The sequence below is a fragment of the Micromonospora sp. WMMA1976 genome, assembly GCF_027497335.1.
Taxonomy (GTDB): Bacteria; Actinomycetota; Actinomycetes; order Mycobacteriales; family Micromonosporaceae; genus Micromonospora; species Micromonospora aurantiaca.
Map to the genome: position 1 here is coordinate 3,801,674 of NZ_CP114912.1, position 115,343 is coordinate 3,917,016.

Genomic DNA, 115,343 nt, shown 5'->3' on the forward strand with positions numbered 1-115,343 from the left:
GTCGCGCAGGTCGTCGACGGAGACCGCGTCGCCGGCCAGGTAGGCGACGAGCCGGTCCTGCCAGGCGATGACCACGGCGTCGCGTACGCCCGGGTGTTCCCGCAGGCGGGCCTCGACCTCACCCACCTCGACCCGGAACCCACGCACCTTCACCTGACCGTCGGCCCGCCCCCGGAACTCCAACTGCCCGTCCGCACGCCACCGCACCAGATCCCCGGTCCGATACAACCGGCCACCCGGCTCACCACCGAACGGGTCCGGCACGAACCGCTCCGCCGTCGCACCCGGCCGGCCCAGATAACCCCGCGCCAACTGCGTGCCACCGACGAACAACTCACCCACCGCACCCACCGGCACCTCGGCCAGCGAACCGTCCAGCACGTACAACGCCCGGTCCCCCACCGCCCGGCCGATCGGCACCGCGCCGTCCACTGCGGACGGCACGTCGTAGACGGTGGCGCTGATCGTGGTCTCGGTCGGGCCGTACGTGTTGACCACTGCGACGTCCGGGTGGTGCCGCCGCCACCAGGCCAGGTCGGCCGGGCGTACCTCGTCCCCGCCGAGCACCAGCAGGCGCAGCGCGGCCGGGCTCCAGGTGGGCGCGGAGGTGCCGTCGGCGGTGACCTCGGCGATCAGCTCGGTGAGGTAGCCGGGGACGACCTCCATCACCGTCACCCGGTGCCGTTCCACGTCGGCGACGAGCTGGGCCGGGGCGACCAGGCCGTGCTCGGGCAGCACCAGCGCGGCCCCGCAGGTCAGCGCCGGGAAGATCTGCTCGATCGAGGCGTCGAAGGCCAGCGCGGCGAACTGCAGCACCCGGTCGGCCGGCCCGAGTCCGAACCGGCGTCGCATCCGGGACACGTGCGCGGCCATCGCCGCCCGCGACACCCCGACACCCTTCGGCCGTCCGGTCGACCCCGACGTGTAGATGACATACGCCAACTGCCCGCCGTCCACCGGCACACCCGGGTCGTCGTCCCGGCCACCGTCCGGCAGCTCGCCGTCCAGCACCACGCTCACGCCGAGGTCGGAGGTCAGCAGCTCCCGCCGCTGCGCCGGCCAGGACGGGTCGATCGGCACATACGCCCCACCCGCCTTCAACACACCCAGCACCGCCGCCAGCATGTCCACCCCACGCGGCAACCGGACACCCACAAGCGACTCCGGACCCACACCACGGCCCCGCAACCACCACGCCACCCGATTCGCCCGCGCGTTCAACTCCCCGTACGACACCACCCCACCAGCAGCAACCACCGCCACCGCACCCACACCACGACGCACCCGCTCCTCGAACCCCACCACCGGATCCACCACCCGGCCCACCACCTCCGGCGCACCGAAACGCCGCAACACACCCCGCTCCCCCGACGGCAACCCCAACCCACCAACCCGCACACCCGGATCAGCCACCACCGCCACCAACAACTCCCGACACCGACCCACCAACCGACCGATCGACACCGCATCGAACAGATCCGTCCGGTACTGCACGAAGCCGCCGGCCGCCCCGGGGTCGGTGGTGAAGGTGACCATCAGGTCGAACTTGGTGACGTCGAACGGGATCTCGGCGGGACGCAGCCGCGCGACGCCGAGCCGGGGCGCCGCGATCGAGCGCACCTCCAGGTCGAACATGGCCTGGAACAGCGGGGACCGGCCGGCCTCCCGGTCGGGGCGCAGCTCCTCCACCACCCGCTCGAAGGGGAGCTCCTGGTACTGGTAGGCGTCCAGCGCCCGGTCACGGACCCGGCCGAGCAGCTCGGTGAACGTCGGGTCGCCGCTCAGGTCGGCGCGCATCACCAGTGTGTTGACGAAGAAGCCGATGACGTTCTCCACCTCGGGCCGGGTACGCCCGGCCACCGGCACCCCGACGCCGAAGTCGTCCTGCCCGGTCCAGCGAGCCAGCACCGCCTGGAAGGCGGCCAGCAGCGTCATGTAGAGCGTGGCGCCGTGCGCGCGGCCGATCCGCTCCAGCGCGGCCACCAGTTCGGGGTCCAGGGTGAACTCGTGGGTCGCGCCGGCCCAGGACGGGCGGGCCGGCCGGGGCCGGTCGGTGGGCAGCTCCAGCGCGGGCAGGCCGGCCAGCCGCTCCCGCCAGTGGGCCAGTTCGGTGTCGAGCCGCTCGCCGGTGAGTTCCCGGCGCTGCCAGCCGGCGTAGTCGGCGTACTGCACCGGCAGTTCCGGCAGCGACTCCCCGGCGTACGCGGCGCCCAGTTCGCGTACCAGCACGCCCATCGACCAGCCGTCGGAGACGATGTGGTGCATGGCCAGCACGAGCAGGTGGTCCTCCGGCCCGAGCTGCCAGACCAGGGCCCGGAACAGCGGGCCGGACGCCAGGTCGAACGGGCGGTGCAGCTCCCGCTCGGCCTGCGTCACCGCCTCGGTGTACGGGTCGGCGGCGGATCGGGTGTCGTACCAGTCGGCGGTCACGTCGCCGATGGCGGCGACCCGCTGCACCGGCTGCGTGTCGACCACCGGGAAGGTGGTCCGCAGCGACTCGTGGCGGTCGACGAGCTGCCGCAGCGCCCGGTCGAGCCGGTCCCGGTGCAGCGGTCCGTCCACCCGCCAGGCCAGCGCCGCCATGTAGTCGGGCGCGTCGGGCTCCAGCCGGTGCAGGAACCACATCCGCTCCTGCGCGAACGAGAGCGGGAAGTCGCCGCTGCGCCGGAGCCGGGTGATCGCGGGCGCGGCGCCGGCGGTGGACGCGGGCAGCGCGGCGGCGAACTCGGCGATGGTCGGGTGGGCGAAGAAGGTCCGCACATCGACGGGACGGTCGAGCGCCTTCACCAGGCGGGCCACCGCGAGGGTGGCGAGCAGGGAGTGGCCGCCCAGGTCGAAGAAGTCGTCGTGGATGCCGATCCGGTCGACCCGCAGCACCTGCCGCCAGACGTCCGCGATCGCCTCCTCGGTCGGGTTACGCGGGCCCTCGAAGCCCACGCTCACGTCCGGACGGTGGCCCTCCGGGTCCGGGAGCCGGTCCCGGTCGACCTTGCCGCCGACGGTGCGCGGCAGTTCGTCGAGGACGATCACCACCGCCGGCACCATGAACTCGGGCAGCCGCTCGCCCAGCCACCGCCGTACCTCGTCGGCGGTCACGCCGTCCGCGGCCAGGTAGGCGACCAGGCGGTCCTGCCAGGCGATGACCACGGCGTCGCGTACGCCCGGGTGTTCCCGCAGGCGGGCCTCGACCTCACCCACCTCGACCCGGAACCCACGCACCTTCACCTGACCGTCGGCCCGCCCCCGGAACTCCAACTGCCCGTCCGCACGCCACCGCACCAGATCCCCGGTCCGATACAACCGGCCACCCGGCTCACCACCGAACGGGTCCGGCACGAACCGCTCCGCCGTCGCACCCGGCCGGCCCAGATAACCCCGCGCCAACTGCGTGCCACCGACGAACAACTCACCCACCGCACCCACCGGCACCTCGGCCAGCGAACCGTCCAGCACGTACAACGCCCGGTCCCCCACCGCCCGGCCGATCGGCGGCGTGCCGGTGAGGCCCGGCGGAAGGTCGGCGACCGTCGTGGTGACTGTGGTCTCGGTCGGGCCGTACGCGTTGAGCACCGTCACGTCGGGGCACCGGGACGCGAAACGGTCCACGTCGCCGGGGCGGACACGGTCGCCGCCGAGCACCATCAGCCGCAGGTCTCGCGGCACCTCGCCGTCCCGTTCGGTCAGCTCGGCGACCAGCTCGCCGAAGTACGCCGGCGGCAGGTTGGCGAGCGTCACGCCGTGCCGGGCCAGCAGCGGCAGCAGGGTGGCCGGGGCGACCAGGCCGTGCTCGGGCAGCACCAGCGCGGCCCCGCAGGTCAGCGCCGGGAAGATCTGCTCGATCGAGGCGTCGAAGGCCAGCGCGGCGAACTGCAGCACCCGGTCGGCCGGCCCGAGTCCGAACCGGCGTCGCATCCGGGACACGTGCGCGGCCATCGCCGCCCGCGACACCCCGACACCCTTCGGCCGTCCGGTCGACCCCGACGTGTAGATGACATACGCCAACTGCCCGTCCGCGACCGGCACACCCGGGTCGTCGTCCCGGCCGCCGTCCGGCAGCTCGCCGTCGAGCAGGAGTTCGAGCCCGGCGTCCGCGCGGACGACGTCGACCCGCTCGGCCGGCCAGGACGGGTCGATCGGCACATACGCCCCACCCGCCTTCAACACACCCAGCACCGCCGCCAGCATGTCCACCCCACGCGGCAACCGGACACCCACAAGCGACTCCGGACCCACACCACGGCCCCGCAACCACCACGCCACCCGATTCGCCCGCGCGTTCAACTCCCCGTACGACACCACCCCACCAGCAGCAACCACCGCCACCGCACCCACACCACGACGCACCCGCTCCTCGAACCCCACCACCGGATCCACCACCCGGCCCACCACCTCCGGCGCACCGAAACGCCGCAACACACCCCGCTCCCCCGACGGCAACCCCAACCCACCAACCCGCACACCCGGATCAGCCACCACCGCCACCAACAACTCCCGACACCGACCCACCAACCGACCGATCGACACCGCATCGAACAGATCCGTCCGGTAGACAAGCGTCATGGCGAGTTCGTCGCCGCGCGGCTGGGCGAACAGCGACACCGCGAACAGCGCCTTGGGGCGGTCGGTCTCGAAGTCGGTGAAGCGCAGCGGTCCGGCCGAGGGGCCGTCGCCCGGCACGTTCTGCATCGCGAACCAGGCGTCGATAAGCGAGTCGGTGTCCGGCCGCTCGGGCCGCAACTCGCGGACCACCCGCTCGTACGGGACCTCCTGGTGGTCGAGCGCGTCGAGGGCGTCGTCGCGGACCCGGCCGAGCAGCTCGGCGAACGTCGGGTCGCCACTCAGGTCGGCGCGCGTGACCACCGTGTTGACGAACAGTCCGATGAGGTTCTCCACCTCGGGCCGGTCCCGGCCGGCCACCGGCGAGCCGATGCCGAAGTCGTCCTGCCCGCTCCACCGGCCCAGCAGCACCTGGAACGCGGCCAGCAGCGTCATGTAGAGCGTGGCGCCGTGTTCCCGGCCGACGCGGTGCAGGCCGGCCACCAGGTCCGGGCCGAGGACGAACTCGGTGGTCGCCGCCGCGTGCGACGGTCGCTCCGGGGCGGGCCGGTCGGTGGGCAGGGTCAGCGCGGGCAGGCCGGCGAGCCGGTCACGCCAGTAGTCCAGGTCGGCGCGGAGCCGGTCGCCGTCGAGCTCGCGGCGCTGCCGCTCGGCGTAGTCGACGTACCGGACGGGCAGGTCGGGCAGGGTTTCCCCGGCGTACGCGGCGGCCAGCTCGCGGGCCAGCAGGCCGACCGACCAGCCGTCGGAGGCGATGTGATGCGTCGCCGCCAGGACCACGTGCTCGGTGTCGGTGAGCGTCCAGACGACGACCCGCAGCAGCGGTCCGGTGGCCAGGTCGAACGGCCGCTCCGCCTCGACCTCGGCCGCCCGGGCGACCTCGGCGGCCGAGCCGGCGGTGCGCCAGTCGACGGGGGTGCCGGCCGATGGCGGCAGAACGACCCGGGGCATGCCGTCGCGTTCCACGAAACGGGCGCGCAGCGCGTCGTGCCGGTCGACCACCGTGTCCACCGCCGTCTGGAACCGTTCCCGGTCGAGCCGGCCGTGCACCCGCCACATCGGAGTGGTGACGTACGCGGTGTCGCGACCACCGGCCAGCCGGTCGAGGAACCACATGCGGTGCTGGGAGAACGACGGAGAGTAATCAACCTGGACACAGTTCTCTAGCTGGCGCAATTCGAATTCTCCTCGACTGGAAACCGGCAGGCGACAAGCGATTACCGACGCATGCGAGTTGCGTCGGCGCGCAATTCGGTCAGACATCCCGAAGCGCCATGCCCATTCATTCACCCATCGGGCGAAATGCATGGCAGGGCGGAAAACGGTCGCATGCACGACCTATTCCACCGCTCGCACTGATCAGAGGTAGGGCCTGGCTGGACGCCATCCCACGTAGCCGTATGTCGGATTTGGTCCCGCTACGACCACAAACGAGAGATCACAGAATCACTCCCAAGCGACCTTTACGATCCTTAAGTTCGTTTCCGGACGCAGATCCCCCGACACCTCCGGACGGACTCATTCTGCAACGCCGTCCGACGCTCTCGCAAACCCCATCCTGTCGGGAAGCCGATGATCGATGGACGACAACTCGACGTGGATCTTCGAGAACGGACGCCCATTCAGGGGCGCCTTTTCACGCATCGCCGCAGATGGCGGCGGGGGCGGGCGCCGGGGCGTCGCGGCCTCCCCGGGGCGCCGCCGTGCCGGGCAACCCGGCGAAAAAATTCTTCGCGTACGGTTGCCCGGGTGGCGACGGTGGACATGAACGGGGGACCGGGGGTGCGCCCGTCGTACCACGCGCGCCTCCCCCGGACGGCGGACGCGGTCGGCCGACCGGCGGACGCGGTCGACCGACCGGCCGACCGTGCCGGCGACGCCGCAGCGTCCACTGTGGCTGGAGTGTGATGCTCGCTACACGGCCTCGGCACCGGCCGCCGGCGGCGTGGCCATCCGATGGTTCCGGCCGGGCACCCGGAAGTGGTGGAACGTGACGGTGGCGCTGACGTCCAGCGCGTGCACCCAGTGCCACCAGCCGACCGGCACCAGCAGCATCTGCCCCGGTTCGAGCACCGTCTCCAGCACCGTCGCCTCGGCGTACCGGGGATGCCGGTCGAGGTCCGGTCGTGCCGCGTCCACCGCACTGAACGTCCCGCCGCGGGGATAGACGAGGTGCCGCTGGTACGACGGCACCAGCCGGACGTGCTTGCGGCCGAGCACCTGGCAGAGCAGCACGGTGCTGTTGTCCACGTGCAACGGCGTCACGGTACCGGCCGGCCCCAGCAGCAGGTGCCCGCCACCGGCCGGGTCGACGAGGTGCGCCGGCGGCCGCACGTCGGCGGCGAGCGCCCGCAGCGCGCCGTTCCAGTTCTCGTTGCGCGGCACCATGTAGTAGTCGTTCGTCCGCGCGCCGGAGTCCAGCAGCGCCACGTAGTCCGCGAACGGCATGGTGGTGCGGTGCCTGTCGTACTGCCAGGCGTGGTCGGGGTTCGCCTCGCGGCCGGTCATCACCTCGACGACCGCGTCCGGGCACCTGCGGGCCATCCGGGCCGTGGTCCAGTCCCGCGCGGGCCAGTCCTCCATCAGGCCGTCGAGCACTACCGGCCGGTTGCCGTAGTAGTAGCGGGCGAAGAACTCCTCGGCGCCGGGGTCGGACCGGCGCTCCAGGACACGGCCCCCGTCGTCCTCGCGCAGCACCCGGTAGGTGTCCAGCACCGACTCCATCCAGTCGTAGCGAAGCGCGAGCCGCCGGCACACGGCGAAGTACGGGTGGCCGGCGAGCGTGGCCAGCTCCGCGTCGACGGCGTCGGCGTCCGCGCCGGCGGCGACGGCCGCCGCGCGGGCCTGCCCGGCGGCGACGCCCATCGCCAGGTTCTCGGCGAGCCACTCCCGCCAGGCGGGGAGCAGGCCCGGCGCGGCGGCCAGCGTCACCGGGTGACCTCGACGGGCGGAGCGGCCGGCGCGGCCGGGCGGAGCGACAGCACCACGGCGTCGCCTCGGGCGTCAGCGGGCGGCGGCGTGAGCCGGGGCGCCCGGCTGTACTCGGAGCAGTTGACGTAGGAGTTCTTGACGTGGGCCGGGATGTGGTCCGGCGTGTTCTCGGTCATGCCCGGCAGTCAACCGGCGCGGCGTCCCGGCCCGCCAGGGACGCCGATCCCGTCCGGCCCGGGACGCCGTCGCCGCACCGCACGGCCGATCCCCCCGTCCCGGCCGGACCGGGACATCCGCCCCTGGCCGCCGGGACACCGCCGCCCGCAGGGTGACGGCGGCGGGCCGCGCCGGCGCGGGAACGGTACGGCGGGCCCGCGCACCGCCCGGCCCGCCATCCGGCTCACGCCGTTCAGGTGGTCCCCCGACGCCTCCCGGCCTGACACAGTGGACCCGACATGCGTGACGAACTCCTCACTCCGCGTCGAACGGCCTGGGCCGTCCTCGTCGCCACCGGCGTGCTCACGCTCGGCGCGGTCGCCGGCTGGGCGGTGGCGACTCCCCCGTTCACCGCCGCCCAGCTCTACTCGCTCGTCGACCTGCTCGACGGCGTCGTCTACGGCGCGGCGGCATGGCTGATCCTGAGCCGCCGGCGCAGCGGCAGCCGGCTTCCGGGGTGGATCGCCACGGCGGCGGCGCTCGGCGGCGCACTCGCCGCGTGCTGCGCCCAGTGGCAGCTCGCTGTCGGTGGGCCGCCGCTGCTGACCGCAGTGCACCAGTGGGCCTGGGTGCCCGGCCTCTACTCGCTCGTCGTGGTCATGCCCTGGCTGCTGCCCGAGCGGCCGCCGAGCCGGCTCGACCGGGTCGCTGTCGCCATCGGCCTCGGATACGTGGCGCTGACGGTGGCCGTCCTCGCCACCGCGCCGCCGCCGGTGGGAGTGGTGCCGCTGACGCCGGAGCTGCGCGACGCCCGCGCCGCGCTGCTGCGACAGTTGTCCCCCGTCCTGCCGTACGCGCTGGTCGGGCTCGGCGCGCTCGCCGCCGCCGGCGTCGCGTGGCGGTGGCGGCGCGGGGAGCCCGCGCGGCGCAACGGCCTCGGCTGGGTGACAGCGGGCAGCGCGTTGCTCACCCTGGCCTTCCTGGCCACGCTTCTGCCACCGGCGGTGGTGCCGCCGGCCGCGCCCGCGCTGCTGATGCTCGCCTCCCAGGCGTTCTTCCCCGCGGCGGTGGCAGTGGTGGTGCTGCGCCAGCAGTTGTGGGGCCTGCGGCTGGCCGTCCGGCGCACCCTGGTCTGGTACCTGATGACCGCGACGGTGATCGCCGCCTACTGCGCGGCGGTCGCCGTGTCCGACCGGCTGCTGCCGCACGCCGCGCCGCTGCCGCAACTGCTGGTCACCGGCGTGATAGCGGCGGCCTTCCAGCCGGTCCGCGCGCTCGTGCAGCGACGCGTGGACGGGCTCGTGCACGGCGAGCCGCCCGAACTCCTGCTGCACCGGGTGGTGCGCAGCGGCGGCAGCACGACCGACATCGGCGCGACGGTGGCCACCGCGCTGCGGCTGGCCGACGTGCGGATCACCGAGGACGGGCCGCAGCCGCCGCCGCACGAGGGCGGGCCGCCGGTCACCGTGCCACTGGTCCGCGGCGACCGGCTGGTCGGCCACCTGCACGCCTGGCCCCGGCCCGGCGAACTGCTGGACGACCGGGCCGGGGAGGCGCTCGCCGTCCTCGCCCCGGTGGTCGCCGCGATGGTGGACCTCGCCGGCACGAACCGGGACCTGGCCCGGTCGCGGCAACGGCTGGCGGAGGTACGCGACGAGGAGCGCCGCTCGCTGCGCCGGGACCTGCACGACGGCCTCGGGCCGGCGCTCAGCGGCATCGGGCTGGGCCTGGCCGCCACCCGCAACCTGCTGCGCCGCGACCCGGACCGGGCCGAGGATCTGCTGGACCGGCTGACCGAGGAGCTGACCGCACGGGCGGCGGAGGTGCGGGAGCTGGCGCACGGGCTGCTGCCGCCGGTGCTCGCCGACGGCGGGCTGCGTCCCGCCCTGGACCTGCTGCGCACCCAGTACGCGCGGGCCGGGCTGCGGATCGTGATGCGCGCACCCGCCTCGCTGGACCCGCTGCCGGAGAGGGTCGCCACCGCCGCGTACGGCGTCACCGCCGAGGCGGTGCGCAACGTGCACCGGCACGCCGGGGTGGACACCTGCACCGTGTCGCTGGACCGGCGACCGGACCTGCTCCGGGTCACCGTCACCGACGAGGGCCGGGGCGTGGCCGCCGGGCCGGTCCGCCCCGGCGTGGGGCTGCACGCCATGCGGGAACGGGCGCAGGCGGTCGGCGCGACGCTGACCGTCGGGCCGGCCCCCTCCCGTGGCACCACCGTCTGCCTGACCGTCCCCCTGGAGTGCCGGTGACCGACCGCCCGATCCGCGTCGTCGTGGTGGACGACCACCCGGTCTTCCGGCTCGGCATGAGCGCGCTGCTGGACACCCTCGACGGCATCGAGTGCGTCGGCGAGGCCGCCGACGCGTCCGAGGCCCGGGCGCTGGTCGGCAGCACCCGGCCGGACGTGGTGCTGATGGACCTCCATCTCGGGCCGGGGTCCGGGATCGAGGCCACCCGGGCGTTGAGCCGTGACCACCCGGAGGTCCGGGTGCTGGTGGTGACCATGCTCAACGACGACGCCTCACTCGTCGCCGCGGTACGTGCCGGAGCGCGTGGATACGTGCTCAAGGGGGCCTCGGCCGCGGACGTGGAGCGCGGCATCCGGGGTGTGGCCGGCGGCGACCTGGTCCTCGGCGGCCCGCTCGCCGACCGCGCCGCCGCCCTGCTGGGCGCCCGCGCCGACGGCCCGTTCCCGGAACTGACCGACCGGGAACGCGAGGTGCTCGGCCTGCTCGCCCGGGGCCTGTCGAACCCGCTCATCGCGCACCGGCTCGGGCTGAGCGCCAAGACCGTACGGAACAACGTCTCCGCCATTCTGGTCAAACTCCGTCTCGGCAGCCGCGCCGAGGCGATAGCCCGGGCGCGGGACCACGGAATGGGTAATCCGAACGCCGCCGAGCTGCCGCCGTCCCCGGCCCGCTGACCGGCGCCGCCGATTTCGAATCGGCACCCCGGGTCTCGATTCCGATGCGGGCGGCGGAGACGATTACCGCCCGCTGTTCCGGATGACGGTCCCGGCACCGGCCGGTCGGCTTCGTGGCTGCTCAGAGGTGCTGCGCCGGCCGCCCTGTAGCGCCCGAAGCGGGCGGAGAAAGACATCTCCCCACCTGGAAAGAAAGCCTTCCCTAACCAAGGTAAGGCTCATCTTCGCCGGTCCGGGACTCGGCGCGGAAACGACTGCTTACGGCCGCCAACCCCGCATTCCGTTGTTAAGGTGAGCATGATCCTCACTGACGGCGGACGGGTTTGCGGACCGGACCGCCCGGCAAATACCCGATGGCATTCGAGCACCACGAGGCCGGCCGTTCGTGTCCGCCGGCCCGCATGACTTGGAGGCACCATGAAGACCCTGTTGCAGTCTCCGCCGGTACGTGAATGCGCCGCCACCGCGTGCAGCTTCAACGACAACGGCTGTCACGCTCCCGCGATCACCGTGGCGGCGTCCGCCGACGCGGCCTCCTGCGCGACGTTCGTCGAGTCCTCGCTCAGCGGCGGGATCGCCGAGGTCACCGGCGCGGTCGGCGCCTGTGCGCGGGCCGAGTGCGTGTACAACACCAACCTCGCCTGCACCGCCGAGTCGATCACGGTCGGGCCGGGCGCCACGGTCAGCGACTGCCTGACCTATCAGCCCGCCTGACGAACCGGACACCACGCCCGTACGGGTCACGGCGCCACCGTCGTGACCCGTACGGCATGTGCGGCATCCGACCCGCCGTTGCACAGGTAAGCCTTACCTACTACCGTCTGACCTGGGCCGACTTCACCCCTTCCCGGCCGAGGAGACAGACATGGCGTTGCACCCCGCCGGGCGCCCGGCCCCGTCGGCCGGCGTCGCCCCGGTCACCGCAGGGCCGTCGGCGCTTCCCGCCACGCCCCGCGACGCCGTCTCCGCCCGGTGCGTGCTGAGCGCCGCCTCCTCGGTGCGGCTGACGCTCGGCGACACCACCGCCGATCTCCTCTCCGCCCACGCCGTCCTCCCCGACGGCACGATCGTGCTCGCGGTCGACGCGATGAGCCGCACCGGTGGCCTGCTGGTCGCCGCGCGCGGCCACAGCGGTGCGGTACGCCTCGACGTGACCCACCTCGCCCCGGTCGCCGTGCGCTCCCGGGTGCGCGCCCGGCTGCGGATCGTCGGCACCGCCCGCCGCTTCGACCCGGCCGCGCTCGACGCCTGCGACCCGGCCACCGTGATGTCGCTGCTGGATCTGCCGCCGGTGGCGCTGTGGGCACTCGCGCCGGACGAGATCGTCCTCGACCGGGCCGCCGAGCCCGTCGCGGTGGACCTCGGCACGTACCGCGCCGCCCGTCCGGACCCGATCGCCGTCGACGAGGCCGCCCACCTCGCGCACCTGGCCCGGTGCCACGGCGACCTCCTGGACCGGCTCGGCACGCTCGTCGACAGGGGCGCCGACGGGACGCGGATCGTCCCGGTCGCGCTCGACGCCGAGGGCATCGTGCTGCGCGCGGAGCGGTCGGGCGGTCACACCGACACCCGGTTGTCCTTCGCCCGGCCGGTCACCGCCGGCGCCGGCCTCGCCGAGGCGCTGCGGACGCTGCTCGCCTAGGGCGCCCGGGCGGACCTCGCCCGCCCGGATCGAGGCTGCTCACGAGCGTCGCAGATCAGCCGGCTTCGCCGTCGTACCCGCCGCTTCCGCTCTGTACCGAACGCATCGCAGCGGCGGCGGCGCGCCCACCCGTGGCGCCCACCGACGGTGGGGTCGGCGGGCACCGTCGTGGTGGTCGTCAGCTGGTGCAGCAGATGCCGGCCTGGCCGCCGGCCGGGGTGTCGAGACTGACCAGGCTGAGCGGTGCGGAGAGCAGGCCCCCGGAGATTCCGGTCGCCAGCCCCTGTGCGGCCGGCGGGGCCGCGGGGTCGGGGCCGCAGCAGCCGTCGGTGCCGGTGGAGTCGGCGGGGTTGCTGTTGCAGACGCCGGTCTCGGGCAGGTCGAGCTGGACGTCGCGGGCGGCGTCCCAGTCGCCGGCGAGAGCGGCGGCGACGGAACGGACCTGCTCGTATCCGGTGGCCATGAGGAACGTCGGTGCGCGGCCGTAGCTCTTCATGCCGACGGCGTAGTAGCCGGCCTCGGGGTGCGCGAGTTCGGCGGCACCGTGCGGGGGAACGGTGCCGCAGGAGTGCTCGTTCGGGTCGATCAGCGGGGCGAGGGCGCGGGTCGCGCCCATGACCGGGTCGAGGTCCAGCCGCAGCTCGGCCGCGATCGAGTGGTCGGGGCGGAAGCCGGTGGCGGCGACGACACGGTCCACGGTGACGGACTCGTCGGTGCCGTCGGCGTGACGGACGACCACGGCGACCCGGCCCTCGGCCGGGGTGAGGGCGTGCACGGAGAAGCCGGTGAGCAGCCGGATGCGGCCGGCGTCGACGTGGTCACGCAGCCGGGCGCCGAGCGCGCCGCGGGCGGGCAGGGCGTCGGCGTCTCCGCCGCCGTAGGTGCGGGCCGGGCTGGACGAGCGGATCGCCCAGATCACCTCGGTGCCGGGTTCGGCGGTGGCCAGCTCGGCCAGCGACAGCAGGGTGTTCGCGGCGGAGTGGCCGGCGCCGACGACGAGGGTGCGCCGGCCGGCGAAGCGGTGCCGGTCGCCGCCGAGCACGTCGGGCAGCGCGTGGTCGAGGAACGCCGCCGCGTCCTCCTCGCCCCGGGCGGGCAGGCCGGAGGCGCCGAGGACGTTGGGGGTGCCCCAGGTGCCGGAGGCGTCGATGACGGCGCGGGCCAGCAGCTCCTCGCCGTCGGCGAGGCGGATCAGGAACGGCGTCTGTTCGCGGCCGGCGGTACGCAGCCGGTCCAGGCCGAGCCGGCTGATCGCCGTTACCCGCGCGCCGTAGCGCACGTGGGGCTTGAGCTGCGGCAGCTCCGCGAGAGGCTGGAGGTAGCCGGTGACCAGCTCTGCGCCGGTGGGCAGGACGTCACCGGCCGGTGCGACCCAGCCGGCGTCGTCGAGCAGCCGGCGGGCGGCCGGGTCGACGTTGTACCGCCACGGGGAGAACAGTCGCACGTGCCCCCACTGCCGCACGGCCGCGCCGGCGGTGTCACCGGCCTCCAGGACGAGGAAGGGCAGGTCACGCTCGCGCAGGTGGGCGGCGGCGGCCAGACCAACCGGGCCCGCGCCGATCACCACGACGGGCGACTCGTCCAGGACACTCATCGGGAACTCCTCTGTATTGACAGTTTTCGAATCAGTCAGGTGCGGTGACGTCACGTCGCGCCACCGGGCAGCCGTCAGCAGACTCCGACCGGATCGGGCGCCGGGCGACCCATCACGACGTCGGCGGCGGACGGGAAGCAGCCGACACAGGCGTCGTTGATGCGATAGTGGCGTGCGGTGCCGACCGGCTCGACGAGCACGAACCGCACCTCGGTGAGGATTTTCAGGTGCTGGGAGACGGTGGACTGGGCGAGCCCGACCGCGGCGACGAGTTCCCCCACGCTCATCGGCCGGGCGTGGCGGGCCAGGTACTCCACGATCTGCACCCGCGTCGGGTCCGCGAGCGCCCGGAACCACGAGGCGTAGGTCTGCGCGGTGTCGCGGTCGAGGAGGTCGCCCACCACCACTCCTTCAATCGTTTATCGCCGATCGACGATGAAGCCTAGCAGGCGCCGGAGCCGACGACCGCCGGACGGGCACCGCGTGACGACGCCCTCCCCGGCGGGCACCCTGTCTTGATGTCGTTCTAAACAAAGACTTGCACGCTGATTAGATAGATGTCAACCTAGAGACATGCCGAAGCAACAGGCGCCGATCCCCCTCGTCGACCTCAGCGCCGACGCGCCGTGCTGCCCCTCGCTGGCGCAGCGCCGTGTCCCGGCCGAGACCGCGGCGGTGCTCGCGCCCGCGTTCAAGGCCCTCGGCGATCCGGTACGGCTGCAGCTGATGTCGATGATCGCCTCCGCCGAGGGCGGCGAGGTGTGCGTGTGCGACCTGACGCCGGCGTTCGACCTGACCGGGCCGACGATCTCCCACCATCTCAAGACGCTGCGCGAGGCGGGCCTGGTGGACGCCGAGCGGCGGGGCACCTGGGTCTACTACCGCGCGCGGCCGCAGATCCTGCGCCGGCTCGCCGGCCTGCTGTCGATCGAGCCGGCCGTCGCGGAGCAGCGGTAGCCCTCGAGGGAGCGGTCCGATCACCCCCGAGCCCCGTTGCCGCCACACCGACACCCCACTGGAGCGTCCATGAGCACCGCCACCAGAGCCGACCATGCCACGCCGGTGGTGGCACGCCTGTCGCGCCTCGACCGGTTCCTGCCGGTCTGGATCGGTCTGGCAATGGTCGCCGGTCTGCTGCTCGGTCGGATCGTCCCCGGCCTGGACGACGCTCTCGGCGCCGTCGAGGTCGGTGGCATCTCCCTGCCCATCGCCCTCGGCCTGCTGATCATGATGTATCCGGTCCTGGCCAAGGTCCGCTACGACCGCCTCGACACCGTCACCGGTGACCGGCGCCTCCTGGTCTCGTCGCTGGTCCTCAACTGGATCGTCGGTCCCGCCGTCATGTTCGCCCTGGCCTGGGTGTTCCTGGCCGACCAGCCGGAGTACCGCACCGGTCTGATCATCGTCGGCCTGGCCCGCTGCATCGCGATGGTCATCATCTGGAACGACCTGGCCTGCGGCGACCGGGAGGCAGCGGCGGTCCTCGTCGCCGTCAATTCGGTGTTCCAGGTCGTCGCCTTCGGCCTGCTCGGCTGGTTCTACCTGTCGGTGCTGCCGGGCTGGCTGGGTCTGGACGGCGCCGCGCTGGATGTCTCCGGCTGGGACATCGCCGGTAACGTACTCGTCTTCCTCGGCATCCCCCTGCTCGCCGGCTACCTCTCCCGCCGCCTCGGCGAGCGCACCAGGGGCCGCGACTGGTACGAGCGGCGGTTCCTGCCCAGGGTCGGGCCCGTCGCCCTGTACGGACTGCTGTTCACCATCGTCGTGCTGTTCGCCCTGCAGGGCGAGGCCATCACCGACCGGCCGGCCGACGTGGCCCGCATCGCTCTGCCGCTGCTGGCCTACTTCGCCCTCATGTGGGCCGGCTCCTACCTGCTCGGCCGGGCCATCGGTCTCAACTACGAACGCACCACCACCCTGGCGTTCACCGCGGCGGGCAACAACTTCGAACTGGCCATCGCGGTCGCGATCGGCACCTTCGGGATCGCCTCCGGCCAGGCCCTCGCCGGTGTCGTCGGCCCGCTGATCGAGGTCCCGGTCCTCGTCGGCCTGGTCTACGTGTCGCTGTGGGCCCGCGCCCGCCTGTTCCCCGCGCCGGGCACCCGGCCGTGAGACGCCCCGACCGCGCTGCGGCACGCCGCGCGGCAACCACCCGTATCAGGGAGACCCGATGAGCGGCAAGCCCAGCGTCCTGTTCGTCTGCGTGCACAACGCCGGCCGTTCCCAGATGGCCGCCGGGTGGCTGCGCCACCTCGCCGGCGACACCGTCGAGGTGCGCTCCGCCGGCAGCGCGCCGGCCGGCCAGGTCAACCCGGCCGCCGTCGAGGCCATGCGGGAGGTCGGTATCGACATCACCGGCCAGACCCCCAGGCTCCTGGAGTACGAGACGGCGGAGTCCTCGGACGTCATCGTCACGATGGGCTGCGGCGACGCGTGCCCCGTCTTCCCGGGCAAGCGGTACGAGGACTGGAAGCTCGACGACCCCGCGGGCAAGGACGTCGACGCGGTACGCCCCGTCCGGGACGAGATCCGCGCCCGGGTGGAACGGCTGCTCGCCGAACTGCAGTCGACACCGTAGTGGTAACCGACGATGATCCGGTCCTGATTGCACCGGCGGGCGGCCGCCGTTGGTGCGACGATGCAAGCGTGGGAACTGCGAAGACTGCCACCCCTGCCATCTCGCCGCTCACCGGCGAGCCGATCAAGCGTGCCGACGCCGAACGCCTCGCGGGCGTCCTGAAGGCGTTGGCCGACCCGGCCCGGCTGCGCCTGCTCAGCCTGATCCAGTCCGCGCCGGAGGGCGAGGCGTCCGTCAGCGACCTCACCGCGCCGCTCGGTCTCTCCCAGCCGACCGTCAGCCATCACCTCCGGATCCTCACCGAGGCCGGCCTGATCGAGCGGGAGAAGCGGGGCGTGTGGGCGTACTACCGCCTGGTGCCGTCCGCGATCTCGGCGATCGCCGAGTTGCTGACGCCTCCTCGTAAACGGCCGACGAAGAAGGTCCGCTGACCCGGCACCCTTGAGGTGCGCGGCCCGAGCCGGTAGAAACGGCGGGGCCGACAGGAGATCAGTCATGACCGACACCGACGGGCGGTTGTCCGCGACGCCGCGTACGACCCTGCGCCGGATGAAGGAGAAGGGGCACCGCGACCGCGCCGCCCTGTTCGACGTGCTCCGGGCCGCCGCCGTCTGCCATCTGGGCGTGCTCGTCGACGGCGGACCGATGGTCGTGCCGACCGTCTACGGCTTCGACGACAGGCACCTCTATCTGCACGGCTCGGTGGCCAGCCGGAGCCTCACCACTGACGCCGAGGTCTGCGTGACGGTCACCGTGGTCGACGGGCTGGTCCTGGCGCGCTCGGTGTTCGAGCACGGGATCAACTACCGCAGCGCGATGATCTACGGCCGGCCCCGGTGGGTGACCGACGCCGAGGAGAAGGTGTACGGCCTGCGGCTGCTGACCGAGCACGTCGCCCCCGGCCAGTGGGACCACGCCCGCCGACCGAACCGGCGGGAACTGGCGGCCACCGCGCTGCTGGCGCTTCCGCTGACCGAGGCGTCGGTCAAGACGCGCAGCGGACCGCCGGACGACGGCGACAGCCCGGACGCCGCCCTCGGGCTCTGGGCCGGCGAGCTGCCGCTTGTCGCGCGCTGGGAGCAGCCGGTGACCGACCCGGCGCTGCCGCCGGCGACGCCGGTGCCGGCGCACGTCGCGGCGCGCGCCGGCACCCGCGCCGACCAGGGCTGACAGGCGGCACCCGGTCCGTCACCGGAGCTGGCGGGCCACCTCCGCCAGCGGCAGCCGGGGCTGGACGGCCGCGCGGGCGGCCACCACGGCGAGCGCTCGGGGCACACCGGCGCAGTGCGCGATGATCTCCCGTACCGCCGCGCGCTCGGCGGTGAGGCGACGCTCGCCGAGGCGCGCCGCCAGCAGGTCCCACGCCTCACCGGCGGCCAGCTCGTCGACCACGACCGGGCACGCGGCCTCGCCGACGACCAGGCCGGTGAGGCGGTGCCGGCTGGTCACGACCACCATGCAGCCGGGTACGCCGGGCAGCAGCGGCCGCACCTGGTCGGCGTCGCGGGCGTCGTCGAGGACGATGAGCATCCGGCGTCCGGCGAGCGCGCTGCGGTAGAGCCCGGTGCGCGCCGCCGGTCCGCACGGGACCCCACCGGGTACGTCGAGCGCCTCGATCAGGCCGCCGAGCGCCTCGGCCGGCGCCACCGCCGGCCGTACCGGGTCGCTGCCGCCGAGCTGGACGTGCAGCACCCCGTCGGCGAACCGGGCGGCCGACCGGTGCGCCCAGCGCAGCGCCAGCGCCGTCTTGCCGATGCCGGACCGGCCGGACAGCACGCACACCACCACGCTCGACATCCGCCGCGGCCCGCCTTCGAGCAGCCGGTCGAGTTGCCGCAGTTGTGCCGAACGGCCGGTGAAGCCGGGGATCTCCAGCGGCAGCTGCATGGGACGGATCCGGGCCGCGACCGCCGGGTGGGCGGGCAGGCCGAGGACCTCGCGGAGCAGCCGGACGGTCGCGGGCCGCGGACGGGTCACCCGCGACGACTCCAGGTTGCGGATGCTCCGGACGCTCAGTCCGGTGCGGGCGGCCAACTCCTCCTGTGTCAGGTTGGCCATTCGCCGTGCGGTAGCGATCTCATGACCCAACGTATCCATGTAGCCGATCACAGCGTCGTCTCCGTACCGGTTCTGGTGGATTCATGACGGTGGACCACCGAAGCCGCGGCCGCTGAGCGGGCAGTCAGCAGCGACATTGCCGGTGATCTGCCGGTGAAGCTCCTGTTGGCCAGACGAGGTTAAGTCCACAGTGGGTCCGACGCTATCGACCGGAGTCGAATCGACGGTCGACGAGGCGGGCGCTTCCCGGCATCGGTGCAGCGTCGCAGAAGCAGCACTTCCGGTCACTCTCCGCAAACCTCAGACCCGTCCGGCGCGGGCCCGGCGGGCAGCGCGCCGACCAGGAGGACGAACATGCGAAGGTACGTCAGCGACACCGCCGAACTCACCGACGAGTACGGCATCCGGATCGGCCGCTGGACGCAGTACCGCGATCTCGGCCCGTTGCCGTTCGACGCCATGTGGTGCGTGATCCCGCCCGGTGGCAGCAGCAGCGAGGACATCCACCCGGAGGTCGAGTTCGCCGTGGTGACCCGCGGCACGGCCATCTACGAGGCGGGTGGCGAGAAGGTCGAGGTGCCGACCGGCGGCGTGATCCTGCTCGAACCCGAGCAGAGCCACGTCATCCACAACCCCTCGCCGGAGCAGCCGCTCACCATCCTCAGCATCTACTGGATGCCCCGGCCCGGCGACTCGGCGCAGCCCGGCGCGGACGACGGAACCGGCCGTGACTGACGCCGCCACCGGCGCGGTGCTGGTGGTGACGCCGCCACCGACGCCGAACGGGCCACTGCACCTCGGGCACCTCAGCGGCCCGTACGTCGCCGGGGACATCGCGGCCCGCGCGCTGCGTGCCGCCGGCCGGCGGGTGGTGACCCAGTGCGGCCTGGACGCGCACCAGAACTACGTGCTCGCCCGGGCGGAGGCGCGGGGCGAGACTCCCGCCGACACCGTCGCCCGCTACGGCTCGTCGATCCACGCCGCGCTGCGCGCCGCGCGCATCCGGTACGACGTGATGGCCGACCCGTCTGCCGACGCCGGCTACCGCCGGGCGGTGGCGCACCTGCTCACCGAACTGGTGGAGGCGAAGGTGGTGGAGGTCGCCCCGGTGTCGCTGCGCGCCTGCGCGGCCTGCCGCCGGACCCTGCACCACGTGCGGGTCGCCGGGCGCTGCCCGGCCTGCGGCGCCGGCGCGAACGGCGGCACCTGCGAGGGCTGCGGCGGGTTCTGCACCGCCGCGAACCTCGTCGGCGCGCGCTCGACCTGCTGCGAGGCGGAGCCCGAACCGGTCACGCACACGGTCCCGGTGCTGCGGCTCGACGAGCACCGGGAGCGGCTGGCCGAGTTCTGGTCGCGCGCGGTGCTGCCGCCCCGGCTGCGGCGCCTCGTCGCGTCGTACCTCGACGGCGGGCTGCCGGAGGTGCCGCTGGCGTACCCGACGGACTGGGGCATCGAGTGGGACGACGGCCTGCGCGTCGACGTCTGGGCCGAGATGGCCCTGGCCAACCTGGTGCTGCCCGCCCGCCACCTGCGGCCGGACGCGGACACGCTGGCCGGGTACCTCGACGCGTGGCGGGACGTGGACGAGCAGTGGATCTTCCTGGGGGTCGACAACGCGTTCTACTACGCGCTGCTCATCCCGGCCCTGCACCTGGCCGCCGGCCTGCCCGACCGGCCGACCGGGCTGGTCGTGAACGAGTTCTACCGGCTCACCGGCGCGAAGTTCTCCACCAGCCGCGAGCACGCGATCTGGGCGCACGAGTTCCTCGCCACCGAGGACCCGGCGGTGGTCCGGGCGTTCCTGAGCTGGGACCGGCCGGACAGCTACGAGTCGGACTTCCGGCCGGAGGCGTACGAGGCGTTCGCCGCCCGGTACGCCGCGACAGTCGCCGGAACCACCGCCGGGCTGGACGGCATGCTCGCCGACACCGAGCTGACGCGCGGTGAGCAGGCGCTGCGGCCGGAGCACTTCGACCCGGCCACCGCGGTCCGGGCGGCGCTGGCCGCGTACCCCGGTGCGCCGGAGCGGGCGGCCCGCCTGCTCGGCGTCGTCGGCGGCGCGGAACCGGCGGGTTCGGATGGGTGAGCCGCGCGTGCTCGTCGTCGGCGCGGGCGTGAGCGGCGTCCTGCTCGCCCGGCGGCTGCGGGACGCGGGCGCCGACGCGGTCCTGATCGGTCCGCACGGCGGCGGTCCGGACGGGCGGCCCGCCGACGCGACGGCCGCGTCCGGTGGGCTGGTGCGGGCGTTCGAGCCCGATCCGGCCGCCCGGTCCCTCGCCGCCGCGAGCCTCGCCGAACTGCTGGCCGATCCGTCCCTCGCGACCGCGGCCGGGTGGCGGCGGACCGGCTCGCTCTACCTGCTCGACGCCGGGTCGGCGGCCGGCGTGGACGGCGCCGAGGTGCTGACCCGGGGCGAGGTCGCCCAGCGGTTCGGTTTCGCCGGGCTCCCGGACGGCACGGTGGGGATCTGGGAGGACCGGGCCGGCTACCTCGATCCGGACCGGCTGCGCCGGGCCGTCCTGCGTGGCCTCGGCCGGACCGAGACCACACCGGTGGCGCGCCTCGACGACCGCGTGGTCGAGCTGCGCGACGGCCGCCGGCTCACCGGCGACCTCGTCGTCGTGGCCGCCGGGGCCTGGACCCCGCGCCTGCTGCGCGCCGCCGGGCTGCCGGCCTCGCTGCGCACCAAGCACATCCAGTACGCCCACCACGTCACCGGCCGCGGCGACCTGCCGTGCTTCGTGGACGAGACCAGCGGCCTCTACGGCCGGCCGGCCGGTCCGGGGCGGGTGCTGCTCGGGCTGCCGAGCGACAGGTGGGACGTCGACCCGCCGGCCCCGGAGCCGGACGCCGCGCTGGCGGCACGGGTCCTGACCGTGGCCGCGCGGCGGCTGCCCGGCCTGGATCCGCGACCGGCCGGCCCGCCGGTGAGCGCCGCCGACTGCTACAGCGACCCCGCCGGCCTGGCCCTGCGCCATGTGTCCGGTGCGGTGCACACCTTCACCGGCGGCAGCGGCGGCGCCGCCAAGACCGTCCTGGCCGCCAGCCGGCTCGCCACCACCGCCCTGCTGAACACCCGAACCGCGATCCCTGTCCCCCACGGCCAGACAGAGGAAGACTGATGACGCAGACCTTTCACACAGTGGGAATCGGCGCCGGGCCGGCGAACCTGAGCCTCGCGGCGATGTACGACACCCTCGCGCCGCACGACATCGCGCTGTTCGAGGCCCGCGACCGGCCGGGCTGGCACGACGGGATGCTGCACAGCGGCGTCCGCATGCAGACCGGCTGGGTCAAGGATCTTGTCTCGCTCTACGACCCGACCCACCCGCTGTCGTTCCTCAACTACCTGGTCACCACCGGCCGGGTGTACGCCCTGCTGGGCGCCGGGTTCGACACCATCCCCCGGATCGAGTACCAGCAGTACCTGGTGTGGGCGGCGGGTCAGCTGCCGCGCATCACGTACGGCACCCGCGTCGACCGGGTGGAGTTCGACGGCGCGCTGGTCAGCCGCAGCGGCGGTGCGGAGGTCGCCCGCTCCCGGCACCTGGTGCTCGGCAGCGGAACCGTCCCCTTCGTACCGGAGTTCCTGGACGCCCTCGACCCGCGCCACCTGTTCGTCGCCGACGAGCTGCACCAGCGCCTCGCCACCGTGCCGGACGAGCCGGACCTGCCGTGGATCGTGATCGGCAGCGGCCAGACCAGCGCGGAGTGCGTCGCGGCGCTGCTCGCCCGCGGGTGCCGCGACATCAGGTGGATCGGACGGCGGTCGTGGTTCGCCCCGCTGGAGGACTCGCCGTCGGCGAACGACCTGTACCGGCCCGCCTACCAGGAGGCGTTCCTCACCCTGTCCCGGGACGTGCGGGAACGCCTCGTCTCCGGCCAGATCCTGACCAGCGACGGCATCTCCCCCGGCACGTTGCGCGGCATCTACCAGCACAACTACGAGGAACGGCTGCGCACCGGCCGGTTCCCGGTGACGATCATGCCGAGCCGTACCGTGACCGGCGCCCGGCAGCTCGACGGGGAGGTCGAGCTGGAGTGCCTGACCGCCGGCAGCGGCGAGGAACGGCACCGGGCGGTGAACCTGGTCGTCGCGGCGGGGCGCCGGCAGGCGCCGCTGCCCTTCGACCCGGAGCTGACCGCGCTGATCGACCTGGACGAGCGCGGCGAACCGGTCATCGAGTCGGACTACTCGATCCGGTGGAAGCACGCCGACGACCACAAGATCTTCGTGCTGAACCGGGGGCGGTACGTCCAGGGGCTCGTCGACTCCAACCTGAGCATCCTGCCGATCCGCAGCGCGATGATCCTCAACTCGATCGCCGGCCGTACGGTCTGCCGGTTCCGCGACGACTACCTGAGCACCCGATGGGCGTGAGCGCGATGACATCGTTCGACTACGACGACCGGATCTTCGTCTCCGTCGACCACGCCGGTGACGCCGACCCGCTGCGGGGCCACTACCACCAGCGCGGCGACCTGGTCTGGGCGGAGATCTCCGGCGGCCCGGTACGGCACGGCCGGCTCGCCGGCACCTGCGACGCGCAGGGCGTGGTGCGCTTCGCGTACGTGGAGGTGCTCACCGACGGCAGCATCGTGGTCGGCGAGTGCGAGTCGCGGCCCGAGCGGCTGCCGGACGGCCGGATCCGGCTGCGCGAGCAGTGGCGCCGGCACGGGCCGCGCCGCGACAGCGGTGTCTCGGTCATCGAGGAGGCCGCCCCGGCCCCCGTCGAGGCGAGGGAGGAGCAGCGTGTCTGACATCCAGATCGTCAGCTTCGTCGCCGCGAGCCTGCTCATCATCATCGTGCCGGGCGTCGACTTCGCCCTGGTCACCCGGCAGACCGTGCGGTACGGGCGGCGGGCCGGGTTCGTGGTGCTGGCCGGGCTGTTCGCCGCCGCGCTGGTGCACGCCTCGCTCGCCACCGCAGGCCTGTCCGCCCTGCTGGTGTCCTCGCCGGCGCTCTACACGGTGCTGCGCGTCGCCGGTGCGCTGTACCTGCTCTACCTGGGCGGCACCATCCTCTGGGCCACCCGGCCCCGCCGGAGCGCCCCGGTGGCGCAGCCGGTCCCGGTCGGCGCGGGCGGGGCCGGCACAGGGGCCGCCGCGCCGGTTCAGGACGTCCCGGCCGCCGACGAGCCGCACGTGGCCCGCCGCTCGTTCGTCATGGGCGTCACCAGCCAGCTGCTGAACGTCAAGGTGGTCGTCTTCTACGTCTCGTTCGTGCCGCAGTTCGTCAAGCCCGGCGACGGCGCGGCGGCCCGTACGGCGGTGCTGGCCGCCACGTTCATCGGCCTCGCGGTGCTCTGGTGGGCCTGCTACATCCTGCTCATCGACCGGTTGCAGCCCTGGCTGACCCGGCCGTCGGTGCTACTGGTGATCGAGCGGCTGACCGGGCTGATCCTGATCGTCCTGGCGGTACGGATCGCGCTGAGCCACTGAGCCGCACCCCGTGGGCGCCCGCCGGTCCGGTGGGCGCCCACGGGTCAGGCGTTGCGCGGGCGGTGGGCGACGGTGAGGACGTGGGTGGTCGGCCAGTCCAGCGGCCGGCCGTCCAGGTCGGTCAGGGACGCGACCGGTGCGATCCGGTTGTCGATCACCCAGTCGTTGCGGACCGGCGCCGACGCGGGGCCGATCTCGAAACCGGCCTCGGTGAGCAGTTCCGACCAGTCGGCGAAGCTCAGGCCGCAGAACTGCTCCCTGGTCTCCGACAGCCAGTTGTCGGTGTAGTCCTTGCGGGTCAGGTAGTCCATCGCCGCGCCCAGGCCGAGACGGACCGCGCCGTCGGCCAGTGGTTCGTACGCGAAGCCGAACGCGAAGTCCACGGCGAACTGGTCCAGCCGGGCCCGCGTCGACAGTCCCGAGACGTACCGCCGGACCTCGGCCGAGGACAGGTCGGCCAGGTCACGGCGGGGCGAGGCCGGGTTGTCGCCGTCGTCGCCGGTCAGTCGCAGGATCACCGGCCGCTCCGGCTCGTCCGGCCCGCACACGTCACTGTTGATCCAGACGCCGCCCGGCACCGTGTGGTCGTGGATGCGGCGGGCGAACTGGAGCAGCGACTCCCGCTGCCGCCCGTACGACCAGATCTCGTGGGTCAGCGCGAAGGTGAGCGTGGTGTCGACCGAGCGGTCCTTGAACACCGCGCCGCCGAGGACGTTGCGGTGGAAGAAGTAGACGTTGGCGTTGCGGAACACGCCCTGCGCCTTCTTGTGCAGGCACTCCTGGTAGAGGTGACGGGCCACCTCCACGCCGATCAGGTCGCTCTCCCGCAGCGTGGCCTCCCGGTCGGCCAGTTCCAGGACGGCGCCCGCGCCGCAGCCGATGTCCACGATGCGGCCGGGCTGCACGTACCGGCGCACCGAGTCCCACTTGCGTTGCGCGGCCGAGGCGAACGCCTCGACGTAGGTGCGGTAGTCGCGGGTGACGGTGAGGCCGCCCTCGTCGCCGACGAGCGGGTCGTTCACCACCGACCGGATCGCCTCGACCAGGCGGTAGCGCTCGAACACGTCGATAGTCGCCGGGTGGGTGAGCGTCCGCCAGCTCTCGTCGCCGGCGGCCAGGCGCAGCAGCACGTCCCACGGCCGTTCCGGGGTCTCGGGCAGGTCCGGGTCGGCCTCGACCAGCGCGATCGCGAAGCCGAGCCGCTCGTACAGCTTGGCGACCTCCGGCGTGGAGCAGGCCACCACCGTGTCGGCGGGGGTGAGTTCGAGTCCGGTGGCCACCGCGATGCTCTTGAGCGTGACCTCGGCGAACGCGTCGGTGTACGCGGTGTCGAAGATCGGCACGGCCAGCGAGCGCAACCCGGTCAGCACGCTGAACCGCTCGATCGCGGCCTCCCGCCTGTGGTACGCGACCGGGTTGCGCCTGGTGTTCTCGTGGTTGGCCGACGTCACCGCCCAGACCACAGTGGCCTCGTCGCCGGCGAGCCGGCTCAGGTAGTCGGCCTGGAACCGGGTCAGCAGGTGGTGCCGCCCCGGGAACAGCACGAAGCGGGTCGGCAGGTCGGTCATGGTCACCTCGCCTGGGCGGTGGAGCGGGCGGTGATCATACCGGGACGCGCCAGGAACGCCAGAGGTGGCCGTACCGGCCGTCGGCCGCGAGCAGGTCCTCGTGCGTGCCCTGCTCCACGATCCGGCCGTGGTCGAGCACCACGATCCGGTCCGCGCTCACCGCCTGGCTGAGCCGGTGCGCCACGATCAGCGTGGTCCGCCCCTGCGTGGCCGCGAGGGCCGCCCGGTCCAGGTCGCGGGCCCCGGCGCTGCCCGCCTCGGCGGTCGCCTCGTCGAGCACGGCGACGGCGGGTGCGGTGAGCACCAGCCGGGCCAGGGCGACCTGCTGGGCCTGCGCGGCGGTGAGCCGGTGGCCGCCCTCGCCCACCGGCGTCGCCAGCCCGTCCGGCAGGGCACGCAGCCAGGTGGTGGCGCCGACCCGCTCGAGCGCGTCGAGCAGCTCGGCGTCGGTCGCCTCCGGGGCGGCCAGGCGCAGGTCCTCGGCCAGCGGGCCGGCGAAGACGTGCACCTCCTGGCTGACCAGTGCCACGTCCCGCCGGGAGGTGGCCTCGCCCGTCCCGGTCAGCGGCGCGCCGTCGAGGCGTACCGATCCGTCGGTGGGCGCGATGATCCCGGCGGCGATGCCGGCGAGCGTGCTCTTGCCGGCGCCGCTGGCGCCGACCAGCGCGACCCGCTCCCCCGGTGCCAGGCGCAGCTCGACGTCGGCGAGCACCAGCGGCCCGTCGTCGTAGTGGTGCCGGCGCACCGTGACGTCCAGCGCGGCCGGGCCGCGCGGGCCGGCGGGCGGGGCGGACGCGGTGGCCGGTGCGGTGTCGGGCAGGTTCGCCACGCCGACCAGCCGGGCGAGGCTCGCGCCGGCCTGCAGCACCGAGTCGGACTCCATCAGCAGCAGGCCGATCGGGTTGAACAGCCGGTGGAAGTAGAGCGCGGCGGTGGTCGCCGCGCCGACGGTGACCAGGTCGTCGCGGACCAGGAGGAAACCGGCCACGAGCACCGCGGCCAGGCCGAGGAACTCCGACCTGTTGATCCGCAGCCCGAAGCGGGTGTGCAGGTTGAAGATCTCCAGCGACAGGTCGCGGGCGAGGCCGGACCGCTCGGCGATCGCTGCCACGTGCGCGTCCTCGGTCCGGTACGCGCGCACCGTCGCCGCGCCGCGCAGCGCACCGGCCATCGCCTGCGTCCGCTCACCGGTGGCGACCCGCTCGCGGGCGTAGTACGGCATCGAGCGCCGCAGGTACCAGCGCAGCGCCAGTGCGTACGCGGGCGCGGCGACCAGCCCGGCGAGGCCGAGCCGCCAGTCCAGCGCGACCAGCCCGAACACGGTGAGCACGACGGACAGCAGCGCGCCGACGAACGCCGGGCCGCTCACCGCGATCACGTTCGTCACCACCGCCACGTCGTCGCCGACGCGGGCCAGCAGGTCGCCGGTGCCGGCCCGCTCCAGCGTCACGGACGGCAGGTGCAGCGCCCGGTCGAGGACGCGCTCACGCAGCCGGGCCAGCACCGTCTCGCCGAGCCGGGCCGCGAGCGCGGCACCGAGCGCGGTGAGCAGGCCGGTGAGCACGGCGGCGGCGGCGATCACCGCCACCCGGCCGGCGATCCGGGAGGCCGGGGCGTCGGCGATGACGTCGTCGACCAGGCGGCCGAGCACCCAGGGTGCGACCAGGCCACCGGTGGCGGCGGCGACGAGCACCGTCGCGGCGGCGGCGCTGAGGCCGGGCCGGTCGCGGAACCGGGCGACGAGCGTGGTCCAGGTCTGGCGGGCGGACGCGACGGGCAGCAACGTCCGGCCGGGGGTACGCGGTTCGGCGGTCACCGCAGCGTCTCCTCGCGGTAGCGGGGGTCCTCGGCGAGCAGGCGCTCGTGTGGTCCCTCGGCGGCCACCCGGCCGTCGGCGATCACCACCACCCGGTCGGTGATGCGCAGCAGGGCCGGGCTGCTGGTGATCAGGAGCGTGCCCCGGGGCGCCGCCCGGCGCGCTTCGGCCAGCCCGTCGGCGAGCTGCGCCTCGGTGGCCGCGTCGACGGCGGTGGTGGGGTCGTGCAGCACCAGCACGGGCGGGTCGGCGTGCAGCGCCCGGGCCAGTCCGAGCCGCTGGCGCTGTCCACCGGAGAGGTTCGCGCCCCGCTCGACGAGCCGGTGGTCGAGGCCGCCGGGGTGCGCGTCCACCACGTCCTGGGCGGCCGCCGCCCGGACGGCGGCGTGCAGCCGTGCCTGGTCGGTACGGGCGCCGGCGGCGAGGTTCGCCGCCACTGTGCCCTCGAACAGCGTCACGTCGTGCGGTTCGACGAGCACGGTGCCGCGCAGCGCGTCGACGTGCAGGTCGTCGGCGGGCACGCCGTCGACACGCACGGTGCCCCGGCGCACGTCCGGCGGCACCCGCCCGGACAGCAGCGCCACCAGCGCCTCGGCGTCGGCCGGGTCGTACGCGAGCACGCCGACCACCTCGCCGGGGCCGACGCGCAGGTTCACCCCGTCCAGTCCGGCGTGCCCGACGTCGTCGAGGGCGAGCCGGGGCCCGTCCGGGTGGGCCGGGGCGGGCGCGTCGCCGGGCCGGGTGAGCGGCTCGGCGCCGAGCACGCGCGCCACCCGGGCGGCGGAGGCGCGGGCCATCGCGAACAGCTGCACGCACCAGCCCATGGTCTGCACCGGCTCGGCGATGAACTGCGCGAGGCCGACCACTGTGACCAGCTCGCCGATGGTGAGCCGGCCGCGCAGGGCGAGCCAGCCGGCGACACCGGCGACCGCGGCGAGGAACAGGCCGTTCGCGGCGGTGGTGAGCCCGAGGTGCAGTCCCTTGGTGTTCGCGGCGCGCAGCGTCACGGCGAGCGCGTTGCGGCTGGCGGCGGCGTACCGGCCGGCGGCGTGGTGCTGGGCGCCGATGCCGCGCAGCACGCGCAGGCCGGAGACGAGGTCCACGGCGAGCGCCGTGGTCTCCGCCAGGGCCTCCTGCTGGGAGGTGCTGCGCCGGGACAGCAGCGGCGCCATCCGTTGCAGCACCAGCACCAGCACGGGTACGCCGACGAGCACGCCGAGCCCGAGCGGGATGTCGATGACCAGCAGCGCGGTCGCCGCGACGGTCAGCGCGGTCACCGCGGCGACACCGAACCCGGCGACCCGCACCACGTACGCGGAGAGTTCGGCGTCGGAGGCGGCGACCGAGAGCAGTTCACCGTCGCGCAGCCCGGAGCGGTGCCCGCGCGGGTCGAGCGCGCGCTCGGCGATCTCCACCCGGAGCAGGTGCGCCTCCCGTTCGACGGCGGCGAACGCCTGGCGGGCACCGTTGCGGTAGGCGAACGCCAGCACGGCGAACAGGGCGGCGAGGCCGGCGACCGAGTACGCGAGCGCCCACGGGTCGCCGGTCACCACGGCGCGGTCGATGATGACGCCGATCGCCACCGGCACGAGCGCCTCGGCGACCTGGTGCAGGCCGAGCAGCGTCACGCCGATCAGCACCGGCCGTCGCTGGCGGCGCAACGCCTGACGCAGCACGTACCGGGCCGTGACGACGCCGGCGGCGGGTTGCGGGGACACGAGGGGAGGCCTCCAGTGCTCGAAGTGAGGACAGCCTAACCTCAGCACGCGCGGTGACCGAGTCGGGTGGCACGGCTCACCACGGCCTCCGCCAGCGGGGCACGGTGACCGCCGGTAATGTTGATCAGGCCGAGAGTGCACCCATATGTCCGCTGCCCCGAGGAGCGACCATGCTCGATCACGCGTCCGGCCGCATCGACATCGCCCGCCTTCAGGAGACGCTCGACGGACCGTGGGCCGCGGTCCGCCGGGCTCACCGCGAACATCTCGACGAACGGTTCCTGCCGGTCTACGGCGAGACCGGCGACCAGGCGCGCGAGCGGATCACCCGGCTGCTCGGCGAACTCCCGGTCGAGCTGGGTATCGCCGCGGGCTTCCCGGCCGAGTACGGCGGCCGGTCCGACGTGGGCACCTCGATCGTCGCCACCGAGATGCTGGCGCAGGTCGACCTGTCACTCATGGTGAAGGCCGGCGTGCAGTGGGGCCTGTTCGGCGGCGCGGTCGCCGCGCTCGGCACCAAGCGGCACCACGACGCCTACCTGCGGGACATCGTCTCCGGCCGGATCTTCGGCTGCTTCGCGATGACCGAGACCGGCCACGGATCGGACGTACAGCAACTGCGCACCACCTGCGTGTACGACCCGCAGACGCAGACCTTCGACCTGCACACGCCGCACGAGGCGGCCCGCAAGGACTACATCGGCAACGCGGCCCGGGACGGGCGGATGGCCGTGGTCTTCGCCCAGCTGATCAGCGACGGGCGCCGCCACGGGGTGCACGCGTGGCTGGTGCCGATCCGCGACGAGCACGGCAACCCGATGCCCGGCGTGACCATCGGCGACGCCGGGCCCAAGGCCGGCCTGCTCGGCGTGGACAACGGGCGGCTCAGCTTCGACCACGTACGGGTGCCGCGGGACATGCTGCTGGACCGGTACGCGCAGGTGGCCGAGGACGGGACGTACTCCAGCCCGATCGAGAACGACTCCCGCCGGTTCTTCACCATGCTCGGCACGCTGGTGCGGGGCCGGGTCAGCGTGGGCGGCGCAGCGTCGGCGGCCACCAAGGCGGCGCTGGCCATCGCGGTGCGGTACGGCGACATCCGCCGCCAGTTCAGCGACGCCGAGGGTGACCGCGAGGTGCTGCTCAACGACTACCTGGCCCACCAGCGCAAGCTGCTGCCCGCGCTGGCCACCACGTACGCGCTGCACTTCGCCCAGACCGAGCTGGTCGCCGCACTCGACGAGATCCAGGGCGGCGACGGGCCGGTCGACGAGCACCGGCAGCGGGAGCTGGAGTCCCGGGCCGCCGGACTGAAGGCGGCGCAGACCTGGCACGCCACGCGCACCATCCAGATGTGCCGGGAGGCGTGCGGCGGCGCCGGCTACCTGTCGGAGAACCGACTGCCCAGCCTCAAGGCCGACACCGACGTGTTCACCACGTTCGAGGGCGACAACACGGTCCTGCTCCAGCTGGTCGCCAAGGGCATGCTGACCGGCTACCGGGACGAGTTCGGTTCGCTGGACGGCTGGGGGCGCGCCTCGTTCGTGGCCGAGCAGGTACGCGAGATGGTGCTGGAACGCACCGCCGCGCGGGCACTCATCGCGCGGCTGGTCGGCGCGGTGCCGGGCCGGGACGACGAGGTCGCCGTCACCGACCGGGGCTGGCAGCTCAAGGTGTTCGAGGATCGGGAGGAGCACCTGCTGGACAGCGCGGTCCGCCGTCTGCGCGGTGGTGCCTCCACCAAGAAGGACCGTCCGTTCGACATCTTCAACGACGTGCAGGACCACGTCCTCGCCGTCGCCGCCGCGCACGTCGACCGGGTGACCCTGGAGGCGTTCGTCGCGGGCATCGACGCCACCGCCGACCCGGCGGTCAAGGAGCTGCTGTCCCGGGTCTGCGACCTGTACGCGCTGAGCGTCATCGAGGCGAACAAGGGCTGGCTGCTGGAGCACGGCCGGCTCACCCCGGCCCGGTCGAAGGCGATCACCGGCGTGGTGAACGGGCTGCTCAAGGAGCTGCGCCCGTACATGCGCACGCTTGTGGACGGCTTCGCCATCCCTGATGCGTGGCTGCACGCCGCGATCCTGCGCGAGGAGCCGGAACGGCAGGAGAGGATGGCCGCCCACGACGCCACGGGCGACCCGCAGGCGGTCGCCGCATAGCCGGCCGGCGCCACGGCTCCCGGCCGCAGACCGGTAGCCGAACCGGCGGCAGACATCGACCGGCATGTATTGACACATTTCGTTACGGCGGTGATAGTAACTGCAAAAGCTCCCGCCGGTCCCTCCGCTGGGACGCATCGCGGCGGCGCCACACCGACGTGGCCGGCACACCGCCACCACCACCGTCCAGGGAGCGCCGTCACGACGTCCCCTGGAGGACGCATGAGAAGAAGATCGAAGATCTACGCGGCGCTGGCGGCCGCCATCGTCCCGCTCGCCTCCGTGGTCGTGGCGCTCGGCGCGACACCCGCGGGCGCCGCGATCGGCGGCTCGGGGCCCTACCCCGCCGACTACGAGACCTCGTCGAGCCTGCCCAACCACACCATCTTCCGTCCCCAGACGCTCCCGTCCGAGCGCCTTCCCGTCCTGGTCTGGGCAACGGTGCCTGCTCGGCGAACGGGCTGTCGCAGGGCAACTTCCTGCGCGAGATCGCCTCCCACGGCTTCCTCGCCATCGCCAACGGCGCACCGAACGGCTCCGGCTCCACGAGCGCGCAGATGCTCACCCAGTCCATCGACTGGGCGGTGGCGGAGAACTCCCGGTCGGGGAGCAAGTACTACAACCGGATCGACACCACCAAGATCGCCGTGGCCGGGTTCTCCTGTGGCGGCGTCGAGGCGTACGCGGTCTCGAACGACCCGCGCGTCACCACCACCGGCATCTTCAGCAGCGGCCTGCTCAACGACGCCGACGACTACCAGTTGCGGCGCCTGACCAAGCCGATCGCGTACTTCATCGGTGGGCCCAGCGACATCGCCTACCCGAACGCGATGGACGACTGGGGCAAGCTGCCGGCCGGGCTGCCCGCCTTCATGGGCAACCTGAACGTCGGGCACGGCGGCACGTACGACCAGCCCAACGGCGGCGAGTTCGGCCGGGTCGCGGTGCTCTACCTCAAGTGGCGCCTGAAGGGCGACATCAGCGCCGGCGCCAACTTCGTCGGCCCCGACTGCGGTCTGTGCCGCACCCAGTGGAGCGTCCAGCAGAAGAACCTGACGCTGGACGGCCCGGCGCCCACCACTCCCCCGCCCACGACCCCGCCGCCCACCACGCCCCCGCCGCCCACGACCCCGCCGCCGACCACGCCACCGCCGGGCGGGGCCTCCTGCACCGCCGTCTACACCGTCCAGGACCAGTGGAACGGTGGCTTCGTCGCAGGCGTGACGGTCACCGCCGGGAGCGCCGCGCTGACCGGCTGGCGCGTGACGCTCACGCTGCCCGGCGGCGCCGCGATCAGCTCGCTGTGGAACGGCGTGCCCAGCGGCACCAGCGGCACCGTCACCGTGGTCAACCAGAGCTACAACGGACAACTGGCCGCGGGGCAGACCACCACCTTCGGATTCCAGGGCACCGGAACCGGCGGCGGAGCCACCGCCACCTGCGCCGGAAGCTGAGCCACCTCGACGGGGGCCGGCGCCGGACGCCGGCCCCCGTCGAGGTGAGTATCGTCTCGCCACGCCCCCCGGCCGCCGACCGGTCCGTCGTGGACGGTCCGCACAGGGCCCGGCAAGACTGCCTGCTAGCACCACCGGCAGCGGGCCGAGCTGAACGCCGCATGCACCAGGAAGTCCTGTGCCGTAAGCCTTTCCGCCATCCACACGAAGTTGACATGGTTGATGGTTGGGCTAGGGTTCCGCCGAACGGTTGTCACCGAGGCAGATATCCGGTCACCACGAGGACGGCATGACGGCACAGTGCAGTGGCTTCGACGTCCGCTTGCTGGGCAATCTCCGGATCACGTACGCCGGGCGGGAACTGCCACTGCGCTCGGCCCAGCGCCGGGCCGTCTTCAGCGCGCTGGCGCTCACCCCGGAGCGGGGCCTGTCCCGGGACGAGCTGATCACCGCCGTCTGGGGTGACGACCCGCCGGCCAGCGCGACCGGCAACCTCTACACGTACGTCTCCGCCCTGCGCCGCATGCTCGAACCGGACCGCGACAGGTGGTCCTCCGGCCGGGTGCTCACCTCCGAGGGCGGCAGCTACCGGCTGCACCTCGACGCCGACGCCGTCGACGTGCACCGCTTCGAGCGGTTGCGCGAACGCAGCCGCGCGCCCCGCGCCGCCGGGGACACCGCCGGTGAACTGGCCGCGCTGGACGCCGCGCTGGCGCAGTGGCGGGGCGACGAGGCGCTCGTCGGCGTACCGGGACCACGGGCGGCCGGCCACCGGATCCGGCTCGGCGAGCTGTACCTGACAACTGTCGAACGGCAGGCCGAACTGATGCTGGGCCTCGGACGCGGTGCCGAGGTCGTCGACCGCCTGCTCACGCTCGTCGACCGCCACCCGGCCCGGGAGAGCCTGTACGCGGTGGCGATGCGGGCGCTGGCCGCGCAGGGCCGTACCGCCGAGGCGCTCGCGCTCTACGTCACGCTGCGGGACCGGCTGGTCGAGGAGTCGGGCACCGAACCCGCCGCCGCCGTCCGGCAGATCCACGACCAGCTGTCCGGCGCCACCGCGGCCCCGGTACGCGGCCCGGGACCGGCCCCGGCAGGGCACCCCGGCTTCCGGGGCCGTTCCGCGGCGCTGGCCCGGCTGCGGTCGGCGGTCACCGGCCTGGCCGACGGGCGCGGTGGCAGCGTCTGGATCAGCGGCGAGTCGGGCATCGGGAAGTCGGCGCTGCTGTCCGAAGGACTCAGCGGCGCGGCACCGCTCGGCGTCCAGGTCGGCTGGGCCGTCGGCGACGAGCTGGCGTACCGGATGCCGTTGAGCATCGTGCTGGAGTGCCTCTCCCTGGGCAACGACGCGGACGGCCTGCCCGCCTCGCTGCACGCCTGCTCCGGTGGGGCGCCACCGACCATGACCGTGATCGACACCGTCCAGCGGTTCGTGGTCGAACGGTGCGCCGAACGGCCACTGCTGCTGGTCCTGGACGACCTCCAGTGGGCCGACGACATGTCGCTGCTGGTCTGGCACGCGCTGCACAAGCTCACCACGCGGCTGCCACTGCTGCTCGTGTCCGCCGCCCGCCCGGTCCCGGCCGGATACGAGGTGCGGCTCCTGCGCCGGGTGCTGCCCCGCGACGGCACCACGCTCGTCGACCTCGGCCCGCTGGACGACGACACCGCGACCGCGCTCGTACGCGACTGGTCCCGCTCACCCGGCCCGGGTGCCGGCACCGTGCGCTCGTTCGTCGCGGCCGCCGCCGGGAACCCGTACTACCTGCGGCATCTCGTGCTCGCCGACCACGACGGCCGGACCGCCGACACGCCCGGCCCCGAACTGACCGACGCGGTCTCCCGGCACCTGCAACCGCTCGCCGACGACACCCGCCAGTTGCTGCGGGCGATCGCGTTCCTCGGCAACAACTACCTGGTGGCCGACCTCGCCGCGGTCACCGGCAGGTCGGCGCCGCAACTCGTACCGGCGGTGGAGGAGGCGCTGGCCGCCGGGATCCTCGTCGAGGACGGGCGCCGCCTGCGGTTCCGGCATCCGGTCATCCGCCGGGTCCTGCGCGGCGCGATCCCGACCGCGCTGCGCGTGCTGATGCACAGGCAGTTCGCCCAGCGGCTCGCCGAAGCCGGCGGCGACCTCGGCCGGATCGCGGGCCAGCTGCTGGCCGGGCCGGTGCCGGTCGACGCCTGGGTGCAGGACTGGCTGACCGCGCACGCCGCGCAGCTGGGCGCCACCGCACCCGCGCCCGCGATCGCGGTGCTGCGCCACGCCGTCGCCTCGCCCGGCCTCTCCGCGTCGTCCCGCGAGCTGCTCACCGCGGAACTTGCCCGGGTCCTGCACCGCTGCGGACTGCCCGCCGGTGCCGAGGCGACCTGGGTGTCGGCGCACACCGGGGACGCCGCGACGCGCGCCGAGATGAACCGGATCGCCGGCCCGCAGGGGCCGGCGGCGGACGTCGGCCCGGCGGTCGTCGGGCAGCGGTGAGGAGACTGCGCGTCACCGTTCTGGGCCCGGTACGAGCCTGGAACGGCGAGGTCGAGATCGACCTCGGACCGGCCCGGCGGCGCGCCCTGTTCGCGATGCTGGCCGCGAACGCCAACCGCCCGGTCACCCGCGCCGAGCTGATCCGGGCGCTGTGGGGCGAGTCGGCGCCGAGCGCCGCGGTGGGCAACATCTACACCTACGTCTCCGGTCTGCGGCGCGCCCTGGGCCCGGCCGGTGGGCTGCTGCGTTCCGGCCGGGCCGGGTACACGTTGCGCCTCGAACCGGGCGCGCTGGACGCCGACCGGTTCGACGCGCTGTGCGAGGCGGCGGTGGAGCCCGCTGCCGCCGGGCGGCCCGGCCAGGCCGTCGCCCTGCTCGACGAGGCGCTCGCGCTCTGGCGGGGCGAGGCGTACGCGAACGTCACCGGACTCTTCGCCGACCTCGACCGGCACCGCCTGACCGAGCTGCGGATCGCCGCGGCGGAGCGGCGGGCCCGGCTGGCCCTGGCCGGCGACGACGACGCGCTGATCGCCGACCTGACCGCCCTGGTCCGCGACCATCCCCTGCACGAGCCGTTCCACGAGCTGCTGATGCGCGCGCTGCACCGAGCCGGCCGGGGCACCGAGGCCCTGGACGTCTTCCACGCGGCGCGCCGGGTGCTGGTGGACGAACTCGGCGTCGAGCCCGGCCCGGCCCTGCGCGAACTGCAGAGCCGCATCCTCGCCGAGCCGGCGCCGCCCGTACCGGTGGCACCGGCAGCGGTGGCGGCGCCGACCGTACCGGGACGGGGACGCCTGGTCGGACGCGACGCCGAACTGGCGCTGCTGCGCGACCTGCTGGACGCGGTGGGCGAGGGCCGCAGCGCGATCGTGTGGATCGAGGGCGAGCCGGGCATCGGCAAGTCCGCGCTGCTCGACGCGGCGCTGCACGAGGCGCGGGCCCGGGGCCACCGGGTCGCGCGCGGCAGCGCCGAGGAACTCAGCAGCCGCATCCCGCTGCACGTGATGCGCCGCGCGCTGCGCCTGGAGGACGCGCCGCACGACGACCCGGCCGCTGCCGTCGACCGGGTGCTCGACCACGTCCGCGGGCTCACCGCGACGGGCCCGCTGGTGCTGGCCGTCGACCACCTCCAGTGGGCCGACGAGGTGAGCCTGCTGGCCTGGGAGCGGCTGGCCGCGCTGACCCGGTGGCTGCCGCTGCTGCTCGTCGCGACCGCCCGGCCCGAACCGGGCCGACGCGACCTGGCCCGGGTACGGCGCGGCGTGAGCACCCGCGACGGGCACCTGATCCGGCTCACCCCCCTGCCCCCGTCGGACATCGAGCAGATCTTCGGCCGGACGGTGGGCGTGCCACCCGGCGCCACGCTGCGGTCGCTGGCGCCGCTGGCCGCCGGCAACCCGCTGTACGCCCGGGAACTGGTCAGCGGCCTCGTCGCCGAGGACGGGGTACGCGTCGTCGACGGGCTCGCCGAGGTCGACGCGCGGGCCGGCGACATGCCGCGCGCGCTGCTGGACACCGTGCGGGCCAGCCTCGACCACCTCTCCCCCGGCGCCCGGGAGTCGCTGCGCTACGCCGCCCTGCTCGGCGACGAGTTCGCCGTCGCCGAGGTCGCGGCGGTCACCGGGCGGTCGCCGTTCGACCTGATGGCCGAGCTGGAGGAGGCGGTCGCCGCCGACGTCCTCGTGGACGCGGGCAGCGAGCTCGCGTTCCGGCAGCCGGTGCTGCGGCGGGCGCTCGCCGGCGGCATCCCCGCCGCGCTGCGGCCGACGCTGCACCGGCACGCGGCACAGGCGCTCGCGGACAACGGCGGCGACGTCACCCGGATCGCCGACCACCTGCTCGCCGGGCCGCCCGAGGTGGACGAGTGGCTGGTGGACTGGCTGGTCGCGCACGGCGCCGAGCTGTCCCGGCGCGCCCCGGAGGCGGCCCGCGAGCTGGTACGCCGGGCCCTGGCGGGGCACCGGTTGCCGCCGGCACAGCGGGCGACGCTCACCGCGCTGCGCGACGGTCTCGACCGGTAGCGCCTCAGCGCAGCCCCGGTACGCCCACGAACCGGCGGGCGGCTGCTGCCGGGACCGGCGCACCCGGGCCGGTGCGGCGTGCCAGATGCTGGCGCAGGGCGGCAAGGGCGAGGGCGTCGAAGCGTACCCGCCCCTCCACCGGCGGCTCCTCCACCGCCAGTTCCCGCACCAGCAGCCGGGCGGAAGCGCCGGCGTCCGGCTCCTGCACCTGGAGCACCGTGAACGCGGTACCGGGGAGGAACAGGACCCGGGCCGGGACGCCGTCGCCGGTCTCGAACGCCGCCGTGCGCCGCGCGGTGGCCGACCAGATCAGCACCTCGACCGTGCCCGGCAGGTCGGCGGGCGGCTCGGCGAGCGCGTTTGTGAAGCCCCAGTCGGTGAGCACCCGGCGCTGCGCGATCCGCCGCAGGTCCGCAGCGGTCAGCTCGGCGCCGGCGTACGCGACGCCGCGGTGCACCGGCAACCGGCGTACGCCCGCCGACACGCACCTGGCGAACGGCACGTGCCCGCCCGGCTCGGCGGACCGCAGCGCCTGGTCGAGGCCGTCACCGGCGGCGGAGAGGTAGAGGCGGACCGCTGTCGCGTACTCCGCCGCGCCGGCGCCGGCCGCGAGCGCCGGATGCGCGGCGAGCACGTCCGCCACGTCCGCGGCGACGGCGGCGATCTCGCGGCGGAACGCCCGCCGGAACCAGGTCCGCTCCTCGTCCAGGTCGGGGCCGGGGCGTACGCCCCGCGCGTCGTCGCCGGGGGTGCGCTGGAAGCGGACGGGCGCCGGTGCGGGGCGGTGTACCGGCAGCGTCATCGTCGGGCTGGTCGCCCAGCCCGCGCCGCCGCCGAGCACCGGCCCGGCCACGTCCCGCGCCGTCGCATCCGGTCCGTTCGCGTCCGGCCCGATGTCGTCGAGCCCGGCCGCCTCCGCCCCGACGGCGCTCAGCCCGGCCGCGACCGGCCCGGCCGCGTGAGGCCCGGCCACGTGCGGCCCGGCCACGTTCGTCCCCGCCGAGTGAAGCCCGGCCGCCTCCGACCCTGGGCCGGGAAGCCCGGAGCCGTCCGGCAGGGTCGTGTCCGGCGGGGCGGCGGGACGTGCGACTGCGGGAACGGCAGCGGCCACCTCGGCGGCCGACGGCGCGGGCGGGCCCGCCACGGCGACGGGCACCGGCTCCGGGACGGGTGCCGGCACCGACGGCGCGGGCGGCAGTCCGGCGGCGTGACCCGTCGTGTGCCGGTACGTCCCGGCCTCGATCCCGCGTGCCGAGAGCCCCGGGCGTCCCGGCGCCACGAGCGAGGACGGCTGCACCGCCGCCCGCTTGCGGGTCGCCGGGTCCAGCCGCGCGGCCAGGTCACCGGCCAGTTCCCGGTGGCGGTCCGCCACGGCCGGCGCCGGGTCGTCCACGACGAGCCGGACGCGGTTCGGGTCCACCGGCACCGCGCGGATCCGGTCGGCGTGCCGGGGTGGCTCCGGGGCGCGCAGCCAGAGGCCGGACGGGATCACCTCGACCACCGCGTCGTGGGCGTACCGGTAGACGCGCGGACCGACCGGCTCGCCGAGTTCCGGCGGCGCACGGTGGCGCAGGATGCGCGGCGTAACCGCCTTCGCCCCGAGCGTCTCCCGGGGCCGGTAGGCCAGTTCCTCGGCGAAGACCTGCCAGCCGGGCCGCCCGTCGGCGTCGACTGTGAACAGGGCCGGGCCGTCCGGGCGGCCGCTCGGCACGCCGGTGAAGACCCGCACCGGGCAGCGCAGCAGGTCGGCCAGCGCCTGCCCGAACGGCTCGCCGTCGGGCAGCGCGACCGGGCCGTACTGGACGAAGCGGGCGTGCTCGCGCCCCTCGGGCGCCAGGCCGCGCCAGAACCGGGCGATGTCGTCCAGACGCAGCGGCGCCGTCCCGGGGCAGCCGACCAGGACCGGCATGGCGTCCGGCAGGCACGGCATCGTCGAGGTGAGGTGACTTCCGTGTACGGCGACGGCGGCCTCGTCGCGGCTCTCCCGGAGCCAGACGCCGCCGGGCAGCGGCTCGGCGGCGCAGGTCGAACTGATCGTCAGGTGGTCGACGGCGGCGCCGTCCCAGGCCGGTACCGGATAGCGCTTCGACTGCCAGACCGGCGTGTGGCCGCGCCGGTAGCAGACCCAGCCGCCGAGATCCGTCGCGTGCACGAACAGCAGGCCCGCCGCGCCCGGGATCATCCGTCCGAACGGGGCGATCACCGGCCGGCCCAGCCGGTCGGAGAGCCACTGGCCGGCGAGCGCCCCGGTCTCCGGGCGGGCGCCGCACACCACCAGCCGGATGCCCCGGCGCAGGCGCTGCCGGCGCAGCTCGGTCGCGACCGTGTCCCAGATGTCGAACGGCAGCTCGTGTTGCAGGTCCAGGATCACGATGTCGTTGTCGGGATCCCGGTCCACCGACAGCGCGACCGTACGGGCCTCCGTGCTGATCCGCTCGCTGGCGTGCAGCACCAGGGCGTTGCCCACGGTGTGGCGCGTGATCACTTCAGATCATGCCGGAGCGCAGGGCGTAGGCCACCGCGTGCGAGCGGTTGCGCAGCTTCAGCCGGTGGTTGAGGCCGTAGATGACGTTCTTCACGGTGCGTTCGGAATAGCGCAGCTCGTCGGCGATCTCGTTGGTGTCGAAGCCCTCGGCCATCAGCCGCAGCACGTCGATCTCGCGCGCGGTCAGGCCGGAGGCGTTGAGCCCGTTGGGGTTGAGCACGTCGCGCTGGAGCCGTTCGATGTGCTTGAGCAGCTCGCCCACCAGGTTCGGGGGCAGCACGCCGCCGCCGGAGGCGGCCGCCCGGACGCTGTGCACGAGGCGTTCGGCGGTGACCGCCGCGCGTGGCAGGACGGCCACGACCCGGCACTCCACGGCGGTGAGGAGTTCCTGTTCACTGACCTCGGTGGTGATCAGGACGACCGGGGCGCCGATCTCGGTCGCCGCGAGGCGCAGCATCGCGATCACGTCGGTGGTGAGCCGCTCGGCGGCGACGACGAGAACCTGCGCCCGCGTCCGGTCCGCGCTGTCCAGCAACGTGATGTCGGAGCGGGACCGGAGGTGGGCGGTCAGGCCGGTGTGGGTCAGCGGGTCGGGCGCGTGCACAAAGACGGCAACTTGCTCCACAGCCATCTCCATCACTGTCAGTAGGGGCTGACAGTCTCATGGAGAGTCCTTCAGGAAATCTCCACACTCTCTTTCCCGAAGGCGCCAAGCCGTGAAGATCTGCCCATAACCGCTGGTCAGACTTTTTTCAGTCAGTGAAGATTGATTTCGACGGGGCCCATCTTCTCCGTCGCAAGCTTCCCGGCGTTCGCGGCGGCGGCCTGGATCGCCTCCATGATCGCCGTCTGCAACGACGCTGCGTCACGCTGCTCGTACACCCGGGGGTCGACCCGGACGGTCTGGACCTTGCCGAGGCCGCTGGCCATGACCACGACGGTGGCGTCCTGCGAGCGGCCGGTGACGATCGCCCGCTCCAGCTCCGACTGCGCGTTGCGCATCTGGTCCTCCAGGCGCTGCGCGTTCTCCATGAACTCCTGGAACGAGGGAGGAACGGGCTTGGACTCGGGTTGCATGCCGGGCCTTTCTGTGTGTGACGGTCGGGTGGTCAGCCGACGGCGGCCAGGCCGCCGAGCCGCTCGCCGGCCGCCGGGCCGGGCGCGGCCAGGTCGGCGAGCGCGAGGGTACGGGAGCCGGTGCGCCGGGTCAGCGCGAGCGAGAACTGGTGGGCGGCGTGGACGGTGCGCTCGGGCAGCCGGCCGGCCAGCTGCGTCAGCGCGGCCCGGACGTCGTCGGGCACCTCGTGACCCCGCCGCACCAGGTGTCGCAGCACGATCGCGGCCAGCTCGTCGGTGCTGAACTCCGGCACCGACCACTGCTGGCCGAACACCTCGTTCACCGCCGGCACCGCGGCCCGCAGGCTCGCCAGGGCCGCCTCCTCGCCGGTCAGCACCACCACCGGGTCGCCGAGCCGGGAACGCATCCGGCCCACCAGCGCCTCGGCGATCTCCGGCGCGACGCCGGAGGCGTCGTCGACGTAGTCGAGCTGGAGCACGCCACCGGCCGCGTCGTCGAGGACCGCGTCCACCAGGCTGCCGGCCTGGCCGGGCCACTGCGGCGCCAGTTCCCGGCTCGTGCTCACCCGCACCAGCTGGCCGACCGGCACCAGGCCCAGCTCCGACAGGCATGCGGCGTAGAGCCGGGCGTACTCGCTGCGGCCGCTGCCGGCCCGGCCGGCGAGCAGCACGTTGCCGGTGCGGCCGGGGCCGCGCCGGCGGTTGCGGCCCTCGCAGAGCTGCAACAGCGTCTGCCCGGCCGCCTCCTTGACCCGCTGCCCGCCGACCAGGCCGCAGATCCGCTTCCAGCTGCGGGCCGCGTTTATCGCGCCGGTCGGGTCGGTCGCCGCGTCGGGCTGCTCGCCCTGCTCGACCGGCAGGTCCTCCAGCAGCGCCAGCTCGGGTTCGACGTCGGCGGCGGTGAGCCGGTTGAGCTCGTTGTCCTTCGTGGGCGGCGTGGTCGCCAGGCGCGACGCCTGGTTGTTGATCAGCGCCTCGAACAGCTTGCGGGCCACCCGGCCGTTGCCGAACGTGGCGTTCTTCGGCACCCGGGTGAAGTACGCGGTGAGCGCCTCCACCGCGTCGTCGGTCAGCTCGTAGTAGTGCTTGCTGACCAGGTTCGAGGTGATGGTGACGAGTTCCTCGACGGAGTAGTTGGGGAACTCGATGGTGCGGGTGAACCGCGACGCCATGCCGGGGTTGGAGGCGAGGAACTGCTCCATCAGCTCGGAGTAGCCCGCGACGATCACCACCAGCTCGTCGCGGTGGTCCTCCATCATCTTCATCAGCGCGTCGATGGCCTCCTGGCCGAAGTCCGGCCCGGAGCCGCCCGAACCGCTGGACAGCGTGTACGCCTCGTCGATGAAGAGCACGCCGCCGAGTGCCTTGGTGACCAGCTCGGTCGTCTTGATCGCGGTGGAGCCGATGTACTGGCCCACCAGGTCGGCCCGCGCCGCCTCCACCATGTGGCCCTTGGACAGGATGCCCAGCTCCTTGAGCACCGAGCCGTACAGGCGGGCCACAGTGGTCTTGCCGGTGCCGGGCGGGCCGGCGAAGACCAGGTGCCGGCTCATCGGCGGCATCGGCAGACCCATCTGGAGCCGGACCTGCGACATCTTGATCAGGTTGATCAGCGCGGTGACCTCCTGCTTCACCCCGCGCAGGCCGATCAGCCCGTTCAACTCGCGGAGCGGCTCACTCAGCTCGTCCGCGCCGTCCTCCGCCGTACCCCCGTCGTCGGCGACCGGGACCGGCGCGGCGGCCGGCGGGCCGGCGGGCGCCGGGGTGGCCGGCGGACGGCCCACCGTCAGCGCCTCGGTGGTCACTGTGGCGCCGGGGGCGCGGCGGACGTCCTCGGTGCCGCTGTCGCGCACCACGCACCGGGTGAGCGCCACCGGCTCCACGGTGTCCACGCCGATGCCGGCCGCGCCGCTGCCGAGCACCTCCCCGTCGCTCACCGACCCCCGGGAGCCCGCCTCGAAGACGATCCCGTCGGCCCGGGCGTCCCGCACCCGGGTCTGCGTGACGGTCGCCGACCCGGTGACCCGCAGGCCGTCGCGGACCGCGCCGACGATCTCGCTGTCCCCCAGCCGGAGGGCACCCTCGGCCAGCGCGCCGGAACCGCGCAGCAGGGCCGCGCGCAGCGTCAGGTCGGCGCCGGTCCCCACCCGGACGCAGGCCGCGCCCGTGCCGGTGAGGCGGGCCTCGTGGACGACGCCGCGCGCGGGGCCGGTCAGCGCGAGCGCCGTCGCCTCGCCCGCGTCCACCACCAGGTCGGTGCCCTCCAGCGAGGCGCCGTCCTGGACCAGCACCCCGCCGCCGGTGGTGATCTCGGCGCGTAGCCGCTGGAGCACGACAGCCGACTCACCGGCGAGCACGGCGACGTGGTCGCGCGTGCCCCGCACGGTCAGCCCGAGGAACCGGGGCGCACCACCGTTGACGGCGATGCCCACCGGCGTGTCCTCGACGGTGCAGTCGGTGAAGGTCGGCCGGCCGCCGCCGAGCACCTGCACGGCGGTGTGGCCGGCGCCGCCGAACGTGCAGTTCCGGAACTCCGGCGACGCGCCCTCGGCGATGTGCGCCGACTGCACCGCGGCGCCGGTGAACGTCGAGTCGCTGATCTGCACGTCCGCCTCGCCCCGGACGAAGACGTCGACGTTGCCGCTGCCGGTGACGGACAGGCCGCGGATGCGGGCCCAGGCGCGCTGCTCGACCACCAGGGCGGGCTTGCCGGCGCCGGTGATCTCGCACTGCTCGATGGTGAGCCGGGCGTCGCCGCCGGCGCAGACGCTGTTCGCACCCGCCGTCCGCAGCCGGCAGCGGCGCAGCGTCAGCGCGCTCTGCTCCCCCGCCACCACGCTGCTCGTGGCGACGTCGTGGACGTCGGTGTCCTCGATCGTGCTCGACCCGGCCGACATCACCACCACGCCCGCGCCGGCCGAGCTGGTCACGTCGCAGCCGCGCAGCGCGACGGTGCCCTGCATGCGGGCCAGCAGCGTCACCCAGGAGGCGCCGCCGACCCGGCAGTCGTCGAGCGCGACCTCGCCCGCGTACACGTCGACCGCGGCCAGCGTCGTGTCGGCGCTGCTGAGCGTGATGCCGCGCAAGTGGGCGCCCTCACCGCGGACGACGAGGACGCTGCCCTCCTCCACGTGCACCTCGACGGTGCCGGGCTGGGCGGCGCTGATCGTCACCCGATCGCCGACCACGAGCTTCTCGACGTACCGGCCGGGGTGGACGTCGATGGTGGCGCCGGGCTCGGCCCGGGACAGCGCGGAGCCGATCGTCGGATAGGAACCCGGCTTCCGGTCACCCACCACAAGAACCTGCCGACTCACCGCGTCATCCCTTCCGGTCCAGCCCGGGCAGCACCCGCAGGCGCCCGCGGGCCGCCGCGCCGATGCGTACCCGGGGCTCGGCCGAGGCCCAGCGGTCCACGCTGCGCCGCAGCGACGTGAGCGCCAGCTCGTCCAGCGACACCCGGTTGGAGTCGACCCGGCCGGTGTCGTCGATCTCGTTGGCGCCGATCTCCCGCAGCAGGACCGCGCCGCGCTCGTCCGCGGAGGGCCGGCGCAGGTCCAGCACCTTGAAGTTCGTGCCGGGCAGGAACAGCACCCGGTCCTCGACGTGCTCGTCCCCCTCCGGTTCCAGCAGGCTGGTCCGGCGGGCGGTCATCGACCAGATCAGCACGTCGGTGTCGCCGTCCTCGGACGCGCACGGCTGGGTCAGCGCGTTGACGAAGCTCCAGTCGGTGACCAGCCGCCGGTCCTGGTAGAGCGCCCACTCCCCGTCGGTCGGCGACAGCCGGTAGACGGTGGTGCCCCGGAACGACGGCATCCGGGAGACCCCGGCGACCACGCACCGCGCGAACGGCACGTGCGGTCCCTTGCGGCCGGAGCGCAGTCCGGCGTCGACGCCCGGTCCCCGGCCGGTCAGGTAGAGCCGCAGCGCGACCGTGTCGGCGAGCACGTCCTCGGTGGGCACGCCGGAGCCCTGCATGCCCGGGTGCTCGGACATGATCCGGGACACCGAGCTGGCCATCACGTCGAACTCGCGGCTGAGCGTGCGGCGCAGCCAGGCGCGCTCGTCGGCGAGTCCCTTCTTGTCCGAGAGCAGGGCACCGGCGCCGGCCGGGGGCACCGGCTGCACGCGTGCCTCGGCGGCCACCTCCGACGGTTCGGCGGCCTCCGACGGTCCGGCGTTCCCGGAAGACGGCTCGGCGGCGTCCGACGGCTTGACGTGTCCGGCGGGTGCGGCCGGTCCGGTAGGTGCGGTCGGTCCGCCGGGCTCGACGGTCCGCGCGGGCGCGGTCACGGGCGACGGACCGGCGCCGGCGGACGGCAGGTCGACCGCGACGACCGGCATCGACGGCGCGGCCGTGAGCGGCGCCGCCGGCCCGGCCGCCACCGGCGGGGCCGCGAACGCATGGCCGAACCCGGCAGGCATGGTCGGTGGTGCCGGCTCGCCGAAGCCCGCCGGCATGGTGGGGGGCGCGGGGTACGCGTCGCGCCCGGCGTCCTCGACGGGTGCCGCCGAGGGCCCGTCACCGGAGTCGGCAGCGGCCACCGGCCCGACCGGCGGCGCGGGTGCGGACACCACCACGGGCGCCACCGGCGGCGGCACCGCGGGCGGAGGCGGCAGCTCGGACGCGATCGGCACCGTGGGAGGTTCGGGCAGGTCGGACGCGATCGGCACCGGCTTCGCCGCAGGTGGCCCGGACGCGACCGGCGGTACGGGCAGCTCGGAGACGACCGGCACCGCGGGCGGTTCCGGCAGCGTCGCCACGACCGGCGGCGGGGGCAGCTCGGAGACGACCGGAGGCGCTGCCGGCAGCGGCACCGCGGGCGGATCCGGGAGCGCGGAAACGAACGGTATCGCGGGCGGCGCCGGCAGTTCCGGGACGAGCGGCGCGGCCGGAAGCGGCACCGCGGGAGGTGCGGCCGGCTGGTCCCGATCGGCGGGGACGGCCGGGACCGGGGCGGGAACGGCGACCACCACACCGTCCGCCGCGGGCGGTGCGACAGGCGCGGGCGGGGCGGCCTCCACGTACGCGGGCACCGGCACGGTCGTGCCCACCGCCCGCGTCTCGGCTTCCAGGTCGATGACCACCTCGGCCCGGCTGGCCGGTTTCGCGCCGGGCACCAGCACCGACGCCGGCATCAGCGCCCGGCTCGTACCCGCCATGCCGTCGACGCGTGCGGCCAGGTCGAGCGCCAGTTCCCGCATCCGGTGGGCGGTGGAGTGGACGGTGTCGTCGAAGACCAGCGTGCCGCTGCCCGCGTCGAGCATCGCGGACCGGACCTGCTCGGCGTTCTTCGGCTCGACGGTGGAGCGTACCCAGAGACCGGTCTGCACCACCTCGACCACGGCGCCGGGTGCGAACCAGTAGACCCGGGGCGCGACCTCCTCGGCGCCGGGCAGCGGCGGGCGGTGGCTGAGCACGGCGGGCCGGCGGGCCCGCGAGTTGGGGTGCGCCCGGGGCGTGTAGGACAGTTCGAGCGCGTACGGCGCCCAGCCGAACGCGCCGTCCGGCAGCACGGTGCGGATCTCGTACCGGTGCGGGCTGCCGATCGGTACGCCGGTGTAGCAGGTGACGTCGGTGTTCAGCAGGTCGGCGAGCGCTTGGCCGAACGCCTCGCCCTCGGGGATGCGGACCTCGCCGAACTGCACGAAGCGCACCCGCTGCCGGTTCTCCTCGTCGAGTCCGCGCCAGAAGCGCACCACGTCGTCGAGCGACAGCGGCGGCGTGCCGGGGCAGCCCAGCAGCACGGTCATGGTCGCGGCCTGACACGGCACGTACGCGGTGAGCCGTTGGCGTTGCGGGTCGACCACCTGCGGGTCGCGGTTGCTGTGGATCCAGACCCCGGCGGGGATCGGCTCGATCTCGGCGGTGGCGCTGGACGGCCGGGTGTCGATCGCGGCCCGGTCCCATCGCGGCGTCGGGTAGCGCTTGGCGTCCCAGGCGGGCGGACGGCCGGGCCGGAACCGCACCCAGCCGCTGCCCGGTGCGGAGTGGACGAACAGCGTTCCGGCGGAGCCGCGTACCAGGTCGCCGTCCGGGGCGATGACGGTGCGGTTGAGGCGTTCGGAGAGCCACTGACCGGCCATCGCGGCCGAGTTGCCGTGCCGGCCGCAGGCGATGAGCCGGATGCCGCGGCGGCGGCGCGGCAGCACACCGGCCATCGACTCCCACGCGCTGATCGGCATGCCGTCGCCGAGGTCGAGCACGACCACGTCGTTCTCCGCGTCCTCGATCATGGACAGCGCCAGCGACTGGGCCTCCGGGCTGATGGCGTCGTCGGCGTGCACCACCAGGGCGTTGCCGACGGTGTGCTGGACGACGCCCTCGGGGCGGTCCTTGCCGCCGCCGAACAGGTCCCGGAACCGGGTTGCCATGATCGACCTACCCCACTTCTGCGGCCGCGAGGGCCCTCATGCTCAGCGCCGGGCCCTGGGGCACCAGCGCGAGTAGTTCTCTCGGGAAGGGAACGTTCACGACCCGGTCGAGCTTGAGCGCCCGTACCGCGTCCTGGTCGCCGATCGGGTACGCCTTTCCGTCGTCCGCGATGTACGTGGGCAGGGGTTGCGCCGCACCGGAGCCGACCGGCGCCGGAAGCACCGCCATGCCGCTGCCGGGCGCGGTGAGCACCGTCGCGCGGCCGTCGGGGCGGACACCGGAGCGGGCCAGCGGGGCGAGCACGGCGGTGCTGTCGAACCGTGTCCCGTCGACCGCGCTCTGGCGCAGGCACAGCGCGTACGGGCCGGGTTCCTGCGGGGTGAGGCCGGTCAGATCGGGCAGCCGGGTGAGCAGTGACCGGTCGGCCGACATCCGGGCCGCGGCGAGGTCGGCGGCGCTCAGCTCCACCGGCTCCTCACCGGAGGTGGCGGTGGCGAGCAGGAACTCGGTCCGGCTCAGCGGCGCGAGGCCGTCGCGGCGCAGCACCAGCAACTGTTCGGCGCCGGTGTCGGGCCGCTGCCGGAACAGTGTGCCGATCGGGTACGTCCGGTCGCCGACCCGCCCGGAGCGGCCCGCGCCGGGGATCGTGGCCGGGGCCAGGTCCGGCCCGTCGGGCAGGAAGTCGAGCCAGTCCTGCGGTGCGGGCACCTTGCGGGTGGTGGTGGCGCCGAGCGCGACGAGCACCGCCGGGTCGACGACCCGGTGCCTGCGGCCGGCGGTCACCAGATAGGTGGGTCCGTCGGCGGCGCGGACGACGGCGAAGCGGTCGGCCGGCAGCGGTACCGCCTCGGCGCGCGGGTCGAGGTTGAGGCCGAGGCGGTCGCCGGGTTCGTCGGTGACCGAGCCGGGCAGGCAGGCCAGCCACGGACCGGCGACCATCTGCCCGGTGGCGACCGACTGCGGGGCGCCGTCGATGCCGATCGACGGTCCGCGCGGGACGTCCTTGATCGACTCCTTGGAGATGAGCTTCACGGTGGCGCCGCTGCCCTGGATCAGCATGGCCGAGGTCAGGTTCGGCGTCGGGCGCAGCATCCCGTCGAGGTAGACGTACCGGTTGCCGCTCTCCTTCTCGACCAGGATCACGCCGCTGCGGGTGTACGCCTTGCTGCCGCCGGGGACGATCCAGCCGTAGACGGCGAACCCGGCGACGACCAGGACGCTGATGAGCACCCCGAAGGCCAGGCCGGTGACGGCACGCTGCCCGGGTATCTCCGCTGTGGACGGGTCGCCCTGCACCAGGGCGGAACTCAACCGGCCCATCATGAACTGGTGGGCGTGGACGTGGTCGCGCTGGGTCTGCACGGCCGGCTACCCGAAGAGTCCGCGGGCCCAGGCGTAGAGCCCGAGCACCTGGGCGAGCACCGGCAGCACGGCCAGGCCGGTCGCGACGTCCAGCCCGCCGGCGGTGTACTCCCAGAACGGCAGCATGCGTCGCGGCCACGGCCGCAGCGCGGCCATCACCAGCGGCACCAGGAGGGCGACGAGCCCGCCGAGCAGGACGTACCGGCCGGTCGGGGCGAGCTCGTCGGAGAACATCAGGGCCACCATGAGGTAGCCGACGGTACCGGCCGCGACCAGGGCGACCCGCTGCCAGAAACCGAAGAAGGTACGCGAGCGCAACAGGATTGCACTCGATGTCACCAGCACGAGCGTCCACCCGGACCAGCCCGGCGCCCGCATGGTGTGGTGCATCAGCACCGGCAGGACCAGCGCGGACGCGGTCATGCAGGCGGTCAGGTAGGTGTCCGCCTCGTCGGCGCGCGACTTGACCAGGTCGGAGTCCTCCGGCTCGATGTCGTACGACATGTCGGCGCCGGTCTTCGGCAGCTGCGGTCCGCGCAGCCGGGCCAGCTTCACCGCCGCCCGCGGCGCGATCACGATCAGCACCAGGATCACCGACACCGCTACGGCGGACACCTGCGGCGCGGTGAGCGCGAACCCGTCGCCGGCCAGCAGGACGAGCACCACCATCGCGGCGGTCAGCGCGACGATCAGCAGCGGGGCGAACGGCATGACCGGTGTGACCGTCCGCTGCGCGATCAGCAGGAACGCGGTCACCCCGACGACCGCGACGGCGGCGGCCAGCCCGGCGGCGGCGGTCCAGGCCACGCCGTCCGGGTCACCGTCGACGGCGCTGGACGCGGCCACCGCCGCGAAGAACGCCGCGCCGCCGCCGAACAGCAGCGGGAACGCGCCGTCGGTCTGCTGGCGGGCGCTGACGATCGCCGCGGTGAACAACCCGGCCGCGAGCACCGCGCCGGCGATCACCTGGGGCAGCACCGGGCCCCGGTCCACGAGGACGGCGGCGATCAGGCCCATCGCCACCAGGGAGAGCACCAGGAACAGCACCCGGCGGTACTCCGGCTGCCACCTGTCGGCCCGCCGGTTGACCACTGTGGCGACGCCCTCGGCCAGGTCGTCGAAGTCGAGTTCGGGCAGCGGGTCCTGCGCCGGGCGCAGGTGCAGTTCCTCGCCCTCCAGCCAGTCCAGGCTCTCCGGCGTACCGGACAGCTCGAACGGCGCCTGACCGAGGCGTTGCAGCACCCACGACTCGTCGGGCACCTCGCCGTCGGGCACCCGGGCCAGGTCGGTGGTGTGCCGCACCAGCAGCGGCATCAGGTTCGCCACCGGCATCCGGGCCGGTACGGCCAGATCGGCCCGGCGCGCCGGGCCGATCACCGTGATCCGGCACAGTTGGTCGTTGAGCGCTGCGGTCACCAGCGAGCCTCTCTCATCGGGCCGTGTCCGACACGAAACCGGTCTGCATCAGGCGTACGCCGCGCCGGGTGACGAGCTGGGCGCGTCCGGGCGGCAGTTGGCGGGGCTTCGCCTCGCCGAGGAACTTGCCCTCCTCCTTGGGGTAGGAGAAGAGCGTCGCGGGCGTGCCCAGCTCCCACATCCGCCGGATCACCGGGTCCATCATGGCCCGCATCGCGCCGGAGGTGCTGCGCGCGACGATCACGTGCAGGCCGATGTAGGCGCCCTGGGCCAGCAACGGCAGAAGCGGGTCGAGCGTCGAGCCCATCCCGGTGCTCTTGGTCATCAGGTCGTAGTCGTCGACGATGACGAACAGCTCCGGCCCCTCCCACCAGTCGCGTCTGCGCATCCGCTCGGACGAGACGTCCGCACCGGGCATCCGCCGGTTCATCGAGACCGACGCCTGGCCGGCCAGCTCGTGCATCTTGTCGCCGGTGAACGCGAAGCCCACCTGGTACGCGGCGCCGATCGCGGTGTCCAGGTCGCGGCGCGAGTCGCCGAGCACGACCTTCGCCCGCTCCGGCGGGTAGTGCTGCTGGATGGACCGCAGGACGAGCCGGAGCATGTTGGTCTTGCCGGTCTCGCTGTCGCCGAGGACCAGCATGTGCGGGGTGGTCATGAAGTCGTGCCAGACCGGGGCGAGACGCTGCTCGTCCTGGCCGATGACGAACTTGAAGTCGGACTCGGGCGGCGGCAGTGTCTCGACCATCAGGTGCGCCGGGAGCATCCGTACCGGCGGGGCGGCCGGGCCGGGCCAGAACGTGCCGATCTCCTCGACCACCGACTTGGTCGCCTCGGCCAGGTCGCCCACCTCGGAGCTGCCGTCCATCCGGGGCAGCGCGGCCAGGAAGTGCAGCGCGCCGCCGGTGAGGCCGCGGCCGACCTGGTTGGGCACGGTGGCCGCCTTGCGGGAGCCGTGCTCGGACTCCATCGCGTCGCCGAGCCGCAGCTCCAGCTTCGTGCCCAGCAGGTCCCGCATCCAGGTACGCAGCTCCGACCAGCGGGTCGCGGTGACGATCACGTGCACGCCGAAGGACAGGCCACGCGAGGCGAGTTCCTGGAACTTCTGCTCCAGCTCCTGGAAGTCCTGCTTCATCGTGTACCAGCCGTCGATGACCAGGAAGACGTGCCCGAAGCCGTCCTCGATCACCCCCTCGGCGACCTTGGCCAGGTAGGTGGACATGGAGTCGAGGCCGTGCCGCGCGAACTCGGCCTCGCGTCGCTCCATGACCTGGAGGACCTCCTCGACCGTCCGGACGACGCGGTCGCGTTCCATCCGGGTGGCGATCGAGCCGACGTGCGGCAGGCCGGCGATCGAGGCGAGCCCGCCGCCGCCGAAGTCGAGGCCGTAGAACTGCACCTCACGCGGCGTGTTCGCCAGCGACAGCGCCAGGATCAGGCTGCGCAGCAGCGTCGACTTGCCGCTCTGCGGGGCGCCGGCGATGCCGACGTGGCCGTCCGCTCCGTTCAGGTCGACCACCAGCAGCTCGCGCAACTGCTCGGCGGGCCGGTCCACCACACCCACCGGAACCCGCAGCCCACCCTGGACGGCCGGGTCGTCGATGGTCATGCCGCGTACCGGGTCGGGCAGCACGCTCGGCATGAGCGAGTCCAGACTGGGCGCGCTGGACAGCGGCGGCAGCCAGACCTGGCGGGCCGGCGGGCCCGAGCCGGCGAGCCGGTCCAGCAGCACCTCGACCAGGCTCGGCCCGTTCGCGTCGGCGGCGGGCTCCTCGACCTGCTCGGCCACGCGATCCGGCCCGGGGTCGTGGCGCACCGCCACCTGCCGGGTGGTGAACGGCACCACGTCCGCGGTGGGCTCGTCCCCGGCGTCCGCGACGCCGCCGCGGCGTCCACTTCCGGTGTACGCGCCGGAGACGTACGCCGCCTTGAAGCGCACCAGGTTCGTGGTGTCCACCTTCAGGTAGCCGTTTCCCGGCTCGGGCGGCAGCTCGTACGCCGCGCCCACGCCGATCACCGACCGCGACTCCATCGAGGAGAACGTGCGCAGCGCCAGCCGGTACGACAGGTGCCCCTCGACCCGGTTGATCCGCCCCTCGTCCAGCCGCTGGGAGGCGAGCAGCAGGTGCACGCCGAGCGACCGGCCGAGCCGGCCGATGGACACGAACAGGTCCATGAACTCGCTCTTGCTGGACAGCAGCTCGCTGAACTCGTCCACGATGATCAGCAGCACCGGGAACGGCACGAGCTGGGCGCCGTTGCCGCGCGCCTTCTCGTAGTCGAACAGCGAGGCGTAGCCGCTGGCCCGCAGCATCTCCTGCCGCCGGGTCATCTCGCCGTTGAGCGCGTCCTGCATCCGGTCGACGAGCGGCAGCTCGTCGGCCAGGTTGGTGATCACCGCCGAGGTGTGCGGCAGCTTGTCCATGCCGAGGAAGGTGGCGCCGCCCTTGAAGTCGACGAGCACCAGGTTGAGGATCTCCGAGCTGTGCGTCGCGGCCAGGCCGCAGACGAGGGTACGCAGCAGCTCCGACTTGCCCGAGCCGGTGGCGCCGATGAGCAGGCCGTGCGGTCCCATGCCGCCCTGCGCGGACTCCTTCAGGTCCAGCTCGATGACCTCACCCTCCTCGGTGACGCCGATCGGCACCATGAGGCGGTTGCGCTGCGGCGTCCGGGTCCGCCACAGCGCCGGCACGTCGAAGGTCATCGCGTCGCGGATGCCGAGCAGCGTGGTCAGCTCGAAGCTGGTGTCCAGCGGCTCGTCGGAGACCTCCAGCGTGCCGCTGGTCCGCTTCGGCGCGATGATCCGGGCCAGCGCCTCGCACCGGGTCCGGTCCAGGCCGTCCCGCTTGGCCGAGCCGGTCGTGGCGCCGGCCGGGAACTCCACGACGTCGTCGGTGACGGTCAGCCGCAGCACCTTGGGACCGCCGGGCATCGCGCCGGTCAGGTCGAGCAGCACCACGTTGCGGATGCCCGCGCCGAGCAGGCGGGAGCTGTCCGGCAGGTCCACCAGGTGCGCGACGATCACCAGGAACGGCTCGGTGGTGGTCGACTTGACGGCCCGGTCGTGGTCGCCCCGGTCGGTGATCTCCGGGCCGAGCATGTCCATCAGCGCGTCGTGGCTGCCGGCGAACATCCGGACCGGGCCCGCCGCGTCGTACGCGGTGGGATGGGCGTTGTGCGGCAGCCACTTGACCCACTCCCACGGACCCCGGTGCACCTCGGCGGCGAGCACCGCGATCCGCAGCTCGTCCGGGGCGTGGAAGGTGGCGAGCTGCGCCACCACGGCGCGGGCCAGGTCGATCGCCGGGTCGATCGCCCCCTCGAACTCGACGCTGGTGAAGCTCGGCAGGCCGACGGAGGTGGGGATGCCGGACACCGTCCGGTACGCCTCGGAGAACCGGCGCAGCGAGATCGACGACAGCGGTTCGAGGTCCTCGATCGGCTTGGTCGACGGCGGGTTGAACTTCAGCATCGCGGTCTGCCGGCCGAGACCGATCCGGACCCGGCCGAAGTCGTCGTGGCTGGGCCGGCGCTCCCACAGCCGGCTGCCCATCGCGATCGACCACAGCCAGCCCGGCTGCGGGTTGTTCCACAGCACGTGCCGGCGCTGCTGGTCGGCGGCCTCGCGGGCCTGCTTGCGCAGCTGCCCGATGTAGCGCAGGAAGTCACGCCGCTCGCCGCGCATCTTGCGTTTGCGCTCGGCGGCCGCCCGGCCGATCTGCATGACGCCCATGAGCAGCATGCCGCCGGCCATCGCGCCGCCCATCACGTACATGATCGGGGTGCGGTTGTAGAGGCCGAACATGGCGAGCATCGCGCCCATGCCGAGGCCCATCGGCACGACCATCGCGAACGAGCGGAAGTCGAGCGGGGCCTCCTCCGCCATCAGCGGCGGCTCCTGGAGCTCGATGGAACCTTCCGGCGCCTCCGGGCCCGGCGCGCGGGGCGGTCGCTTGACGGTGACCGTACTCATCCGAGTGTCCCCGCGTCCGCGCCGTCGCCGCCCCAGACGGTGCGCTCCTGGCGCAGCAGCTTCACCGCGTAGCGGTCGTTGCGGTAGCGCTCGGCCACCTTGACGTCGTCGTCCTCCTCGGCCTGGCGCTTCTTCTCCTTCTTCGCCCGCTCCTCCTCGTCCCTGCGGCGTCGCTCCTGCTCGGCCCAGAACGCCTCGGCGCGGGCGGCGGCAGCCTTCTCCTCGTCGGCGAGCGACGCCGTGAACTCGGCGTCGCTGACGCCGGGCTCACCGCACCGCCGCATCTTCTCCAGGTCGGCGCTGAAGAAGTCGATTGTGCCGTCGGACGGCCGGGGCGCCTTCGCGGGCGCCACGCGCCGCCAGACGGCGCGCGGGGGCTGCGGTGTCTCCGACATGGTCACCCTTCCCTGCCGTCGTCAGCTGACGGTCCGGTCAGCCAGTCCGCGTCGCTGAGGTCGTCCCAGCCCGCCGTGTCGTCCGGGTCGTCGTCCGGGCGGACCAGCGGCACGTGGTCGTCGGCCGCCGGCCGGGCGTGGTCACCGCCCCAGACGGCGTCGTCCTCGCGCAGCCCGGCGGGCTCCCGGCCGGCGCCGGGTTCGCTGTCGTCGTCGCGGTCGGAGGGACGCCGGACCGTGCCGGCCCGGGCCGGGTCGCCGGGGTCCGCGCCGACCGTCGCGCGGCCGGACGTCTGCGGTCCGGGACCGGCGAGTCCGGCCACGGCGGCGGCCAGCCCGAGGGCGCCGGGGACCGCGACCGCCACCTCACCGTCGGCCACGGCAGCGGCCACGCCGGTCTTCCGGTGCGTCCCCTCCGGACTGCCGCCTCCCGGCGACGCCGTCTGGTTCGCCTGCGCGGGCGGGTTCCCCTGCCCGGGCGGGTTCGGCTGCGCCGGCGGATTCGACTGTGCCGGCTGGTTCGGCGCGGCTGCCTGGGCGGGTGGGTTCGCCACCGGGCCGGGTTGGGCGGGCAGGCCCGGCTGGCCGGGCACGCCCGGCTGGCCCACGATCACCGGAGCCGCCACGACACCGCCGACCACCGGCTCCGCCGGAGCCGACACGACGGCCGGAGGCGACGCGACGGCTGGAGGCGGCGCAACAACCGTGGGCGGTGCGCCGGCCGCGGGCGGCTCGGCCCGCGGCGGCGGTTCCACCGCTGGGGACAGGTCGACCACGGTCGGCACCTCCACCGCCGTCGGCGGTGCGATCACCTCGGGTACGGGCGCAGCCGGCGACGTACCGCCGATGCCGGGCACGGGCGCTGCCGGAACCTCCGGCGCGGCCGGTTCCTCGGCGGCGGCCTCCGGCCCGCCCGGATCCGGGCCGGCGGGCGGACCGTCCGGGCCCGGTTGCGAGCCCGGCACGCCGGCGACCGGCGCGGAGCCGTCGAGTCCCGCGCCACCGGCCGCCGTGCCGCCACCCGTCTCCGGCGCGCCGTCCCCCGGTCCGGCCGGGGTCCAGTCGGCCCCGTCCGGCCGGATCAGGCCGGACGCGTCGGGCGCGGTCCGGGGTGCGGTGCCAGCGGGCGCGTTGCTGCCCGGCGGGCCGGCCATCGACGGCACCACACCGGCCGTCGGCGGCGTCGCACTGGTCCTCGGCGGCACGGGAGGCGCGGAGTGGGCCGGCTCCCCCAGCCCGGCGCCGCCGGTGTCCACCCCCGTCGGCGCGTGCGGTGTGCCGGTGTCGGGGGTCGACGGGCGCCAGTCGTCGAGGTCGGCCTGGATCAGCCCGGAGGCGTCGGGCGCGTCCGGGACACCGCCGCCGGACGTGCCGGCGCCCGGCGCACCCGGCGCTCCGGGCATCATCGGCATGGCGGGGCCGGCCGGCGAGTCGACGCCGACGCCCGGAACCACGGGCGGGGCGGTGGGGATCTGCGGGCCGTCGACGCCGAGCCCGTCACCACCGGCCGGCGCACCGCCCGACCCGTCCGGTACACCCGCGTCCACGCCCACCGGTCCCCAGGCCTCCGGATCGCCGCTGACGAGTCCCCGGGCGTCGGGCGACTCGGCCCCGCCGGGATTGTTCGCGCCGCCCGCGGGCCCCGGCATGCCGGGCATGGGCGGCATGCCCGCACCGAGCCCGGCGCCGCCGGACGAGGCGCCGGCCGGCGCGCCGGGGACCTGCACGCCGTCGAACCCGGGTGACCGCCAGTCCGCCTCGTCGCCCTCCACCAGGCCCTTGGCGTCAGGGGCCTCGGGGACACCGGATCCGCCGCCGGCACCGGCACCGGGAGCGCCCGCGCCGGGCATGCCCGGCATCATCGGCGACTGGAAGCCGCCGCCACCGGGCACGGCGCCGCCGGGGGCGGCCGGGATGTCCACACCGTCGACGGCGCCGGGGACGAAGTCGTCGCTGTTGCCGAGCAGCCCGTTCGCGTCCGGCTTCTCCGGCAGGCTCGGGCTACCACCTGCGCCGGGGCCGGCGCCGCCGGGTGAGCCGAAGCCGGGGACGCCCGGCGCGGTGAAGCCGCCGCCCGGTCTGCCGATGCCTGCGCCCGTGCCCGCCCCGGGCTTCGGGCCGCCCACGTCACCCGGTCCGGAGAACGACGGCGGCCTGACCGAACCGGCGCCGCCCGCGCCGCCGCCCAGGTTGGCCGAGCCGGGCGGCTTGATGCCCGGCGGAACCACACCGGGGACGAACCCGCCCGGCAGGCCGCCACCACCCGGTAGGCCGCCACCGCCCGGGAAACCGGCTCCCCCCGGCCCGTTGATGCCCGGGGCGTCGAAGCCGGGCAGCCCGCTGCCGCCGCCGCCGCCGGGCGTGGGGCCACCGATCTCACCGGGACCCGAGAACGTCGGCGGGGTGATTCCTCCCGGCCCCTGGCCGGGACCCGGGCCACCGATGCCCGCCAGGTTCGGCGGGGTGATCGTGGGCACCGTGATGTTCGGCGGCGCGCTGACGGCCGGCGTGGTGATGCCGCCGATGTGCGGCGTGGTGAAGCCCGGCGGGGTGAGCCCCGGCGGGGTCGTGAACGTCGGCGTCGTGAAGGTCGGCGACGGGATCGGCGGGCCCGTCGGCACGTTGATGCTGGGCGTGGGCATGCTGACCGTGGACGTCGCCGCCTTGTCGGTGGTCATCCGGTACTTCTCGGCGACCGTGTGGACGACATCGGCCATCTGCAGGGCCATCGGCTTCTCGTACTCGGTGCCGCTGATCGGCACCGGGCCGTCGCCGCTGCCGACGCCGTTCTGGGAGGCGATCGTCGCCCAGGCGCCGTCCAGGTAGGCGATCGTCTGCTGGGCCCAGGAGAGGTGGTTGGCGGCGTCGTAGAGCTGCGACGGAAGCGACGTGACGTTCGTCGACGAGTTGATGTCGTTGGACACCGTGGTGGAGTCCGGAACCGCGCCGCCGGCCAGGTGCTCGGCCTGCTTGCCGAGCAGGTCGGCGTAGTAGTTCATCTTGTCGCGGAACCCGTTGGCCGCCGGCCCCTTCCACGCCTTGTCGTCGCCGACCATCGAGGTGACAGCGGTACGGATGGTCTGTTCGAGCCAGATCAGCAGGTCCTGGGTCGCCTGGAAGGCCTGCGCGGTCTCGACGACGGACCGGACGCTCACCAGCGTTTCGGCGTGGTCCCGCCCGCTCTCGGTGGTCAGCGCGGCGCCACCGTTCACCGCGGCCTCGAGCTTCCGCCAGCCCCGGGTCTCCTTCGCCCAGGTCTGGTAGTCGTACAGGTCGCTGACGGGGACCGCCTTCGGTGGGAAGGTGGCCGCCTCCTCCGCGGGGTCGTTCCACCCGTCGAGCTTGCTGTCACCGAGACCGTTGCCCATGCCCTGTCCCTCTTCGCGAGCGGCGAGACCTGTTCGCCCGCGTCAGTTTCCGTCGGTCTTGACGACCTTCTGGCCGTAGGTCTTCAGGTTGTCCAGGCCATTGAAGGAGTCACCCATGATCTCGCTGAGCTTGTCGGTGGTGAGCGCGTTGAGCTCTTCGAGGTTCTCGTACTCCGCGGCCATCTTCAGCAGGGCGGTCTGCACCGCGAGCAGGGCGGTGTTCATGTTGACGAGCATGTCCTTCATGTCGCCCTTGACGCCGCCGTCGTGGGCCGTCGCCCCGACGATCGCCTGCCGCAGCACCTCGGCCCGGGCGAAGGCACCGGGCCGCGGGTCGATCGCGCTCAGCTTGTCGGCCGTGGTGAGCAGGATGTTCCCGGCGCCGGTGATGCGGCCCAGCACGTCCTCCGCGAACCACTTCAGCGCGGCGGTGTTGACCGCCACGCCACTGGTCGAGGCGGTGTCACCCTTGAACGTCGGGTTGATCGCCGGTGGTTCGAAGCCCGAGCCGGTCGAGATCTTGTCGTCGATCCAGTCGGACTGGTCGGTGAACGCGGGCGGCTTCACGTTCGACGGGTCGGTGATGTTGTCCTTGTACGTCTTGACGAGGTTCTTCCAGCCGTCGGTGTCGAGGATGTTCTTGTCGTACCAGTCGCGGGCCTCGATCCACTCCGGATGCTCTGCGCGGACCTCGTCCTTCCACTTCTCGAAGTTCACCCCGGTGCGGCTGTTCTGGTGCTTGTTGTAGAAGGCCATCCAGGAGTCGTACGCCGCCTGCACGGTGCCGTCCGGCTTCTTGAGGACGTCGTCACCCATGCCGTAGGCGTCCATCGCGCTGATGGCTTTGTCGTTGGGATATCCCCAGTCAATGGTGGCCAAGGAACTCACTCCACTCGAATGTCGACGGCGGAACGAAGGCGCAGACCCCAGCGGCCCGGGTCGTCAAGCTCACCGGGCCGGGGACGGACAACGTGGTAGGCCGCCACGCGTCCGCGGCGGCCGTCGAGCGGATCAGCCGCCGCGGACGTCGTTCCAGATCATGGCGTGACGCTGCTCGGTGGTGCCGTAGTTGTCCGAGATCTGCAGCAGAGTCTGGCGGGCCTGCTCGAGGTAGGCGACCATCGAGTCGGCCGCCTGGTTCCAGGCCAGCTTCGAGACCTTGTACTGCTCCTGGGCGGCACCGGTCCACTGGGCGAGGCTGGCCTCGACCGTTTGCTCCATCCCCTCCAGCGACGACTGGATCTGGCCGTTGATGCGGTTCATGTCGGTCAGCACGGCGTCTGCCTGCACGAAATCGAAGGTGTAGTTGGACATGTCGGTCCTCTCGGGAGATCGGGGGTCGGGGTGCGGCTCAGATGCCCGGCAGGGCCGCACCGAAGGAGTTGGCCACGCTCGACGCCTCGTCCTCGGCCGTCTGGTAGCCCTTGGTGGTGACACCCATGACCTCGAGCATGTTGAGCAGCTCGTTGATCACCCGCTGGAAGGCGTTCTCCCAGTTGTCCATGGCCTGGTTGAATCCCTGCGACGCCTGGCCGGTCCAGGAGGAGATCAGGATGGCCATCTGGCCGTTGACCGCGCGCAGCTGGCCGGTGAATTCGGTGGCCTTGTCGGAGAACTCCTGGGCAGCCCGCTGCATACCCTCTTCGGTGGTGCTGACGATCGGCATCGTCACGGTCGGACTCCTCGTGTCAGGGAAAGGTGGCAGGGAAGAGTGTTGATCCGCGGCCGTGCCCCGCGGCAACCCGGTCGCGCCACCATGTCCGAACGTCACCCAACATTGCACGGCAGTGCCCCCGGAACGGGCGGCGCCGGCCGACAGCCCGGGAAGAGTGGTTGCACTTTCATGCACTGATCCCCGGCCGGAGTTCCGGCTCGACCGCGGCGGCGTCTTCACTGGACCGCGACGTCGAGGGAGTGGTCCGTCGTGAACTACAGCGAGCGCATCGAAGGCCTGTTCCAGGAGTACGAGCGGCAGCGCAACAGCCTCGCCGAGATGCAGGCCCGGATGAGCGCCCTCTCGGCCACCGCGACGTCACCGCGGCGGGAGGTGAGCGTGACCGTCGGCCAGAACGGCGTGCTGACCGACATCCAGTTCCCCTCCGGCGCCCACAAGCGGCTCACCACCGCCGACCTGACCCGGCTCATCCTGGAGACCTACGCCGACGCCAAGGAACAGGTCATGAACCAGGCGGCCGAGGTGCTGGCGCCGGTGCTGCCGGACGGCCTCGATGCCCACAAGCTGGTCCGGGGCCAGGCCGGGGCCGACGCGTTCCTGCCCAAGGAACCCCGCATGGTGACGAGCGTGCGGGAACTCCTGACCCGGGGGCCCGAATGATCAGCAACAATCCCGGCGGACGGCTGTGGGTCGACCCGGACGGCGTGGAAGGGCTCGGCAAGGCGTACGAGTCGCACGTGCAGCTCTACGAGTCCTACCTCTCCCAGTTGACCGCCCTGCGCGCCCGGTACGCCAACGCCTGGGGCGACGACGACATGGGCGAGCAGTTCTCGACCAAGTTCCTGGAGGGCCTGGACAACCTCGAAGCGATCATCGGCGGCGTCAAGGGCACCCTGCGCTACACCGCCCAGGGCCTCACGGAGAGCGGCCGGGCGTACCGGGAGGCCGACGAGGCCGCCCTGGACGTCAGCCGGAAGATGGCGAAGGACTTCGACGACCTGGACCGCCCCCCGTACACGACGCGGGCGGCGGTCACGAACCCGGCGCTGGAGCCCGCCGCGGAGGGTGAGCCGCGCCGGCAACATCTGCTGTCCCGCCGCCTGGCGGTCGGCGAGCCGGTCGGCGAGCGGGCCCGGCTCCTTCCGCAGCAGCAGGGCACCCCGATGCTGCCGCTGGAGCCCGCCGAGGCGCCGACCCCGCTCACCGCCGCCCACCCGGCGATCTCGTCCTACTTCACGGCTCCGGAGTACGCGACCGCGCACGTCGGCGGCCGGCCGCTGCCCGAGGAGTACCGGCTGATCGCGCTCAACCCGTTCGAGGACGGCACCACCCGGGTGGACGCGAACCTGTACGACTCGATCACCCCGCTTACCGGCACCCCCGTCACCACGCCCGACGGCACGACGATCGATCCCGGACAGGGCCGGTTCTTCGTGGTCAAGGAGAACCCGGCCGTGGACCCCACCGCGCCCGGCTACCAGCCGTTGTACCTGAGCTACGCGCCCGACGGCACGCCCACCCCGATCATCCCCGGCGCCTGAGCGCCACCCACCCGCGCCTCGCTAGGACATGCCCGACTTCCACATCCCCAACGACCCGCAGTGGCAGTGGGCGTACGACCTGATCCTCGTCGCCGTCGGCGAGGAGTATCCGAAGGCCGACCCCGCCGCCCTGCGGGCCATGGGCGACGAGCTGTACGCGCTCAGCAGCACCATCCTCAACGGGATGGGCGCGACCGCCAACCTCGGCTACGGGCTGGCCGGGAGCCTGTCCGGCCCGGCGATGGACGCGTTCCAGCAGTACCAGGTCGGGATCACCAAGAACGTGCCGGCCGGCGGCAACATCGCGCTGGCGCTGGGCGGCTCGGCCTACAACTTCGCGCTGGACTCGGAGAACACCCAGTACAACATCGTCATCGCGGCCTTCACGCAGGTCGTCGAGATCGCCATCGCGCTGGCCTCGGGCTTCGGCGCGGCGGCGGTGCCGGCACTGATCAAGATCGGTCAGGAGATCGTCGGAGCGTTGATCAGCCTGTTCCGCCAGCGGCTACGGAACATGCTGATGCGGCTGGCCTGGGAGGCGTTCCAGGAGGGCCTGGAGGAACTCTGGCAGAGCGCCGCCGCCCAGGTCACGCAGATCATCGAGGGCAACCGCAAGTCCCTCGACTACAAGGACCTGGCGATCGCGTTCGCCGGCGGCGCCTTCATCGGGGCCGGCGTCAGCGGCGTGCAGATGATCGGCGGCAAGTTCTTCCCGAAGATCAACAACAACGTGCTGTCGCGGGAAGGGCTGTCGGCGCTCGCCGAGACGCTGTTCGAGGGCCTGTTCACCATGATGGTCGGCGGCGGCGGCTTCAACCCGTGGGCCACCATGAGCTCGTCGATGATCGGCGGGATGGCTCACCACTACGCCACAGTGGTCGGCCAGAGCTACGGCCCGGGTGCCGGTGCCGGTGCGCCACCGCCGACGATCGAGACGAACAACCTCACGACCACCGCGCCCACGCCTCCGCCCACGTCCGTGGACGGACCACCAGTTCCCCCACCCGTCGGCTCCTCCGCCGGCCCGGGCGGCGGTCAGGGCGGCGGCCCGGGTCCGCAGCCCTCGGGCGGCCCGGCTGCCGGAGGCAGTTCCGGTCACGGGTCCGGCCCAGGCGAGACCGGGGGGCAGGGGCCTGCGCATCAGGGCTCTGGGGACCAAGGTCCGGGCAACCAGGGCACCGGTCAGGGCAGCGCCGGAAACACCACCACGGGCAGCCAGCCTCCCGGGGGCCAGACCGCGGGCGCTCAGACTCCCGGCGGTCAAACCGCTGGCGCTCAGAACGCGGGAGGTCCAACCGCGGGAGGTCCAACCGCAGGAGGTTCAACCGCAGGAGGTCAGACCGCGGGAGGTCCAGCCGCGGATGGTCAGACCGCCGGTGGTCAGGTCCGCGACGGGTCGCAGGCGGGCGTACCCAACGGCAGCACGAGCCCCGACGGCGTCGGAGGTCAGACGACGAGCGGGCCCGGCACAGCCGGGCCGGGCGTCGGCGCCGACCCACGTGCGGTCGGCGGTGTCGCCACCGGGCCAGGCCCGGCCGCAGGCGGCGAGGCCCCGCGCGCCGATTCGACGGGTACGCCGGGCGGCAACCCGGCGAGCGCCGGCACCGGTACGCCCGCGACCGGCATCCCGGCGGCAGGCGCCGACGTCGCCGCGCCCTACGGCGGCGGGCTCCCCGGGTTCGACACTCCGACGTCGAGCGACGGAACAGCCGGTGTCGACACCCCGGCACCCGTGACCTCGCCCGCCACCACTGCCGACCCGGTGGCCGTCCCGGCCGGTCCCGCACCGTCCACCGCCACGCCGAGCGCAGGCACACCGACAACCACCACGCCGGGCACGGCCACACCGAGCACCGGCACACCGAGTGCCGGCACCGGCATGCCGTCTACGAGCACGTCGACCACGAGCACATCGACCACCGGTACGCCGTCGTCGGGTTCGGCCACCAGCGGCCAGCCGATCGCTCCCGCACGCGACGTCGTCGGCGCCGCACCCCCACCACCGATGGCGCCCGTCGACGGCATCTCGGTCGACGCTCCGGCCGTGGTCACCTCCCCGGCCGTCGATCCGAGTGTCGGCACGCCGTCCCCACTGGAGCAGGCGGTCGCGGGAGCCGTCGACACCGCGCCGACGCCGGACGGACCGACGGCCGCGCGGGACGACACCGCCGAATCGACGCCGGACGGGTCGCGAGGTGTGCAGGCGCCGCCGCTCGCCGTCGCGGACCCTTCCGCACATACCCGGGCCGAGCCGAGCCCGCAGTTCCGGCAGGCCAAGGCGGGCGCGGAGCCGAAACGGCTGCGCACCGAACGGTACGTGCCCTGGAAGGACACCGTCGTCCCCGGCACGCACCTGCTGCGTGGCGAGATCACGACGATCGACTTCACCACCCGGGAGTTCACCGCCGATGGCAGGGACTACCGGTCGTTCGACGTACACCTGGATCTGGTCTCGAGGAACGACCGGATGTCCCCCCGGGAGTTGCGGGACTTCGCGGCGGCGGTGCAGCGCACCGTCGACGAGATGGTCAACGGCCGGTACACGCTGCCCGACGGCCGGCTGCTGCACATCGACCTGGTCGTCGACACGCCGCCGTGGCGCGACGGCATGACCCGCGACTGGCAGGCGGATCCACGCCGCAACCCGCCGGTCGAGGTGACCTCGGAGACCGGGGTGAGCACCGACCAGCACCTGTGGAACACCGGGGACCGCCTCCCGGTGATGGTGCACGAGGTGATGCACTACCTCGGCGCCAAGGAGGGTCACCAGGCCCCCGAGCACCTGTTCACCACAGTGAACCGGCCGGGGGTCATGGGTGTCGAGGTCGACACGCTGCCGACGTCGTCGCAGCAGGCGGCCACCTCGACCGGGCCGACGGACTATCTCACCCCGCAGGATCTGGCGACGATCCACGACGCCGCGCTGACCGCCGGCCCGGTACGCGACCTGCCGTCCCCGCGGACGTCGCACGACCGGACGCCGGACCCGCGTCCGAACCCGCAGATTCCGTCCCGCGCCCCGGCCCCGGCCCCGCCACCACCGCCACCACCGCCCGGCATGACGAGCATGCCGCCACCACCGCCACCACCGCCCGGCATGACGGGCATGCTCCCACCACCACCACCGCCGGGCATGCCGCCACCACCCGGCGTGGCGCCACCGCCGTCGGCCGGTCCCACGACCCAGGCCGTCGACCTGACCCCGACGGACCTCTCACCCGCCACGCTGCGGCACCGCGACCCGAGGCCCTCGCCCACCCCGGTCGGCCAGAGGCTGAACGAGAAGTACGGCGTCGTGCACGTCGTGGATCAGGGGTCGCCCGGTCTGGGCCACCAGGCCGCGACGGTCGCGATGCTCGACGGGCTGGCCGCCACCGGCTACCGAGGCACGGTCGTGTTGACCTATCCCGGCAACAAGACGCCCTACTACGCCGAGCAGCTCGGCCGGCAGCAGGAGTTCGAGACCCCGGCGGGCTCGTACGACCTGTTCCACCGGGAGTGGACCGGCCACCGCGGCGGGATGGACGTCGTCATGCGACCGCAGGGGCCGCAGGGCACGCGGGAGGAGGCCTGGAAGACGACGGACTGGCCCGGCGCGCCACGGGCCAAGGCGTGGCAGGTGGACCGGCAGAAGGAGTTCCGGGAGAAGAAGATCCGCGAGCAGGGCAACACCCAGAGCCTGCGCATGGACGAGCTCGCCACCAGCCTGCTCCCCGAGGGCGACGTGCTGACCGTGCTTCCGGCCGTCGACGTACCGAAGAACGACGACGGCTCGGAGTGGACCGCGGAGCAGAAGCAGGAGTGGTTCCAGCAGGCGTGGGCCGGTCCGCTGCGCGACGCCGCCGGCGGCCGGGACCACGACGTCGTCACGCTCCAGCCGTTCCTGTGGGACCAGTTCCCCCGGCAGGTCCGCAGCGCCGACGGGACGATCACGGATCTCGACCGGGCCTCGACCGGGGTCCCGGCCTACCGCCGCCCGCCGCCCGCCGATCCGCCGCCCGCCCGGGACGTCATCACCGCCACCGGCATTCCCGGAGCCGACGACCTCGCGGCAGTGGTCGACGACCACGCCACCGACGTGGTGCTCGTCTACTACGGCGACACGCCTGACACGCCCCCGCACCAGGAGGTCGTCGACCGGCTGGCCGCCGCGGCCCGGCCCGACCGGAAGACCGTCGTCCTGGTCCTCGGCAACGACAAGCGAGCCCTCACCACGAGCAATGCCGGCGTCCACGTCGCCGCGCTGCCCCGCGTCACACCTGAACAGATGGCCGGGCTCCAGAACCGCGCCACGCTCGTGGTCACCGAGGGCGCGAACACGTGGCAGGAAGCGCTCACGGCGGGCAAGCCCACGCTCTCCGCGACCGGGTCCGCGGGTGACACCCGGCCGTGGGATCACGAGCCCGCGTCGTTCCCCCAGGACGGCCACGACCTGCTCGTGAACGCGTCGGAGTACCTGCGCAGCGGCGGTGATCCCGCGACGGTGCGGGACTTCGTCCAGGACGACGACGGCGGTGTCCGCACGTACTTCGACGGGTGGCGGGACGCCCTCGGCCAGACCGGCTCCGACCAGGTCGACCAGGCCCTCGCCACGGTCACCGGCCTGCCGCTGGCCCCGGACGCCCGCCCGCGCACCGACGCCGCGCCCGGCGCTCCCCCGGCCGACAACACCCTGCGCGTCCCGGGAGTCCTGCCGGACCGGTTCCCCACGCCCAAGACCCGCGACGAGATCGCCCAGGCCCGCGCCGAACAGCACGACACCGCGCCGCGGCGGATCGCGAACACCAGCGCGTACGACGTCATCGACCGCGGGCTCCATCCCGACACCCGCGTGCCCGACGTGGTCGCGCGCTCGTACGAGCAGGCCGGCCTGACCGTTCCGGCGGGCGACCGGCCCCGCCCGCGCCTCGACGCGGTCGACAACCGCATCGCGTACGACCATCGGGTGCTGGACCTCGGCGACCGCAACGTGCAGGACTTCACGGTCAAGGTCTTCCTGGACGCCCGGGACGACGCGGCGGCGGATGCCCGGCCGGACGTGGAGACCCGGGTACGCGACGCGGTCGACGCGATCTACAACCAGGGCTTCCGGATCGGCGCCGATCAGCTCAACGTCACAGTGGAGTTCGTGACCCGGCCGGGCGAGGCGCACGCCGTCGTGGCGCTGCACGGCACCCCGGCACCGACCACCCAGACCGCCTGGTCGACGCACTCCTCCGACCTCGACCTCGCGCACGAGATCGGGCACTTCCTCGGTCTGCGCGACGAGTACTCGGTGGCGGACCGCGCCCTGGACGGCACCTTCGTCAAGGGCGACAACTCGCTGATGGCGACCACCACGCGGCAGCCCGGCAACGATCCACTGTTGCTGGCGCGCAACGTCCACCGGATCGCCGGTCAGCAGCGCGACGTGCTCTCGCCCGACCGTGGCGGGTTGCCGCCCCGCGCGCGGCCGGTCCGCTTCCAGCCCGTACGGGTGCCCGGCGGCCGCAACGCGCGGTTCGACGAGCTGACCCGGCACACCCGCGACGTCGGCCCGGGCAACTACCGGCAGGAGACGGCCGACCTCAAGGACGACGGCGCGCCCATCGGGTTCGTCGTCAACTCGATGCTGCCCGCCGACGACGTCGACCAGATCCCCGAGGTGGTCCGCGCCGTCACCGAAGGGCTCGCCCCGGGCACCACAGTCGCGTTCGTCTTCGGCGTCAACACCACCGCCGAGGTGCCCGACCTCGCCTTCCGGGACGCGGTCGCCCGGGCCGCCCGGCTCGCCGAGGACCTCGACGTGCCGGTGGCTGTCAACGGCTACGCGGTCGGGACGAAGAACGACAAGTTCCCGTACGGCCGCACCCGCAACCAGGTGCTCCGCGACCCCGACACGGTCGCCGCGATCCAGGGACTCGCCCAGGGCGGCCCCGACGGCGACGCCCGGCGCTACCCGTACGTGTCGATCCAGGACTTCGACAGGGGTGCACGGACGACGGCCGACGGCACCCACGTGTTCGACCGCATCGACCGCCGGACCCGTTTCGACCCGGAGTCGGCCGGACCGCAGGACGAGCCACCGGCCCGCCCTTTGATGATCTCCGGCGGTTACCGCGTCGGCGACACCGCGGAGCTGGTCCGGCGTACCCGGGAGCGGCTGGAGCGACGCGCACGCGACCACCAGGCGAGGATGGACGACCTCCCTGCGGGCAGCGAACGCACGACCGAGCAGCAGAAGCTGGCCGCCGTGCGCAACGGCCTCGCCAAGCTCGACACGCAGGCGGGCCGGGACGCGTTCGTCCGGGACTTCACCACAGCCGTGGACGAGGACATGCGCTCCCGGGACCGGCAGGCGAGGGTCCACCCGATGCTGCCGTACTCGCCGGAGCCGAACCTGTTCGTCGACGGCCTGCTCACCCTGGGCCGGCCCGAGGTCCGGTTCGGCGACGCGGGCGCGGAGTTCCTCCTGCTGGCCGAGAGCCTGCACCAGGCGTACGGCGAGGAGCTGGCCGTCGCCCACGGCGCGGCGACACCGGCCGGCCTCCCCGCGGACGTCCTCGCCGTCGACGTCCAGGTCGAGTCGCAGAACAACAGGCATCCCGACCGGGACCTGGCGTTCATGACGGACTTCGTGGGCGCCGCCACGCCCACCGACCTGTCCCGGCTCGCGGCCGACTTCGCCGTCGGCAACTTCCTGCCGCAGTCGCACGCCGTGCCGACGAACGTCAACCGGCAGCTGTTCTACACCGAGGGCACCGGCTTCAAGGAGTACCGGGCCGAACTGCGCAAGCCCGCCGTCGCCGCCCCGAAGCCGTTCGCCGCGCCCACCGACCTGGTGCCCGGCCCGTCGTGGACGTGGCAGCAGACGCTCACGCCGCAGCAGCTGCGGCAGCTCGGCGCACAACCGCACAACAGGTACGTCACCGCCGTCTCGCTGCCGGCGCCGGACACCGCCCCGGCGCCGGACGTCCCGCCCGAGGTCGATCCCGACCTGGACCCGGCGCGGCCGGCCCGGACCGTCGGCCTGCCGAACAGCCAGCGCCTCGTCGCCGCGCACCTCGTCGCGACGTCGAACGACCCCGGAACCATCCAGCAGGAGTTCGCCGCCGCCACCGCCGTCGCCGACCGTGGCGGGCTCGGCCGGCAACCGGGGTCCCTCTACGACGCGATCGCCGGCGGCCTGCCCGGGAGCGACGCGGACGCCCTGCGGACGAGCACACTGCACGCCGGCCGGGACACGATGAGCCTCGACGAGGCCGCGGCGATGCGGCAGCGCAACCCGTACGACAACGGCCATTTCGTCCGGGCCGTGCTCGCCCCCGACCCCGGACCGCAACGCCGCGACACGCCGATCGACGACGCCGAGCGGCAGCGCATCGCCAACGCGCACGACGTGGTCGAGTTCGCCGCCGCCCGCGGCACCCAGGTGCACCTGATCGTGTACGACGACCAGGGCGGGCCGCCGCGCGACCACCCGGTGGTCGGCGCCAAGCCGCGGGGCCGGCTGGAACTGGTCCGCACGATCGACCCGGCGGGCCACGTCACCTACGCGCCCCACGTGCCGGCGTCGACGACCTCGACGAGCGATACCGACGACGACAACGACTCCGACGACGGCAGCGACTCCGGCGGCTTCGACCTGTTCGGCGACGACGACTTCGGCGGCTTCGCCGGCCTCGGCGAGCACGACGGCGACGGCGTCCGCGACGGCGATGAGAGCAGCGGCGTCCACGACAGCGACGACGGCCCCGGCACGCCCGACGACCCGGCGAACCCGCCGACCGACACCCCGGCCACCCGGTCGGCCGACGAGGACAGCACCGCGGCCGAGACCACCACCGCGGAGGGCACCAGCGCCGAGAGGGACAGCGCACGAGAGACCACCGCGGAGGAGACCGCCGCCCGGGAGACCACAGAGGGCGGGACCGGCACGTCGTCGGCCACCGGGACCACTGCGCCGCTGCCGTCGCCCGACGCGGTACGCCGGGGCCTGCCGTCGTATCTGCGGGACAGCCGCACCCTCGGCCTCGCCGAACAGTTGCGCGCCACCGAGAACGCGACGCTCGGCGCGGCGCTGCGGACCCTCGACCCCGGCCTGTCCGACGACGTGGTCGCCACCGTGGAGGCGGACAGCCGCGACGACGTGGACCAGTTCCTCGGCGAGGGCCGCCCGTACCCGGTGACGATCGACGGGCGCCCGGCGGAGCTGCGGGTCACCGCCGTCCTCGACTGGGACGCGCTCACAGTGGACCGGGCCCACGACGACCCGCGCAAGGTCACCGCCAAGAACCGGGAGAACCTCACCCACAAGCTGCGCCACAACCGGGACCGGCGGGTCGAGCCGAAGGTGACAGTCACCGCGATGCCCGGTGTCGTCGTCGGCGTCGGCGGCTCGGTGCCGACGGCACCGGTCACCGAGCACTCCGCCGACCGCAAGGACACCTACACGTCCACCACCACGGTCAAGGTCACCGGGCTGACCGAGGTGACGGTGCCGATCCGGTTCGTCGCCAGGCTCGTGCGGCCCGGCCGTCCCGCCGTCGACCCGGTCGAGACGTCGGGCACCGTCGCTCTCGCCGTACACACGGGGTTGCGGACGGCGGACGCGACAGCGCCGGCCGCCGCGGACCGTGCGCTCGACGCGCCGGTGCCGGGCCGGTTCGGGGTGGAGAGCGTCCGGAGCCGGTCGGCCGATCCCGGCGCCACGTTCTTCGACCAGGTGGAGGCGATCCTCGCCGAGGACGGCATGGCCGACCTCGTGCGGATCGGCGCACCCGGCCGCCCGGTGATGCAGAAGCTGCTCAGCGACGCGGCGTTCTCCGGCAGCCTGCCCACGATGGTGGTCACCGATCCGGCGAACGTCCACGACGGCTGGGTGCGGTCGGGTTCGCTGCCGCGCGCCGCGCGCCGCGGCTGGCGGCGGTTCTTCCCGGGCCGCGCCCGGCAGGTCGAGGTCCGCCTGGTCGCCCGGCGCGTCGAGGAGGTGGAGCGGGTCGACGGGCTCACGCACGTCGACACGTCCGCGCTCGGCGCCGAGAGCACCAGCGCCGCCGCCACCAAGCGGCCGTTCGGCCTGTGGGGCCTCGTCGGCGCGGGTGTGGACACCGCGCCGCTGGGCTTGATCGTCGGGCCGCGGATCGGCGGCGGCCGGGAGCGTGGCGCCACCCGGACGATCGCCGAGCGGACCGGCGGCAAGCAGACGGTGACCGGCACCGCGCCGGGCGTCCGCTACCGGGTCGAGTACGGCGTCCAGGTGCGCGTCCTGGGCCGCGCGCCGCGGATGCTGTCCGGTTCCGTCGACGCGCTCCAGTGGACCACCGGCGACCGGCTGCCCGGCACCGCCCTCGACCCCGACGGCCGGGAGTGGCGCGGACGGCACGGCGCCGACCGGACCCACTTCGCACCGGCACGCATCGAGCGGGGCGAGTCGTTCGGCGGCGCGTACCTGACCCGGGTCGGCGACCGGGGCCTGTACGAGACGGTCGCCGACGCGGTTCGGTCGGTGCCCGGCCACGACCGGTTCCGCCTGGCCACCCGCGACGAGATGCTGCGGCACTTCGGCGACGCGCAGCTCGCCGACGGGCTGACCCCCGAGATCCAGGCCGCGCTGAACCGGGGCACGGACCTGCGGACCCAGCTCTCCCCAGACCAGTTGCGCCACCTGGCGGACCGGATCGTCGGCCCCGGGCTGAAGATCCCGCTGATCCGCACCGGCACGTTCCACGACCACGTCACAGTGGTGACCGTCCAGGGCAGCCTCCGCGACGTGTCCGACGGCGACCTGCTCGGCCACGACAAGATCGGCACCGCCGACAAGCGCACCGCCAGGTCGACGGTGACCAGCGCCCGCGACGACAGCCGGTCGGTCGAGCTGAGCCTGGAACCCCGCGTCCTGGGCCCGCTCGGTCAGGCCGCGTCGACGCTGCTCGGCGGCCCGCGCGCCGCGTTCAGCTGGGGCACCACCGACGAGAGCGCCGTCACCGGCGGGCAGTCCACCGAGAGCGACCACGGACCGGCGCTCGACGACGAGGGCAAACCGGCTGAGGTACGGCTGCGCGAGTTCGCCGCCACCCTCGATCTCACCGTCAGCACCCGGTCCACGGTGCGGGTCAACCAGGCGGGACGGCAGCTGTCGTTCGGGGCGTACGGCCGGGGGGTGCCCGCCGTCGTCGCCGCGTCCGAGACCCGGCCCCGGACGGACCGCCTCGACGTGCGCATGCTCGTGCCGGAGACGCGCGTGTCCCGGCAGCGCCCGGACGCCGAGCCCAGCCCGGTCCCCCGCGACGTGGAGAGCATGGCGTACCCGCCGCCGCTGAGCCGGATGACCGGCGGGCCGCACGACCTCGACGGACGCCGGGTGGAGTCGTTCGTCGGCGCCGACCGGTTGCAGGAGGCAGTGGCCGAGACGCTGCGCGAGGCCGCCCGGGACGACATCTACGTCGCCGAGGACGGCCTGATCTCCACGGTGATCGCCGACGAGCTGTCACCCGAGCGCCTCACCGGTGACGCCGAGCTGTTCAGCCGCCCGCTGGCGCTGAGCAACCTGTGGCACGGCCGCCGGGCCGCCGACGCCCGCGCCGACGTGCGGGTACGGCTGCGCCCGACCAACCCGACGGTGCTCGACGGCGCCGAGTTCGCCCGCGTCAAGCGGACCTTTGCCAGCGGCACCGCCCGCAAGACCACTCACGCGCGCGCGGTCGAACTGAGCGTCTCCGCGACCGGCGTCGCGTCGGGCAGCGGGCCGGTCGCCGACCACGGCGGCAGCACCGGCCGGTCCGGCGGCGCGGTCATCCTGTCCGTCACGCCGTGGCGGCGGGCGTGGGGCCGGATCAGCGAGCGCAGCGCCTCCGGGGTCTCCAAGCTGCGCCTCGGCGGCGGCCGGGCCGAACGTGAGCTGCTGGTACGGGTGGACGTCGAGGCCGAGGTGGTCGCCGAAGCCCGCCACGACAGCAACCTGCGTCCGCTGGGCCGCTGGCCCGGCACACCGGCCCGGCGGGCCGGCCGGCGGCTCACCCTGCCCGGCGCGGTCGTCATGCGGATGACCCCGGCGGAGCTGAAGCGACTCCAGGACCGCGACCGTGCCCGCCGGCACGGCACCGCCGACGTGCGGCTGCACCTGCGGCACGCCGAGAACACCGAGACGCTCCGCGCCGGCCAGCGCGAGCAGGTCGCCCGGCTCAGGAGCGAACAGGCCACGGAACTGGCGAGCCTGCTGCGGCGGCAGCACGTCAGCCCGGACGCCGGCCCCGCCCACCAGCACGAACGCGACGAGCTGGCCGCGCAGCACGACGCGGACATGGCCGCGCTGCTGGCGAAGCAGGATCAGGAGCGCGCCGAGCAGGCCGAGCACCAGCAGCGGGAACGCGACCTGGTGCGCGAGGCGCAGCAGCGGCAGAACGAGGACGCCGCCGAACCCGGCGCACCGGCCCACGCGGCACAACCGGAGTTCCGGCCCGGACCGGCACGGTCCCTCGGCATCGGCGGCGTCACCACCCACGTCGACCTCACCGGCCGTATCCCGCACCTGCGGCGTGCCCTGGCCCGCGCGTCGAGCGAGGAACTCGCCCGGGCGATCCTGCCGCCCACCCGGGACCGCGGCCCGGACGACCCGATCCGAGGGCTCGGCAGCACCGGCTTCCTCGGCGCCGCCCACCTGCACCTGGCCGACGCCCTGAACGGCGGCCGGAGCGGGACGGTACGGCTGGAGCGGCGGTTCCGGGGTGCCACGTACCACGTCACGCTCACCGCCGAGCCGGTCGGCGAGCCGAGCTTCACCGGCATCGACCTGGTCGACGAGCTGTCCGTCACCGACCGCACGGTGGTCGGCGAGGCGCATACCCGTACCACCTCGCAGACGGCGGCGCAGGTCACGCTGACGGGGCGGGCACAGGGCACCGAGACCGACCGGGTCCAGGACGACGCCACCCGCACCACCGGGCACGGCCCGGCCTCCGGCACCGTCGCCGCCGGCCTGACCGGCACCGCCGCCGTCGGCAACCGGGCCACCAAGGCGATCGAGCGCACCGCCCGCACGTACGAGCAGTCGCTGACCGTCTCCGGCCCGGTGCCCACGTACCGCGGGCCGGTCCGCCTCACCGTCACTGTCACCGGGCGCGGGCTGCCCGAGGGCGGCGTGTCGGTCCACGCGGTCCACGACGTCACCACGTACTCGGCGACCGAGGGCCGGGAGCTGGCCACGTCGGGCCCGGTCACACCGGTCGCTGCCGGGCAGACCACCGACGAGGGCCGGCGGCGGTGGCGCGAGGAGGCCGGGTTCGACCGGCTGCCCGAGCCGGGCCGGTACGCCGTCGAGGACGTCCTCGTCGACCTGTCCGACCTGCACGACGCGGCGCGGCAGGCGCTCGTCGCCTCCGGCGCCGCACCCGGCCGGGACGTCGACGCGGCCCTGCGCGACACGCTGACGGTGAGCCGGATCAAGGCGCTGCCGGCGATGCTGAACGGCGCGTACCCGCTGCCGATGCCGGCCGGACCGGGCCGCGACCTGTTCCTCGACGCCCGCCTGGTGGCCCGCCCGAAGCTCCTGCGCGCGGACGCCACGGTGAAGATCGGCGGCTCGGCGAAACGCGCCGCGGACACCGAGTACGAGCAGACCGCGGGCCGTTCGTTCGCGCTGAAGACGGCCGGGCCGCTCGTCGTCGGCGGGGTCGGCCATCCGGGCGGTGCGAGCGCTGTGGGCGAGCGGCAGGAGTTCGCCGCCGTCAACGCGGCCACGCTGGTCGAGCAGCAGCTCTACCGGACCGACCCGGGCGCCCAGGTGAAGGACGAGGGCAAGGTCTCGGTCAGCGCGACCGGCAAGCCGGCCCGGCGCGCCGACCCGGACGACAAGCTCACCGCGGCTGTCGAGTACGACGTCGAGTTCCGTTTCGTCGCGCGTTCCCGCGACGCGGCCGGCAGGCACCGGGCCGGCACGGAGGTCAGAGTGCCCGGCGGCTTCGTGGTCCGGCTGGACGAGGCGGCGGCCCGGGACGTCACCGGCCGGGATCTCCCTCCGGGTCTGCGTACGTCGGCGCTCGCCGTCGCCGACGCGGCGAAGAAGCTGTCCGCCGCGGCGGCCCGCCTGGACGGGCTGACCTCCCGGGCCGACGCGGACCCGGATGCCGTCGCCGCTGCCGAGCTGGCCCTGACGGACGCCGAGAACGCCTGGTGGGACGCCTACCGTGCGCACGAGGCCGAGGTGGCCCCGCCACCACCGGCCCCGGCCCCGCCGGTGGACGTGCGCGCCGCCGAGGTGGCGACGCCCACCGCGCAGGCCCCCGTGGTCGGCGATCCGGTCGACGTCACCACCGGCCGGGTCCTCTACACCGAGGTCGACGCCCGCCTGCCGGGGCTCACCCTGGAACGGACCCACCGCTCCGACTACCTCTGGGGCCGCTGCTTCGGCCCGACCTGGGCGTCCACGCTGGACCAGCGCGTCGTCACCGACGACACGTACGCGCGGTTCCTGGCCGCCGACGGCTCGATCCACACGTACCCGATACCGGCCGAGGGCGACGAGGCGCTGCCGGTCGCCGGACCGGGCGGGCCGCTGCGCCGGCTGGCCGGCGGCGGCTGGCTGCTCACCGAGCCGGGCCGGTCGCTGCTGTTCGCGCCCGCCGACGCGCACGGCGACTCCTGGCTCACCGACGTGGTGACCGACCGCACCGGGTGGCGGATCGAACGCTCCGGCGACGGCACGCCCGAACTGCTGCTCTCCGCGTCCGGCCTCGTGGTGGTGCCGCACCTGGCCGGCGGCCTGGTCGTCGGCGCGCACGTCCGCGCCGCGGGCGACACGGTCCACCTCCCCGCCTTCGGGTACGACGAGCGGCGGCGCCTGGTCGAGGTCCGCAACTCCTCCGGTCACGAGACGCGGCTGCGCTACGACGAGGCGGGCCGGCTCGTGCGCTGGCAGGACCGCAACGGCGAGTGGTTCGGATACCACTACGACGAGGCGGGCCGCTGCGTCCGGGCCGGCGGCGGCGGTGACGTCCTGCGCTACTCGCTGCGCTACGGCGACGGCGTCACGCACGTGACGAACTCGCTGGGCCGGGTGACCCGGTACGAGTTCGACGAGCGCCGGCTGGTCACCGCGATCGTCGACCCGCTGGGCGCCACGGTCCGGCAGGAGTGGGACGCGGCGCACCGGCTGCTGTCGCGCACGGACCCGCTCGGTCGCGTCACCCGGCTAGACCACGACGCGCGCACGCTCACGCTCCCGGACGGCTCGACCCACCCGGTCCCGCCGCGCCCGCCCGCGCACGCGGACGACATCGAGTTCGACGCGCTCGGACGGGTCCGGGCGACCCGGGACCCGGACGGCGCGGTCACGACGTACGGCTGGACCGCCGAGGGGGATCTCGCGTGGCGGGTCCGCCCGGACGGCTCCACGCAACGGTGGTTCTACGACGGTGAAGGGAATCTGGTGGACGTCATCGACGCATCAGGAAGGGCGGTGAGCTTCGAGTACGGCCCCTTCGATCTGCCCACGGCACGGGTGGATCAGGCGGGGAACCGCACCGAGTTCACGTACGACACGGAACTACGGCTGACATCGGTGCGGAATCCGGCCGGTCGGACGTGGCGGTACGAGTACGACGCGGCCGGCCAGCTGTGCGGGCAGACCGACTTCGACGGCCGAACCCAGCGCTACGAGCACGACGAGGCGGGCCGGCTGGTCGCGCACACGGACGCCGCCGGCACCGTCACCCGCTACCGCTGGGACGCGCTGGGCCGGGTCGTCGAACGCCGGGCCGGCGACGCCGTCACCCGCGTCGAGTACGACGCCGACGGTCACGTGGCCGCCGTGCTCAGCCCGGACGCGCAGGTGCGGTTCACCCGCGACGCCGAGGGCCGGGTGCTGTCCGAGACGATCAACGGCCGGACGGTGCACACCTCGTACACCGACTCCGGCGCGGTCGCGGCGCGCACCACGCCGTCGGGCCGGTCGAGCCGGTGGACGTTCGACGCCGCCGGCCGCCCGGAGAGCCTGACCGCCGGGGAGCACCTGCTCGGCTTCACCCACGACGACGCCGGCCGCGAGATCGGCCGGACCATCGGCGGCCTGGTCGCGCTGCGGCAGACCTTCGACGCGGCCGGCCGGCTCACCGGTCAGCACATCGCGAACGGCGCCGAGCGCCGCTACACCTACGACGCCGCCGACCGGGTCACCGCGATCGCCGACTCGCTCGCCGGCGACCTGGCGTTCACCCCCGACGACACCGGCCGCATCCGGGCCGTCGACGGGGACGTCCCGCAGCGGTACGACTACGACGAGGCCGGCAACCTGGTCGGCGCCGGCGGCGGGCGCTGGGAGTTCACCGGCACCATGCTCGTGCGCTCCGACGACGCGACGTTCTCCTACGACGCGAAGGGCCGCCTCACCGGCCGGGTCGACGACGCGGGCGCGTGGCGCTTCGAGTGGGACGCCGAGGACCGCATGGTCCTGGCCGTCACCCCCGGCGGCGACCGCTGGCGCTACCGCTACGACGGTTTCGGCCGGCGCATCGCCAAGCAGCGCCTCGGCGACGACGACCGGGTGCTGGAGGAGGTGTCCTTCGCCTGGTCCGGCGACCTGATGCTGGAGCAGACGCACCGCGACGCCACCGGCGCCACCACCACGACCACGTGGGACTACCGTCCGGACGCGCCGGTACCGGTCGCGCAGACGGACGACGGCACCCTCCGCGCGGTGGTCACCGACCGCATCGGCACCCCGACCCACCTGGTCGAGCCGGGCGGCGGGCTGCGCTGGTGGTCGCGGGGCGACCTGTGGGGACGCGGCGCGGACCGGACCGCGACGCCGCTTGCCTTCCCCGGCCAGTACGTCGACGCCGAGACCGGCCTGCACTACAACCGGTTCCGCTACTACGACCCGGCCACCGGCCGGTACGTCAGCCCGGACCCGCTCGGCCTGTCCGGCGGGCCGAACCCGACCGCGTACGTGAGCGACCCGCTGACCGTGGCCGACCCGCTGGGCCTGACCAGTTGCACGCCCGCCCCCGCGACGCCGCACCCGTTGGCCGCTGTGGAACCGGCGCTCGCCGCGCCGTCCGACCAGACACCCAGCAGCCTGCCTGCGAACGCGGCACCGCCACCACCGAGCGCGCTCTACGGCATGCCGTTCCAGGTGCAGGTCGCCATCCTGGACGAGCACGGACGGGTGCTGCGGTACGAGACCCGGATGCGCGACACGCCGTCGCCGCCGCCGGTCACCACCCCGGCCGGCGCCGTCGGATATCACGCCCGCCAGTGGTTCAACGACGTCGCGCCGGCGTCGCGGGCCGACCTCCAGGATCCGAACTCCGCCGCGTCCCGGAGCTACCAGGAGATCCGCGAAGCGGTGTTCCCGCACATCGGCACGCGGCCCTACACGGGTGTCCGGTCGGACGCGATCGGTCACCAGAACGAGCCGCTTGTCGGCGCGCTCAACTACTACAACACCACCACGACCACGCGCCGGGGCGTGACGCGGACGCACATCGGCCTCGGCAACCGGATCGCCGAGGAGCGCGGCGGCGGCAAGCGGACCGCGAGCCAGATCGCCAGGTACCTGCGCGGCCAGATCAGGCTCGACCAGATCGAGTCCGAGGCCGGGCGGGACTTCGCCCGGATCGTGAGCTTCGCGGAGAACGCCCGCGGCTACGAGTCGGAAGTCAACTCGCTGCCCATCGCGCTGGACTACATCGCGCACGCCGAGCGCGGGCGGGACGCCGCCGACCGATGGCGCGACATCCCGTCGTGGTTCCCCCCGGCCGCGCCGGGATACGCCGGCGACGAGTTCGTGCCCCGCGAGAGCCGGCCTCCGGTGGCGAGCATCATGCCGCGCCAGCGGCCCAACGCGATCACCGACACCGCCCCGTACTACACCGAGACCGAGTTCACCGGCGCGCCGGCCCCGGCGGCGAGTTCGTCGAACGCCCGGATCGTGACAGTCGCGCCGCGCAGCGATAGGTCACGCAGCCCGGAGCGCCGGGGCGGCAGCAGCCGTCGCGGACGCCACGGCGATCCCCGGTACGGCTTCCAGGGCCCGCAGACCGGCACCACCGACGTCCGGGGCGCCGCCGCGCCGGTCACCGACCCGTTCCGTACCCCGCTCGCCGACCAGTTGACGGCGGCGCAGGGCGACCCGGCCGCGCAGGCCCGGATCCTCGACTCGTTCCGGGACCAGCTGTCGTACGAGTACACGTTGACCGACGGGTCGACGCTGCGGGTGCTGGCCGCCAACCTGCACGGTGCCACCGCCGCCACGGACGCGGACCTCGGCATGCTCGACGCCGTCGACCGCGACCACCTGCGCCGGATCAACGACAACCGGGACGCCGGCAGCGTCGCCGCCAACGTCGACTGTGTGCCGCTCACCCTGGCCGTCGACGCGTACCGGCAGACCGGCGCGGTCACCCAGGTGCCGGCGCAGACCCAGCCGATGGGGATCGGCGAGGTCATGAAGCGGTACCCGGGCCGCGGGGTGGACGAGGTCGGCAGCATCCGCGGCCTGATGGAGGCCCTCGGCGCCATGCCGAACGGCACCACCGCGATCGTCGGCCTGCGGCCCGGTGGTCCGGGGAGCGTCGGGCACGTCATCAACGTGTCGAAGGACGGGCAGGGCCGGGTCACCTTCGAGGACGCCCAGGTCCCCGGGCTCGCCACGCTCCCGGCGATCTCCCCCGACGGCTCGGTCGTCGTCATCCGGACCAGCGACCCGGCACCCGGCAGCGACGTCGACATGGCCTCGGTCCGGGACACCGACTCCGACACGGACATGGCCTCCGTCCGCGACGGCGACTCCGACGTCGACATGACCTCCGTCCGCGACGCCGACAGCGACGTGGACATGGCGGACTTCTCGCCGACCAGCGAGACGTTCGCCGGTGTGGCGCCGGAGGCGGTGGCGAAGACCACCGCGCAGACGCCGACGGTGGGCGACCCGATCGACGTCACCACCGGCCGGATGATCCTCACCCACACGGACGCGGTCATGCCGGGGCTCACGCTGGAGCGGACGTACCGCTCCGACTACCGGTGGGGCCGGTCGTTCGGCCGGGCCTGGGCCTCCACCCTGGACCAGCGGATCATCGTCGACGGCGAGCAGGTCCGCTACCTGGCCGCCGACGGCTCGCTGCTCACCTACCCGCTGCCCGCCGAGGGCGAAGTGGCGCAGCCGGAGACCGGCCGGACGCTGCCGCTGCGCCGGCTGGTCGGCGGTGGCTGGCTGCTGACCGATCCGACGTCCGGCCGCAGCCTGCTGTTCGCCGCGGCGTCGGACACCGAGTCGCTGCTCACCGACGTCACCGACGGCGGCGTCCGCTGGACGATCCACCGCGACCGCCGGGGTACGCCGACGCACCTGCTGTCGTCCACCGGCGCCACCATCGCGCTCACCTCGTCCGCCGGGCTGGTCACGATGGTCTCCCTGCCCAACGCGGCCGGTGACCTGATGGCGGCGTCGCAGTTCGGCTACGACGGCGACCTCAACCTGATCGAGGTGACGAACTCCTCGGGCGACCCCGAGCGCTTCACGTACGCCGACGGGCGGCTGGTGCGCTGGGAGGACCGCAACGGCGAGTGGTACACGTACACCTACGACGAGGCCGGGCGGTGCGTGGCCACCGACGGCAGGGGCGGCTACCTGCGCTACCGGTTCGACTACCGGCCGGGCCGCACGGTGGTGACCGACTCGCTCGGCGCGGCGCGCGTCTACGAGCTCAACGACCGCTTCCAGGTGGTCGCGGAGACCGACGCGCTCGGCGCGACCACGCGCAACGTCTGGGACGAGGCGTACCGCCTGCGGTCCACGACCGACCCGCTGGGCCGCACCACCACGAGCGAGTACGACGCGCTCGGGCGGCTGGTCGCTGTCGTCCGGCCGGACGGCAGCCGGTCCGTCACCACGTACGACGAACTCGGTCGCGCGGTGTCCTGGACCGACTTCGACGGCAGCACCCGCAACCGCCAGTTCGGCCCGGACGGCCTGCTGATCGCCGAGGTGGACGCCTCCGGTGAGGTGGTCCGGTACGAGCAGCCGGCCGCCGACGGGCGGGGCACGACCACCCACGTCGGTCCGACCGCCGTCGTGCACGACACGGCCCGGCAGATCACCGCGGTGCGCACCGGTCAGGGCGAGACGGAGTACGTCTACGACGCGCTCGGCCGCCTGTTCAGCATCCAGGACGACACCGGTCTCACCGAGTTCGGCTGGACGCTGGAGGGTGACCTGGCCTGGCGGGAGAACCCGGACGGCTCGGTCGAGGAGTTCCTCTACGACGGCGAGGGCAACCTGGTCGAGTGGGTCGACGCCACCGGCCGCCGGACGATCCGCGAGTACGGCGCGTTCGACCTGGTCACTGCCGAGATCGACGACGAGGGCAACCGCACCGAGTACGCGTACGACACCGAGCTGCGGCTGGTCCGGGTCACCAACCCGGCGGACGCGACGTGGAGCTACACGTACGACCCGAACGGCCGGATGGTGTCCGAGACCGACTTCGACGGCCGCACCCAGCGGTACGTCTACGACGCCGCCGGGCAGCTCGTCGAGCACACCGACGCGGCCGACGAGGTCACGCACTACGCGTACGACCTGCTCGGCCGGGTGGTGGAACGGCGCACCGGCGAGTCGGTGACGCGCTTCGCGTACGACGCGGCGGTGTCCACCTCGTCCGGCGGTTCCCTGCCGGAACCTCGCCCCGCGCCGGTACCCCGGCGGTAACCCGCCGCCCGCCCCGGCCGTCACGGCGGCCGGGGCGGGCACCGTCCGACCACCATCGACAGACAAGGACTACCCGATGAACGCCGACGACGCCCGCAACCGGGCGCAGGCCGCGCTGCGCGGGCTGGAGAACCCGGAGCAGCCGCTGACGCTGCTCGCCCCGGACGCCCCGGCCGAGTACGAGTGGTGCTGGGTGTACCCGTTCAACACGGTCCGGGCCACCGAGACCGGCAGCATTCTGGACGCGCTCGCGGTGGGACCGCTGGTCGTACCGAAGAACGGCGCCGAGCCGTGGGTGGCGCCGTCCGGTCCGCCGCTGGAGCGCTGGCTCAACGAGTACGCCGCGCGGGAAGGGCTGCCGGCGGTGCCGGTCCCGGCCGCACCGGACCCGTTCGCCTGAGCCCCGGACGGACGGCCCGCCGTGACCCTCGCGGCGGGCCGCCGCCACCTGGAGGAACCATGACCGACAGCGCCGAGCCGCTCGGCGTGCTGCTGCGCCGGATGATGCGCGGTGACGCCACGATCGAGCAGGTGCAGTCCGCGCTGCGCGTCGCCCGGCTCGACCTCGCGATGAACGGCGACGGTCGTCCGCTCGTCGTCCGTTCCTTCGACGACGAGCCGTGCGTGGCGGTGGCGACCACGGCCGAGGAGCGCGCGCGTACCTTCGCGCCCGAGTGGCGCCGGGTCGAGGCGGTCGAGCTGGCCGAACTGCTGCCGGACGGCATCGACGTCCTGGTCGACCCGGACGGCACCGAGCCGGTACGGCTGGCCGCCGCGCTCGTCTGGCACGCGCTCCGGTACGCGGACGAGGACACCGGCGGATGAGCGACGACGAGTTCGTGTTTTTGCTCGACCCGGAGTGGCCGGCAGGCGACGACGAGCCGCCGTTCGAGGCGGTCCTCGGGGTGTGGCAGGTCGGCGAGGACGGCGAGGTGGGCGAGTTCCGGGGCAACCCGGACTACCGCCGGCACTTCCCGGACTCCCCCACCGACCCGCTCGACGCCGTGCTGCGCCTGATCGCGGCCGCCGGTGCGGTGCGGCCGGCACACCTGCGGGCGGTGCTACGCGCGTCCACCCTGCACCTGGCGGTGAACGGCGACGGGCGGCCGCTCGTCGTCCACGCCCCGGACGACGAGCGGTGCGTGGTGGTCGCGACCGGCGAACCCCACCGGGAACCGGTGCCCGCGCCCGGGTGGCGGCTGCTCGACCTGGCGGGACTGGCCGCCGTGGCCGGTGACCGTGACGTGCTCGTCAACCCCGGCGGCCCGGCGCCCGCCCGGCTGGCCGCCGCGTTCCTGCGCGAGACGGCGGCGACGCGATGAGCACCGGCCTTCTGCACCTGTTCTGCCTGCGCGCCGCCGGCCGGATCCCGGACGACGACCTCGCCGGCCTGCGTACCCTGCTCGCCCGTGGCGACCACGGCGCCTGCGCGGCCGGGTTGCTGGGCGCGTTCCCGCAGTCCGCGGCGGAGATCACGGCGCTCGCCAGGCTGCTGCCCCCGCAGACGCCGCTGCCCGGCCCGGCGGCGGACGAGGAGGTGGACGCCGATCCGGTGGCCGTGTTCGTCCCGTTCCCGCCGGTCGACCTGCCGCTGTACGCGACGGCCGGGCCACCGGTGGTGGACGAGACCGCCGGCGGCACCGTGGACGGCCTCGACCTGGTGCTGCTCGACGTGCTGGACCCGGTCCGCACCACCGGGGTGTGGCGCTGCTGGCGGATCACCCGGGAGCCGGACGGCACCGTCGACGCCGTGCGCGTCTACCTGGTCGAAGCCACGGTGCCCGACGACGAGCTGCCCGCCGTCGCCGACCGGGCACAGCGGGCGCTCTCCGACGCCGGGCACGACGCGCCGGTCGAGGTGTACCGGCCCGATCTGCCGCTGCCCGCGTACCAGTGGACGGCCCGGTCCCGGTCCGCGCTGATCTGGGCCCCGCAGCCGCCCGGCGAGGTACGCCTGGCCGCCGGCGGGGACGCCCGGCTGCCGGTCGACGACGACGAGGTCGCCGCGTTCGTCACCCACCTGCGGTCGGCGCCCGCCCTGACCGCGCACCTGCGCACCGACGGCGCCTGGGTCTGGCCGGCCGACGTGGCCGACCGGCTGCTCGACGAGGGCGCGATGGCCGACGAGGGCCTGCTGCGGCACCTGCGGCGCTGCCGGGCCGACCCACCGGAACCGGCCGGCGCGGTCGCCGTCCACCGGGCGCTCGCCGCCCTGGTACGCGCGGGCGCGCTCTGACCGGATGCACGAACGGCCCCGGTCGCGGTGTTTCTCGGGCACGAGCCCGCGCGCGGCCCGGCGCTCCCGGCTGCCGCCGTGGTCGAATGCGCCCGCCGACGAGGACGCGAGGAGGCCGGGAATGACGGAGCAGGACGAGCTGCACACCGCGCTGCTGCACCTCGGCGGCCGGGTGCCGGACGCCACGCTCGCCGAGGCGCGGCTCCGGCTCGCCGACACCGGCACGGTGTGCCTTCCCGAGCCGCCCGGACCTGTCGACCTGCCGTTCACGTTCGCGTCGGCCGTACCGAATCCGCGTGTCTTCGGCGGGCGGGTGCCGCCGCCGGCCGACCTCACCGGCCGCGACGGCCTGATGGACGACACCGACCGGGTCGCGGTCGCGGCGGTCCGGCAGCAGCCCGGCGCGGTGGCGCTGTGGCGCGGATGGCGGATCGCCCCGGAGTGGGCCGCCGCGGCGATCCCGCCCGCGCCGGTGTACGTGCTGGAGACCGCCGGCCCGCAGGCCGCGACGGCGGCGACAGTGATGCGGGCGCTGGCCGGGGCCGGGATCTCGGCGCCGCTGGTCGAGGTGTACCGCCCCGGCGACAAGCTCCCGGCGTACGCGGCCGCGGCCCGCCGGTCCGGCGCGCTGCTCTGGGCCGACCGGGACACCGAACCCTTGCGGATCGCCCGCGTCTTCGACGAGGTGGACGACGACGGCGCGCGCTTCGCGCCGGACCGGGAGCGGTTGTCCGGCACCGACCTCGCACGCGCGGCGGCGTACCTGGAGGCGGGCACGCCGGTGCTCGCCACCACCGCACGCGGGCCCGACGTGGTGGAGCCCGCACGCGGCCTGGTCGTGCCGATGACCTACCGCACCGACGGGCGCTGGCTCTGGCCCGAGTCCGTCGCCTACTACCTCCAGGCGTACGGGCTGGCGCCCGAGCCGAACCTGCTGGCCCACATCCGGTCGCGCGGCGACCTGCTGCCGGCCACCGACCCCGCCGACGAGCACCGCGCGCTGGCGCTGCTGTTCCAGTCGTACGCCCTCGTCCCGGCGGAGGCCCACGCGTGACCATCTTCGTGGCGATCGCGTCGTACCGGGACCGGGAACTGGTGCCGACGGTGCTGGACTGCCTGGCCAAGGCCGCGCACCCGGAGGACGTCCGCATCGCGGTGTGCTGGCAGCACCTCGGCGACGAGGACATCTCCGCCATCCGGGGCCTGCCGCAGGTGGACGTGCAGGAGTACGACGCCCGGGACAGCCGCGGCGCCTGCTGGGCTCGGGACAGGACGTTCCAGCAGTACCGCGGCGAGGACTGGCTGTTGCAGGTGGACAGCCACACCCGGTTCGCGCCGGACTGGGACGTGCGGATGATCCGGATGGCGCGGGAGACCGGAGCGGCGAAGCCGGTCCTGACCGCGTACCCGCCGAGCTACGAGCCCGATCAGGAGTTCACCGGCGCGGGCGCGCCCGCCGAGATCGTCGTCAGCGACTGGACGAACGTCGGCGTACCGGTCTTCGGTCAGCGCCTGATCGAGGGGGCCGCGCCCGGCGTACCGCCCAAGCCGGCGCTGTTCCTGGCCGCCGGGTTCCTCTTCGCACCCGGGTCGTTCGTCACCGAGGTCCCCTACGACCCGGGCATCTACTTCCACGGCGAGGAGATCACCCTGGCTCTGCGCGCCTTCACGTGGGGCTACGACCTGTTCCACCCCACCGAGGTGCTGACCTGGCACTACTACATCCGGCAGGACAGGCCGCGGCACTGGAGCGACCACGTCGAGGCCGACTGGGCCCGCTACGAGGAGCTGAGCCGCCGCCGGGTGCTCTACATGCTGCACACGCCGCCGGTGGACCGGCTCGGCATCGGGCCGGTACGCACCCTGGAGGAGTTCGTGGCGCACACCGGCTGCAACTTCACCCGGCGCACGTGGACCGACATGCTGGCCCAGGAACTGGTGGTGCTCTGACCGGCCGGTCTGGTCAGGTGCCCCGCGCCGGTTCCTGGGCGCCGCTCGACCAGCGGGTCTCGGCGATGGCGGTGGCGAGCCGCGCCAGCTCCGGATACTGCCGCGCGTACGACGCCACGTGCTCGGCCAGCTCGTACTGGGACTGCCACCGGACCTTCCCGGCCCGCACCAGCGCCCGGTCCAGCGCGAGCGGGTCGCCGCGCAGGTGACGCCGGACGTCCACCAGGACACCGGTGAGCGACTGTTCCTGCTCGTCGGTGCCGGGCAGCGCCGTCACCATCGCCGGCAGCGCGGCGACCGTCTCGTCGTCCATGCCCGGCACCAGGCCGATGAGCGCCTTCTCGCGCGCCTCCGGCCGGGTCTCCGCCAGGTACGCCATCCCCGCCTCGTCGGCGGCCAGGTGACGCAGCGCAGGGTCGCGGCTCAGCTCCGCCACCGCCGCCGTCACGGCCGGCCCGGTGTCGCCCGGAACGGTGTCCTCGGGGGCGGGGTCAGCCGGCACGGCGCCGGCGGTCGACCCGGTGTCGGCGGGCCCGGTGTACTCGGCAGCGGCGACAATCGGCCGGGCGGATGCCGGGGCGGCGTAGGCCCGGTCGGGGCCGGCCTGCTCGGCGAGCGCCGCCTCGGGGACTGCTGGATCCACACGGGTCACGGGGGGTTCCACCGGGACCGCGCCTGCGGACCCGGCAGTCGTGGCGCCCGGTGCCGCCGCGGATGATCCGGCATCGTCGCCCGCTCCCGCCCGGCGGCGCGCGCGCAGGCCCAGCAGGACGGCGGCGAGCGCCGCCAGCCCCGCGAGCGCCAGCAACGCCGCCCGGCGGCCGATCCCAGCCGTGGAGCCGGACGCCTGCTCGGCCGCCTGCGCCCGGGGCGCCTCCTCGGGCAGCACGGCGGTGACGGAGGCGGTCAGGTCGATCTCCGGCGCGACGCCGCCGGTGGTCTTCGCCGTCCTCAGCACCCGGTTGCGGACCTGCGCCGGGTCGAGGTCCGGGTACGCCGACCGGATCAGCGCCGCCTGCCCCGCCACGTACGCGACTGCGTGGTGCGTGCCGGAGCCGGTCACCGGCCGGGTGCCGGTGATGCCGAGGCTCGTCACGTCGACGGCCGGCGCGACCACGTCCACGCCCCCGGACCGGTAGCTGCCGGTGGTACCCCCGTCCGGCCCGATCCCGCCCACGCGCAGCACCGCCTCGTGCAGCGGCACGTCCGGATCCGCCGGCTCCTGCTCGCCGGCGGCGCCGACCACGACCACCACGCCCGCGTCGACCGCCTCGTTGACGGCGGTCACCACCTCGGCCTGCCCGAGGTCCACCTGCGGCCCGAGCGCGATGACGGAGGCGCCGGAGCCGACCGCCGCCCGGATGCCCGCCGCGCTGGCCGCGGCCGAGGCGCCGGCAGTCCTGCCCGCCACCCGGACCGGCATGACCGCCGCGTCGGGCGCGACGCCGGCCACCGCCGACCCCTTCACCGGCTGCGCCACGATCAGCCCGGCCATCGCCGTACCGGTGCCCAGACAGTCGGTGTCACCGCGGGCGCCGCCGGTCGCCCGGTCGACGCCCGTCGTCACCCGGCCGGCGAGCGGGGCCAGGCCGCCGGCGACACCGGAGTCGACGACTGCCACGAGCTGGTCCCGGCCCCGGCTGTGCGCCCACGCCCGGTCGGCGGCGACGCGCGGACCGGCCCACGATGACGTGGCGCGCGACGTCGCGACGGTGCGGCACCCCTTCGGCGGGCGGGCGACCGCGTCACCGTCGGCGGTGCGCTGCCTTTCGTCCGGCGTGGACGTGCCCGGCGCCGACTTAGGGGCCGGCGGGACGCCCTGGCGGACCTCGCTGCCGTACGCGTCCCACGGCAGCACGAGCACCCACCCGGCCCGGAGCCGAACACCGTCGGTGAGGGTGCCGCCGTCCGGCTGGATCCGCCCGCTGTTGAGCGCGAACAGTTCCGCCGCCCGCGCGCCGTCCCCGAGGAACCGCTCCGCGATCTCGGTGAGGTTCTCCGGCTCGCCCTGGTGGGCCGTCTCGACGGTGTAGAACTTGACCGGCTCACCGCCGGGGCGGGCCGCCGACGCCGGGAGGGGCGTCAGCGCGAGCACCGCCGACGCGACGACGGCGGCGAGCGCGGCCCGGGCGGCTGCCCGTACGGACCGGGTCACCCGCGACCACCTCGGGTGCCGGTCACGGGAGTGGCCCCGGACGCTGCGTGGTGCCGCGGACGCCGGGCGCCCGAACCATCCGTCATCGATCCACTCTTGAACCCGGTCGAGAAGACTGTCCATACCAGACGGGCAGGCTAGCATCGCGGGTCCCGATGCACGGCGGTGGTGCACCAGCCGGGTGCTCCGGTCGAGTAGGCGCTCATTCGCGGAGGGCCTACAGCCCTCCGCGAATGAGCGGGACCTACCGCTCCGGTGTCACCGTCCTACGCTGCCCGTCGCCCCCGTGCTCTCCGCATCGGCCAGCAGCCGCCCGATCACGGTCTTCCGCCGGTTTACGACACCGGCGAAGTTCACCAGGATCCCCAGGTACTCGACCGTTCTCGACGCCCACATCTCCACCCGGCAACCCCCGCCCGGGTGTGGTTCGATGTCGATCGACATCGTGATACCACCCCGCATCCCACGTCGCCGCATATTGATCATTCCCGGACCGCTCGTGCCGGTCCACAGCACGCTGCGGGGGCCGCCGAACGCCTCTCGTACGACCTCGACCGCCTGGGCGGGATCGCACGTCGTGTCGACGACCGTGGTAGCGACGGCCTTCCGCGTCTCGATGAACTGCCACACGAAGAAGCCGATCAGTGCGGCCACGATGCCGAAGCAGACTAGACCTTCCACGGTTTTCATTTCCTCCTTGCGATCGGATGACGTCGTCGCCGACTACGGATTCAGCCGCGCTGTGCGCGGATCTGCTGGAGCCGTTGCTGCTCGTAACCGGTGAGCAGGAAGACCGGAAGCCCTCGGGAGGCCTTGAAGGCGATGCCCGCGTCGATCAGCGGCAACGCCGCGGGAATCGTCAGCGCGTCCCCGCTGAACATCTCCCAGACGAGCCGGGCCGCACCGAAGGTCGCGAAACCGCCCTCGTCGTCGGCGACGAGATCGCCCAGGGCGGCCAGGAAGCCCTCCCGGTCGCTGGTCGCGTACTCGTACAGCGATCCGAAGCGGTCCCACATGCCGCTGTCGTCGATGCCGCTGCCGTGCACGTCGAACGAGTACCGGCCGAAGAGATCGAGCCACCGCACCATGTCGTCCGGAAACGGCGAGCTGGGCGGTCGTCGGAAGAATGCCATGCCCGGTGCTGACGGACAGCTGTCCGTCAGCAGACCGATGAGGACCGGCAGTCGGTGCCGGCGACGCGAAGAGGACGGTTGCCGCGTTGGTTCGACGCCCGCCACGTACCTCCTACGGATACCTGGCGCCACCCGAGGCGGAGGTACGAGGTTGGGAGTGCCGCAACGACGGCTGCGGGACCGGTGACACACCGGCGCCCCGGTCGTGGCCGCACCCGTGTCCGTTGTGCGGAAGGGCGACCGACCCCACCTTCGAGGAGCCGTGGGCGCACGAGGCCAGGGGACATCGGATCAGGCACGACCTGAACGGCTCGGACGACACCCAACGGTGGACGGCCGAGGTCGAGCGGCATGTCTGGGCGTACAAGGACGCGCACCTACGAGGTGACCCGGCCGCCGCCCGCCGGGCGTGGCTGGCGCACCGTCAGGCCCGGCCGCCGCGCTGGCAGAGCACCGAGGGCTTCAACCGCACGTTGTGGAGTCTGCACGAGCTGGTCCTGGTCGCCAGCGTGTTCGACGACCTCGACCTCGCGATACATGACCTGCTGAGCCTTCATCCGTTCATCGACACCCGGAACGTGGACGAGGACAACAGCACGCGGACGGCGGCTCGCGGCTACGTATCCATGTGCCTGACGGTGTTGAAGCGCGAATCCTCGCTCGGCCACCCGCAGGAGAACGCACTGCTCACCGCGCTACGCGACGTCGCGGACCGCATCTCCGGCGTCCTGATGAACGACCATCACCGCGACCTTCGGCGCATCGCCGAGATGCGGGCACTGCACGACACTCGTGCCGCTCTCGAACGGAACAGGTCATCGGCCTCCGCACTCGTGGAGGGCATGCCGCCCGTCCTGGCACCGCGTGTCTTCCGCTCGAGGCACGCGACAACGGGAGACACGGCGCACCTCGCCGCCGAAGCCCTGACCGACGAGAACCACGTCCTCGCTGTCGCCGAAGCAGCCATTGCCACGGCGGAGACCCACGGCGACACCGCGCCGCTCGATCAGTTGATCGACCGGCTCGACCTCGCCGGTTCCAGCACCGGTCTCGTACGTCTGCTGCGGGGCCGACGCAACGTACTGACCGGGGACCTCGATGCGGCAGTCGCGGAACTGACGATCGGCGCGCAGGCCGAGGACAGGCTCTCCCGGGCATTGCGGCCACAGATCCTCGCCACGCTCGGACTGGTCGTGGCGGGCTGCCGTCCGCATCGACTCGACGAGGGCATCGGATGGTGCCGGTCAGGCCGCGCCGCCGGCTTGCGTCCGTGGCGCCGTACCACTGCCGCAGACACCGCTCTGGCCAGACTGCTGCTGCGGCGGGCCCTGTCGTCCGCGGCTCCGTCCGCCGACGGCGACATACGCGAAGCGGTGCGCCTGATCAATGGCCGGCGCCGCCCCTGGCACCACCCTGACGCCGACGATCGCCAACTGCTCCAAGAGGCGTTGTCCGCCCTGGACGCGCTGGCCGACACTACGAAGGACGAGCACCGGCACCGGGCGTGGCGCGAGTCCATGCATGTCTCCGGGACCATTGCGGCGCGGGCCCGCCTGGCGGTGGCATGGGCGGAGTGGGCTGTCGGCACCGGTGATCCCGAGTACGCCGCCGAGGCGTACCAGCACCTGGTGGATCTGGCCTCCCAGGACGCTGTCACGCGGTACGGCGCACGCGCGAAGCAACGGGTCCTCGCCGCCGCGCAGGAGTACGCCGAGGAGGCCGGATACTGGCTGGCCCGCACCGGACGCTACCGGGAGGCGGTGCTCGCGCTGGAGACCGGCCGGGCGGTGGGACTGACCGAGGTGATCGGCCGGGACGACGCGGCGGTGCTCCAGCGCCTCCGAGCGGCCGGCCGGGCGGAGCTCGCGGAGGAGTACACGCATGCCGTCGAGGACTTCGACGATCGCACGCGTCTCTCGTCCCCCGATCTACGGCAGTCGTGGTCGCACCTCCGTGACGTCGCCGGGCGCGTCGCGGCGGTGACCGGAGCAGACCCGCTCGCCCTTTTCGCCGACTACGACACCATCGCCGCCGAGACCGACGACGGCGCCTTGGTCTACCTCGGCGCCGCGAAGGCCGGCGGGTACGCGCTCGTGGTCGCCGCACGGCACGACCCGCAGTACGTCGACCTCCCCAAACTGGACCGCGCCACGGTCGCCGAACTGGTCCGCAACGTGGCCGCCGGGGACGGGACGGCATTCGGGCGCACCGTCGCTCGGCGGACGAGCCCACTCCTGCCCGGGCTCCGCGACATCGAACCGCTCGAAGCCAGAAGCGTCGACCGGACGGCCGGGGCGCTTCGCACGCTCTGGGAGGCAGGGCTGAGGGACGTCGTCCTGTGGAGCGCGAGGGGAGAGGTGGTCACGCTGGTGCCCGTCGGCCTCCTCAGCCTCCTGCCGCTGCATGCCGCCGGCGTGCCCGGCATCACTGGTGACGAGGACACCGAGTGGCGTCACGTCGGACAGTTCTCCGCGATCCGGTACGCGCCGAACGTCCGGAGCTTACGACGATGCCGCAGCACGGTCCGACAACTCGCCGGCCCGGAGCAGACACTGCTCGCCATCGACGTGCCCGACGGGCACGGCACGAGCGCAGGCGAACACCTTCGGTATGTGGGCCGGGAGACCGCCGAGATCACCCGCAATTGGAACGGCAGACCGACATGGCCACGGCACGGCTGCACGTGGGCGGAGTTCCACGCCGCAGCTGACGAACACACCGTGTGGCACATCGCCTGCCACGGCAGCGTCGACAGTGATTCGATCATGGACAGCAGGCTGTACTTCGCGGACCGGCAGGTCACGCTCCAGGAGCTACGCCGGACCTTGAAGCCGAGCCGCCGCCGTCTGGCGGTCCTGTCCGCCTGCCAGACCAACCGCAGTGGATCAGCCCTGCCCAACGAGGCGGTCGGGCTGCCGTCCGCCTTGATCCAGATCGGGTTCGCCGGGGTGATCGCGACCGCGTGGTCTGTCGACGATCTCGCCACCACATATCTGATGATCATGTTCTATCGCCTGTGGCGCCAGGAGGGTTGCGAGCCCGCGGTCGCGCTCAACCGTGCCCAGCTGTGGCTCCGTACCGCCACGCGGACCGATCTGGCCGCCGTGCTGCCCGATGCCGACCCGGCCGGCGAGGCCGGCGACCGCCCCTACGTCGATCCCAGGTACTGGGCCGCGTTCGCCTACACGGGAGCGTGACCGCGATCCCTCGCACCCGGCGGCGGCATCACCGGCCGAGTTGCGCGGCCATCCGGCGGCGCATCGGTGGCACCGCGCCGGCGAGGCGCATCATCGTGCGGAAGGCGGCCCGGCCGAGGCGGCTGTCCGACCCGGCCTGGCGGGCGTTGCGCAGCGACTGCCGTACCGCGGCGAACCCGTAGTCGAGCATCCGCCGCTCGTAGTCCCGCAGCGCCGACAGCAGCGCGGAGCCACCGGCGGCGACCTCGGTGAGGCGGTGACACAGCAGTTCGGCGTCACGCAGCGCGGTGTTGGCGCCGATGCCGGCCATCGGCGTCATGTTGTGGATGGCGTCGCCGAGCAGCGTCACCGACGTGGTCGGCCAGGCGTCGACCGGCGTGGCGCTGCGGAGCCGCAGGGCGTTCACGGTCAGCGGATCGGAGCCGTCGATCAGGTCCCGCAGGGCCTGCGCCCAGCCGTCGATGCGGGCCAGCACCAGTCGCCGCAGGTCCGCCCCGGTCAGCGACTCGACGTCCGCCGGGAAGGCGGCCGCCACGTCGGAGTAGCCCCAAAGGACGAACGGCGCGGCGTTGTCCAGCAGGAACTCCGCCGGCGCGTCCCGATCCGGTACGACGACCCGCCGGTCCGGATGCCACACGGCGGTGAACAGCGACCCCCGGTCCCGTGGGATCACCAGGTTCGTGTCGTGCGTCAGCGCGCGGGGCAGCGTCGCGCCGTCGAGCCGCCGCTTGCCGGCGATCGCCACGACGCCCGTGTCGATCCGGCGGGCGTGCGGCAGCAACTGCCGGCGTACCCGGGAGTTGGCGCCGTCGGCGCCGATCAGCACGTCGGCGGTGGCGCTGCCGCCGTCGGTGAAGTGCGCGGTGACCCGGCCGTCGGCCGTCGTCTCGTAGTGCGTGAACTCCCGGCCCAGGTGGATCACGTCGTCCAGACCGGACAGCAGCACCTCACGCAGGCTGATCCGGCTGACGCCGTAGTGCCGTTCACCGGGGTCGCCGCTGGGCGCGATCTCGTCGGCGGTGAGGCGGACGAGGTCGGTGAGCTGTTCGGTGGTGAACGCGAAGCCGCCCCCGTCCACCGAGACGGTGTCCAGGAACGCCTGCCAGTTCGCGGCCGGGAGGCAGGCGCGCAGTGCGCGGGCGCCGTCGGGGTTGATGTGGATGCGGTAGCCCTGCAACCAGTCGGTGCGGGCCCGGGTGCGTTCGTGGACGGTCACCGCGACGCCCGCCCGGCGCAGGCCCTGCGCGAGGCACAGGCCGCCGACGCCGCCCCCGATGATCATGACGGTCAGGTTCTCCATGACCCGATGGTCATTCGCGCGAGTCAGTATGTCAACCATCTGATTGAATAAATCAGGCAGACAGGTGACACTGATAGGATCTTCGGCATGTCACGGCGGTCTCCCAGCGGCGATCAGCGCAGACGCGACGCCGAACGCACGCGCGAGCGCATCCTGGACGCGGCGCTCGTCGAGTTCGGCGAATACGGCTTCGCGGGCGCCCGCACCGGCGCGATCGCCGCTCGCGCGGGCGTCAACCAGCAGCTCATCTCCTACTACTTCGCCGGCAAGGAGGGCCTCTACCAGGCCCTCCACCAGCGCTGGCGCAGCACCAGCGGCGCCGCCCGGCCCGACCAGCCGCTGGCCGACGTGGTCGCCGGTTTCGTCCGGCTGGGCGCGACGCAGCGGTCCTGGGCGCGGCTGCTCGTCTGGGAAGGACTGGCCGACGCCGGCACCACCGACGCCGACGACGACGAGAGCGACAGTCAGGCGTACTTCACGGCGATGGTCGACGACGTACGCCGCCGGCAGCGCGAGGGCGAGCTGTCCGCCGACCTGGACCCGGCGTACGTGGTGCTGACGTTCTTCGCGGCGGCGATGGCGCCGACGGTGCTGCCACAGGTCGTCCGCCGGCTGACCGGTCTGGACGCCGGCTCACCCGAGTTCCTCGACGCGTACGCCGCCCAGCTCGGCCGGGTCCTCGGTCACCTCGGCGGGGACACTCCCCCGCCGGACTGACCGGGCGTGCCGCGCGGCACGCCCGGCCGGGCGCGTCACGGACAGGGGCCGTCCGCGCAGACGTCGATCACCTTCCCGGTGAGCAGGAACACCGCCTTCTGCCGCTGGGCCCCGGGCTGGGCGCGCGGGAACTCGTGCGAGTCCTCGCCGTACTCCGGTCCGGCGGGCGCGAGGTTGGTCGGCGGCGGCGCGTACGCGGCACCGCTGTTCCACACCACCATCGCCGAGCCGGCGTACGGGTACCTGCGGATCGGCGCGATGCCCCAGAACGGCCGCACGTCCGGTGACCAGCCGTCGGCGAGCGCCGGGGTGTGCAGCCGGGCGCCGATGGTGCGCGCCTGGACCTCCGCCGCGACGGTCGAGACCTGCTGGTCGGCGAAGGCCACGTGCATCAGCACCCGGTGCGCCGGGGTACGCGGCAGCGGCCGGTCGGTCATGTGCTGGGCGTACCCGTTGGCCTCGGACCGGTCCCACAGCATCTGCAGCAGGCCGAAGACGATCTGCTGGTCGATGCGGTCCGGGTAGTAGCCGTCCAGGACGGTCTGGAACGGGGCGAAGTCGACGCTGCGTTGCAGCAGCGTGGAGTAGTTCATCGCGGGCACGCCGAGCACGGAGCGAGTCCAGTCCTGGGCGATGGCGGTGAGCGCGCCGCCGTTGATGCCGCCCTGGCTGTTGCCGTCGTAGTGCAGCCCGCCGGCCACGTCGATCAGCGGCCGACCGGCGGCGTCGCGGAACGCCGGGTGGGCGGCGAACCCGTTGCGGTGGATCATCGTCCGGCCCAGGAACAGGAAGTTCAGGAAGCTCTGCTGGAGCCGGTCGGCCACCGCGGGGAAGGCACTGAGGTCGGTGAAGGCACCCGCCACGTACGGGACGTCGGCGGCGGCCATCCCGATCCAGCTCGTCGCGCAGAAGGTGAAGTCGTACGTCTGCGACATGGTCTTGACGTTGCCGGCGTTGATCTCGGTCGGCCGGCCCAACAGACCGTGGCCGTAGAGCGAGAGGTGCGCCGGTCTCGTGGCGGACGCGCTGCGCGGAATGTTGCAGACGAAGTCGGCCGCCACCGTCGTGCCGGACGGTGTGGGCAGGGCGCTCGGCGTCGGCGGGGTGCCGTCGCCGCCGGGCGGCCCGTAGTGCAGCCGGGAGCCCGGCCCGCCGTCGCCGGTCAGGTAGGACGGTACGGCGACGGTGCCGGTGACCTGCCGGGCGATCAGCGGGTCCTGCTCGGGCGTGTAGTCGGTGACCTGGGTGACGGTGAACGATGGCGCGCGGCGGCCGAGCGCGGCGAACGCGCCGTCCCGGACCGCCAGCATCCGCCCGGTCAGCCCCTGCCGGCTGGCGACGGTGAAGTCCCAGGCCAGGTAGAGGCTGTGCCGCTTGACGCCGGCCCGGGTCAGGTCGGCGAGGATCCGCTTCATCTGGAGCGCGCGGGGGTCACGCCGGTCCAGGCCGGCACCGGTGACGTACGCGCGGAACGCCTTCGGCGCCGGGATGAGCGCGCCGTCGCCGTCGCGCATGCCGCGCAGGCCGACGACGTACCTCGTGCCCTCGGTCAGCGCGACCGCCGGCCGGATGATCAGCGCCTGCCGGTCCGGGTTGCCGGCGGCGTGCGCGTCCAGTTCGGCCCAGTACGGCGTACGCCGCCCGGTGCGGGCGTCGAGCAGCACGATCGGCGCGTCCGGCGCGAGCGAGCGCGCGACGTCGGTGACCGGCGCGATCCGGGTCCGCGCGGCGTCGAGGCCGGGTACGCGCGCCAGGATCGGCGAGCCGGGGCTGAACCCGTCCTGCCGGTTCCACTCCGCCGGGGCGATCGGCACACCGAGCACGTTGGCGGGCATCGCGGAGGCCGCGAACCGGACCCGCTTGCCGGTCGGCGTGCTGCGGTCCGGCACGGTGAAGTAGTCGTTGGGGAACGGCAGCAGGCAGGCCGCCGGGTCGATCGGGTCGCAGGACCGGTTCCCGGCCGGGGCGGGAGGCGCGGACGGCGCCGCGGCGGCCCCGGAGCCGAACAGCACGGCCGACGCGGTCACCAGCGCGGACACGGCGAGACGGAGCCGTCGGGGTGTGCGCACGCGCGTCTCCTTCGACATCGGACGGTGGTGTTCTTCCTACGCTCGTGAACGGATCTCGGCAAGGCCCCGCACATCGACACTGCCGGATCAACGACGAAGAATCCGCAGGTCAGGCACATAGTCCTACGGTGAGTCGCGAAGCGCTCACGTCCAGTGGAGAACGTCATGACCACTCCCGCCCCCACCCCACCACCTCAGCTCCAGGTCGCCCTCGGCACCCCCGGGGACCCCGGCTCGGTGCACGCCGTCACCGACACCGGCACGGCGTTGCTCGTCGCCCATTACCCCGCGTCCGGCGCCGGCCGGCTGCACGTCCTCGACCCCCGTACCCTCGCCCCGGTCCGCCCGTCCCTGCCGGTCGGCCATGAGCCCCGCGCGGTGGCCTGGCACCCCGGACGCGGGCAGGCGTACGTGATGAACCGGGGGGTGCAGAGCTACAGCGTCTCGCGGTGCGACCTGGCCACCGGGACGGTCACCGACATCCCGATCGGCTTCGGGCTGATCGCGATCGCCGTGGACCCGGTCGCCGACCTGCTGTACGTCGCCGACTGGGCGCACAAACGCCTGCAGGTCATCGAGCTGGCGGACACCACCCGGCGGCGCTTCGTGTCGCTGCCGTCGGCGCCGAACCGCCTCGCGGTGGCCCCGGACGGCACCGTCTACGCGGCGCTGTACGTCAAAGGCCTCGTGCCCGCCGACGACGCGCTCGCCGTGCTGCGCCCGGACGGCACGCTCACCGTGGCGCCGGTCGAGCCCGCCCACCTCCAGCCGGGAGAGCTGGCAGTCGCGCACGACGGGATGATCTACCTCGGTTCGCTCGGCGGCGGCACCGTGCATCCGCTGGTCGGCGTGCACGACCCGGACACCGGCCGGCGGCTCGGCGCGGTGGGGAGCGCGGCCGGCGTCCGCGACCTGGCGGCCGTGCCGGGACTGTCCCGGGCGTGGCTGGCGACAGACAAGGGCGTCCAGCTCGTCGACACCACCAACCCGTACGCGCCGCGCACGCTCGATCCGGTCACCACCGGCCACGGCCCGTACGCGGTGGCGGTCACCGCCGACGGCACGGCGTACGTGGGTGACGTGGCGGACGGCACCGTGTCGCTGATCCGTCCGGACGTGGCGGACCTGCCCCTGGACGCCGTCGCCACGCTGCTCACCGAGGCGGGCTTCGCCCCCGCCGCCGGGCTGGGCACGGCGATCCGGGCGTACCAGACGTTCCACGAGCTGCCGGTGACCGGGCGGCCCGACGCGGTCACCGCCGCCCACCTGACCGCGCCCGGCTGCGGCACCCCGGACCGGCCGGCGGCAGCGAGTTTCGTCCTGGAGGGACACCACTTCCGGCACACGAACCTGACGTACCACCTCGGTGACATGACGATGCCGTACGCCCGCGACGAGTTCACCGACGCGCTGAAGCACGAGCTGATCCAGGTGTCGTTCGACGTGTGGCGCGAGGTGCTGGGCGAGAACTGGTACGGGCCGTTCGAGTTCACCCGCGTCTTCGACCCGGCGCAGGCGGACATCGTCTTCTCCGTCGGCGACGACCCGGTGTTCCACGACACCGGCTGGTTCCGGACCGTCTACGCGGTGACCAAGTGGGGGGCCGCTCCGGGCTGGCCGGACACGGGCGGCCAACTTCCGGTCATCTTCAACCGGAAGATCAACTGGGACGCGCACGGGTACTTCGACGTCGACCTGCACGGGCCCGACTTCCGGCACGTCGCCACGCACGAGATCGGCCACGCGTTCGGGCTCAACCACGGCAAGAGCGGCAACGTGATGCACCGCAACGCGAGCTGGTACCGGGTGCCCAAGTCCGACGACCGCAACGGCCTGTTCGCCATGTACGGGCGGCTGCCGTTCACCGACGGCGTCGGCATCCGGGTGCTGCCCGGCGTGGATCATGTCGCGTACTCCGACTGCGAGCGGCACCTCGTGGTGCACTACCCGTCGGGCGACGGGTGGACGTGGACGCGGCTCACCGCGGACGTGGGCGCGCCCCGGATGGCCCGCGGCAGCGCCCCGTCGCCGTTCTTCGCCCACGACGACGTGCCGTCGTACGTCTACGCCGGGGACGGCGGCCACGTCCACCAGATCTGGTACGACCAGGGCCAGTGGTGGTGGGGTGACCTGACGCAGGACAGCGGCGGCCCGCCCGCCGTGCGGTACGGCCCGCACGCCTACCGCAACGGCGACACCCAGCGGGTCGTCTACAGCGCCACGGACGGCCGGACGATCCGGCTGTCCCAGGCGCCCGGCCAGGGCTGGGTCTGGCAGGACGTGTCGGTGGAGGGCGCGGTCGCGGCCGACGGCACGCCCTACGGGTACGTCGACGGCGTCACCGGCCTCGACGTGATCATCTACCGGGACGCCGAGGAGCACCTGCGGATGCTGTGGGAGGGCCCCGAGGGCTGGGGGCAGATCTCGCTGACCTGGGCCACCCAGGCGGAGAACCCGCTACCGCTGACCATGATGCCGGTCTGGGGCGAACACCGCGCCGGCGAGCGGCACCGGGTCTTCGGCCTCGACCACCGGCAGGACATCCGGATGTACGCCGTCGGCGACGACGGCGCCTGGCACACCCGCTCGCTGACCGCGGAACTCGGCCTGCCCGAGTGCAGCGCGTCGGCGGTGCAGCGGCTGCCCGGCGTGGACGGCGCGCCCGACGGCTGGCTGCTGGTCTTCGCCGACTTCGACGGCGGCCTGTGGGAGCTGACCGGGGACGGTGACGCGTGGCAGGCCGAGCGGGTGCAGATCGACGGGATGCCGCCGGTGGGGCGCAGCGTGCTGTCGGTGTGGCTGGGCGGCGACCGGCTCCAGATCACCTACACGGCCGCGAACGGCAACATCCAGTTGCTGTCTCGTTCGCTCGGCGACCACGACTGGCAGCGCACCAACCTGACCCGGGTGTCCGACGTGGTGTGAGCGGTTCCCGTGCTCAATCGGACAGCACGTGCCGGACGAGGTCCGGGCAGTGGGTCTTCCAGTTGAGCGCGGGTCCCTTCCTCATCAGGTCCAGGTTGAGCCGGCGGGCCGCCTTGACGATCCGCGGCCGGGTCAGCGCGTCGTACGCGGCGTCGACCGATCCGAACCGCAGCGCCAGCACGCCCGGCCGGACCCGGTAGTGCGCTCGGGCCGCGCCCATCGCGCGCAGCCGGAGCCGGGTGCGCAGCTGTGACCGAGCCGCAGCCTCGTCGACGTTCAGGCGGATGTGCAGATCCTGCGGCCGCCGCCGGTCGTGGCAGACGAACAGCGTCTCCAGCGAGTGCACGGAGACGGTGAACAGGCGCGGGAAGCTGGCGGAGTTGGTACCCGGCAGCGCGGTCAGTGTCCAGAAGTCGCGCTCGGTCTGCTCCGGTACGGGCATCGTGAGGCGCAGGTACGCCCCGATCAGGCGGGCCATCCCGTCGGTGAACCGGGCGTCGGCGCGCAGCCGGTCGAACTGGTGGCGGGTCCGGCGGCGCAGGTCGGCGTCCCCCTCGCGGAGCGCGAGGGGGATCGGGCAGGGCTCGTCGCCGGCCAGCCAGCGTTCCTGCTCCGACGGGGGCAGGATCAGGTCCAGTTCGGCGGCGCCGAGCCGGCCGGCGGTGTGCACGACGTTGCGCAGCCGCACCCCGGCCGACTCCCGCCTGCGGATCTGCTCCCGCTCCTCGTCGTCGAGCCGGTCGCGGGGTACGCGCCGGAAGGCGATCTCGACGATGTCGTGCCACTTCTGGCGGTGCATGCCGAACCGGGCCACCACGTCGACGGCCTGCCCCACGTACCGCTCGCCGTCGGCGAAGGTCAGCTCGTAGATGCCGCACCGACCGCGTGACCTCGGCAGCAGGTGCGCTATCGAACCCACCCCGTCGACAGTCAACCGGTCGACCTCCGCACCGTCCACAGTGCGCGATGATAGGCACTGCTCCCGGACGTCAGGTCACGAGCCCGGGGCCGCCGCGAGTCCCGAGGTGTCCGCCCGGGTCCGGCCTCCGTCCGGCGGTACGCCGAGGGCGGCCGAAAGGTCCCGTGCGGCCTGCTCGACGCCACCGGCCGTGACCAGGGCGAACACGAACCGGTCCGGCCGCAGCACCACCAGGTCGGCGCCGTGCCGCCGCAGCCACCCGCCGAGCACCCCGTCGGCGTCCACGACGTCGACCCGGTCCGGACCGCCGGTCGCCGGTGGGCCAGCGGGCGGATCCGGCAGGTCGGCGAGCCGCGTGCCGGACGGGTGGACCGCGACGAACCGCACCGGCAGCCCCGGTCGCCACGCGCCGAGCGGGTCGGCCACACCGGCGCGGCCCAGCACGGCGAAGCCGTCGCCGAGCACCTCGTCGAGCAGACGCTCCCCGGGCGCGCCCGGAACGAGGACCCGCGGCTGGGGGAACATCGTTCCGACCACCCCGTCGCGCCGCCCGCCGGCCATCAGGCCCCGCCGGTACGCCGGCACCGGCTTGAACTCGAACCGTTCCACGAACCGCCGTACCCGGGGGATCGTCTGGACCGCCCGCAGCGCGGCGTCGCGTACCCCGGCGGTGACCCGGTTGCGGGCCAGGAAGACGCGTCCCAGCCGGACGCTCGTCTGCGCCATCTCCACGGTGTGCGGACGCCGCTCGGACTCGTACGTGTCGAGCACGGCGGCGTCGGCGGCGCCGGACAGCACCAGCGACAGCTTCCACGACAGGTTCGCCGCGTCGCGCAGGCCGCTGCACAGGCCCTGGCCCATGAACGGGGGCATCTGGTGGGCGGCGTCGCCGAGCAGGAACACCCGTCCCTCCCGCCACCGCTGCGCGACCAGGTGGTGGAAGGTGTAGACCACCGCCCGGGTGACGGCGAACCGGTCCGGGTCGACATACGGCGAGACGAGCGCGGCGATGGTCTCCGGTCGCCGCATCTCGTCCTCGGTCTCGCCCGGGCGCAGCATGAACTCCATCCGGTAGCTGCCGGCCGCCCCGGGGGACACGAAGGCCGGGCGCCGCCAGTCGCAGACGAACGTGGTGTCCGGCACCCGTACCGCGTCGGACGGCACGTCGCCGGAGACGGCCAGCCACGGCTCGGCGTAGCTCGCCCCGGACAGCGGGATCCGGACGGCGGCGCGGGTGGCGCTGCGAGCGCCGTCGCAGCCGAGCACGTACCGGGCGCGGACCGCCCGCCGCTGCCCGGTGACCACGTCGGACAGCAGCACCGTCACGCCGTCCTCGTCCTGGGTCAGGCCGACCAGCTCGGTGCCGAGCGCGAGCCGCACGTGCGGGAAGCGGTCCAGCCCGGCGCGCAGCGTGTGTTCCAGTCGCGGCTGGTCGAAGAAGCGCAGCGGCGCGTGCCCGTACCCGAAGTCCGTCTCGGACAGCCTCATCCGGGCGAACACCCGGCCCGCGCCGTTCACGTACTCGACGAGCGGCGGCGCGATCGTCTCGTCGCGTATCTCGTCGAGCAGGCCCGCCTGCTGGTAGATGCGCAACGCCTCGTCGTCGCAGGAGAAGGCCCGCGGCTGGCCGTGCGGCGTCGCGCTGCGCTCCACGACCAGCGTGGTGACGCCGCGGGCGCCGAGCAGGTTGGCGGTGAGCGCGCCCACCGGCCCGCAGCCGATGACGGCGACCTCGACCTCCTGGACCTCCTGGTGAGCCGGCGGCTGAACTGATTCCATCGTGGTGCCCCTTCGGAACGTGGTCCGGACGACTCTGCGCCGTCCGGCACCGGTCAGGGCACCAGTCCGGTGTGGAAGGGGTGTGGAGACGGCGTGGAGGCGGGCCTCCACGCCGGTCAGAAGGCGGCGAACCGGGGCAGCAGCAGACCCGCGCCCTGGCCGGCGGCGATCCGCGCGCCGAGGTCCCACTCCGCGCGGTCGCGCCGGGCCGCGCCGCGGATCCGGTGCAGCTCCGCGACGAAGACGCGCTCACCGACCCGGTCCGCCACCGCCAGCGCCTCCCCGGCCAGCGTCGCCGCGGTCTCCGGACGACCGGCGGCCAGGTACGCCTCGGCCATCGCACACAGCGTGATGGTCCGGGTGGACCGCAGCCCGGGCCGGTAGAACTCGTCGGCGGCGGCGCGCATCGCGTCGAGCCGGCCGTGGTCGCCGCCGCGCGCCGCGGCCCACTCCAGGAAGTACGCGCCGGTAGCGGTCATGTGCGGCAGACCGGTGTCCCGCCCGATGTCCCGGCACCGCCGGCCCGCCGCGTCGGCCGCTGCCACGTCGTGTTCCTGCATCGCCAGCCAGGCCGCGTAGAGCGCCGCGTTCGCGCGGCCGTACGCGTCGTCGAGTTCATCGGCGAGGGCTTCCGCGGCGGCGATGTCCGCCCACGCACCGGCCGGATCGCCGCGCATCGAGCGTACGAGCGCCCGGAAGTTGTGGCAGGCCAGCACCGGACGCCGGCCCACCTCGCGGCGCAGCAGCGCCCGGTCGACGGTACGCAGCCGCTCGATCCCGGCGGTGAGCCGCCGCTCGCCGTCGGCCTGCCGGCCGGTGAAGTAGCCGACCGCGCCCAGCAGGTACTCCCCGGCGACGGCGAGCAGCCCGCTGCCGTCGTCGGGCGCCCGGACGAGCCGCCCGGCGAGGTCGGCGCAGATCGCGAACTCGGCCCGGTTGGCGGCCAGCTCACCGAGCGCCCACAGCGCGTGGCGGATGTCCGCGTCCGGCCCGACGAGCGCCAGCAGCTCGCGGGCCCGGGCGCAGACCCGGTCGACCGCGTCGCTGCCGACGCCCACAGTCATCTGGAGCAGGGCCGCGCGGTGCAACTGGACGGTCAGCTCGGTGTGCGCCGCGTCCGGCGACACCCGCGCGGCGGGGGCGAGCCGGAGCGCGGCACGTTCCAGGTGGCCCAGGGCGTCCTCGTAGGCGACCCGGCGGGTGGCGTCGTCGGCGGCGCGCAGCGACCACCGCAGGTGGTCCTCGCCGTGGCCCAGCCCGATCGCCTCGCCGTAGTGGTGGGCCAGTTCCGCCGGTGCGGCGCCCGCGGTCCGCTCGTACGCGGCGGCCAGCCGGGCGTGCAGCGCGGCCCGGCGCGGGGGGACCAGCTCGGCGTAGGTGACCTCGGCGATCAGCGGATGGCGGAACGCGAGCGCACCCGGCCCGGTCTCGACCACCAGCGCGGCCGGGTACGCCGGGGCGAGGTCCTCGGCGACAGCCTCGGCCGTCCTGTGCAGCGCCGCCGCGAGCACCGCCAGGTCCACGTCGTGTCCGGCGACGCTGAGCAGGTCGAGGCAGCGCCGGGTGGCAGCGGGCAGCCCGGCCAGCCGCAGCCGTACCGTGTCCCGGATGCTCGGCGGCAGCTCCGCGTCGGCGCCCGCGCCGGCCCGGGACCGCAGCAGCTCGGTGAGGAAGAACGGGTTCCCGCCGGTGCGGGTCACGAGCCGGGTCACCTGCGGCTCCGGCGGCGCCACGCCGGTGCGGTCCCGGACCAGGTCGGCGACCGCCGCGGCGTCCAGCCCGGCGAGCCGGACCTGACCGAAGCCGCGTCCGCGCGCCAGCTCGGCCACGGTCGCCACCAGGGCCGGATCGTCGTCGTACGGGCGCAGCGTGGCGACCACCAGCGCCCGGGACGCGGGCAGGGCGGTGGCGAGGAACCGCAGCAACAGCAGCGAGTCCGGGTCGGCGGCGTGCAGGTCGTCGAGGACGACGAGCAGCCCGCGTTCCCGGGCCGCCGCGTGCACGAGGTCCGCCACCGCCTCGTACACCTGGAACCGCGCCGTGGGGTCCAGTCCGCGACCGTCGGCCGGTCCGCTCGGCGCGCCCGCGGCGAACCCGTCCAGCCGGCTCGCCGACCCGGCGGCGCGGGTGTGCGGCAGCGCCAGCAGCGCGCGTACCACCTGGCTCCACAGCCAGAACGGCGGCGCCTGCCCGACGTCCGGACAGCGACCCCAGACCACCGGGACGCCGGCTGCGGCGGCGCGGGCGCCGAGCGCCGCGGCGAGGCTGGTCTTGCCGATGCCGGCCTCCCCCACCAGCGTCAGCACCCGCCCGCCCTGCCCGGTCGCCGAGTCCAGCGCCCCCCGCAGGCGGTCCAGCTCCGCATCCCGCCCCACCAGCGCCTCGACGTCCCGCTCCGGGGCCGTCTCGGCGGCCGCCCGGACGCCGGTGTCGGCAGGGCTGCCGGCGTCCTGCGGTACGGCCTGCTCCAGGATCAGCCGGTGCGCCGCCCGGATCTGCTCCCCCGGGTCGATCCCGTACTCGTCGGCCAGGATCCGGCGGCCCTCGTCGAAGACGGCGAGCGCCTCGGTCTGCCGCCCCGACCGGTACAGCGTCAGCATCAACTGCGCCCGGGCGCCCTCGCGCAGCGGATGCGCCGCCACGAACCGGCGCAGCTCCGGCAGCAGCGTCGCGTGCCGGCCCGCGGCGACGGCCGCTGTCAGCCGCCCCTCCTCGGCGCTCACCCGCAGCTCGGCCAGCCGGGCCGCCTCCGGGCGCACCGCGGCCAGGTCGGCCACGCCCGCCAGCGGCTCACCACGCCACAACGCCAGCGCCTCGGTGTACGTCCGTTCGGCGGACTCCGGCCGCCCGCCCGCGAGCGCGTCCGCCGCCCGGTCCACCAGGGCGCCGAACCGGACCGCGTCCACGGCGTCGGCGTCCACCCGCAGCTCGTACCCCCGGGGGTGGCTGCGCAGGACACGCGCCGGCTCGCGGTGGGAGCGTTGCGGTTCCACGGCCCGGCGCAGCCCGGCGACGTAGGTGCGCAGCGTGGTCTGGGCGCTGGCCGGCGGCCGTCCGTCCCAGAGCGCGTCGACAAGCCAGTCGGCGGCGACGAACCGGTTCGGGCGCAGCAGGAACAGGGCCAGCAGTGCCTGCTGCTTCGGCCCGCCGAGGGGCACCACCCGGCCGTTCCGGACCACCTCCGGCGGGCCCAGCACCCGGAACTGCACAGTCACCTCGACGACGCCCCTCGCGCCCGGCGCCGGGTCAGGCCGCCGCCATCTCACGCAACTTCAGCACCGAGCGCCAGTTGCGGGTCGTGCCGACCACACCCGTCTTCCTCTCCACGAAGGCGTTGCCGAGCTTGCTGCGCCCGTACCCGTCGGGCACGTGCACGAACACGTCCCGGCCGACGAGCGTCAGCGTCCCGGTCTCGCCGGGCGGGGACGCGAGCGCCGCCTGCTTGTCCGCGCCGGGGTCGCTGCTGAGCATCGTCACCAGCAGCTTCGTCGGATCGGTCTGCGCGTCGACGTACGGATTCGCGGCGATCATCGCGTCCAGCTCGGCCAGGCTGCGCAGCAGCACCGGCACGTCCCGGCCCCACCGCCGCGTGATGCCCCGGCCGATCTCGGCCAGGATCGCGGCCTCGTCGGTCTCCGGGCAGCCGAACACCACGTTGCCGCTCTGGATGTAGGTCGCCACCTGGTCGAAGCCGCAGGAGACGAAGACCTCCTTCAGCTCCGCCATCGCCATGGAACTGGCGCCACCGATGTTCACCGCGCGCAGCAGAGCGACGTATCTCGCCATGACTCGGGATGGTAACCGGCCGTGGCGTCACCGTGGTGCGTCAATGACCTCGACGCACCGGCCCACAGTCGCCTGCGTACGCTGTCCGGGCAGGCCGACGGCGCGAGCCGGCCGCCTCCGCGCCGGCCCCGGCACCGACATCGAGGTGGGAGATGCCGCAGCTCAACCCCGTGACGACGCAGCGCGTCGAGGCCGCCGTCGTCGCTGTCCTCGCCGTCGTCGTGACCGTCGCGGCCGGATACCCGTGGTGGTCGCTGCTCGCCCTCTTCCTCGTCTTCGACCTGTCCATGCTCGGCTACCTGCGCGGGCCGCGCCTCGGTGCCGCCTGCTACAACCTGGCGCACTCGTACGCGCTGCCGGCGGCGCTCGGCGCGGTGGCCGTGGCGGCGGCCGCGTCCGGTGACCGGATCGACTGGCTCGGCGTCCTGGCCGTCGCGTGGGCGTTCCACATCGCCGTCGACCGCGCGCTGGGGTACGGCCTCAAGACGGGCGAGGGGTTCGAGCACACCCACCTCGGCCTGATCGGGAAGGCCCGCCACACCCGGGCCACCACCGACGGACGCTGACCGCCCCGGTCACTGGCGCGGCGGCGCGCAGTTCGCGCTCGTCAGCCGCACCGAGTACTCGCGGTCGTCGGACGTGATCCCGGAGGGCACGCCGTCGAAGTGGGCCTCCACCTTCTCCCAGCCGCGGCGCTGCTCGTAGTGCAGGTGCGGGGCCCCGGAGTTCCCGGTGCTGCCGACCCGCCCGAGCTGGTCGCCCCGGGCCACCCGCTGACCGGCCTGCACCGACGGCGGTTCGAGCAGGTGCAGGTACTGCGTCTCCCACTTGCCACCGTGGTCGATCTTCACCCAGTAACCGCCGCCGCGCCCGCGCGGCCCGTCCGGATCCTGCGGGGTGCGGCCGCCCAGCGAGCCGTTGATCCCCGCGACGGTGACGGTGCCGTCGGCGGAGGCGAGCACCGGCCTCCCCCAAGCCTCCCCCGAGGTCGGGAAGAGGTCGACGTCGTAGTCGTCGTGCCCCGGATAGGTGGACAGCCGCCACATCTCGCCGCACGCCACCGGGAGCTGGAAGTCCGGTCGCGGGCCGGGCGGCCGCACCAGCGGCACCACGACCGCCGCGACGGCGGCGAGCGCCCCGAGGACGCCGACGATCAGCAGGACGCGCGGGAGACGGGAGCCGCGAGGGCGCTCGGTGGTCATCGTTTCGAGCATGACAGGCCGTGTCCGGTGGCAGACACGGGTCTGCCGATCAGCGACGCACTGGCTAGTCTCATGGCGCTCGCCACGACTAGGAACGGCGGAACGGCGTGACGGACCATCAGCAGGTGCCGGTGTGGACCCTGGCGACGGAGCCCGGGAAGATCTCGCGGGCGGCGGAGCTTCCCGTGGACCACAAGGGCATGTCACCGGAGCGGCTCGCCGGGCTGCGGCAGGCGCTCGCCGCCTTCCTCGACACGCCGCTCGTCACGGTGGAGGCGTACCCGCTTCCGCCGATGACGGACGTCCGAGGGGGACGACTCCTCGACGCCGCGTCGCCGCTCGCGATGGAGCTCCGACGACTGCTGAAGACGCCGAATGCCGGGTCCGCGGCGACGGCCGCCGCAGGGCCGACGGAGACGCTGTACCGCATGGTGGTGCCGAGGTCGGTGGCCTCGCAGCTCGGTGACGGTCTCGTACGGTCCATGCCGTCCAAGGCCGTCGCGGGTGGCATCCACGGCGACATCCTCGGCAAGACGGGCATCGTGCAGAAGGCCACCTTCGTACCGGTGGCGGCCGACGCGTCCCGGCCAGGCGTCACGGGGGCGGTGAGCGGCACCGCGAAGGCGGCGACCACCGCCGGTATCGTCACCGCCGCGGCATCGTTCATCCTGCTCGCCGTGGCGACCGCCGCGAGCGTCTACGCCGAAGAGCAGCGTCGTAAGGCCATGGAAAGGGTCACCGAGCTTCTCGAGGAGCTGACCGCCGAGAACCTCGACGCGGAACGCGACCGCCTCCACGGCGCGACGGCGGCCGTCGAACGGGCGACCGCCCTCCTGCTCGACAAGGGTGAGGCGGGACATTCCCTCGGGCTGGACGCGGCCGTACACACCGTCGACACCGCCATCGCCGCGGCCCGACGCAGGGCGGGCGCATGGCGGGCGAAGGTCGCGGCGTTCTCCTCCGACGGGGTGGAGGTCGCCGACCTCATCAAGGCCTTCCCCGGGATCGACAAGCCCGACGGCGCCTTCCGCGTCGAGCTCCGGCTGGCTTCACTGGCCATCGCGACGAAGCGACGGGTCGCGGTGCTGCAAGCCGTGGAGCACGCCCAGAAGTCGCCCGAGCTCAGTTTCCGCCGCTTCACCGCCATGCTGCAGGACGAGCAGCGGAGCGTGGACGAACTACAGGACGAACTGCACGCGCTCCTCGGCGCCCTCGCGGACCTGCGGCTGCGGGCACCCACCAAGAGCTTCACCGATCGCCTGCTGACCCAGGGCGAGGTGAACAACCTGCTCGAATGGCCGGGCCGCCTGCGTCAGCTCGCGGCCGAGGAGACCGTGTCCGTGTCGGACCTTCCCGATGTCGAGATCGGCCTCGTCGAGAAGGAGGACGGGAAGGTCCTGGTGCTGCCCACCCGGGCGTTGCCACGAGACCGGGTCGCTTAGGGCGCGCGGACGCCGGCACAAGGCCTATCCCCTCAGCCATCGCGCGACAGCCTGGTGGTCCGCGTCGGTGAGGCCTCGACGCGCATCGACGCGGTGCATGAGCGCCGGCGCGCCGTGGTTCCCTGCTACCCACCTCCGGTCGGCGTCGGTGATCTCGTCGTCCAGCCAGACGAACCGGCGTCCGGCGGCCCACTCGACGAGTCGCCGCGTCTTCCAGTGCAGCCGACCGTCGTCGTCCTCGTCGTCCGGCCAGTCGACGACCGGCAGCGGAGGCAGGCCGAGCCGCGGCGCGAGCACCTCGTTGGCATCGTGCATCCAGGTCGTGGCCCACACCAGATCGCACGGCAACGCGGCGAGCCGGCGGCCGTGCCCGGCGTCCAGACCGGCCAGCAGCGGGTTGACACCGTCCTCCGGCGGCCCGGCGGAGCCGCCGAAGGGCAGGAGCGTCCCGTCGACGTCCAGGAACAGCAGCGGACGATCAGTCATCGCCCACCGGGCGGAGGGGTTCGCCGGTCCTGGCGTCCATCCGGGCCTCAGCCCAGCTCGACGACGGGCCGGGTCAGGATCTCGTCGGCGTATCCGTCGTCGGAGGCGGTCCACCGGCCGAAATCCTCGTCGCGGTACGCGGTCGCCAGGGTGAGCCAGCCCAGGAAGAAGCCGCTGCCGCCGCAGGTGGCACCGCCGCCGTCGCCACCGCACACGACGGTGCGCTCGGTCGTCGCCTCGTGCCGGTAGGGGTCCTGCCCGATCGCCAGACCCCAGAGGTTGTCCTGCCGGTGCGGGCCGGTCCTGTGGTCGTACGGGTAGCCGTCGCCGGGGCAGTCGTCGCCCCAGCGGAACAGCGTCGCCGCCCCGGCGCCACACGCCCACTCCCACTCGTCCGGAGTGGTCGTGCGCAGGCCGAGATCGGCCAGCCCGGCCATCGCGTCGTCGTACGAGACCTCGCGGATCGCCCGGGCCCGCACCACCTGCCCGGTCGTCCGGTCGAACTCCACGGTCAGCCCGTCACCGGAGCGGAAGGTGCGCACCCCGCCGAACCGGCCCCCGGCCGCCGCGACCAGTTCCCGCACGCGGGGGTCGTCCGGCGCCAGCGGCACCTCGCACGGGTCGAAGGCGTCCACCGCGACCAGCATCGCCGGCATGTCGACGTCGCGGACGGGCGACGTCATCGAGTCGACGAACTCGGTCAGCGACGGGAGGCCGAACTCGGCGGCGCTGTCGGCGTAGTCGGCGGCCTGGTGCGCGGCGGGACGGAACCGGGCCGCGTCGTAGCCGAGCGCCGGGCGCCCGCCGGGTACGAGCGCGAACCGCATCCCGCCGCGGTCGAACAGCGCCGTGCGGTGCGACCGGCCCGCGTACGCCCTGTTCTCCACGCAGGCCACTGTCAGCTCGTGCCGGCCGGCGATGTCCCGCGCCAGCCGGCCGGCAGCGCTGTCGGAGAGGTCGTTCCACTGCGCGGAAGTGAGATCGGCGTACGACACCGCGAAAGGATAGCCACGGGCTCCGACAACACCGGATCGACGCCGAGCTGTCCGGCTGCGCGGCAGCGCGTGACCCGTCGGCGAAGCGGTCAGGCTTCGTCGACGTCAGTGGTGAGCGCGAGTTCGCGGCCTGCTTCGATGTCGGCGAGCAACGTCGCCACGCGGGCCTTGGCCAGGTCGTAGGAGTCGGAGCCGAGCACCTGGTGCAGCGGGGCCTTGCCGCCCACTGCCACCTCGATGACGGCCGCCGCGGCCTTGACCGGGTCGCCGAGCTGAGTGCCGGGCATGGCCAGGTGCGCCTCGGTCATCTCGCGGACCGCCTCGTAGCCGTCGGTGGTGTTCGCCGGCAGGCCGAGCGACGATGTGCGCAGGAAGTCGGTACGCGTGTACCCGGGTTCCACGACGGTGACAGTGATGCCGAGGTGCGCGACCTCGGCCGCGAGCGCGTCCGACAGGCCTTCCAGGGCGTACTTCGCCGAGCAGTAGAGGCCCCAGCCGGGGAAGGCGGTCAGCCCCAGGATCGAGGAGACGTTGACGATGTGGCCGCTGCGGGCGGCGCGCATGCCGGGCAGGACCGCGCGGAGCACGTTCCAGACGCCGAAGACCTGCACCTCGAACATCGTCCGGACCTCGGCGTCGCCCGCCTCCTCGACCGCGCCGAGGAAGCCGTAGCCGGCGTTGTTGACCACGACGTCGATCCCGCCGAAACGGTCGGTGGTGGCCCGGACTGCCGCCCTCACCGCCGCCTCGTCGGTCAGGTCGAGTTCGAGGGGAAGCAGCCGCTCGCTGTCGACCGGGCCGAGGGCCGCGGCGAGACGCTCGGCCGAGCGGGTCGTCGCCGCGACGTTGTCGCCCCGCTCCAGCAGCTGCGTGACCAGTGCGAGGCCGATGCCGCGGGACGTGCCGGTGACGAACCACGTGGCCGGACCTGCGGTGGGGTAAGGCATGGGAACTCCCGATCTCGATGTCGTCGTGTCCCCGGGCTGGGACACAGATCAATCGTGGGTACGACAGACGGCCGAGAACACAGCCGGACGAGCCCAGCGCTGCCTGGGAACGGCGTACCCACCCAGACGGTGTCGCGGACGGCGTTCGCGGCGGATCATCGAGTCATGGCGGGACACTCAGACCTGGGGCGGTTCCTCCGTCAGTGCCGGGCCGACCTGACTCCGGAGGCGGCCGGCATCGCCGCCGCGGCGCAGGGACGCCGGGTCCGCGGGCTGCGCCGCGAGGAGGTGGCGATGCTCGCCGGCGTGAGCGTCGACTACTACACCCGCCTCGAACAGGGCCGGCACGCCAGCCCGTCGGCGGCCGTCGTCGACGCCCTGGCGCGGGTCTTCCAGCTCGATGCCGCCGCCCGCGCCCACCTCGCCGACCTCGCGCGGCCGGCGAGGCGCAGCAGCCGGCAGACGCCGGCCCAACGGGTACGCCCGGCGATGCACCAACTGCTCGCCTCGATGACCGAACACCCCGCGCTCATCCTCGGCCGCCGCACGGACGTACTCGCCTCGAACGCCCTCGCCCGCGCGCTCCTCACCGACTGGACGCTCCTGCCGCCGAGGCACCGCACCTACATCAGGTGGGTCTTCCTCGACCCGGGCGCCCGCGACGCCTTCCTGGACTGGCCCACGGTGGCCGCCGACGTGGTCGGCACGCTGCGTCTCTACGCCGGGCGTAATCCCGACGATCCGCAGCTCAGCGAGCTGGTCGGCGAGTTGAGCATCAAGAGCCCTGAGTTCCGGACCTGGTGGAACGGCCGCCACGTGCACGAACGCACGCACGGCACGAAGCGGATGAACCATCCGGCGGTCGGGCCGATCACCCTTCACTACGAGGCACTCGCCCTGCCCGGCGACCCGGACCAGACACTGTTCGTCTACACCACCGATCCCGGCAGCCCGTCACACGACAACCTGCGGCTGCTGGGTTCCCTGGCCGCCCGGGCCGCGTCGACGCGTGGCCGCACACCGCCGCACGAGGCGCCCGACGCGAGCAGGACCGAGCCCTCCAGCCCCGCCTGACGGCGGCCGGGGCCGATCTCAGACGTCCACGGCCCGAGATGCCCCGGCCGGCCGGTCGCGGCAGAAGTCCCGGAACGTCCGGGGTGGCCGGCCGGTCACGTCCGCGACGGTCGTCGTGACCCGGTCCTCCGAGCCCGCGGCGACGGCCGTGTCCAGGCCCGCGAGGAAGCGGGCGTAGTCGGGCGCGAGGCCGTGAGCCTCGTGGTACGCGGTGAGCGCGTCCTCGTCGACCGCGCGGTGCCGGACCGGGCGGCCGAGGAGGTCGGTGAGCGTGGCGGCGACGTCGGCGTAGCTCAGCCGCTCGGGACCGGTGATGACGTGCTCGGTGTCGTGGGGCGCCGGGTCGGTGAGGGCACGCACCGCCACTTCGGCGATGTCGGCCGGATCGACGAAGCCCACGCGGGCGTCGCCGGTGGCGCTGACGATCTCGCCACGGTCCCGGGCACTCGCGGCGTGCGGATGGTCGCCGACGAAGTTCTCCATGAACCAGGACGGTCGCAGCACCGCCCACTCGGGGATCATCTCGCCGAGCTGGGCCTGCACCTCGCCCAGTCCCGGCGTGCCGGCCTCGATCGCCGACGAGCTGAGCAGGACGGCCCGCCGTACCCGGGCGCGGCGGGCCAGGTCCAGGAACGGCAGCATGGTCGGCGCCGGGTCGGCGTCGCCGAGGGGCGCGATCAGGTAGAGCCCTGTCACCCCGTCCAGCGCCGTGTCGTGCGTGCTGCGGTCGTACCAATCGAAGCGGACGCCCTCGGCGGACGCCCGGCGGCTGGCGACGCGGGCCCGGCGGCCGGCGGCGGCGAGTCTCGCGGCGACGAGCCGGCCTGTCGTTCCCGTGCCTCCGACGACGAGGATCATGCCCGCACCCCCTCGCCGAACAGTTCCCGCACGGCCAGGGGGTTCCAGTAGTCGCGGTAGCGCACGATCCGCCCGGCCCTGATGGTGAGGACGGCGATGTAGCGCAGGCGGTACGGCTCGCCGGTGGCGACGACGACGCCGGTGGCGGTGAACTCGGCGACGATCACCTCCGGGTCGGCGGTCTGGTGCACCGTGACGTCGGCGATCTCGCGGATGTCCAGGGTCCGCGGGTAGTCGATGAGGTAGTCGTGCAGCTCGGCGCGGCCGGCCACCCGGCTGGGCCGCCCGGCCGGCGCGAACGGGAACTCCATGACGGCGTCGTCGGCGAACAGGGCGATGAAGCTCGGCATGTCCTTGGCGAGCAGACGGTCCAGGGCCTGGTGGAACACATCGGTGGCGGTACTCGGCACTGCTGTTCCTTCCTGTCGGCGGGCCGCCCGCGGTGATCTACGATAAGCGGACGGCCGGTCCGCTTCACCATAGCGGACTGACGGTCCGTTTGCGAGAGGGGGCAGGAGTGCGTGCTGACGCCGCGCGGAATCGGGAGGCGGTGCTCGCCGCGGCCGATCGGCTGTTCGAGGCGGCGACCGACCCCGACCGGATCTCCATGGACGACGTCGCCGCTGCCGCCGGCGTGGGCAAGGGCACGCTGTTCCGCCACTTCGGCGACCGGCTGGGCCTCGTCCGCGCCCTCTACGGCGCACGCGGCGAACAGCTCCAGGCGTCACTCGCGACGAGCCTGCCCGGCGACTCGCCGGCGGACCGCGCCCTGCATCTGCTGCGGGAGCTGGTCCGGTTCAAGCGGGCCAACCGGGTCCTCACGCTGGCCCTGGAGAACGCGGGCAGCGGAAGCCCCTATCGCAACGAGTCGTACGAGGAGTGGCACGCGAGACTGACCGCCATCGTGTCCGAGGCCCGGGGCCCCGAGTCGGCGGAGTTCCTCGCGCACGCCCTGCTGGCCGCGGTGCGCAGCGATCTCGTCGAGCACCTCCGCGACTGGCCCGACGAGCGCTGGGATGCCGGGCTGACCGCGCTGACGCGCTCGGTGCTGACCCCCTGGCGGTAGTTCCTCCGCCGGGTGCCAGGGTGGCGGGGCGTGAGCGGTGCCGCGCTCACGCCCCCACCCTCACCTGGTCCGCTCGATCACTGCGGTGAGGCGGAGCCCGGCTGTCGACACCGTGCCGCTCCCCCAGAACGACGAGGTCCCCGGGATGTTGGCCAGGGCGTCCAGGCTCGGATCGTTGCCCTCGACCTTCGGCCCGTACGCGACGCTCCAGCGCCCGGCGGTGTAGCGCAGCAGCAGCGTGCCCGGGTACTCGACGTACGGCGGAATCGGGTTCGTGCCGCTGATCCAGACGTTTCCGTTCGCGTCGCCCGCGACCGCGTAGGCCCAGCCGGCCGGTGCCGGTCCGGCCACCCGCTGCCACGTCCGGCCGTCCCAGTGCAGGATGACCGGCTTGGGGGCGGAGTCGTAGTCCTGGGTGCCGACCGCCCAGGCGTCGGTCGACGAGCGGGCCCACACGCCGGTGAGCCGGGCGCTCGGGATCGACGGCAGCGGCGCCACCCGCCACGACCCGCCGACGCGCTGCGCGATCATCGGCTCCGGGTAGGGCGCGTCGGCGACGTACCGCTCCCCGGCAGCGAACACGCCACCGTCCGCGGTGCGCGCCACCCCGCGCAGGACACCGTTGATTCCCTCCGTCCCCGGCACCGCGACCCGGCCGAACTGACCGGTGCCGCCCTCGACGACCAGCGGCCGGCCGCCGTCGTGGCCGACGAACACGGCCCGTCCGCCGCCGGTCGCGGCCACGTCCAGCAGCTCCGAGGTTCCCGCCGGGGCGGGCCACGGCGCGTGCGCCGTCCAGGTCACGCCGTCGAAGTGCCCGGCGTACGACTCGCCGAGGCGCCGGGAGCCCACCGTCCAGACGTCCCGGGCGCCCGCCGCGTCCACCTTGTACAGCAGATACGCCTGGTGCGGCAGACGCCGTTCCGTCCACGTCCGCCCGTTCCACCGCAGCAGGGCGTACGGCTGGTCGATCGAGTACCCCGTGTATGTCGACGCCTGGTAGCCCACGGACCAGGCGTTGTTCGGGCCGGCGGCGGCCACGTCGGTCAGCCGGCTCTCGTGGATCAGCGTGGGGATCGTCGCCGTCCACGTAGAAGGGGTCGCGGCCGCGACCGGCGTGACCGGTAGGAGCAGCACACCCGCCGTCAGAGTGGAGACCGTCGCTATCGACAACCCGTGCCGTGCCAGTGATCCCATGTGGTGGCCCTCTTCCCCGATCGGTGGTCGGACCTCAGCATCGCGTTCCGCAACGCTGCGCGTGCGCCCCAGCGCGGTCCCGTAAGAGAGTGGTAAGAACGGCTCCTCCGATGGGAGTCGAATGCGGCCGTGACGGCGTCGCCGTGGTCAGGCGGCGCGGCGGGCGCGGCGACGGGCTCGGAGGAAGACGGCGTCGTACCGCTCGTCGCCCCACCAGGCCCACGGAACGCCTGTCGCGTACCGGCCGATCGAGGCGAACACCGGCGCGGCCTCGGCGTCGCGGCCGGTGCGCACCAGCCCGTACGCCAGGAAGTTCGCGTCGTCGAGCCAGTCGGCGTGCCGGGTCGCCGGCTGGTGGAACCACCGGTTCAGCGCGTTGTCGAGCTCCGACTGCATGACCGGATCCTGTCGCCACCGCTCGCCGATCTCGTCGGCGGTACCGCCGTGAGGTTCGCGATCCTGCTCCCACAGCGCCCACTCCGCGGCGGCCCGGACCGGCAGCACGAGCAGTGGTGAGCCGGTAGGCGCCGTGGCGGCGACCGAGCGGGCGAAGTCGAACATCGCCTCGTGCGAGCCGCTCCACTTCCGGCAGTGGTAGGTCAGCCGGAGCACGTGGCCCTGGTGATGCCGGGGATCCCGCTTGGTCAGCTCACGCCACGTCTCCTCGACCTCCTCCAGTGACGCACTCTCGTCGATCATGAGGCGCAGCCGGTGCGCCCACGGCGTGGGGTCGTCCGGTGCGAGCCGCATCGCGAGATCGTTCACCTGCCGGGCCAGGTCCAGCAGGCGGCTGAACTCGACCCACTGCTCCCGACGGACGTTGGAGGCCCAGTCGCCGCCGCGCACCTCCCACGCCCGCGCCATCAGGGAACCGGCACGGACGAGTTGGGCGTCCGGATCGGCGGGCGCGCGCGACACCCAGCGGTCGGTCCACGCGTCCGTGGTGTCGACCCGGCCGGTCGTACGGTCGATCCGCGATCCCAGCCCACGAGCTGTCGATTCGGCGAGCACACGGACGTACCGGGCCCGGCGGTCGTAGTCGTTCCGGGTGGCGATCAGCGCCTTCCGGGCCGGTCCGATGTCGGAGCCGTACCGCGCCTGTGTGCACGCCTCGCGCAGCACGGCGTCGTCCTGCGCCGGGTTGAGGTCGATCTGGCGGGTGAGAATCCGCCACATGGTCGAGATCATGATCAGGGATGGTAGATGTCGCGGGCCCTGCCGGTGGGCCCGTCAGCCGGCTGCCGTCCCGGCGGGGCGGAGCACCGTGTCGAGCCAGCGCAGCTGCCGCCGGACGTGGACGGCCTCCCCGCCCTCGTGGCCGTTGAACGGGTACGTGTGCATCTCCCGTAACGGCACCGTCGATCCGGCGGCGGCGTACTGGTTGTACGCGGCGAAGCCGGTGCTCGGCGGGCAGACCTCGTCGCGCAGACCGATCCCGAAGTGCGC

Annotated in this window: 74 protein-coding genes and 1 pseudogene (2 of these 75 running past the window's edge); 35 read left to right on the forward strand and 40 right to left on the reverse strand. The window is 73.9% G+C overall.

The window, feature by feature from the left end; translation table 11 throughout:
- The 3 genes from O7546_RS17585 to O7546_RS17595 all read right to left on the reverse strand — a co-directional run.
- On the reverse strand, window positions 1-5,673 hold the 5' portion of the coding sequence (locus tag O7546_RS17585; RefSeq protein WP_281599495.1) for a non-ribosomal peptide synthetase. Its footprint begins 441 nt before the window's first position; 5,673 of the gene's 6,114 nt are visible here — the first part of the coding sequence; it begins with the start codon at window positions 5,671-5,673; its stop codon lies off the left edge, out of view.
- Between the two features lie 798 nt (window positions 5,674-6,471).
- The gene (locus O7546_RS17590) at window positions 6,472-7,488 is read right to left on the reverse strand and encodes a cupin-like domain-containing protein (RefSeq protein ID WP_281599498.1); all 1,017 of its coding nucleotides are present in this window, start codon (window positions 7,486-7,488) and stop codon (window positions 6,472-6,474) included.
- A complete protein-coding gene (locus tag O7546_RS17595) occupies window positions 7,485-7,664 on the reverse strand; it encodes a hypothetical protein (protein WP_194802816.1) in 180 nt (59 codons plus the stop codon). Before O7546_RS17595 ends, O7546_RS17590 begins: the two co-directional genes overlap by 4 nt.
- A gap of 279 nt (window positions 7,665-7,943) precedes the next feature.
- Here O7546_RS17595 and O7546_RS17600 point away from each other — a divergent pair, with 279 nt between their 5' ends.
- From O7546_RS17600 to O7546_RS17615, 4 genes are all read left to right on the forward strand, one after another.
- Window positions 7,944-9,899: a sensor histidine kinase gene (locus O7546_RS17600; RefSeq protein WP_194802815.1), complete on the forward strand. Its 1,956-nt coding sequence runs from the start codon at window positions 7,944-7,946 to the stop codon at window positions 9,897-9,899.
- Window positions 9,896-10,573 carry a response regulator transcription factor gene (locus O7546_RS17605; RefSeq protein WP_269697205.1) on the forward strand — a complete coding sequence of 226 codons (678 nt, stop codon included), beginning with the start codon at window positions 9,896-9,898 and terminating at the stop codon, window positions 10,571-10,573. Before O7546_RS17600 ends, O7546_RS17605 begins: the two co-directional genes overlap by 4 nt.
- A gap of 417 nt (window positions 10,574-10,990) precedes the next feature.
- Window positions 10,991-11,287 (forward strand): DUF1540 domain-containing protein, encoded by a 297-nt coding sequence (locus tag O7546_RS17610; protein ID WP_135240735.1) that lies wholly within the window; start codon window positions 10,991-10,993, stop codon window positions 11,285-11,287.
- Window positions 11,288-11,438: 151 nt separating this feature from the next.
- Window positions 11,439-12,215, forward strand: a complete 777-nt coding sequence (locus O7546_RS17615; RefSeq protein ID WP_194802814.1) for a DUF2470 domain-containing protein — start codon at window positions 11,439-11,441, stop codon at window positions 12,213-12,215.
- Between the two features lie 178 nt (window positions 12,216-12,393).
- Here the strand turns inward: O7546_RS17615 and O7546_RS17620 are convergent, their stop codons facing one another.
- The gene (locus O7546_RS17620) at window positions 12,394-13,809 is read right to left on the reverse strand and encodes an FAD-dependent oxidoreductase (protein ID WP_194802813.1); all 1,416 of its coding nucleotides are present in this window, start codon (window positions 13,807-13,809) and stop codon (window positions 12,394-12,396) included.
- A gap of 74 nt (window positions 13,810-13,883) precedes the next feature.
- Window positions 13,884-14,213: a metalloregulator ArsR/SmtB family transcription factor gene (locus O7546_RS17625; protein ID WP_194802812.1), complete on the reverse strand. Its 330-nt coding sequence runs from the start codon at window positions 14,211-14,213 to the stop codon at window positions 13,884-13,886.
- 169 nt (window positions 14,214-14,382) lie between these two features.
- On the opposite strand from O7546_RS17625, the gene O7546_RS17630 reads away from it, so the two are divergent.
- The 5 genes from O7546_RS17630 (at window position 14,383) to O7546_RS17650 (ending at window position 17,557) form a co-directional block, all read left to right on the forward strand.
- Window positions 14,383-14,766 carry a metalloregulator ArsR/SmtB family transcription factor gene (locus O7546_RS17630; protein ID WP_281599504.1) on the forward strand — a complete coding sequence of 128 codons (384 nt, stop codon included), beginning with the start codon at window positions 14,383-14,385 and terminating at the stop codon, window positions 14,764-14,766.
- Between the two features lie 69 nt (window positions 14,767-14,835).
- Complete coding sequence (gene arsB / locus O7546_RS17635; protein WP_194802810.1) at window positions 14,836-15,921, forward strand: ACR3 family arsenite efflux transporter; 1,086 nt, start codon at window positions 14,836-14,838, stop codon at window positions 15,919-15,921.
- Between the two features lie 58 nt (window positions 15,922-15,979).
- Window positions 15,980-16,387: an arsenate reductase ArsC gene (locus tag O7546_RS17640; RefSeq protein ID WP_194802809.1), complete on the forward strand. Its 408-nt coding sequence runs from the start codon at window positions 15,980-15,982 to the stop codon at window positions 16,385-16,387.
- 68 nt (window positions 16,388-16,455) lie between these two features.
- Window positions 16,456-16,818, forward strand: coding sequence for a metalloregulator ArsR/SmtB family transcription factor (locus O7546_RS17645; RefSeq protein ID WP_135240741.1), 363 nt, complete (start codon window positions 16,456-16,458; stop codon window positions 16,816-16,818).
- Window positions 16,819-16,882: 64 nt separating this feature from the next.
- A complete protein-coding gene (locus tag O7546_RS17650) occupies window positions 16,883-17,557 on the forward strand; it encodes a pyridoxamine 5'-phosphate oxidase family protein (protein ID WP_194802808.1) in 675 nt (224 codons plus the stop codon).
- An 18-nt stretch (window positions 17,558-17,575) separates the two neighbouring features.
- Here the strand turns inward: O7546_RS17650 and O7546_RS17655 are convergent, their stop codons facing one another.
- Entirely contained in the window at window positions 17,576-18,445 is an 870-nt protein-coding gene (locus O7546_RS17655) for an NB-ARC domain-containing protein (protein ID WP_281599509.1), read from the reverse strand.
- A 354-nt stretch (window positions 18,446-18,799) separates the two neighbouring features.
- Here O7546_RS17655 and O7546_RS17660 point away from each other — a divergent pair, with 354 nt between their 5' ends.
- The 6 genes from O7546_RS17660 to O7546_RS17685 are packed head-to-tail and all read left to right on the forward strand — an operon-like array spanning window position 18,800 to window position 23,888.
- On the forward strand, window positions 18,800-19,180 hold the full coding sequence (locus O7546_RS17660) for a cupin domain-containing protein (RefSeq protein WP_281599511.1): 381 nt from the start codon (window positions 18,800-18,802) through the stop codon (window positions 19,178-19,180).
- Window positions 19,173-20,531 carry a class I tRNA ligase family protein gene (locus tag O7546_RS17665; RefSeq protein WP_194802805.1) on the forward strand — a complete coding sequence of 453 codons (1,359 nt, stop codon included), beginning with the start codon at window positions 19,173-19,175 and terminating at the stop codon, window positions 20,529-20,531. The genes O7546_RS17660 and O7546_RS17665 overlap by 8 nt, the downstream gene beginning before the upstream one ends.
- Complete coding sequence (locus O7546_RS17670; protein ID WP_194802804.1) at window positions 20,524-21,567, forward strand: FAD-binding oxidoreductase; 1,044 nt, start codon at window positions 20,524-20,526, stop codon at window positions 21,565-21,567. The genes O7546_RS17665 and O7546_RS17670 overlap by 8 nt, the downstream gene beginning before the upstream one ends.
- Window positions 21,567-22,826, forward strand: a complete 1,260-nt coding sequence (locus O7546_RS17675; RefSeq protein WP_194802803.1) for a SidA/IucD/PvdA family monooxygenase — start codon at window positions 21,567-21,569, stop codon at window positions 22,824-22,826. The genes O7546_RS17670 and O7546_RS17675 overlap by 1 nt, the downstream gene beginning before the upstream one ends.
- Entirely contained in the window at window positions 22,817-23,206 is a 390-nt protein-coding gene (locus tag O7546_RS17680; protein WP_194802802.1) for a hypothetical protein, read from the forward strand. The genes O7546_RS17675 and O7546_RS17680 overlap by 10 nt, the downstream gene beginning before the upstream one ends.
- Window positions 23,199-23,888, forward strand: coding sequence for a LysE family translocator (locus O7546_RS17685; protein ID WP_281599518.1), 690 nt, complete (start codon window positions 23,199-23,201; stop codon window positions 23,886-23,888). The genes O7546_RS17680 and O7546_RS17685 overlap by 8 nt, the downstream gene beginning before the upstream one ends.
- A gap of 44 nt (window positions 23,889-23,932) precedes the next feature.
- Here the strand turns inward: O7546_RS17685 and O7546_RS17690 are convergent, their stop codons facing one another.
- From O7546_RS17690 to O7546_RS17700, 3 genes are read right to left on the reverse strand one after another with little or no spacing between them, the layout of a single operon-like run.
- The gene (locus O7546_RS17690) at window positions 23,933-25,456 is read right to left on the reverse strand and encodes a class I SAM-dependent methyltransferase (RefSeq protein WP_281599520.1); all 1,524 of its coding nucleotides are present in this window, start codon (window positions 25,454-25,456) and stop codon (window positions 23,933-23,935) included.
- Between the two features lie 34 nt (window positions 25,457-25,490).
- Window positions 25,491-27,272: an ABC transporter ATP-binding protein gene (locus O7546_RS17695; protein ID WP_281599522.1), complete on the reverse strand. Its 1,782-nt coding sequence runs from the start codon at window positions 27,270-27,272 to the stop codon at window positions 25,491-25,493.
- On the reverse strand, window positions 27,269-28,990 hold the full coding sequence (locus tag O7546_RS17700; protein WP_194802798.1) for an ABC transporter ATP-binding protein: 1,722 nt from the start codon (window positions 28,988-28,990) through the stop codon (window positions 27,269-27,271). Before O7546_RS17700 ends, O7546_RS17695 begins: the two co-directional genes overlap by 4 nt.
- Before the next feature lie 170 nt (window positions 28,991-29,160).
- On the opposite strand from O7546_RS17700, the gene O7546_RS17705 reads away from it, so the two are divergent.
- The 4 genes and pseudogenes from O7546_RS17705 (at window position 29,161) to O7546_RS17720 (ending at window position 37,109) form a co-directional block, all read left to right on the forward strand.
- Window positions 29,161-31,152, forward strand: a complete 1,992-nt coding sequence (locus O7546_RS17705; RefSeq protein WP_281599526.1) for an acyl-CoA dehydrogenase — start codon at window positions 29,161-29,163, stop codon at window positions 31,150-31,152.
- Window positions 31,153-31,374: 222 nt separating this feature from the next.
- A pseudogene (locus O7546_RS17710) lies at window positions 31,375-32,606 on the forward strand (cellulose binding domain-containing protein).
- Between the two features lie 289 nt (window positions 32,607-32,895).
- Window positions 32,896-35,088: a BTAD domain-containing putative transcriptional regulator gene (locus O7546_RS17715; RefSeq protein ID WP_281599528.1), complete on the forward strand. Its 2,193-nt coding sequence runs from the start codon at window positions 32,896-32,898 to the stop codon at window positions 35,086-35,088.
- A complete protein-coding gene (locus tag O7546_RS17720; RefSeq protein ID WP_281599530.1) occupies window positions 35,085-37,109 on the forward strand; it encodes a BREX system ATP-binding domain-containing protein in 2,025 nt (674 codons plus the stop codon). Before O7546_RS17715 ends, O7546_RS17720 begins: the two co-directional genes overlap by 4 nt.
- Window positions 37,110-37,113: 4 nt before the next feature.
- Here O7546_RS17720 and O7546_RS17725 read toward each other — a convergent pair whose 3' ends face one another.
- The 13 genes from O7546_RS17725 to O7546_RS17785 form a co-directional block, all read right to left on the reverse strand.
- A complete protein-coding gene (locus tag O7546_RS17725) occupies window positions 37,114-39,594 on the reverse strand; it encodes a hypothetical protein (protein WP_281599533.1) in 2,481 nt (826 codons plus the stop codon).
- Between the two features lies 1 nt (window position 39,595).
- Window positions 39,596-40,231, reverse strand: a complete 636-nt coding sequence (locus O7546_RS17730) for a response regulator transcription factor (RefSeq protein WP_194802792.1) — start codon at window positions 40,229-40,231, stop codon at window positions 39,596-39,598.
- Window positions 40,232-40,350: 119 nt separating this feature from the next.
- Window positions 40,351-40,671 (reverse strand): YbaB/EbfC family nucleoid-associated protein, encoded by a 321-nt coding sequence (locus tag O7546_RS17735; protein ID WP_194802791.1) that lies wholly within the window; start codon window positions 40,669-40,671, stop codon window positions 40,351-40,353.
- Between the two features lie 32 nt (window positions 40,672-40,703).
- Window positions 40,704-43,988 carry a right-handed parallel beta-helix repeat-containing protein gene (locus O7546_RS17740; RefSeq protein ID WP_281599536.1) on the reverse strand — a complete coding sequence of 1,095 codons (3,285 nt, stop codon included), beginning with the start codon at window positions 43,986-43,988 and terminating at the stop codon, window positions 40,704-40,706.
- A gap of 4 nt (window positions 43,989-43,992) precedes the next feature.
- Window positions 43,993-47,046: a hypothetical protein gene (locus tag O7546_RS17745; protein WP_194802790.1), complete on the reverse strand. Its 3,054-nt coding sequence runs from the start codon at window positions 47,044-47,046 to the stop codon at window positions 43,993-43,995.
- 7 nt (window positions 47,047-47,053) lie between these two features.
- Window positions 47,054-48,409: a type VII secretion protein EccB gene (gene eccB, locus O7546_RS17750; RefSeq protein ID WP_194802789.1), complete on the reverse strand. Its 1,356-nt coding sequence runs from the start codon at window positions 48,407-48,409 to the stop codon at window positions 47,054-47,056.
- A gap of 6 nt (window positions 48,410-48,415) precedes the next feature.
- Complete coding sequence (gene eccD, locus O7546_RS17755) at window positions 48,416-49,825, reverse strand: type VII secretion integral membrane protein EccD (protein WP_194802788.1); 1,410 nt, start codon at window positions 49,823-49,825, stop codon at window positions 48,416-48,418.
- A 13-nt stretch (window positions 49,826-49,838) separates the two neighbouring features.
- The gene (eccCa, locus tag O7546_RS17760; protein ID WP_194802819.1) at window positions 49,839-53,834 is read right to left on the reverse strand and encodes a type VII secretion protein EccCa; all 3,996 of its coding nucleotides are present in this window, start codon (window positions 53,832-53,834) and stop codon (window positions 49,839-49,841) included.
- Window positions 53,795-54,193: a hypothetical protein gene (locus O7546_RS17765; protein WP_194802787.1), complete on the reverse strand. Its 399-nt coding sequence runs from the start codon at window positions 54,191-54,193 to the stop codon at window positions 53,795-53,797. The genes eccCa and O7546_RS17765 overlap by 40 nt, the downstream gene beginning before the upstream one ends.
- A gap of 2 nt (window positions 54,194-54,195) precedes the next feature.
- Window positions 54,196-57,561, reverse strand: a complete 3,366-nt coding sequence (locus O7546_RS17770; RefSeq protein ID WP_281599540.1) for a hypothetical protein — start codon at window positions 57,559-57,561, stop codon at window positions 54,196-54,198.
- A gap of 42 nt (window positions 57,562-57,603) precedes the next feature.
- Window positions 57,604-58,377 (reverse strand): hypothetical protein, encoded by a 774-nt coding sequence (locus tag O7546_RS17775; RefSeq protein WP_228532790.1) that lies wholly within the window; start codon window positions 58,375-58,377, stop codon window positions 57,604-57,606.
- A 195-nt stretch (window positions 58,378-58,572) separates the two neighbouring features.
- On the reverse strand, window positions 58,573-58,875 hold the full coding sequence (locus O7546_RS17780) for a WXG100 family type VII secretion target (RefSeq protein ID WP_194802784.1): 303 nt from the start codon (window positions 58,873-58,875) through the stop codon (window positions 58,573-58,575).
- Window positions 58,876-58,912: 37 nt separating this feature from the next.
- Window positions 58,913-59,233, reverse strand: coding sequence for a WXG100 family type VII secretion target (locus tag O7546_RS17785; protein ID WP_091416604.1), 321 nt, complete (start codon window positions 59,231-59,233; stop codon window positions 58,913-58,915).
- A 252-nt stretch (window positions 59,234-59,485) separates the two neighbouring features.
- On the opposite strand from O7546_RS17785, the gene O7546_RS17790 reads away from it, so the two are divergent.
- The 9 genes from O7546_RS17790 (at window position 59,486) to O7546_RS17830 (ending at window position 84,650) form a co-directional block, all read left to right on the forward strand.
- Window positions 59,486-59,896 (forward strand): YbaB/EbfC family nucleoid-associated protein, encoded by a 411-nt coding sequence (locus tag O7546_RS17790; RefSeq protein ID WP_091416601.1) that lies wholly within the window; start codon window positions 59,486-59,488, stop codon window positions 59,894-59,896.
- Window positions 59,893-60,777, forward strand: coding sequence for a hypothetical protein (locus O7546_RS17795; protein ID WP_281599545.1), 885 nt, complete (start codon window positions 59,893-59,895; stop codon window positions 60,775-60,777). The genes O7546_RS17790 and O7546_RS17795 overlap by 4 nt, the downstream gene beginning before the upstream one ends.
- A 28-nt stretch (window positions 60,778-60,805) precedes the next feature.
- On the forward strand, window positions 60,806-80,464 hold the full coding sequence (locus O7546_RS17800) for a DUF6531 domain-containing protein (RefSeq protein ID WP_281599547.1): 19,659 nt from the start codon (window positions 60,806-60,808) through the stop codon (window positions 80,462-80,464).
- 76 nt (window positions 80,465-80,540) lie between these two features.
- A complete protein-coding gene (locus O7546_RS17805) occupies window positions 80,541-80,864 on the forward strand; it encodes a YrhB family protein (protein WP_194802781.1) in 324 nt (107 codons plus the stop codon).
- Between the two features lie 59 nt (window positions 80,865-80,923).
- Complete coding sequence (locus O7546_RS17810; RefSeq protein WP_194802780.1) at window positions 80,924-81,289, forward strand: hypothetical protein; 366 nt, start codon at window positions 80,924-80,926, stop codon at window positions 81,287-81,289.
- Window positions 81,286-81,786 carry a type VII secretion system-associated protein gene (locus O7546_RS17815; protein WP_281599550.1) on the forward strand — a complete coding sequence of 167 codons (501 nt, stop codon included), beginning with the start codon at window positions 81,286-81,288 and terminating at the stop codon, window positions 81,784-81,786. Before O7546_RS17810 ends, O7546_RS17815 begins: the two co-directional genes overlap by 4 nt.
- Complete coding sequence (locus O7546_RS17820) at window positions 81,783-82,700, forward strand: hypothetical protein (RefSeq protein WP_281599552.1); 918 nt, start codon at window positions 81,783-81,785, stop codon at window positions 82,698-82,700. Before O7546_RS17815 ends, O7546_RS17820 begins: the two co-directional genes overlap by 4 nt.
- Window positions 82,701-82,821: 121 nt before the next feature.
- Entirely contained in the window at window positions 82,822-83,754 is a 933-nt protein-coding gene (locus O7546_RS17825) for a hypothetical protein (protein WP_194802777.1), read from the forward strand.
- Window positions 83,751-84,650, forward strand: a complete 900-nt coding sequence (locus tag O7546_RS17830) for a GlcNAc-transferase family protein (protein ID WP_269697222.1) — start codon at window positions 83,751-83,753, stop codon at window positions 84,648-84,650. Before O7546_RS17825 ends, O7546_RS17830 begins: the two co-directional genes overlap by 4 nt.
- A gap of 13 nt (window positions 84,651-84,663) precedes the next feature.
- On the opposite strand, the gene O7546_RS17835 is transcribed toward O7546_RS17830, so the two are convergent.
- From O7546_RS17835 to O7546_RS17845, 3 genes are all read right to left on the reverse strand, one after another.
- Window positions 84,664-86,805: a S8 family serine peptidase gene (locus tag O7546_RS17835; RefSeq protein WP_281599555.1), complete on the reverse strand. Its 2,142-nt coding sequence runs from the start codon at window positions 86,803-86,805 to the stop codon at window positions 84,664-84,666.
- A gap of 258 nt (window positions 86,806-87,063) precedes the next feature.
- Window positions 87,064-87,495 carry a hypothetical protein gene (locus tag O7546_RS17840; RefSeq protein ID WP_194802774.1) on the reverse strand — a complete coding sequence of 144 codons (432 nt, stop codon included), beginning with the start codon at window positions 87,493-87,495 and terminating at the stop codon, window positions 87,064-87,066.
- Between the two features lie 41 nt (window positions 87,496-87,536).
- Window positions 87,537-87,938: a hypothetical protein gene (locus tag O7546_RS17845; RefSeq protein ID WP_194802773.1), complete on the reverse strand. Its 402-nt coding sequence runs from the start codon at window positions 87,936-87,938 to the stop codon at window positions 87,537-87,539.
- 509 nt (window positions 87,939-88,447) lie between these two features.
- Here O7546_RS17845 and O7546_RS17850 point away from each other — a divergent pair.
- A complete protein-coding gene (locus O7546_RS17850) occupies window positions 88,448-91,135 on the forward strand; it encodes a CHAT domain-containing protein (RefSeq protein WP_281599558.1) in 2,688 nt (895 codons plus the stop codon).
- A gap of 28 nt (window positions 91,136-91,163) precedes the next feature.
- On the opposite strand, the gene O7546_RS17855 is transcribed toward O7546_RS17850, so the two are convergent.
- A complete protein-coding gene (locus O7546_RS17855; protein WP_269697224.1) occupies window positions 91,164-92,435 on the reverse strand; it encodes an NAD(P)/FAD-dependent oxidoreductase in 1,272 nt (423 codons plus the stop codon).
- A gap of 87 nt (window positions 92,436-92,522) precedes the next feature.
- On the opposite strand from O7546_RS17855, the gene O7546_RS17860 reads away from it, so the two are divergent.
- Window positions 92,523-93,152 carry a TetR family transcriptional regulator gene (locus tag O7546_RS17860; RefSeq protein ID WP_194802770.1) on the forward strand — a complete coding sequence of 210 codons (630 nt, stop codon included), beginning with the start codon at window positions 92,523-92,525 and terminating at the stop codon, window positions 93,150-93,152.
- Window positions 93,153-93,187: 35 nt separating this feature from the next.
- Here the strand turns inward: O7546_RS17860 and O7546_RS17865 are convergent, their stop codons facing one another.
- Entirely contained in the window at window positions 93,188-95,221 is a 2,034-nt protein-coding gene (locus tag O7546_RS17865; protein ID WP_194802769.1) for a hypothetical protein, read from the reverse strand.
- Between the two features lie 165 nt (window positions 95,222-95,386).
- Between O7546_RS17865 and O7546_RS17870 the strand changes: the two genes are divergently transcribed.
- A complete protein-coding gene (locus O7546_RS17870; RefSeq protein WP_281599561.1) occupies window positions 95,387-98,146 on the forward strand; it encodes a matrixin family metalloprotease in 2,760 nt (919 codons plus the stop codon).
- Between the two features lie 13 nt (window positions 98,147-98,159).
- On the opposite strand, the gene O7546_RS17875 is transcribed toward O7546_RS17870, so the two are convergent.
- From O7546_RS17875 to O7546_RS17890, 4 genes are all read right to left on the reverse strand, one after another.
- Entirely contained in the window at window positions 98,160-99,104 is a 945-nt protein-coding gene (locus tag O7546_RS17875; protein ID WP_194802767.1) for a GIY-YIG nuclease family protein, read from the reverse strand.
- 36 nt (window positions 99,105-99,140) lie between these two features.
- Window positions 99,141-100,844 (reverse strand): bifunctional 3-(3-hydroxy-phenyl)propionate/3-hydroxycinnamic acid hydroxylase, encoded by a 1,704-nt coding sequence (locus O7546_RS17880; protein ID WP_194802766.1) that lies wholly within the window; start codon window positions 100,842-100,844, stop codon window positions 99,141-99,143.
- Between the two features lie 116 nt (window positions 100,845-100,960).
- Complete coding sequence (locus tag O7546_RS17885; protein WP_281599565.1) at window positions 100,961-104,059, reverse strand: BTAD domain-containing putative transcriptional regulator; 3,099 nt, start codon at window positions 104,057-104,059, stop codon at window positions 100,961-100,963.
- Between the two features lie 31 nt (window positions 104,060-104,090).
- On the reverse strand, window positions 104,091-104,630 hold the full coding sequence (locus tag O7546_RS17890) for a DUF1697 domain-containing protein (RefSeq protein WP_194802765.1): 540 nt from the start codon (window positions 104,628-104,630) through the stop codon (window positions 104,091-104,093).
- Window positions 104,631-104,782: 152 nt separating this feature from the next.
- On the opposite strand from O7546_RS17890, the gene O7546_RS17895 reads away from it, so the two are divergent.
- Complete coding sequence (locus O7546_RS17895) at window positions 104,783-105,196, forward strand: DUF4260 domain-containing protein (protein ID WP_194802764.1); 414 nt, start codon at window positions 104,783-104,785, stop codon at window positions 105,194-105,196.
- 9 nt (window positions 105,197-105,205) lie between these two features.
- Here O7546_RS17895 and O7546_RS17900 read toward each other — a convergent pair whose 3' ends face one another.
- Entirely contained in the window at window positions 105,206-105,832 is a 627-nt protein-coding gene (locus tag O7546_RS17900) for a M23 family metallopeptidase (RefSeq protein ID WP_281599568.1), read from the reverse strand.
- 107 nt (window positions 105,833-105,939) lie between these two features.
- Between O7546_RS17900 and O7546_RS17905 the strand changes: the two genes are divergently transcribed.
- A complete protein-coding gene (locus O7546_RS17905; RefSeq protein WP_281599570.1) occupies window positions 105,940-107,274 on the forward strand; it encodes a hypothetical protein in 1,335 nt (444 codons plus the stop codon).
- Window positions 107,275-107,298: 24 nt separating this feature from the next.
- Here O7546_RS17905 and O7546_RS17910 read toward each other — a convergent pair whose 3' ends face one another.
- The 3 genes from O7546_RS17910 to O7546_RS17920 form a co-directional block, all read right to left on the reverse strand.
- Entirely contained in the window at window positions 107,299-107,760 is a 462-nt protein-coding gene (locus tag O7546_RS17910) for an HAD domain-containing protein (RefSeq protein ID WP_194802761.1), read from the reverse strand.
- 47 nt (window positions 107,761-107,807) lie between these two features.
- Window positions 107,808-108,755, reverse strand: a complete 948-nt coding sequence (locus O7546_RS17915; protein ID WP_194802760.1) for a hypothetical protein — start codon at window positions 108,753-108,755, stop codon at window positions 107,808-107,810.
- Between the two features lie 89 nt (window positions 108,756-108,844).
- Complete coding sequence (locus O7546_RS17920; RefSeq protein WP_281599573.1) at window positions 108,845-109,702, reverse strand: SDR family NAD(P)-dependent oxidoreductase; 858 nt, start codon at window positions 109,700-109,702, stop codon at window positions 108,845-108,847.
- Window positions 109,703-109,867: 165 nt separating this feature from the next.
- On the opposite strand from O7546_RS17920, the gene O7546_RS17925 reads away from it, so the two are divergent.
- Window positions 109,868-110,776, forward strand: coding sequence for a helix-turn-helix transcriptional regulator (locus tag O7546_RS17925; protein WP_194802759.1), 909 nt, complete (start codon window positions 109,868-109,870; stop codon window positions 110,774-110,776).
- A gap of 18 nt (window positions 110,777-110,794) precedes the next feature.
- On the opposite strand, the gene O7546_RS17930 is transcribed toward O7546_RS17925, so the two are convergent.
- Together O7546_RS17930 and O7546_RS17935 are read right to left on the reverse strand one after the other, a co-directional pair.
- Window positions 110,795-111,634 carry an ergot alkaloid biosynthesis protein gene (locus O7546_RS17930; RefSeq protein WP_194802758.1) on the reverse strand — a complete coding sequence of 280 codons (840 nt, stop codon included), beginning with the start codon at window positions 111,632-111,634 and terminating at the stop codon, window positions 110,795-110,797.
- Window positions 111,631-112,044, reverse strand: coding sequence for a nuclear transport factor 2 family protein (locus tag O7546_RS17935; RefSeq protein ID WP_269697235.1), 414 nt, complete (start codon window positions 112,042-112,044; stop codon window positions 111,631-111,633). Before O7546_RS17935 ends, O7546_RS17930 begins: the two co-directional genes overlap by 4 nt.
- A gap of 107 nt (window positions 112,045-112,151) precedes the next feature.
- Here O7546_RS17935 and O7546_RS17940 point away from each other — a divergent pair, with 107 nt between their 5' ends.
- Complete coding sequence (locus O7546_RS17940) at window positions 112,152-112,700, forward strand: TetR/AcrR family transcriptional regulator (protein ID WP_281599578.1); 549 nt, start codon at window positions 112,152-112,154, stop codon at window positions 112,698-112,700.
- A gap of 60 nt (window positions 112,701-112,760) precedes the next feature.
- On the opposite strand, the gene O7546_RS17945 is transcribed toward O7546_RS17940, so the two are convergent.
- The 3 genes from O7546_RS17945 to O7546_RS17955 all read right to left on the reverse strand — a co-directional run.
- A complete protein-coding gene (locus O7546_RS17945; protein ID WP_269697236.1) occupies window positions 112,761-113,897 on the reverse strand; it encodes a hypothetical protein in 1,137 nt (378 codons plus the stop codon).
- A 147-nt stretch (window positions 113,898-114,044) separates the two neighbouring features.
- Window positions 114,045-115,085, reverse strand: coding sequence for a DUF4034 domain-containing protein (locus O7546_RS17950; protein ID WP_194802754.1), 1,041 nt, complete (start codon window positions 115,083-115,085; stop codon window positions 114,045-114,047).
- Between the two features lie 42 nt (window positions 115,086-115,127).
- Window positions 115,128-115,343, reverse strand: the 3' portion of a protein-coding gene (locus O7546_RS17955) for an acetylxylan esterase (protein WP_281599581.1). It continues 810 nt past the right edge of the window; the window shows 216 of its 1,026 coding nt (coding positions 811-1,026); its start codon lies beyond the right edge, outside the window; it ends in the stop codon at window positions 115,128-115,130.

Bases quoted from the DNA above. Each gene is read 5' to 3' on its own strand.
- O7546_RS17690 (WP_281599520.1), bottom strand. From the start codon at position 25,456: ATGACCGACCTGCCGACCCGCTTCGTGCTGTTCCCGGGGCGGCACCAC.
- O7546_RS17925 (WP_194802759.1), top strand. From the start codon at position 109,868: ATGGCGGGACACTCAGACCTGGGGCGGTTCCTCCGTCAGTGCCGGGCC.
- O7546_RS17640 (WP_194802809.1), top strand. From the start codon at position 15,980: ATGAGCGGCAAGCCCAGCGTCCTGTTCGTCTGCGTGCACAACGCCGGC.
- O7546_RS17730 (WP_194802792.1), bottom strand. From the start codon at position 40,231: ATGGAGATGGCTGTGGAGCAAGTTGCCGTCTTTGTGCACGCGCCCGAC.
- O7546_RS17895 (WP_194802764.1), top strand. From the start codon at position 104,783: ATGCCGCAGCTCAACCCCGTGACGACGCAGCGCGTCGAGGCCGCCGTC.
- O7546_RS17780 (WP_194802784.1), bottom strand. From the start codon at position 58,875: ATGTCCAACTACACCTTCGATTTCGTGCAGGCAGACGCCGTGCTGACC.
- O7546_RS17950 (WP_194802754.1), bottom strand. From the start codon at position 115,085: ATGATCTCGACCATGTGGCGGATTCTCACCCGCCAGATCGACCTCAAC.
- O7546_RS17855 (WP_269697224.1), bottom strand. From the start codon at position 92,435: ATGGAGAACCTGACCGTCATGATCATCGGGGGCGGCGTCGGCGGCCTG.
- O7546_RS17805 (WP_194802781.1), top strand. From the start codon at position 80,541: ATGAACGCCGACGACGCCCGCAACCGGGCGCAGGCCGCGCTGCGCGGG.
- O7546_RS17795 (WP_281599545.1), top strand. From the start codon at position 59,893: ATGATCAGCAACAATCCCGGCGGACGGCTGTGGGTCGACCCGGACGGC.
- O7546_RS17705 (WP_281599526.1), top strand. From the start codon at position 29,161: ATGCTCGATCACGCGTCCGGCCGCATCGACATCGCCCGCCTTCAGGAG.
- O7546_RS17860 (WP_194802770.1), top strand. From the start codon at position 92,523: ATGTCACGGCGGTCTCCCAGCGGCGATCAGCGCAGACGCGACGCCGAA.
- O7546_RS17600 (WP_194802815.1), top strand. From the start codon at position 7,944: ATGCGTGACGAACTCCTCACTCCGCGTCGAACGGCCTGGGCCGTCCTC.
- O7546_RS17620 (WP_194802813.1), bottom strand. From the start codon at position 13,809: ATGAGTGTCCTGGACGAGTCGCCCGTCGTGGTGATCGGCGCGGGCCCG.
- O7546_RS17815 (WP_281599550.1), top strand. From the start codon at position 81,286: ATGAGCGACGACGAGTTCGTGTTTTTGCTCGACCCGGAGTGGCCGGCA.
- O7546_RS17825 (WP_194802777.1), top strand. From the start codon at position 82,822: ATGACGGAGCAGGACGAGCTGCACACCGCGCTGCTGCACCTCGGCGGC.
- O7546_RS17930 (WP_194802758.1), bottom strand. From the start codon at position 111,634: ATGATCCTCGTCGTCGGAGGCACGGGAACGACAGGCCGGCTCGTCGCC.
- O7546_RS17650 (WP_194802808.1), top strand. From the start codon at position 16,883: ATGACCGACACCGACGGGCGGTTGTCCGCGACGCCGCGTACGACCCTG.
- O7546_RS17745 (WP_194802790.1), bottom strand. From the start codon at position 47,046: ATGGCAACCCGGTTCCGGGACCTGTTCGGCGGCGGCAAGGACCGCCCC.
- O7546_RS17810 (WP_194802780.1), top strand. From the start codon at position 80,924: ATGACCGACAGCGCCGAGCCGCTCGGCGTGCTGCTGCGCCGGATGATG.
- O7546_RS17610 (WP_135240735.1), top strand. From the start codon at position 10,991: ATGAAGACCCTGTTGCAGTCTCCGCCGGTACGTGAATGCGCCGCCACC.
- O7546_RS17840 (WP_194802774.1), bottom strand. From the start codon at position 87,495: ATGAAAACCGTGGAAGGTCTAGTCTGCTTCGGCATCGTGGCCGCACTG.
- O7546_RS17920 (WP_281599573.1), bottom strand. From the start codon at position 109,702: ATGCCTTACCCCACCGCAGGTCCGGCCACGTGGTTCGTCACCGGCACG.
- O7546_RS17945 (WP_269697236.1), bottom strand. From the start codon at position 113,897: ATGGGATCACTGGCACGGCACGGGTTGTCGATAGCGACGGTCTCCACT.
- O7546_RS17715 (WP_281599528.1), top strand. From the start codon at position 32,896: ATGACGGCACAGTGCAGTGGCTTCGACGTCCGCTTGCTGGGCAATCTC.
- O7546_RS17675 (WP_194802803.1), top strand. From the start codon at position 21,567: ATGACGCAGACCTTTCACACAGTGGGAATCGGCGCCGGGCCGGCGAAC.
- O7546_RS17615 (WP_194802814.1), top strand. From the start codon at position 11,439: ATGGCGTTGCACCCCGCCGGGCGCCCGGCCCCGTCGGCCGGCGTCGCC.
- O7546_RS17820 (WP_281599552.1), top strand. From the start codon at position 81,783: ATGAGCACCGGCCTTCTGCACCTGTTCTGCCTGCGCGCCGCCGGCCGG.
- O7546_RS17800 (WP_281599547.1), top strand. From the start codon at position 60,806: ATGCCCGACTTCCACATCCCCAACGACCCGCAGTGGCAGTGGGCGTAC.
- O7546_RS17765 (WP_194802787.1), bottom strand. From the start codon at position 54,193: ATGTCGGAGACACCGCAGCCCCCGCGCGCCGTCTGGCGGCGCGTGGCG.
- arsB (WP_194802810.1), top strand. From the start codon at position 14,836: ATGAGCACCGCCACCAGAGCCGACCATGCCACGCCGGTGGTGGCACGC.
- O7546_RS17900 (WP_281599568.1), bottom strand. From the start codon at position 105,832: ATGACCACCGAGCGCCCTCGCGGCTCCCGTCTCCCGCGCGTCCTGCTG.
- O7546_RS17660 (WP_281599511.1), top strand. From the start codon at position 18,800: ATGCGAAGGTACGTCAGCGACACCGCCGAACTCACCGACGAGTACGGC.
- O7546_RS17735 (WP_194802791.1), bottom strand. From the start codon at position 40,671: ATGCAACCCGAGTCCAAGCCCGTTCCTCCCTCGTTCCAGGAGTTCATG.
- O7546_RS17670 (WP_194802804.1), top strand. From the start codon at position 20,524: ATGGGTGAGCCGCGCGTGCTCGTCGTCGGCGCGGGCGTGAGCGGCGTC.
- O7546_RS17910 (WP_194802761.1), bottom strand. From the start codon at position 107,760: ATGACTGATCGTCCGCTGCTGTTCCTGGACGTCGACGGGACGCTCCTG.
- O7546_RS17680 (WP_194802802.1), top strand. From the start codon at position 22,817: ATGGGCGTGAGCGCGATGACATCGTTCGACTACGACGACCGGATCTTC.
- O7546_RS17770 (WP_281599540.1), bottom strand. From the start codon at position 57,561: ATGGGCAACGGTCTCGGTGACAGCAAGCTCGACGGGTGGAACGACCCC.
- O7546_RS17890 (WP_194802765.1), bottom strand. From the start codon at position 104,630: ATGGCGAGATACGTCGCTCTGCTGCGCGCGGTGAACATCGGTGGCGCC.
- O7546_RS17655 (WP_281599509.1), bottom strand. From the start codon at position 18,445: ATGGCCAACCTGACACAGGAGGAGTTGGCCGCCCGCACCGGACTGAGC.
- O7546_RS17880 (WP_194802766.1), bottom strand. From the start codon at position 100,844: ATGGAATCAGTTCAGCCGCCGGCTCACCAGGAGGTCCAGGAGGTCGAG.
- O7546_RS17870 (WP_281599561.1), top strand. From the start codon at position 95,387: ATGACCACTCCCGCCCCCACCCCACCACCTCAGCTCCAGGTCGCCCTC.
- O7546_RS17845 (WP_194802773.1), bottom strand. From the start codon at position 87,938: ATGGCATTCTTCCGACGACCGCCCAGCTCGCCGTTTCCGGACGACATG.
- O7546_RS17595 (WP_194802816.1), bottom strand. From the start codon at position 7,664: ATGACCGAGAACACGCCGGACCACATCCCGGCCCACGTCAAGAACTCC.
- O7546_RS17775 (WP_228532790.1), bottom strand. From the start codon at position 58,377: ATGGGTGACGACGTCCTCAAGAAGCCGGACGGCACCGTGCAGGCGGCG.
- O7546_RS17630 (WP_281599504.1), top strand. From the start codon at position 14,383: ATGCCGAAGCAACAGGCGCCGATCCCCCTCGTCGACCTCAGCGCCGAC.